Source organism: Pseudomonas sp. RIT-562, from assembly GCF_026241895.1.
Taxonomy (GTDB): Bacteria; Pseudomonadota; Gammaproteobacteria; order Pseudomonadales; family Pseudomonadaceae; genus Aquipseudomonas; species Aquipseudomonas mandelii_F.
In genome coordinates, this window is record NZ_JAPJIV010000013.1 from 1 (window position 1) to 115343 (window position 115343).

The following is a 115343-nucleotide window of genomic DNA, read 5'->3' on the forward strand; positions in this document are numbered from 1 at the left end:
GGCTGCGTTTCAATGCGCTCCAACAAAACAATTAGATTAAGGATCCTTCAATGGATAACTCCAACACCCTGCCCGCAGGATCGGCTGCCGTGACGGCCAAGCCTAGAACCACCTCCAGCCGCATCAAATCGATCTTCAGTGGTTCGGTCGGCAACATGGTCGAGTGGTACGACTGGTACGTCTACGCCGCATTCTCGCTGTACTTCGCCAAAGCCTTTTTCCCAAAAGGCGACACCACCGCACAGCTGCTCAACACCGCGGCGATCTTCGCCGTAGGCTTCCTCATGCGTCCGATCGGGGGCTGGCTGATGGGCCTGTACGCCGACAAAGTTGGCCGCAAGAAGGCGTTGATGGCGTCGGTCTACCTGATGTGCTTCGGTTCGCTGGTCATTGCCCTGAGCCCTGGTTATGAAACCATCGGCATCGGCGCCCCGATCCTGCTGATTTTCGCCCGTTTGCTGCAAGGCCTGTCGGTCGGCGGCGAGTACGGCACCTCGGCCACTTACCTCAGCGAGATGGCGACCAAGGAACGTCGCGGGTTCTTCTCCAGCTTCCAGTACGTGACCCTGATCTCCGGCCAGCTCATCGCGCTGGGCGTACTGATCGTCCTGCAGAACTTGCTCACCACCGAGGAACTGTACGCCTGGGGCTGGCGCATCCCGTTCGCCATCGGCGCATTGTGTGCGGTCGTTGCGCTCTACCTGCGTCGCGGCATGGAAGAAACCGAGTCGTTCACCAAGAAAGAAAAGGCCAAGGAAAGCGCCATGCGCACCTTGATGCGCCATCCGAAGGAACTGATGACCGTGGTCGGCCTGACCATGGGCGGTACCCTGGCGTTCTACACCTACACCACCTACATGCAGAAGTACCTGGTGAACACGGTGGGCATGAGCATCTCCGACTCCACCACCATTTCTGCCGCCACACTGTTCCTGTTCATGTGCCTGCAACCGCTGGTAGGCGGGCTATCGGATAAAATCGGGCGCCGGCCGATCCTCATCGCCTTCGGCATCCTCGGTACGCTGTTCACCGTACCGATCCTGACCACCCTGCATACCGTCACCACCTGGTGGGGTGCGTTCTTCCTGATCATGGCCGCGCTGGTCATCGTCAGCGGCTACACCTCGATCAACGCAGTGGTGAAAGCCGAACTGTTCCCCACTGAAATCCGCGCCCTGGGTGTTGGCTTGCCTTATGCGCTGACCGTGTCGATCTTCGGCGGCACCGCTGAATACATTGCGCTGTGGTTCAAGAGCGCTGGCATGGAAACCGGTTACTACTGGTATGTGACTGCGTGTATCGCGGTGTCGTTGCTGGTGTACATCACCATGAAAGACACCCGCACGCATTCGCGGATCACCACGGACTAAATCCGCCGGTGTAAAAAAAGGGGCAGACCTTCGCGGGCCTGCCCCTTTTCAATTTGCAGGCACAAAACCTGTGGGAGCGGGCTTGCTCGCGAAAGCGGATCATCATTCAACATCTGCATCTGCTGACCCACCGCTTTCGCGAGCAAGCCCGCTCCCACATTGGATCGCGTCGCTGGAAATTAAGTGGTCAACCTTGCAATATTGAGTAATCCCGAATGAAGCCTCCAGGAATTAACCAATGCCCGACGACATCCATTTCTACGAACCCGCCAACGGCCACGGCCTGCCGCACGATCCCTTCAACGCCATCGTCGGACCGCGACCCATCGGCTGGATTTCGTCTCAGGATGCCAATGGCCGCCTGAACCTGGCGCCCTACAGTTTTTTCAATGCCTTCAACTACATTCCGCCGATCATCGGGTTCTCCAGCGTCGGGCGCAAAGACAGCCTCAACAATATCGAGCAGACCGGCGAGTTCGCCTGGAACCTGGCAACCCGCCCGCTGGCCGAACAAATGAATCAGAGCTGCGCGATGGTCGGGCCTGAGATCGATGAGTTCGAGCTGTCCGGGTTGACGCCGGCCGCCTCGAAAATCATCCAGGTACCGCGAGTCGCCGAAAGTCCGGTGTCCTTCGAATGCAAGGTCACGCAGATCATCCAGCTGCAACGGGCGGACGGCAATGTAGTACCCAGCTGGCTGATTCTCGGCGAAGTGGTGGCCGTGCACATCGCCAAATGGCTGTTGAAGGATGGGGTGTACGACACCGCCGCCGCCGAACCGATTCTGCGCGGCGGCGGGCCAGCAGATTATTTTCAGCTGGGGCCGGAGGCACTCTTCAAGATGTTCCGCCCGGGCGCGGTCAGGTAGCTACCAGATCAGCTCGCCGTCAGCGCCGACGTCCTTGAGATGGGTCAGTTGCATGGCGGCAGCCTCGTCTGCTTCCTTGGCGGTCTTGAAAGTCTGGTCTTCCAGCAGCTTGTTGAAGCGTGGTGCGCCGGAGCCACCGATGGCTTTGGTGGCAATCGCCGCGTAGTAACCGCCCTCGCGGGGGACGACGGCCGATACGGCTTCGAAGGTTTCAAAGGCTTTACGTGCCATGTCGGGCATCCTGGCTGATTGAGAATGCCGTCATTAAACCCTCAACCCGCCATTTTGTGTACCCAGGAGCGGGTCTGACCGATTGCCTGGGCGGCAGATACTTCCTTGAAGGTATGGAAATCCAGGCTGTTGACCACCAGGTCCTCTACCAATTCGGCAAAAATCTGCATGGCCGGCGTGCTGAAGTAGGCCGTCATCGCCTGCTGATCCAGCCAGAAACCGGACACCAGCCACAACTCCGGATCGCATTGTGAATGCTGCAAGGCAAAGCTCAGGCAGCCCGGTGCACTGCGCGACGGTTCAATCAGGGCGCTGAGGCGCGCACCCAGTTCCACCGAACGCCCGGCGCGAGCACGGACAAAGGCCATGTGGCTGACGGGGATTTGCGTAGACATGTTCAACCCTCCCAGGTACTCGAGTGGCAGCCGTGGGACGGGCTGCGACAGGATCAAAGGTTAAGCGCGCCCGGAACTACGCGGTTAGTCGATTCCTGCCGGCTTGTTGCACAATCCTGCGAAGCTTCACCGGAAAGCTGTACCAAACTGTAAAACCTGTCACACCACTGAAATACTACTTTCAAGCAAGTTTGCCGGGCGGGCGCCGGCTACCACTGTGCAACCCGTGAGGTCTGTGCAGAATCAGGCAAGCATTTGGCAGGATGTGTCTACCGCCGTTCCTTGCACAAATTTAAGCTCTGCTCATCCCATCACTTCGCCGAGGATGTCGTGCATGTCGTCGCTCGATCACTTTGAAGCCCCGCTGGATGCCGACATGGAAAAGCAGCGGGCGGAACTGGCCGCAATTATTCGCCGCAATACCCTTGACGATGGCACCTACGCCACGGCCGTCGACTCGCTGTTCATGTCGCGGCATAGCAAGTCCCACGATTTTGCCCCGGTACTCGCGCAACCGGCGCTGTGCATCATGGCCCAAGGGCGAAAAGAGGTGCGGCTGGCCGATGAGTTTTTCAATTACGACCCACTGAATTACCTGGTGGTATCGGTCTCTATGCCGCTGAGTGGACGGGTGGTGAATGTCACGGCCGAAGAACCGATCCTGGCCGTGCGCCTGGACATCGACCCGACGGAAATTACCGCGCTGATCGCCGATGCCGGCCCCCTTGGCGTACCGAGCCGCCCCACGGGGCGTGGCCTGTACGTCGAGCAAATCGACACCGCGATGCTCGACGCGGTGCTGCGTCTGGCCCGCCTGCTCAATTCACCCAAGGACATCGGCATGCTGGCGCCGCTGATCCGCCGCGAGATCCTCTATCGCCTGTTGCGCAGCCCGCAGGGCCATCGGCTGTATGAAATTGCCATTGCCAACAGCCAGAGCCACCGCATCAGCCAGGCGATCAAATGGCTCAACGGCAACTATGAGCAACCGCTGCGTATCGACGACCTGGCCAAGGAAGTTAATTTGAGCGTGTCGACCCTGCATCACCGGTTCAAGGCGATGACGGCGATGAGTCCGTTGCAGTATCAGAAGCAGCTGCGCTTGCAGGAGGCGCGGCGATTGATGTTGGCTGAGGGGCTGGAAGCGTCAGCGGCTGGGTATCGGGTGGGGTATGAAAGCCCGTCGCAGTTCAGCCGCGAGTACAGCCGGTTGTTTGGGGCGCCGCCGTTGCGGGATTTGGCGCGGTTGCGGTTGACGGTTTAGTCGGGATTTTTGTTGTCAATACCGGCGCCTTCGCGAGCAAGCCCGCTCCCACAGTTGGACCGAGTTTCTCCATGAGAACACGGTCCAACTGTGGGAGCGGGCTTGCTCGCGAAGGGGCCAGCAGATCAGGCGCCGAGTACCCGACAAGCCTCGGCTGGCAACGTCACCGACACCGGATTGCCAATGCTCAAGCCAAACCCCTGGCACGGCGTACTCAAGGCAGTAAACGACACACCCGAACACTCCACGGTGGTTTCTATCGTCGCGCCGATATCGCGCACGAACGTCACCTTGCCCAGCAAGCGATTCCCCGCCGTGGCCTGGGGCTGCGACAGCTGCAGGTCCTCGGGACGAATCAGCATCTTCACTTTCGCGCCTGCCACTACGCTGCTGCAGATCGGCACTTGCAGCGCATCACCACCGGGCAAACCCACCTTGCCGTTGCCCAGCGCCGTAGCCGCAAAGATGTTGCCCGAGCCGATGAAGTCCGCGACAAACTCGTTGGCCGGGTGCCGGTAAATCTCGATCGGCGTACCCACTTGCTGCACCCGATGTTCGCCCAGTACGACCACGATATCGGCCATGGTCATGGCTTCACGCTGGTCGTGGGTGACCATAATGGTGGTGATGTTCAGGCGCTGTTGCAGTTGGCGGATTTCCACCTGCATAGACTCGCGCAGCTTTGCGTCCAGCGCCGATAGCGGTTCATCGAGCAGAAGGATTTTCGGGTGCGAGGCAATGGCCCGGGCGATCGCCACTCGCTGGCGTTGACCACCCGACAACTTGGACACCGGACGATCAAGCATTTCCTGCAACTGGATCAACTGCAGCAACTCCACCACCCGCGCCTGCTGATCAGCCTTGCTGACCCCGCGCAGTTTCAGCGGGTAAGCGATGTTTTCCCCGACGGTCATGTGCGGGAACAGCGCCAGGGATTGAAACACCATGCCAAAGTTGCGTTGATGCGCCGGGGTGTGGCCGATGTCCTCACCGTCCAGGCGGATCTCGCCGCCCGTGAGGGTTTCGAGCCCCGCAATCATACGCAGCAGAGTGGTTTTGCCGCAGCCCGAGGGGCCGAGAAAACACACCAGTTTGCCCTCGGGCAAATGCAGGTTCACATCCTGCACCGCGCAGGCCGAGCCGTAATGTTTCTCGACGTTTTCCAGAATCAGACCAGTCATAGTGCACCTCAAATCAAAAGGAAACGCCGCCCTCGCCCACCAGCTTCTCCAACGCCCAGATCAGGACGAAGTCGATCAGCACGATGAGTACGGCAAAGGAGAAAACGGTCGGGTCGAGCGATGACACAGTGCGGCTGTACATCCAGATCGGCACGGTCATGACGTCGATGGTGTAGAGGAAATAGGTCACGGTGAACTCGTTGAACGAGACGATAAACGCCAGCAGCATGCCCGCCAGAATTCCCGACTTCATCAGCGGCACCACCACGTCGACAATCGCCCGGGTAGGCGATGCGCCGAGCATCTGCGCAGCCTCTTCGACCTCACTGCCGATGGAAAGCATTGCCGCCGTGCAGTTCTTCACCACGAACGGCAACGCCAGGATCACGTGGGCAATCACCAGCCGCGAGGTGGTCATCTGGAACGGCAGGCTGTCGAACACCAGCAGCAATGCCAGGCCCAGCACCACCATGGGAAACACCAGCGGCAACGACATCAGTTGCAGCGCCACGGCCTTGCCGCGGAACTCGCAGCGGGTCAGCGCATAGGCCGCCGGCACCGCAATGACGGTGGCGAAGACCATGGTCAGGCAGGCCACCATCAGACTGGTGGTCATGGCTTTGCCCAAGCTCAGGACGTCACTGGAATCCGGCGAGACAAAGGTGTTCCAGGCCGCCTTGTACCACTGCAGGCTGTAGCTGCTGGGCGGGAAGTCGAGGTTCGAGGCGCCGCTGAACGACATGACGATCATGGTCAGGATCGGCAACACCGCCAGCAGCAGAATGAAGCCCGACAACACGCCGGCAAACTTGCCAGTATCGCCCGGCAGCAACGTATGACGCTTTTTGCTCAGGGTGCTCATTGCGAAGCCTCCATTCTGCGCCGACGACGGCCAGTGAAATATTCCGACAGGGTCATGATCGCCAGCGTGGTGACAATCAACACCACCCCGGCGGCGGAAGCGGCAGGCCAGTTCATCAGCGGGGCGATCTGGTCATGGACCATCACTGCCAGCATGGGCACCCGTCGGCCACCCAGGAGCAGCGGCACCACGAAGCTGCTGGCGTTGTAGGCAAACACCAGCGTCGCCCCCGTGATGATTCCCGGCAGGCTCATCGGCAACACCACCTGGCGAAACACCTGCAGGCGACTGGCGCCAAGTGTCGCCGCCGCTTCCTCGTAGGTGCGCGCGACTCCGCGCATGGCACTGGCAATCGGCAATACGGCCAAGGGGAAAGCGGTTTGCACCAGGCCCATCAATACGCCGTTCTGGTTGTACAGCAGCATGATCGGCCGCTTGATCAAGCCCAGGCCCATCAGCGCCTGATTGAGCATTCCACCTGGCCCGAGGATCACCAGCCAGCCATAGCTTTGCAGCAGCAGGTTGACCAGCAGCGGCAGCAACACCGCGGCAAGAAAAATCCGTCGTACGAAGGGTGAGGTCAGGCGCGACATGGTGTAGGCCACCGGGATCGCCAGCACCACGGCGATCAGCGCGCTAATCAGCGCCAGGCGCAGGGTCAGCAACAGGGATTTGAGGTAGTAGGGTTCCAGCAACTGCGCGTAACTGGCCAAGCTGAAGCCGGTCCATTCGGCGCCTTTGGTGCCCACGCTCATGCGCAGCACCAGCAGGCTGGCAGCGATCAGCACGCCAAGGAAGAGCATCGATGGAGTGAGAAAAAGCCAGGCACGGGCGGTCGGCGAAACGCCACGCTTGGGTGGTGATGTGGCGATGTTGCCCGGGTGGGTCAGAGGTTGGTGTTCCATGGCTAGGGGTCTCGTCAATGGAAAGCAGCTGGTAAACACCAGACTTGGATCACCCCGGCCCACTGTGGGAGCGGGCTTGCTCGCGAAAGCGGTTTGTCAGTCACATTGGTGTTGAATGTGCCGCCGTATTCGCGAGCAAGCCCGCTCCCACAGGGGATCAGAGGTGTTTTCAGAGTGGGTGCTCGCCTGCGATCAGGAAGAAAAGATTTCCGTGTAGCGACGAATCCATTGGTCATGCACGGAGGCCAGGAAGGCGTTGTCGTGCATGATCGCCTTCTCGGCGATTTGCTCCGGCGTGAGGATGTACGGGCTCTTGCGCGCCTCGGCGGAGATGATCGCCTTGGCGTTGACCGGGCCGTTGTAGATGTCCTCGGCCATCTTGCCCTGCACCAGCGGGTCCAGGGAGTGGTTGATAAAGGCGTAGGCCAGGTCGGTGTCGCCGGGGCGATTTTTTGGCATGACCGAGAGCATCAAGTCGGTGTAGAAGCCTTCCTTCATGCCGAAGGTAGCGCCGAGGCCATAGGCCGGATCGCGGATCTGCTTGGGGAAAAACGCCGGTGCGTACAAGCCGCCCATGTCCAGCGAGCCGGTACGGAACAGCTCGGCGATCTGGTTCGGGTTCTCGCCCAGGGTCACCACGCGGTCCTTGAGTTCGGCGAGCTTCTTGAAGCCGGGTTCGATGTTGTGCTCGTCACCACCGGCCAGTTTGGCGGCGATGATGATCAGGTCCATGGCCTCGGTCCAGTTCGGCGGTGGCAGGAAGATGTTCGGCGAAAGGTCGGCGTCCCACAGGGCGGCGTAGCTGTCCGGTGCTTCCTTGATGGTGCGGGTGCTGTAGACCAGGCTGTTGCACCAGAGCAGGTAGCCGATGCCGTGGCCATTGGCACCGGTGCGGTATTTTTCCGGTACGTCGACCAGGTTCGGAATGCGGTTGAGGTCGGGTTTTTCCAGCAGGTCGGCGGCAGCCAGGCCCTCTGCGCCAACACCAGCCAGGGTGATGATGTCGTACTGCGGACGATCACCGCCGGCCTTGAGTTTGGCGACCATTTCCGAGGTGCTGCCGGTGCGGTCAGCGATGACCTTGACGCCGTACTTGTCCTCGAAGGTTGCCGCGATGTTGCGCAACGCGGCAAGACCGGTGTCATCCGACCAGGTCAGCAGGCGCAGGGTCTTGCCCTGGAAACGTGTATCACTGGCGTTGGCCCTGATGAAGGGCATGCTCATGGCCGCTGCGGCTACTGACGCCACGCCCACGGTTTTGATGAATTGACGTCTGTTCAGATCGTGCTCGCCCATGAAGGACTCCCATTGTTTTTTTTGTAGGGTTGGTCGCAACCATTGCACTGCGCTTTGCCCAGCTTGACGCCCTGCTTTCAAAGGCGTTGAGCTGAGCCGAGCGCTTATCCTGAGGTCGTCCGATACCTCTGACTATCGATAAAAAATCATTGAAGCCATGACGGTTGTGCATGGGTCTGAAGGAGCATCAGACCGCTCGAATCACATGTTTGATTTCCTGGAATGCCTGCAACCCCCACGGCCCCAACTCGCGACCCAGGCTGCTCTGCTTGTACCCACCCCAGGCCGTCTGCGGGAAAATCACCTGGGGCGCGTTGATCCACACAAGGCCCGCCTGCAGTGCATTGGCGACCCTGTCTGCGGTTTCGGCATTGCCGGTCACCACACTGGCGACCAGGCCGAACTGACTGTCGTTGGCCAGGGCAATCGCCTCGGCTTCGCTGGCGAAACGGCGCACGCAAAGCACCGGGCCGAAAATTTCTTCACACCACAGCGCACTGTCGAGGGGGACTTCGGTGAAGATCGTCGGCTGCAAAAAATAGCCCCGAGGCAGGTCTGCCGGACGATTGCCGCCGCAGATCAGCTTCGCCCCGGCGCTCAAGCCGCGATCGATGTGGCCGAGCACTCGCTGGTATTGCGCCTGATTCACCAGGGCACCCATTTCCACGCTCGGATCGAAGGGGTCGGCCACACGAATCGCTTCGGCGCGAGCCTTCAGGCGCAAGATAAATTCATCCGCGAGTTCATCGGCCACCAGCACTCGACTGGTAGCGGAACACATTTGCCCGGCATTGAAGAATCCGCCGCCACAGGCCACTTCCACCGCGAGCTCAAGATCGGCATCCGCCAGCACCAGCAACGAGGATTTACCGCCCAGTTCCAGGCTCACGCCCTTGACGGTTTCCGCCGCGCGCTGCATCACCTGCACGCCGACCGCGTTGCTGCCGGTGAAGGAGATCTTGGCAATGCGCGGGTCCGCCGACAGCGGTGCGCCCACGGCCAGGCCTGTGCCGCAGACCAGGTTGAAGACCCCTCGGGGCAGACCCGAACGGGCAATGATCGCCGCCAGCTCCAGCTCTGGCAGTGGCGTTACTTCGGACGGTTTGAGTACCACGCAGCAACCGGCAGCCAGGGCGGGTGCCAGCTTCCAGGCGGTGGTCACCATCGGGAAATTCCACGGCACGATCAGCCCGACCACACCGCAAGGTTCCCGGCGTACCCGAGCGCGGAAATCGTCAGTGGGCAGCTCGACCGGGCTGTCCTGTTTCGCGTCCAGGCCTTCGGCCAGACCGGCGTAGTATTCGAATGTGGCGATGACGTCATCGACATCGATAGCCGCTTCGAACAGCGGCTTGCCGTTGTTGCTCGACTGCAAATGCATCAACCGGTCACGACTGGCCTGCACGCCTTTGGCGATGTTGCGCAGGATCGCACCCCGCTCGGCGCCGCTGGTCTGCGACCAGCTCTCGAAGGCCGCGGCGGCAGCCGTAACGGCTTGCTCGACAGCACCTGCGTCGCCACCGTTGACCGTGGTCAGCAGAGCCTCGGTCGAAGGATTGATCACCCGCAGATGCTCGGGACCGGCAGACCATTGGCCGTCGATAAACAGACCGTGCAACGTTGTCGGCAGGTTCATTTCGACACCGCCTGCATCCATTGCGCCTGATCGATTTCAATCAGGGTCGGGCCCTGCCTGTCAGCCGCGACTCGCAGCGCCGTGCGCAGTTGCTCGACGCCATTCACCGCTTCGGCGGCACAGCCAAGGGCCTTGGCGACGCCGATGAAGTCCGGGGTATAGATGTCCACGCCCACCGGTTCGATGGCGCGGTTGACCATGTATTTCTTGATCTCTTCGTAGCCCTGGTTGTTCCACAGCAGCACGATCACCGGAGTGCGTGCCTCCACGGCGCTGGCCAGTTCCGGCAAGGTGAATTGCAGGCCGCCGTCACCGATCAGGCACACCACCGCCGGGCGCGCGCCGCCTTCGATGCTGCCACCGAGCCAGGCGCCAATGGCTGCCGGCAAGGCGTAGCCGAGGGTGCCGTAGCCGGTGGAAGAATTGAACCAGCGGCGCGGGCGCTCCGGGTTGAACGTCAGGTTGCCGGTGTACACCGGCTGGGTCGAGTCGCCGACAAATACCGCATTCGGCAGTTCGTGCAGGACGGTTTCCAGGAAGCGTGTCTGCGCCAAAGTTGGCGCATCCCAGGTCGCTGCCAGTTCATCGCGCAGACGCGCGGCACGTACCTGGCCCCAATCGTTGCGGCGCTCGGCCAGGGACTTGTGGGACAGCGCGCTCAACAGCGCCTGCGCGGCGATGCGCGCATCCGACACCAGCGCGACCTGTGGCGGGTAGTTGCGTACGGTCTGATCCGGATCGATGTCGACCCGCAGCAGCGCACCGGGAATCTCGAAACCACCGGCAAAGGTCACGTCGTAGTCGGTCTCGGCCAGTTCGGTGCCGATGGCCAGTACCACGTCGGCCTCGGCGACCAGGGCCCGCGTGGCTACCAGGCTCTGGGTCGAGCCGATCAGCAGCGGATGCGCGGACTCAAGCATGCCCTTGGCATTGATGGTCAGGGCCACTGGGGCGTCGAGCAACTCGGCCAATTGGGTCAGTTCCGCAGCCGCATCGATAGCTCCGCCACCGGCGAGAATCAATGGCCGTTTGGCACCGGCCAGCAGCGCGGTCATGCGACTGATCGCACTCGGCGAAGCACCCGCACGATCGATATTGACCGGCAGGCTGGCGAGCAGCTTATCCGCGTCTTCGACCAGCACATCCAGTGGAATTTCGATATGCACCGGGCGCGGACGGCCTGCCTGGAACAGCGCGAATGCACGGGCCAACACGCCCGGCAGCTCGGCCGCCGACATCAGCGTATGCGAGAACGCAGCGACGCCGCCGACCAATGCGCCCTGGTTCGGCAGCTCGTGGAGCTTGCCCCGGCCACCGCCCAACTGGCTGCGCGATTGCACGCTGGAGATCACCAGCATCGGGATCGAATCGGCGTAGGCCTGGCCCATGGCGGTGGTGATGTTGGTCATGCCGGGGCCGGTGATGATGAAGCACACACCGGGCTTGCCGCTGGTGCGCGCATAGCCGTCAGCCATGAAGCCGGCGCCCTGCTCGTGACGTGGCGTGACATGGTTGATGCTCGAACGGGCCAGCCCGCGATACAGCTCCACGGTGTGTACGCCGGGAATGCCGAACACCTGCTCGACCCCGTAACCTTCGAGTAACTTGACCAATACTTCGCCGCACGTCGCCATGTCATTGCCCTTCTTGTTCGTTTGAGACGCCGGACCTGCGCAGTGTTTATGATGCGTGGGCAGGTCCAGGGATGGCCTCATTGGAACGGTCGACACGTGGCCTGAACAATGGATAAAAAGTCATACTAGCCATGTCCTTACGTCATACCTTGGATCTCAATGAAACGATTGCCTCCCCTGCCGGCGCTGCACACTTTTCTGATTACCGCGCAGTGCTGCAACTTCACCCGTGCCGCCGAACAGCTGCACATCACCCAGGGCGCGGTGAGCCGGCAGATCGCCGGGCTGGAGGATCACCTGGGTTATGAGCTGTTCATTCGCCAGGCTCGCGGCCTGGAACTGACGGCCGAGGGGCGCGAATGGCTGCCACGGGTGCAGCAGATTTTCCGCGTGATCGACGAGGCCGTGGAGCAGATCGGCGAGAAGCGCGAGACCCTGCAATTGAAAGCGCCGACCTGCGTCATGCGCTGGCTGCTGCCACGCTTATTGCAGTGGCAAAGGGAACGTCCGGATGTACCCGTGGAGTTGACCACCACGGTGAAACACGGAGTGGATTTCCATCGCGAACAGTTTGATGCCGCAGTGATGTACGGCGCGCCGCCGGACAATGCACTGGCCTCCTTCCACCTGTTCGATGAACAGCTGACGCCGGTATGTTCCAGGCCGCTGCTCGAAGGACCGGTGCCGCTGCGGTCCCCGGACGATCTGCAACAGCATCTGCTGCTGCACCCGACCCAGGACGAGCGCGACTGGAAAGCCTGGCTGGCCAGCGCCGATATTCGCCTGAACAACGTGGCCAAGGGTCAGCACTTCGAAACCCTGGACCTGGCCATGTCGATGGCGTCCCAGGGGACTGGGGTGGCGATTGGCGATTGGTCATTGATTGGCGATGACCTGAGCGCAGGCAGGCTGGTGATGCCTTTCGCGCTCAAGGTTAAAACCGGACTCGCCTATTACCTGGTGTTACCGGAGAAACCCGAGCCCTCGCCGAAGCTGCGCGAGTTGCTGGGATGGTTGGTGCAGCAGGCGCAATCACGGTAATAGCGGAGCTCGCTGGCTTACCACTGCATCTCACCCTTGGCGACCTTGGCACTGAGCTCCAGCGAGCTTTCTTCGCCAAGGCTCGGGTAGCGTTTTTTCATCGCTGCGATCAATGTCGCCGAGTCCTTGGCCTTGGCGGTTTCTTCGTCGAATGCCCGGATGTAGTCGGCGGTGAACTGCACGGCAGCCAGTGACCGGGTGCTCTCGCCGAGGTAATGGCCGGGCACGATGGTCTGCGGTTTCAGCGTCTCGATAGACTGCAACGTAGCCAGCCAATCGGCATGGGACTGCGCGGTTTGGGTGTCGGCCATCCACACATGAATGTTCTGCGCAACGACCACGCCGCCCACCACCGCCTTGATCGACGGAATCCACACGAAGCTGCGATCCGGCTGCTTGCCATCAAGGCCGAGCACCTGAAGTTTCTGCCCTTCAAGCATCAGGCTGTCGCCTTCAAGCACCTGGGGCACGATGGTTTTGGCCGGCACATCTGCGCCCATTTTCGGCCCCCAGAAAGCCAGTTTGCCGTCGACTGTTTTCCTGATGTGCTCAACGGTCGGCTGCGAGGCCAGGACCTTGGCTTTCGGGAATGCGGCGGTCAGGGTGTCGAGGCCGAAGTAGTAATCCGGATCACCGTGGCTGATGTAGATCGTGGTCAGCTGCTTGCCACTGGCACGGATCTTCTGCACCAATTGCTCGGCCTGGGATTTGCCGAATTGCGCATCCACCAGAATCGCGTCTTTTTCGCCGCTGACCAGTACCGAACTGACCGGAAAAATAGCCTGGGTACCAGGGTTGTAAACGTCCAGCGTGAGGGGGGCCGCCAGGGCGTTGGCCGCAAGACCTAGAGTGACGCCGGCCAGCAAGATGCGCTTGAGGGAGGTGAGACCGATCATGTGTTGCTCCGATGTCGATTGCCAGATTGGCGATGCAAGGGAGCTTAGTTGCATGCACCGGTACAAAAAATGCGATGCTGGGACATAGTTTGTTTCTAAAATCGGGCAAATCATGGATCGTCTTCAAGCAATGCGCGTGTTTGTCTCGGTGGTCGACCTCGGCAGCCAGTCGGCTGCGGCCGATCACCTGGACCTGTCGCGGCCAGTGGTTTCACGCTACCTGGCGGAACTGGAGGACTGGGTCGGCGCTCGGTTGATGCATCGCACCACCCGTAAATTGAGCCTGACGGCTGCGGGCAGCGAGATCCTGCCGCGCTGTCGGCAAATGCTCGAGTTGTCCAGCGACATGCAGGCAGCGGTGAATGAGCCGGACGAGGCGCCGCGGGGTTTGTTGCGCATCAGCGTCAGCACTTCGTTCGGCCAGGCGCAACTGGCGGACGCCATGGCCGCGTTCGTCAAGCGCTACCCTGGGGTCAACATCGACCTGCAGATGCTCGACCGTACGGTGAACCTGGTGGATGAACGCATCGACCTGGCCATACGTACCAGCAATGACCTGGACCCGAACCTGATCGCGCGGCGGCTGACAGTGTGTCGCTCGGTCATCTGCGCCTCCCCGGCGTATCTGCGCGACTGCCCGGCACCGCAGCGGGTCGAGGACTTGAGCCAGCACAATTGCCTGACGCACTCATACTTCGGCAAAAGCCTCTGGCACTTCGAGCAGGACGGCGAGCCCGTGTCCGTGCCGGTGCAGGGCAATATCAGCGCCAACGAGGCGAGCACCCTGTTGCGCGCCACCCTGGCCGGTGCCGGGGTGGCGATGTTGCCGAGCTATCAGGCCGGCGTGCACATTCACAGTGGAGAGCTGACCCGCCTGCTGCCCCAGGCCGAACCCCGGCAGATGAACATCTACGCGGTCTACGCTTCGCGCAAGCACATGCCGACTACGCTGCGCTGCCTGCTGGATTTTCTGGTGCTGAGATTTCCGGATCAACCGGAGTGGGATGTTGGCCTGTGACCCTCTCTATCGGAGACCGTGTAGGAGTGAGCCCGCTCGCGATTGCTATCTGACATGAACCTTGTTGTCGACTGACACGCCGTAATCGCGAGCAGGCTCACTCCTACAGGGGATCGCATTACAGAGTCAGTGCATCCCGGGGCGGTTTATCAGCGTTTTGAATACCGCGACATAGTGGCATCTCCCCACCGCTGACCTATGCTTAAAACAGTACCCCCGGGTATTCGTTCAAAGGTCAACGCCATGAACATCAAAACAAGAAGATACCTCGCCATTTTCATCACCTGCGCGGCAACGCTGGCGCTCTATGGCACCGCGGCCTGGCGGGTCGAACAGCTGCGGCAACTGCCCCGCGATTATGCGAGCTGCAACTTCGAGCGCTGCATTCCCCACAACGCCACCCTTAACGCCCTGCGCTAACGCAAGACGTCAGGTTTCGTTGTCCTGATCGGCCTTCAGACGGTCGCGAAACGCCTTGGGCGAAATGCCCACACGGCGCCTGAACAGTCGGGTGAAATTGGTCGGATCGGAAAATCCCAAGACGTCGGACATCTCGTAGATCGTCATGCTGGTGTAAGTCAGCAGGCGCTTGGCCTCGAGCAACTGCCGCTCGTGCATGATCTGCAACGCCGGTTGCCCCGCCAGCTCACGGCAGGTGCCGTTGAGGTGCGAAACGGAAATGCCCAGGCGATGGGCCAGATCTTCAACCTTGACATGCTGGCGATAGGTTTCTTCGACCAGCTGGATGAAACCGTTGAGATACTCGCGCGCCCGCTGCGGCCGCTGGCTGGCCGACCGACGCTGCAACGCCTGGCGGCTGGCCCACACCATGATCACGCTGACCAGCGAATGCATGAGCATTTCCCGCGCCGGCTGATGCCCGGTGTATTCCTCCTGAAGAGCAGAAAACAGGCTGTTCAAGTAATCACTGTCTTTGCCCGCCGGGTAACTTTCGGCTTGGCCCAGGGCATTCATCGAACTGCCCAGCTGCGCCTGGAGGTGCGCGACCAACGGCGCAGCCAGGGTTACCACGAACCCTTCAACGTCTTCGGAAAAACGGAAGCCGTGCACGGATAACGGCGGCAGGATCTGGATCGCCGGCTCGCTCAGTAATGTGCGCTGCCCTTCAATTTCAAGCTCTGCCTGACCTTTGAAGACGAAGAGCAGCTGGCACAGATCAGCGTGGCGATGGGGTTTGATTTCCCACTGATGCTCACGGCTGCGTTTGGATATGGTTTCACAATGCAACAGGTCCGGGGTGGGCCAGTCCAGGCTTTCTCCGTAAAGCTTGAACACCGGAATGGAAGGCAGGGCAGGCTTGTTCATAACTTCAATCAGGCCTCGGAGATGGTAGCGGGCGATAATCGCACCGATTGGCAGAATGTACAGGTATCGGCTCAGTTTTCACCTTCAATTGACCGACTCGCAAGTGAAAAATGCAAGCACTCGATCCATAAAAATCATTCACCGGCCCTGGCCGAGTGAAGCTTGCGAGTCATAAAAACAATGAAAACGCTGAAAACCCAAGTCGCCATTATCGGCGCCGGTCCTTCCGGATTGCTCCTCGGCCAGCTGCTGCATAACGCTGGCATCGACACCCTTATCCTGGAACGCCAGACCCCGGACTACGTCCTTGGACGCATCCGTGCCGGCGTGCTTGAACAAGGCATGGTAGAGCTGCTGCGCAAGGCCGGCGCGGGACAGCGCATGGATGCCGAAGGGCTGGTCCACCACGGCTTTGAACTGTCGCTCGACGGCCGTCAGGTGCACATCGACCTGCACGCCCTCACCGGTGGTAAAACCGTGATGATCTACGGCCAGACCGAAGTCACTCGCGACCTGATGGCCGCTCGTCAGATGGCTGGCGCCACGACCCTCTACGGCGCCGAGAACGTCGTCCCCCACGGTATGAAAACCGCTGAACCCTTCATCACGTTCGAGAAAGATGGCGAGAGTTATCGCCTGGACTGCGATTACATCGCCGGCTGCGATGGTTTTCATGGCGTGGCGCGGCAGTCGATACCGGCCGAGAGCCTGAAGATCTTCGAACGGGTTTATCCGTTCGGCTGGCTGGGCATCCTCGCCGACACGCCGCCGGTGCATGAAGAACTGGTCTACGCCCGCCATCAACGCGGGTTCGCCCTGTGCAGCATGCGTTCGCCGACCCGCACCCGTTATTACCTGCAGGTTCCGGCCGGGGAGAAGGTCGAGCAATGGTCTGATCAGCGGTTCTGGGACGAACTCAAATCCCGTCTGCCAGTGGAGTTGGCCGAGACGCTGATCACCGGGCCGTCCATTGAAAAAAGCATCGCGCCACTGCGCAGTTTTGTCGTCGAGCCGATGCAGTACGGGCGCATGTTCCTGGTCGGCGACGCCGCGCATATCGTCCCGCCTACCGGCGCCAAGGGCCTGAACCTGGCGGCCAGCGACGTCAGCACACTGTTCGAGATTTTGCTCAAGGTGTACCGCGAAGACCGCCTCGACCTGCTGGAGAAGTATTCGCAAATTTGCCTGCGTCGGGTCTGGAAGGCCGAACGTTTTTCCTGGTGGATGACTTCGATGCTGCACCGGTTCGACGACCACGACGGGTTCAGCCAACGCATTGCCGAATCAGAGTTGGCGTACTTCGTCGACTCCGAAGCCGGGCGCAAGACCATCGCGGAGAATTACGTCGGCCTTCCCTACGAGCCTATCGAATAGCCTGCTATCGACTTACACTGGCGAGCATCCCCGCTCGCCTTGAGGCCTGCGGATCATTCAATTGCCCGCAGGTTTTACCGTGACCAACCTCACTCAGCCCGACTCGCCAAAACCGGCGATTCGCAGCGTGCTGATTGCCCTGATGCTGGCGATCTTCCTTGGCGCGCTGGACCAGACCATCGTTGCCGTGTCGATGCCGGCCATCTCCGCGCAGTTCAAGGATGTCAGCCTGTTGGCCTGGGTGATTTCCGGGTACATGGTGGCCATGACGGTGGCAGTGCCGATCTACGGCAAGCTGGGCGACCTGTACGGGCGGCGCAAATTGATGCTGTTCGGCATGGGCCTGTTTACCCTGGCTTCGCTGTTCTGTGGCATGGCCCAGAGCATGGAGCAGTTGGTTCTCGCGCGGATTTTCCAAGGCATTGGCGCCGGCGGGATGATTTCGGTCAGCCAGGCGATCATCGGCGACATCGTGCCGCCGCGCGAGCGCGGCCGCTACCAGGGTTATTTCAGCAGCATGTACGCGGTGGCGAGCGTCGCGGGGCCGGTGCTGGGTGGCTACATGACCGAATACCTGTCGTGGCGCTGGGTATTTCTGATCAATCTGCCGCTGGGAGTGGGTGCATTGGTGGTGGCCCACCGCACCCTGGTCGGGCTGCCGGTGCCGCAGCGCAAACCGGTGATCGACTATTTCGGCACCGTGCTGATGATCATCGGCCTGACGGCTTTGCTGCTGGGCATTACTGAAGTCGGCCAAGGACATGCCTGGACCAGTGTCGAAGTCAGCGGACTGCTCGCGTGTGCATTAGTGGTATTGGGGCTGTTCGTCTGGCACGAACGCCGGGCACGGGAGCCGTTGCTGCCAATGCATCTGTTCGCCAACCGCAATGCCCTGCTGTGCTGGTGCACGATTTTCTTCACCAGTTTCCAGGCGATCTCGCTGATCGTCCTGATGCCACTGCGCTTCCAGAGCGTCACCGGGGCCGGCGCCGACAGTGCCGCCCTGCACCTGTTGCCGCTGGCCATGGGACTACCCATGGGCGCCTATTTTGCCGGACGTCGAACTTCGGTGACCGGGCGCTACAAGCCGATGATCCTGACCGGCGCGATACTGATGCCGATTTCGATTCTCGGCATGGCCTTCAGCCCGCCCCAGGCGATGGTCTGGAGCAGCCTGTTCATGCTGCTCAGCGGCATCGCTGGCGGCATGCAGTTTCCGACCTCGCTGGTGGGAACACAGAACTCGGTGGAACAACGGGACATCGGCGTGGCCACCAGCACCACCAATCTGTTTCGCGCCCTGGGTGGCGCGGTGGGCGTGGCATTGATGTCGGCGTTGTTGCTGGCGCTGTTGCAGGACTCAAGCTTTGCTCACTTGGGCGGCTCGGCCCTGATCGGCGAAGGCAGCTCGGGAAATGTCCTGCTGGACGGTTTGAATGCAGCGCCCGGGGATGCGCAGAATGCCCTGCGCGCCGAGTTGCTGCTGACGTTCCGGCACTTGCTGATGGTCAGCGCGGCGGTGTCGTTGCTGGGCTTGGCGGCGGCGATTGCGATGCCGAACCTGTTGCTGCGCGGGCGGGAAGACAAAGTCCGTTAAACGAAAGATCGCAGCCCAGGCAGGCGCTGCGATCTTTTGCTCTTATGGGCTGTAATACCCCACAGCCACCAGGAAATGCCCGACCTTTTTCAGGTAAGCATGCTTGGCCTCGACCTTGCCAGTCACCGGGTTCTTCCAGCGATACTCGTATTCGCCATAATCCTGTTTGGCAATCAACGCCAGGATCGGCTCTCCCACCGGCTTGCCTTCAGGATCCTTGATCTTGCTGAAGTCAGTGTTGATCAAGCGCAGGTTGGTGCCATGGGCGACGTATCGTCCGGTGTCCAGGTCCACCACGAATACGTAAAGGTCATCCTGCAGGTATCCGCCCTTGAGGGAATTGATAGCGGTCAACGTGCCCTTCTCATCCTTGGCCAAATCGCCCGCCGCCTTGTTCAGCAACGCCATTGCCTGCTCCGCTGAGGCGCGAGGCAAGTAGTAACCCACTGCCAAAATGCGCTGGCCAATCCGTTGGTAGAACACATGCTTGCGCTCGACCTTGCCGTCGGACCAGTTCTGCCAGCGGTATTCAGCCTGCTGGATGCCATTGCCCTCGGGCACTTTCAACGCGTCCTTGAAGGCTTTCTGCAAGTCCGGCCCGAGCACATCCGATACATCCCGCCCGATCAATGCCGAGGACGGCCCGCCGCTGGCGAGCATCACGCTCTTGGTGTCGACCACGAATACATAGCGGTCCTTGTCGACAAACTCACCCTGGCGACTGAACGCGGCAAACGCCTTGTCGCCATTTTCGTGGTAGTAGGCCAAAGCCTTTTCCAGCAAGGCCTTGGCGGCCTGGCTGTCGTCTTTTTCGGTACCGGCCGCCTGTGCCTGGCCAAGCCCCAGGATCAGCAGCCCCCCCAGCATCAATAACCTATGCCAAACCCCCATTGCGCCTTCCTCATTCCTATTGGTGTTCAAGGAGCGTAGACGAGCTCAAAAGTTTGGAGCATTTGCCGAAGGCTGCGTTCGACCAAATGCCTGTAGCAACTACCGAACGCAGCCTTCGGCAGCTGCTACAGGAATTTTATGGGCGAGCGTTGAGCTGCTTTTGCAGATTCTGGATCTGCGCCTGCAGGGTGTTGATGTTGCGGCTGACCTGGGTGCGGAACGCATCGAATTCGGCAGTGTTGCCACTGGCGCTCGCTGGCGGACGATTATCCTGCTGGCTCTTGAGCACGATCATGTCCTGCTCCAGACGGTCGATGGCCGCGCCTGGATTGCCCTGTTTCTTCAACGCCGCGATATCGGCGCCGAGGCTCTTGAGCTGGGCGTCGACCTTGCTGGTGTCCTCCGGGGCGCTTTTCAGCGCTGCGAGCTCACTGCTCAGGGTTTTGACCTGGGCTTGCAGCTGCGTATTGGCGCTCTGTTGTTCGGTGGCTTGCGCGGTCGCCTGCACCAGGCGCTTATCCAGCTCGGCGGTTTGCGCCGTCATCTGCGCCAGGCGCTTGTCCAGTTCAGTGGTCTGCCCCACCACGCCTTGCTGCTGTTTGTCCTGATCCAGGAGCTTGCTTTCCAGCTGCCGGATCTGCAGCTTCAACGCCTCGCTGTCACTGGAGACGTTGGTCTGGCTGGCGACCACCTTGCCGGAAATATCCTGCAGGCGCCCTGCCGCTTCCTCGCTGATACGCGCGAAGCTTTCCTGGGTCGCCACCAGTTGCTGTTCCATCAGCGAAATCTGCTGGAAGCTCCACCAGGCAAGGCCGCCGAAGGCAATTAACAACGCGCCGACCAGCGCCCACAGAGGGCCGGTGCTCGCGCCTTTGACCTTGACCACCGCTGGCGTGCGTGCGTGCACGGAATGCCGCGCGGCGGGCACAAAATCATCGTCATCGAGGCTGTCGGCGCGCAGGCTCGGTACATCGTCGAAGTCGTCGTTGGCATCGTTACGCATGGACATTGAATCAACCTTTGTGAACGCGGTGATGGCTTGATGCGGCGCAGTATACCCCCCAACAACCGCATCGATTGACCGTGAACCCCTAACTCGGTTCAGTGACGCCCCTCTGAGTGCATGTCCTGAGCCTTCCACCAGCCGCAGAACTCGTCCAGCGCGGTCCACAGGCTGACCTTCGGATCGTAGTCGAGGTAATGCCGGGCGCGGCTGATGTCCAAAGTGAAATCCCTGGCCATCACTTGCATGCCCAGGCGCGACAAGGTCGGCTCGGGGCGCCCCGGCCAGAGCTTGCACACGCCTTCGTTCAACGCCGCAACGCTGTAGCCCAGCCCATAGGAACGGTAGCGGGTGACCTGCGCAACTTCCATCCTGCGCATCACATAATTGACCACATCCCACAGCGGTACCGGGGTCCCGTTGCTGATGTTGTAGGCCTTGCCCAACGCCGAGCCGGTGGCCAGCAAACTGCTGAGCAAGGCTTCGTTGAGATTTTGCACGCTGGTGAAATCGACTTTGTTCAAGCCGTTGCCGATGATCGACAGCCGCCCCTTGCGTTGCATCTTCAGCAGCCGCGGGAAAATACTCATGTCGCCGGCACCGGTGACAAATCGTGGGCGCAGGGCCAGGGTTTCGAGACCGAACTCCTGGGCGCCGAACACTTTTTGCTCAGCCAGGTATTTGGTCGCGGCGTAGGGGTGCTTGAAACGCTTGGGCACCTGCTCTTCGGTCAGGCCAAGATGATCGCGGCCATCAAAATAGATGGAAGGCGAAGACAGATGCACCAGCCGCCGAACCCGCTGCTTCAGGCAGGCTTCGACGACGTTCTCGGTGACCTGGACATTGCCCTGATGGAAGTCCTGATAACGCCCCCACAACCCCACCGCGCCGGCGCAATGGACCACTGCATCGACGTCCACGCACAGGTCGCGGGCCAGCAGCGGGTCGCCAAGATCGCCCTGGATAAATTCGGCGCCACGGCGCACCAGGTGCTCGACGCTTTCGGCCCGGCGCCCGTTGACCCGCACGTCCAGGCCCTGCTCCAGGGCGAAACGCGCAAAGCGCCCGCCAATGAAGCCGCTTGCGCCGGTGACCAGAATCTTCATGTAGTGCTCCGATGTGTTTCATTTTGCGTAATGCGTAAGTCTTGACGCTGCCCGTCAGGCCAACGGCACCAGCCATTGCCTGGATGAACGCACCAGTTGTTCGGTGAGCAACCCCAGCAACTGTCCGCCATTGCGCCAATGATGCCAGTACAGCGGCACGTCGATGGGCTTATCTGCCAGGAGCTCGACCAACACGCCGCGCTGCAATTGGTCGCGCACCTGCAGTTCAGGTACCAGACCCCAGCCCAGGCCGGCTTCGGTCAGGCGGATAAAGCCTTCGGAGGATGGGCACAAATGGTGTTCAAAACCACCATCGACCCCCAGGGAAGCCAGGTAGCGATGCTGGAGGAAATCGTCCGGGCCGAACACCAGCGCCGGGGTTTTCGCCAGCTGGTCAGCGCGTACCCCTTGCGGAAAATGCCGGCTGATGAACGCGGGGCTGGCCAGCGCGCGATAGCGCATCGCCCCCAGTAACACGCTGCGAGCGCCCGCCACCGGTCGCTCGCTGGCGCAGATACACGCGGCCACTTCGCCCGCGCGCATGCGTTTGAGGCCTACCGTCTGGTCTTCCACCACCAGGTCCAGCAACAGGTGTTGCTCGGCGCAGAAATCGCTGACGGCGGCAGCCCACCAGGTGGCCAGGCTGTCGGCGTTCAGGGCGATGCGCAGGCGCTCCGGCAGGCCTTCCTCGTCCAGCGCCGGCACCAGGCTCTGCAAGTCGCGCTCAAGCAGGCGCACTTGCTGGACATGGTTCAACAGGCGCCGGCCGATCTCGGTCGGCGCGGGCGGTGTGACCCGCACCAGTACCGGCTGGCCAACCCGCGCCTCCAGCAGTTTGATGCGCTGGGAAATCGCCGACTGCGACAATCCCAGTACCTGCGCGGCGCGTTCGAAACCGGCCTGCTCGACCACGGCAGCCAGGGCGGAAAGCAACTTATAGTCGAACATCAGTTTTCCTAATGAGCGATCAGCATGATTGGTTTTTCTTATACAGCTTCCACGGGGAGAATGGCCAGCAAGAACTCTTTAACAAGGATCACTCTCAATGTGGCAGAGCTATGTAAACGGCCTGTTGGTGGCCGCGGGGCTGATCATGGCGATCGGCACTCAGAATGCGTTTGTGCTGGCCCAGAGCCTGCGGCGTGAACATCACCTGCCGGTCGCAGCATTGTGCGTGGTGTGTGATGCATTGCTGGTCGCCGCTGGAGTGTTTGGCCTGGCGACGGTATTGGCGCACAACCCGACCTTGCTCGCGGTAGCGCGCTGGGGCGGCGCGGTGTTCCTGCTCTGGTATGGCAGCCTGGCGCTGCGCCGGGCGTGTTCGAAACAGAGCCTGCAACAGGCCGAGGGCCAGACCGTGCGTTCGCTGCGGGCGGTCATGCTCAGCGCGTTGGCCGTGACCTTGCTCAACCCGCATGTCTACCTGGACACCGTCCTGCTGATCGGCTCGCTCGGCGCGCAGCAGACCGAACCGGGCGCCTACGTAGTGGGCGCAGCGAGCGCGTCATTGCTATGGTTTTTCACTCTGGCACTGGGCGCCGCATGGCTGGCGCCGTGGCTGGCCCGGCCGAGTACCTGGCGGATCCTCGACCTGCTGGTGGCGGTGATGATGTTCACGGTAGCGGTGCAACTCATCACCAGCTCCTGATTTATTCCAAAAGGCTCTGGAACCTCTATTCCACACAGTTGTTGCGTGGTTATGCCGCACCCCCGGTGCTATGATCCGGTCCGATGCGCCGCAAAGAGTACAAACTCCCCGGCGCTTGTCTGGCCGCCCGTGATCGGCCTTGCGCTCACCGCAACTGACCTGATTAGGAGAATCATCATGGCTTTCGAATTGCCGCCGCTGCCTTACGCACACGATGCCCTGCAGCCGCACATTTCCAAGGAAACACTGGAATACCACCACGACAAGCACCACAACACCTACGTCGTGAACCTGAACAACCTGGTGCCAGGCACCGAGTTCGAAGGCAAGACCCTGGAAGAAATCGTCAAGTCTTCCTCGGGCGGTATCTTCAACAACGCCGCTCAGGTCTGGAACCACACTTTCTACTGGAACTGCCTGGCGCCAAACGCCGGCGGTCAACCAACCGGCGCCCTGGCTGAAGCCATCAACGCTTCGTTCGGTTCGTTCGACAAGTTCAAGGAAGAGTTCAGCAAGACTTCCATCGGCACCTTCGGTTCCGGTTGGGGCTGGCTGGTGAAAAAAGCTGACGGTTCCCTGGCCCTGGCCAGCACCATCGGTGCCGGCAACCCGCTGACCAATGGCGATACCCCGCTGCTGACCTGCGACGTCTGGGAACACGCTTACTACATCGACTACCGCAACGTTCGTCCGAAATACGTCGAAGCGTTCTGGAACCTGGTCAACTGGAAATTCGTGGCTGAGCAGTTCGAAGGCAAAACCTTCACCGCTTAAGATCGACACCAGTTCAGAAAACCCGGCTTCGGCCGGGTTTTTTTATGGGTGAGGGAAAGACCGGGCTAACATCAGCCGCAGGAAAAATTATCTACTCCCCTCAAGTTCAAGGGCCCACCTGACGACACAGTACGAATGAGCAGGAAACTTCAGCCAACTGCATTTTGGCCAAGCTGCAGGCAAAATCTCCCGCGGATGAATGTCCCTTTGACTGCCATCGCGCGATTGCCAATACTCATGGCAACTTGATGCTACCCGCACGGAACAAGGAATAGCCTTTTGAAGCTGGAACTCAAGAACAGCTTGTCGGTGAAGTTGCTCCGGGTCGTGCTCCTGTCGGCATTGATCGTCGGCGTGGTCTTGAGCTGCGCGCAGATCGTCTTCGATGCCTATAAAACACGCCAGGCCGTGGCCAATGATGCCGAGCGCATCCTCGACATGTTTCGCGACCCTTCGACCCAGGCCGTCTACAGCCTGGATCGCGAGATGGGCATGCAGGTCATCGAAGGCCTGTTTCAGGACGACGCCGTGCGCCAGGCTTCCATCGGGCATCCCAATGAGGCGATGTTGGCGCAGAAATCCCGGGACCTGCAGCATTCGGAAAGTCGCTGGCTGACCGACCTGATCCTCGGCAAGGAACGCACCTTCACCACACAACTGGTAGGTCGCGGCCCTTACAGCGAGTATTACGGCGACCTGAGCATTACCCTGGACACTGCCACCTATGGCCAGGGCTTCATTGTCAGCTCAGTGATCATCTTCATTTCCGGGGTCTTGCGAGCACTGGCCATGGGCTTGGTGTTGTATCTGGTCTATCACTGGCTGCTGACCAAACCGTTGTCGCGGATCATTGAGCACCTGACCGAAATCAACCCGGATCGACCCAGCGAACACAAGATTCCGCAGCTCAAAGGGCACGAGAAGAACGAACTGGGGATCTGGATCAGCACCGCCAATCAGCTGCTCGAGTCCATCGAACGCAACACGCACCTGCGCCACGAGGCGGAAAACAGCCTGCTGCGCATGTCGCAGTACGATTTTCTGACGGGGCTGCCGAACCGCCAGCAACTGCAACATCAACTGGACAAGATCCTCGTGGACGCCGGCAAGCTGCAACGCCGGGTTGCGGTGCTGTGTGTTGGCCTCGATGACTTCAAAGGCATCAACGAACAGTTCAGTTATCAGACCGGCGACCAGCTGTTGCTGGCCCTGGCTGATCGTCTGCGCGCGCACAGTGGGCGACTCGGCGCGCTGGCTCGTCTGGGCGGCGACCAGTTCGCCCTGGTCCAGGCCGATATCGAACAACCCTATGAGGCGGCCGAACTGGCCCAGAGCATTCTCGACGACCTCGAAGCGGCGTTTGCCCTCGACCATCAGGAAATCCGCCTGCGCGCCACCATCGGTATCACCCTGTTTCCCGAGGATGGCGACAGCACTGAAAAGCTGCTGCAAAAAGCCGAGCAGACCATGACATTGGCCAAGACCCGCTCGCGCAATCGCTACCAGTTCTACATTGCCAGCGTCGACACCGAGATGCGGCGCCGCCGCGAGCTGGAAAAAGACCTGCGCGAAGCCCTGGCCCGCGACCAGTTCTACCTGGTTTACCAACCTCAGATCAGCTACCGGGAAAACCGCGTGGTGGGGGTGGAAGCGCTGATTCGCTGGCAGCACCCCGAGCACGGCCTGGTCCCGCCAGACCTGTTTATCCCGCTGGCCGAACAGAACGGCACCATCATCGCTATCGGCGAGTGGGTGCTGGATCAGTCCTGCAAGCAGCTGCGCGACTGGCACGACCAGGGTTTCACCGACCTGCGCATGGCGGTGAATCTGTCCACGGTGCAGTTGCACCACGCCGAGCTGCCGAGGGTGGTCAACAACCTGCTGCAGATGTACCGCCTGCCACCGCGCAGCCTGGAACTGGAAGTGACCGAAACCGGCCTGATGGAAGACATCAGTACGGCCGCCCAACACCTGTTGAGCCTGCGTCGCTCCGGCGCGCTGATTGCCATCGACGACTTCGGCACCGGGTATTCCTCGCTCAGTTACCTGAAAAGCCTGCCGCTGGACAAGATCAAGATCGACAAGAGCTTCGTCCAGGACCTGCTGGACGATGACGACGATGCAACGATCGTTCGGGCGATCATCCAGCTGGGCAAGAGCCTGGGCATGCAGGTGATTGCCGAAGGCGTGGAAACCGCCGAGCAGGAGGCCTACATCATTTCCGAGGGTTGCCATGAGGGGCAGGGTTATTTCTACAGCAAACCGTTGCCGGCACGGGAGTTGAGCGCTTACCTCAAGCAGGCGCAGCGCAGCAATGCGGCGATCCTGTAGGTGGGTGAATAAGAAATATTTACAGCTACAACCCTTTACACATAATGCGAAAGATTTGCATTATGTCGCAGTTTTGCGCGCTTGCCGCGCCATACCACCCCCTTCTCGAAGCAGGATGTTCGCCATGATTCGTATGCCTCTGGCTACCGCCAGTCTGTTGGCCATCGCTATTTCCCTCGCCGGTTGTGGCGAAGGCAAAGACAAAGCTGCCGCTCCAGCGCCTACTCCAGCGGCCACCACTACGGCCCCGGCCGCTGCGCCAGCGCCTGCTGCTGCCGGTAAAGTCGACGAAGCCGCCGCCAAAGCCGTTGTCGCGCATTACGCCGACATCGTCTTCGCCGTGTACAGCGATGCCGAATCCACCGCGAAAACCCTGCAGACTGCCGTCGACGCCTTCCTCGCCAAGCCGAACGCCGACACCCTGAAAGCGGCGAAAGCGGCCTGGGTCGCTGCGCGCGTTCCGTACCTGCAGAGCGAAGTATTCCGCTTCGGCAACACCATCATCGACGACTGGGAAGGTCAGGTGAACGCCTGGCCGCTCGACGAAGGCCTGATCGACTATGTCGACAAGTCCTACGAGCACGCACTGGGCAACCCGGGCGCGACCGCCAACATCATCGCCAACACTGAAGTTCAGGTCGGCGAAGACAAGATCGACGTGAAGGACATCACCCCGGAAAAACTCGCCAGCCTGAACGAGCTGGGCGGTTCCGAAGCTAACGTCGCGACCGGCTACCACGCCATCGAATTCCTGCTGTGGGGCCAGGACCTGAACGGCACCGGCCCTGGCGCTGGCAACCGTCCGGCCTCCGACTACCTGGAAGGCACGGGTGCAACTGGCGGCCACAACGAGCGTCGTCGTGCTTACCTCAAGTCCGTGACCCAGCTGCTGGTCAGCGACCTGGAAGAAATGGTCGGCAACTGGAAGCCGAACGTGGCCGACAACTATCGTGCGACCCTGGAAGCCGAACCGGCTGAAACCGGCCTGCGCAAAATGCTGTTCGGCATGGGTTCCCTGTCCCTGGGCGAACTGGCGGGCGAGCGGATGAAGGTTTCCCTGGAAGCCAACTCCCCTGAAGACGAACACGACTGCTTCAGCGATAACACCCACAACTCGCAGTTCTACGATGCCAAGGGCATTCGTAACGTGTACCTGGGCGAATACACCCGCGTCGACGGCACCAAGATGACCGGCGCCAGCCTTTCGTCCCTGGTGGCCAAGGCTGATCCGGCTGCTGACAGCGCGCTGAAAGCCGACCTGGAAGCCACCGAAGCGAAAATGCAGGTCATCGTTGACCACGCCAACAAGGGTGAGCACTACGACCAATTGATCGCGGCAGGCAACACCGCCGGTAACCAGATCGTCCGCGACGCTATCGCATCCCTGGTCAAGCAGACCGGTTCGATCGAAGCAGCCGCTGGCAAACTGGGCATCAGCGACCTGAACCCGGACAACGCTGATCACGAGTTCTGATCAACGCTGGCTGAAAAAAAAGGCGACCTTTGGGTCGCCTTTTTCATGCCCACGAATCGCTGATCATGCTGGTGCCCTGCCCCTGTGGGAGCAAAGCTTGCTCGCGATGCAGGCAACTCGGTGGTTCGCCTGGACCGCGTCATCGTTTATCGCGAGCAAGCTTTGCTCCCACAAGGGTGCTCCCACCAGATGGACTGCCCCCACAAGGGTGCTCCCACAAGCTTTGCTCCCACAGATGAAAATATGTCCCACATCAACCAAACGATAATTCCTCTTATTCAATCTTCACCGCCCTGTTAGACTTTGCGCCCGTGTTTTGCTCGTTCTGCAGGATGTCTGATGCCCTCGCTGCTTCTTCGCTTGTCCGCACTATTGCTGGCCCTGGGCCTGAGTGCCTGCGATGACGCCCCGCGTTTTACCCAGGCCGAACCTGGAGAAGCTCGGTCCGGTGGCAGCGCGACGGTGCGCAAGACTGATCAGAATGCGTTTTCCCTGCCGTCCGCCAATCTTGCGCCCTCACGGCGCGTGGACTTCAGTGTCGGCAACAGCTTCTTCCGTAACCCCTGGGTGATCGCCCCGTCGACCACCACCGCACGGGATGGCCTGGGCCCCTTGTTCAACACCAACGCCTGCCAGAACTGTCACATCAAGGACGGTCGCGGTCACCCGCCCACCCCTGATGCGGCCAATGCCGTGTCCATGCTGGTACGGCTGTCGATTCCCGATGCGCCGGGCTATGCCAAGGTCATCGAGCACCTCGGCGTAGTTCCGGAACCGGTCTACGGCGGCCAGTTCCAGGACATGTCAGTACCCGGCGTGGTCCCCGAAGGCAAGGTGCGAGTCGATTACACGCCAGTGCCCGTGCGCTTCAAGGACGGCACCGAGATCGAGCTGCGCAAACCGAGCCTGCAGATCAGTCAGCTCGGCTACGGCCCGATGCACCCCGACACGCGCTTCTCGGCGCGGGTCGCGCCGCCAATGATCGGCCTGGGCCTGCTGGAAGCCATTCCGGACTCCGCGATCCTGGCCAACGCCGAGGCACAGGCCAAGGACAATCGGGGTATCAGCGGGCGGCCGAATCGGGTCTGGGACGATGCGCAACAGAAAGCCGTGCTGGGTCGCTTTGGCTGGAAAGCCGGGCAACCCAACCTCAATCAGCAAAACGTCCACGCGTTTTCCGCAGACATGGGCCTGACGACCAGCCTCAGGCCGATTGACGACTGCACCGACGCCCAAACCGCGTGCAAGCAGGCGCCCAATGGCAATGGCGCCAATGGCGAACCCGAAGTCAGCGACAACATCCTGCGCCTGGTGCTGTTCTACAGCCGCAACCTGGCCGTTCCCGCCCGGCGTGATGTCAACGCGCCCGAGGTGCTGGCGGGCAAGAGCCTGTTTTTTCAGGCCGGATGCCAGTCTTGCCATACGCCGAAATACACCACTGCAACGACTGCTGCAGAACCTGAACTGGCCAATCAGGTGATCCGCCCCTACAGCGATCTGCTGCTGCATGACATGGGCGAAGGTCTTGCCGACAACCGCACCGAGTTCCAGGCCAGTGGCCGTGAATGGCGCACTGCGCCGCTGTGGGGCATTGGCCTCACTCAGGCAGTCAGTGGCCATACCCAGTTCCTGCATGACGGCCGCGCCCGCAACCTGCTCGAAGCCGTGCTCTGGCATGGCGGTGAAGCGCAAGCGGCGCAGCAACAGGTTTTGTCTTTCAATGCCGAGCAGCGCGCTGCGTTGCTGGCGTTTTTGAATTCCCTTTAATAAGCGTTCACTCAGCGGGAGCCTTACATGTTCCGTCCCAAATTGTTGTTCACCAGCCTTGCCGCCCTCGCCCTGGGCGCCTGCTCTCCGCAGGACCCGCAAGCCGTCACGTCCGCAGCAATCGCCAAGTCGGTGATCTTGCCGACGTACACCCGCTGGGTGGAAGCCGATCGCCAACTGGCGGTCAGTGCACTCGCCTATTGCGAAGGCAAGGAAGACCTCGACACCGCACGCAAGGACTTCCTGCACGCGCAGAAAGCCTGGGCCGAGTTGCAGCCGCTGCTGATCGGTCCGCTGGCCGAAGGCAACCGTGCCTGGTCGGTGCAGTTCTGGCCGGACAAGAAAAACCTGGTCGGCCGTCAGGTCGAACAACTGGTTACCGCGCAGCCGCAGATCGACGCGGCCGCCCTGGCCAAGTCGAGTGTTGTGGTGCAAGGCCTGTCGGCCTACGAATACATCCTGTTCGACAGCAAGCCTGACGTCGCCAACGATGCGCAAAAAGCCAAATACTGCCCGCTGCTCAAGGCCATCGGCGAGCACCAGAAACTGCTGGCCGAAGACATTCTCAAAAGCTGGAACAACACCGACGGCATGCTCGCGCAGATGAGCAAGTTCCCGAACCAGCGCTACGCCGATTCCCATGAGGCCATCGCCGATTTGCTGCGGGTGCAAGTCACCGCACTCGACAGCCTGAAGAAGAAGCTCGGCACGCCGATGGGCCGCCAGAGCAAAGGTGTGCCGCAACCCTTCCAGGCCGATGCCTGGCGCAGCCAGTCTTCCCTGAGCGGCCTGGAAGCCAGCCTTGCCGCCGCCAAGACCGTCTGGGAAGGAGTCGACAACAAGGGCCTGCGCGGCCTGTTGCCGAGCGAGCAGAAACCCCTGGCCGACAAGATCGACGCCGCTTACGCTGCGTCCCTGAAACTGTTCGCCAGCAATCAGCGCTCGCTGGCCGAAATGCTCGGCGATGATGCGGGTCGCCAGCAACTCAACGATATCTACGACAGCCTCAACGTCGTCCATCGCCTGCACGAAGGCGAGTTGGCCAAGGCGCTGGGCATCCAACTGGGCTTCAACGCCAACGACGGTGACTGATGAGGGCGACTGCCATGCTGCGACGTCAGGCTCTGACTTTAGGTAGCTTGCTGCTGGGAGCAGTGACTCTGGGCGGCTGGACGCTGTTCAAACAAAAGGACAAGAGCCCGCTGCTGCTCTCGGCGCGGGACGACACCGATGGCAAGCACTATGCGGTCGGTTATCGCCTGGACGGCACGCAGGTATTCGCCACGCAGGTTAATCAGCGCTGTCATGACATCATCAATCATCCGACAGAGCCGATGGCCTTATTCGTGGCTCGCCGTCCTGGCACCGAGAGCTACCTGATCGATCTGCGCGACGGCACGCTGCTGCAAACGGTCAGCTCGCTGCCAAACCGGCACTTCTATGGCCACGCGGTGATCCACAGCAGCGGTGACTGGTTGTACGCGACCGAAAACGATACCTCCGATCCAGGTCGAGGCCTGCTCGGGGTGTACCGGTTCGAGGGGCAGCGCCTGGTGCACAGCGGCGAGATCTCCACCCATGGCATTGGTCCGCACCAGGTCTCCTGGATGCCAGACGGCGAGACCCTGGTGGTGGCCAACGGGGGCATTCGCACCGAAGCCGAGAGTCGGGTCGAGATGAACCTGCATGCCATGGAGCCGAGCCTGGTACTGATGCAACGGGACGGTACCCTGCTGAGCAAGGAAACCCTCGCCCAGCAGATGAACAGCGTGCGCCACCTGGGCATCGCCAGCGACGGCACCATCGTCGCCGGCCAGCAATTCATGGGGCCGTCCAATGAGTCATCGGAGTTGCTGGCGATCAAGCGCCCCGGCCAGCCTTTCGTGGCATTCCCGGTGCCTGAGCATCAGTTGCAGGCGATGGGTCACTACACCGCCAGCGTCGCGGTGCACAGTGACTTGCGCCTGGTGGCGCTGACGGCACCACGGGGCAACCGCTTTTTCATCTGGGACCTGGACAGCGGCGAAGTGCGCCTGGATGCGCCGCTTCCGGACTGCGCCGGGGTCGGCGCGGTGGCTGATGGTTTTGTCGTGACCTCGGGTCAGGGTCGTTGCCGGTACTACGATTGCCGTCAGGCAGACCTGCTGGCAAAACCCTTGGAACTGCCTGCAGGGCTCTGGGATAACCATCTGCACCTGATGACGTGATTAACGCCGAAAAGATCGCAGCCTTCGGCAGCTCCTACATTGGAATGCACACACCCTGTAGGAGCTGCCGAAGGCTGCGATCTTTTCAGGCCAACGCCGTTCGAAAGCCTTACCCCTGTAAGTTCTATCAGTTGGAATCCCCCCGCCACTCGGAGTAATGTGCCGGTCTGTATGCCCTGATTTTCTCCAAGGAAGTGGAAATATGCTGCGCCGTCGCATGCTGATCATGTTGGGTGTTGTACTGCTGATCGTGCTGGTCCTGGCTGCTTACAAGGCCTTCTCCATCTACACGATGATCCAAGGCTTTTCTGCGCCAAAACCGCCGACCAGTGTCGCCGTGGCCACCGCCACCGAGCAGCCCTGGCAAGCCCGCCTGCCTACCGTTGGCACTCTCAAGGCGCTGCAGGGTGTTGACCTGAGCCTGGAGATTGCGGGCACCGTCACTGAGGTGCAGTTCGAGTCCGGACAGAAGGTCAAGGCTGGCCAGCCGATCGTGCAACTCGACAGCGACGTCGAAAGCGCACTGCTGGAAACTGCCCAGGCCGACCTCGGGCTGGCCCAGGTGGACTACAACCGTGGCAGCCAGCTGGTGGGCAGCCAGGCCATCTCCAAAGGCGAGTTCGACAGGCTCTCTGCCGTGTTCAAGAAGAACAAGGCCACGGTCAATCAGCTCAAGGCTTCACTCGCGAAAAAACGCATTCTCGCGCCCTTCAGCGGCACCATCGGCATCCGCCAGGTGGACGTTGGCGACTACGTGGCCAGTGGCACGGTGATCGCTACTTTGCAGGACCTCAGCAGCCTGTACGTCGACTTTTTCCTGCCCGAGCAATCGGTGCCGAAAATCGCCGTGGGCCAGGCGGTGCAGGTAGTCGTATCTGCCTACCCGACGCAAACGTTCCCCGGCACCATCAGCGCGATCAATCCGAAAGTCGAGAACACCACCCGCAACGTGCAGGTGCGCGCCACCCTGGCCAATCCCGAGGGCAAGTTGCTGCCGGGGATGTTCGCCAGCCTGCAGGTTCTGTTGCCCAACCCGCAGCCGCGCATTGTCGTGCCTGAGAGTGCAATCACTTACACGCTCTACGGCAACTCGCTGTACGTCGTGGCGCAGAAAAAGGCCGAAGACGGCAGCGTGGAAAAAGATGACAAGGATCAGCCGATCCTGATCGCCGAGCGGCGTTTCATCGAAACCGGCGAGCGCCGGGACGGGCTGGTGATGATCACCAAAGGTGTGCAGAACGGCGAGAAAGTGGTCACCGCCGGCCAGATCAAACTGGACAACGGCGCACCCATTGCCATCAGCGACGACAAGACTTTAGCCGAGCAGAACAGCCCGCCGCGCGCGGACTGATCAAGGAACCCCCATGGCTTTTACCGACCCGTTCATCCGCCGCCCGGTGCTCGCCACCGTGGTCAGCCTGTTGATTGTGCTGCTGGGCTTCCAGGCCTGGAGCAAGCTGCCGCTGCGCCAATACCCGCAGATGGAAAACGCCCTGATCACGGTGACCACCGCCTACCCCGGGGCCAACGCCGAGACCATCCAGGGCTACATCACCCAGCCTATGCAGCAAAGCCTGGCCAGCGCCGAAGGCATTGACTACATGACCTCGGTCAGTCGCCAGAACTTCTCGGTGATCTCGATATACGCGCGCATCGGTGCCAACAGCGATCGCCTGTTTACCGAACTGCTGGCCAAGGCCAACGAGGTCAAGAACCAGCTGCCCCAGGACGCCGAAGACCCGGTGTTGAGCAAGGAAGCGGCCGACGCTTCGGCCCTGATGTACATCAGCTTCTTCAGCAAGGAGCTGAACAACCCGCAGATCACGGACTACCTGTCGCGAGTGATTCAGCCGAAACTCGCCACCCTGCCCGGCATGGCCGAGGCCGAGATCCTCGGTAACCAGGTGTTCGCCATGCGTCTGTGGCTGGACCCGGTGAAACTGGCCGGCTTCGGCCTGACCGCCGCCGACGTGACCAACGCGGTGCGTCGCTACAACTTCTTGTCCGCCGCCGGTGAAGTGAAAGGCGAGTATGTGGTCACCAGTATCAACGCCAACACGGAGCTCAAGTCCGCTGAAGCCTTTGCGGCTATCCCGCTGAAGATCGACGGCGACAGCCGCGTGCTGCTCAGCGATGTCGCCCGGGTCGAGATGGGCGCGGAGAACTACGACACCATTAGCTCCTTTGGTGGCACGCCGTCGGTGTACATCGGCATCAAGGCAACGCCAGCCGCCAACCCTCTGGACGTGATCAAGGAAGTGCGCAAGATCATGCCGGAACTGGAGGCCCAGCTGCCGCCAAACCTCAAGAGCGAGATCGCCTACGACGCAACGCTGTTCATCCAGGCTTCGATCGATGAGGTGGTGAAAACCCTGTTTGAAGCCGTACTGATCGTAATCGTCGTGGTATTCCTGTTCCTCGGCGCCCTGCGCTCAGTGGTCATCCCGGTGGTGACTATTCCGTTGTCGATGATTGGCGTGATGTTCTTCATGCAGATGATGGGTTACTCGATCAACCTGCTGACCCTGCTGGCCATGGTGCTGGCCATCGGCCTGGTGGTGGACGACGCCATTGTGGTGGTGGAAAACATTCACCGTCATATCGAAGAAGGCAAGACGCCGATGGACGCTGCCCTCGAAGGCGCCAGGGAAATAGCCATGCCGGTGGTTTCCATGACCATCACCCTGGCGGCGGTCTATGCGCCCATCGGCTTCCTCACCGGGCTGACCGGAGCGCTGTTCAAGGAGTTTGCCCTGACACTCGCTGGCGCCGTGGTCATCTCGGGTATCGTCGCCTTGACCTTATCGCCGATGATGTGCGCGCTTTTGTTACGCCACGACGAAAATCCAAGCGGTCTGGCCCATCGCCTGGATCGCATTTTCGAAGGCCTCAAGCGCCGTTACCAGAAGATGTTGCACGGCACGCTCAACACCCGGCCGGTGGTGCTGGTATTTGCGGTGATTGTGCTGTGCCTGATTCCGCTGCTGCTCAAGTTCACCAAGACTGAGCTTGCGCCCGACGAAGACCAGGGCATTATTTTCATGCTGGCCAATGCGCCGCAACCGACCAACCTCAATTACCTCAACGCCTACACCGACGAATTCATCTCGATATTCAAGGAGTTCCCCGAGTACTACTCCTCGTTCCAGATCAATGGCTTCAACGGAGTGCAATCGGGCATCGGCGGCTTCCTGCTCAAGCCCTGGAATGAGCGCAGCCGGACCCAGATGGAAATTCTTCCGGAGGTTCAGGCGAAACTGGGGAACATCTCCGGCTTGCAGGTGTTCGGTTTTAACCTGCCTTCCCTGCCGGGAACGGGCGAGGGCCTGCCATTCCAGTTCGTGATCAACTCTGCCAACGACTATGAGTCATTGCTGCAGGTGATGGACCGGGTGAAAAAACGCGCCATGGAATCCGGCAAGTTCGCTTTCGTCGACGTCGACCTGGCGTTCGACAAACCTGAAGTGGTGGTGGATATCGATCGCGCGAAAGCGGCGCAGATGGGTGTGTCGATGCTGGACCTGGGTGGGACGCTGGCGACCTTGCTCGGCGAAGCGGAGATCAACCGGTTCACCATCGAAGGTCGCAGCTACAAGGTTATCGCCCAGGTCGAACGGCCTTTCCGCGACAACCCCGACTGGCTCAACAACTACTACGTCAGAAATACCAAGGGCGACCTGCTTGCCCTGTCGACCCTGATCACCGTGACTGACCGCGCACGTCCGCGCCAACTCAACCAGTTCCAGCAACTCAACTCGGCAATCCTGTCCGGGGTGCCGCTGGTGAGCATGGGGGAAGCCCTCGACACCGTGCGCCAGATCGCCCGGGAAGAGGCGCCGGCCGGGTATTCCGTGGACTACGCAGGGGCTTCACGGCAATTCATCCAGGAAGGCAGCGCGCTGTGGGTGACCTTTGCCCTGGCCCTGGCGATTATTTTCCTGGTGCTGGCCGCGCAGTTTGAGAGTTTCCGCGACCCGTTGGTGATTCTGGTGACGGTGCCGCTGTCGATCTGCGGCGCGTTGATTCCATTGTTCCTGGGGTGGTCGAGCATGAACATCTATACCCAGGTGGGGCTGGTGACGCTCATCGGATTAATCAGCAAACACGGGATCCTGATCGTCGAATTCGCCAACCAGTTGCGCAAGGAAAAAGGCTTGTCACCTCGCGAGGCGGTGGAAGAAGCGGCGGCGATTCGCTTGCGACCGGTGTTGATGACCACCGCGGCGATGGTGTTTGGCATGGTGCCGTTGATTATTGCCACGGGGGCGGGGGCGGTGAGCCGGTTCGACATCGGGACGGTGATTGCCACGGGGATGTCGATCGGGACGTTGTTCACGCTGTTTGTATTGCCGTGCGTGTACACGTTGCTGGCTAAACCCGACAAACCCTGACACGACCTATGACCCTGTGGGAGCGGGCTGGCTCGCGAATGCGATATGTCAGTCTGCGATGATGCGCCTGACACTCCGCTTTCGCGAGCAAGCCCGCTCCCACAGGGTCGGCGTCGTTGCGGAAAAAGGCCAACAAAAAGCCCCGCATACGCGAGGCCTTTTATTTTGGCTTCAATCGAGTCAACTCTGCGGCCTCATACCCTGTGAAAGTCCGAACATGAACAGCAACAGGTCATGATCAGGCTGGGAGGCCACGGCTGCCTTGGCAACACGTGGCGTTGGACAGTGAGCTTCGGCGCTCACTGAACTGAGGACCTGCGTGCGCGGCTGTTCCCAAGCCGCCACCGCTATTGAAGCAACTGCCAAGGCTCCTATCAGAAACAAACCTCGTGCAATTTCGAGTTTCATTGCTATAAACCCTTGATAGCGCTGCCAAACGCCGTCTCATAAAAATAGACGAGTTTCTGCCAGTCCGCCGTGCTGAACGACGAATGGCGACGCAATTGCTTCATGTCATGGGCAGCCGCCTGACGGGCGGTCAGACGCTGTCGGCACTTCTCAAGGTCGATCAAAGCGACCTCGACCGTGGCCGCCTCGCCTTCGCCCGTAACTCGCACAAATACGTGCTTGATGTAAATGCAACTGTGCTGCCAGCGGCCTTTGTGCATGCGCGCCAGGTTATCTGCCAGATCCTTCAAAACGCGCTCATGGACGACCTCGCCATGGCGCTCACGGCCACCGCCGGCGTACCAGTGTTCGATTTCCTCGAACCCGTCCAGCGACTTGGTGACCAGCAATGCACGCCACTTGTGAACGGGGTCGCGTCGGGCGCCGCAGAAGACGATTTGCGGAACCCGCACGCCGATCTTGTGCAGACCGGTCAATGCATCGAGCTCGCGCAACACTGTCGGGCGGCCAAACGGATGCAACCAGCTGCGATAGATGTGTCCGGTCTGACGCTTGGCATACAACAATTGCCCGTCGTCGCCCCTGATCCGCTGCACGCCACTTTCGCCACCGCGACGCACATTGGGTTCTTCTACCCATTCACCGCGCTGATTCCAGAAATAGTCGAACCGATCTTCGGCATCGACGTCCGCTCCTGGTGCACATTGCACTGCCATCCTGTTACCTCTTGCGTAATACGTAAACTCGCCACATGGCATAGAGCGGTAAAAAATCCAGTCGTTCCTGAATGCGGAAACCGGCTTGCTCAAACTCTTTCTCGACCGTAACAGCCGGTAACACAAAACGGTTCTGGTAACCTTCCTGCCCACGAGTGCGTTCCGAGCGCTTGCGTTTCCACGCCTTGAAATTGCCGTCCACCCACAGCGAAATGATTACGCTGTCACGGGTGACTCGCTCAAATTCACGCAAAATCGCCAATCGATGCTCGGCCTCACCGATGTGGTGCAGCAGGCGCATGCAAAAAATGCTGTCGACGGCGTTATCGGGTAAGGCAATGTCGAATGCAGACGTGTGCAAGGGTTGTACCCTTTTCACTACTTGCGCAGGTTGCGCTTGCATGGCGACCTTGAGCATCGACTCGGAGTTGTCGGCTCCGATAATGGCTCGATTGCTTTTCTCGGCCAGCAAGGGCCAGAAACGGCCGGCACCACAGGGCAGATCAAGGACCAGTCCGGGTTCACCCGCCACAGTCAGCGCTTTACGCGCCAGCTGGACGTCCCGCCAATGAGACAGGCGGCGACCTAAACCGTTCTTATGTTTCTGAAGGTATCTTAAAGCATGTTGATCGTCATACTTTTTGGAAAAATCGAGTTTGATCGGACTGTCCATCACCAAGTCTCCTAACGGCTGATGCCGACCACCTTAGGTAAGGCCGTGTCAGCGTCAGGTCATGACTTTGTGAAAGATTTGTAATGTAAAACCCCGAAGTATTTCAGGGTTTTACAGGGGGCTTGTTGGTGAGTCAGCCTACATCCACCGGACGCAGCTCTACCTCGAATCGGCAGCCGTTGGGTTCCATGTTAGTCAGGCTGACACTCCAGCCCTGGTTCTCGCAAATCCTTTGCACCAGGGAAAGGCCCAGGCCCAGGCCTTCTCCACGTTTCTCGGTGCCGCGCACGAACGGCTCGAACATCGCTTCGCGCTTCTCCTCGGGAATCCCTACCCCGCTGTCTTCCACCAGGAAACCCGTGGCGGTCAACGTCAGACGGATGAACCCATGCTCGGTGTAATGCAGGGCATTACGCAGCAAGTTACCCATCACCGCTTGCAGGAGCGTCGCGTTGTAGCGAGTGCTGGCCGGTGTGCCCTGCACAAAGATCAGCTCCAGCCCTTTATTCTCGATCGGTTCGCGCCACTGGTTAAGTAACCCGTCCGCGACTTCGCAGAGGTTTTGCTGCGGCGCCATCCCGGCATCCTCCCGTTGCGCGCGAGCCAGCACCAGGAAGGTTTGCACCAGCTCGCGCATTTCCTCGCAGGCACGGGCGATGCGCTCGACCTGCGCGCGACCGCGCTGATCGATACCGGGGTTTTCCAGCAATAGTTCACAGGAGCTGGCCAGCACCATCAAGGGCGTGCGCAGCTCGTGACTGACATCACTGGTGAATAACCGCTCCCGGGTCAGCGCCTGGCGCAGGCGCCCGAGGGTGGCGTCGAATGCCACCGCCAGCTCGCCCACCTCGTCTGCGGCGTAGTCCGGTGCGAGCGGCGGCGCAAGGCCCAGCAGTTGATCGCGGTGGCGAACTTGTCGGGCCAGGCGCACTACCGGCGCCATGACCTTGCGCGCGAGCACCCAGCCCAGAAATACCGCCAGTGCCAGGCTCAGGACAAAGCCCACCAGCACGACGGCAAACAGCACGCGTTCACGTTCTTCGAAATCGCTCTGGTCCTGCAGCAGCACATACCGCCGGCCGTCGACGACTTCGACCATGGCGTGATAGGACAACTGCTCGCGAAACACTTCGTGAAACCCCGGCTCCAGGTGGCGCAGGTCCTTGGGCACGTCGAAATCACCCGGGCCGCCGCTGAAGTAGAACAACTGGTCCGGCTCCGGTCGATGGCTCCAGTCCGACACGCTGTCCATCAGCAGCAGGCGTTGCAGGTCACCACCGAGTCCTGCGGAAATCAGTTTTTCCTCCACCAGGTGCACAGTCGCGACGATGCCCATGGCAAAGGCGCCTGCTACCAGCGCGCTCATCAACGCAAAGGCGATGATGATCCGTTGAGCGAGGCTCTGTCTAAACTCCATCTCGACCCTCGGCCAGGCGATAACCGACACCGTGCACCGTTTGCAGCAGGGGTTTGGCGAACGGTTTGTCGATCACCTGGCGCAACTGGTGGACATGACTGCGCAGGCTGTCGCTGTCCGGGCAATCATCACCCCACAACGCCTCTTCGAGGATTTCGCGACGCAATACGTGGGGGCTCTTTTGCATCAGCACCGCGAGCAATTTCAGGCCCACTGGGTTGAGCTTGAGCAGGCGCCCTTCTCGAGTGACCTCCAGCGTATCGAGGTCATACTGCAAATCACCGACCTGCAGCGCCCGACGTCCACCGCCCTGGGCCCGGCGCATCACGGCTTCAATCCGTGCGGCGAGTTCAGACAGGGCAAAGGGTTTGATCAGGTAATCATCGGCGCCGGACTTGAAGCCCTGCAGCCGGTCGTCCAGTTGGTCGCGGGCGGTCAGCATGATCACCGGGGTGTCGCGGCGCGCATCTTCACGCAGCCGTTTGCACAGGGTGTAGCCGTCGATGCCGGGCAACATGATGTCGAGCACAATCAGGTCGTAGTGCTCGGTGGCCGCCAGGTGCAGCCCGGACAAGCCGTCCTGCGCGCAATCCACGGTGTAGCCCTTGAGCCCCAGGTAATCGGCCAGATTAGCGAGGATATCGCGGTTGTCTTCAACCAATAGAATTCGCATGGGCACTCCTCCGTACACAGCCGTCATGGCCCGCGCAGCTTAAGGCCAAGCGCGGCTCGCGGCTAGGGTTGCTTGCAGGCAGCGGCGTTGACAAGTTTTTCACCGGTGATTCACGCGCGGCTCACGACAACGAGCCCAGACTCCGCGCCACAGCGCTGCCCACACATTCATCGACCAAGGAATCGCCATGGTGAATACCTCCGTTCGCCCCGCATCACGCCCGCTCAACTTCTGGGTGTGCCTGGGAGTACCCGCCATTGCGGCAATCGTCCTGGTGTTGCTCGAACTGACAACGTTGGATATGGACCTCGCCAAGTTGTTTTATGATCCGCTGGCGGGGGGATTCATCGGGCGTCACAGCTATTGGCTGGAGAACATCCTGCATGACCGCGCCAAGCAGGTTGTCATCGGCTTTTCGCTGTTGGCGATAGCGGCGTTCATCGCAACGTTTTTCATGGAAAGGCTGAAGCCATTCAAGCGCGAATTAGGCTGCCTGGTGCTCTCACTAGCGCTGGCAACTTCCTTTGTAACGCCCATGAAAGCGGTCACCGCCGTGCAGTGCCCCTGGAGCCTGGAGCAATTTGGCGGGCATGAGACCTACAGCGAACTGCTCAGCCCGCGACCTGCCACGGCCAAGCCTGGCCGCTGCTGGCCGGGTGGGCATGCGGCCACCGGGTTCACGCTCTTCGCCTTGTATTTCGTGTTGCGTGATCGTCGCCCGCGCCTGGCGCGGCAGGCGTTTGTGTTCGCCTTTGGCTTGGGCACGGTGTTCTCGGTGAGCCGGATGATGCAGGGCGCACACTTTTTTTCGCATAACGTGTGGACGGCGATTTTCTGCTGGCTGATATGTCTGGGGGCTTATTACTACATTCTGTATCGGCCGGGTTCAGAGGTTGAAGCTGCTGGCAAGGCCGAACCGGTCGGCGCCTGACGGAAGATCAAAAGATCGCAGCCTTCGGCAGCTCCTACAGGGTGATCGCGTATTTCTGTAGGAGCTGCCGAAGGCTGCGATCTTTTGACTTTGATGTTTTGTAACAGCCAATAAAAAACCCCGCCTGCTTTACGCAGGCGGGGTTTTTTACAGGTGTAGCTTGTACGGGGTTAAGGCTGGCTTACATCATGCCGCCCATGCCGCCCATACCGCCCATGTCTGGCATGCCGCCGCCAGCTGGAGCGTCGTCCTTGATCTCGGCGATCATGGCTTCGGTGGTGATCATCAGGCTGGCAATGGAAGCCGCTGCCTGAAGCGCCGAACGAGTCACTTTAGCCGGGTCGAGGATACCCATTTCGATCATGTCGCCGTATTCGCCGGTAGCAGCGTTGTAACCGTAGTTACCCGAACCCTGCTTGACCTTGTCGACTACTACGCTTGGCTCGTCGCCGGAGTTGGCAACGATCTGGCGCAGTGGCGCTTCAACAGCGCGACGCAGCAACTGGATACCAACGTCCTGATCAGCGTTGTCGCCTTTCAGTTCGGAGATAGCCTGCAGAGCGCGAACCAGTGCCACGCCACCGCCAGGTACCACGCCTTCTTCAACGGCTGCACGGGTAGCGTGCAGGGCGTCTTCAACGCGGGCTTTCTTCTCTTTCATTTCTACTTCGGAACCAGCGCCAACCTTGATCACTGCAACGCCGCCGGACAGCTTGGCCAGACGCTCTTGCAGTTTTTCACGGTCGTAGTCGGACGAAGTGTCGGCCACTTGCTGACGAATCTGCAGAACGCGAGCCTGGATATCAGTCTCAACGCCAGCGCCGTCGATCACGGTGGTGTTTTCTTTCGACAGGATCACGCGCTTGGCATTACCCAGGTGTTCCAGGGTAGTGCTTTCCAGGCTCAGACCGATCTCTTCGGAGATAACGGTACCGCCAGTCAGGACAGCGATGTCCTGCAGCATGGCCTTGCGACGGTCGCCGAAGCCTGGAGCCTTGACGGCTGCGACTTTAACGATGCCACGCATGTTGTTCACAACCAGAGTCGCCAGGGCTTCGCCTTCAACGTCTTCGGCCACGATCAGCAGTGGACGGCCGGCTTTGGCAACGGCTTCCAGTACTGGCAACATTTCGCGGATGTTCGAGATCTTTTTGTCGACCAGCAGGATCAGCGGACCGTCCAGCTCGGCAGTCATGGTCTCTGGCTTGTTGACGAAGTACGGGGACAGGTAGCCACGGTCGAACTGCATGCCTTCAACAACCGACAGTTCGTTTTCCAGGCCCGAGCCTTCTTCAACGGTGATCACGCCTTCTTTACCGACTTTTTCCATGGCTTCGGCAATGATGTCGCCGATGGAGCTGTCGGAGTTGGCCGAGATGGTGCCGACCTGAGCAATGGCCTTGGTGTCAGCGCAAGGCTTGGACAGGGCTTTGAGCTCTTTGACGATAGCGATGGTCGCTTTGTCGATGCCGCGCTTCAGGTCCATCGGGTTCATGCCGGCAGCGACGGCTTTCAGGCCTTCGTTGACGATCGACTGAGCCAGAACGGTAGCGGTGGTGGTGCCGTCGCCTGCGTCATCGTTGGCACGGGAGGCAACGTCTTTGACCAGCTGCGCGCCCATGTTTTCGAAGCGATCTTTCAGCTCGATTTCTTTAGCGACGGAAACGCCGTCCTTGGTGATGGTCGGAGCGCCGAAGCTCTTCTCGATGATCACGTTACGGCCTTTAGGGCCCAGGGTCGCTTTTACTGCGTCAGCCAGGACGTTTACACCGGCGAGCATTTTCTTGCGGGCGGAATCGCCGAATTTAACTTCTTTAGCAGCCATGATCGATATTCCTTAAATACTTTGTAGTAGCGGGAAAATGAGCGGGAAATCAGCCTTCGATAACAGCGAGAATCTCGTTCTCAGCCATTACCAGCAGGTCTTCGCCGTCAACTTTCACAGTGTTGCTGCCGGAGTACGGGCCGAACACAACCTTGTCACCCACTTTTACGGCCAGTGCACGCACTTCACCGTTTTCCAGCACGCGGCCGGTGCCGACAGCGAGGATCTCGCCGCTGTTGGCTTTTTCAGCAGCCGAACCTGGCAGGACGATACCGCCAGCGGTTTTCTTTTCTTCTTCGCTGCGACGGATGACGACGCGGTCATGCAGAGGACGAAGCTTCATTGTCGATCTCTCCTAATTGTGGTTTTCATCGGCCGGTGTAGTCCCGGCGGGTTTAACAAAATCCGGCGGTGCCGGGTGCGTCTCGACGAGCGTGACGCGGAAGTCTGTCTGGCGTGATCGCCAGAAACCTTGCGGTGACCGTTACATAAGGGCGCATAAGCTTATTACAAGGGCGGCCATCGAAAAATTTTTAGCTGGATGACCCGCAAACGATCACGGCACCCGAGGGTGCCGTGACGTGGAAAAGTGTTACTTGGAGTCTCGGTGTTCGAACTCACCTTCGATCACATCGGGCTCACGCCCCAGCGGTTGCCGCGGAGCGGGACCGCCCCGAGGCTGCAGGTCGTCGGCGAATGCACGCTGACGAATCGCCGCTTCTTCGGCACGCTGGCGCATTTTGTTGGCCAGCAGTCGACGGGAGATCGGCAGCAACATGATCAGGCCCAGCACGTCGGTGACAAAACCCGGCAGGATCAACAGGCCACCCGCCAGGGCTAGCATCAGGCCTTCAAGCATGGTCTGGGCGGGCAGTTCGCCGCGATTCAGGCTTTCACGAGCACGCAACGCAGTGGCCAACCCGGCGATACGCAGCACAAACACGCCGAGCATCGAGCCGAGAATTACCAGGAGCAGGGCCGGGAAAAACCCGATCGCCCCACTCACCTTGACGAATACGAACAGCTCCAACACCGGAAACAGTACAAAGAGCAATAAAAAAGGGCGCATCAAATGGTTCCTCAACGCAAGAATGCCTTGCCAGTAATCCCTAGATGACGTCGCCATTTCGTGAATTCAAGCGCTGGCTACTGCATTTTTTGGCCAATGCTCGGCGTGAGCCAGGAAAACCAAGGCTTCGCGCACTTGTGTCGGCGTATTACATGGCGCCTGGAACGGCAACCAGTACAGGCTCTGACCGATACGCAGGTGCATGCCTTCGGTATCGATACCGGCCAGCACGGCAGGCTCGGTTTTCGGCAGCCCGGCCAGTTCGACATAGTGGGCGATGGCTTTGCCGTGATCGGCATTCATGTGCTCGACCATGCTCACTTCGGCCTTGCCGGCAAAGGGGTTGGCCAGGGTCAGTTGATCGACCCAGTGAATCGCCCCAAACCCGCCGATGTAGCGATGACGCACGGGTTTAAGCACCCAGAAGTCGAAATCATGCGCCTTGTGATAATTCTGCGAATCCGGGAAGTAGCGGTAGTACCGCTCTGCGGCAGCCTCGATGGCCGGAGATTCTTCCAGCTTTTCGGCTTCAGCGAGATAGGTCAGGCGGCCGACTGCTTGCACGTCCTCGGCGCCACGCTCGCCCACGAACAGCGAACATTTCGGATCTTTCTGCAGGTTGTGGGTGTGCTGGGCGATGCGGCTGATCAGTATCAGCGGTCGGCCCTGCTCGTCCAGGCAGTACGGGACGACTGAACCGAACGGGAAACCGGGCATGGCCTTGGAGTGGGTCGACAGCACCCCACGGTATTCCTTGAGAAGCAATTCTCGGGCATTCTTGGCCGCTTCAACGCTCAATTTATGACTCCTTATATAGAATCCGTCGAAAAAACGGACGGGCGACTGGGGATAGTTTCCAGTCGCCATCGGGCAATTCTCATGTGCAACGCGTTCACGACCGGTGCAGATAAGAGCGGCTCTCTAGAAGGATGACCACTCAAACTGCGACCAGGGCATGCGAATGCAACTCACTGACAAAGTAATCATTATCACTGGCGGTTGCCAGGGTTTAGGCCGCTCGATGGCCGAGTATTTCGCCGGCAAGGGCGCGAAGCTGGCGCTGGTCGACCTCAATCAGGAAAAACTCGACGACGCCGTTGCCGCGTGTAAGGCCAAGGGTGTCGACGCGCGCGCGTACCTGTGCAACGTCGCCAATGAAGAACAGGTGACGCACATGGTCGCCCAAGTGGCCGAGGATTTCGGCGCAATCCATGGCCTGATCAACAACGCCGGGATCCTGCGCGATGGCCTGCTGCTCAAGGTCAAGGACGGCGAAATGACCAAGATGAGCCTGGCCCAGTGGCAGGCAGTCATCGATGTGAACCTGACCGGTGTGTTCCTGTGCACCCGAGAGGTTGCGGCGAAGATGGTCGAGCTGAAAAACAGCGGTGCGATTATCAATATTTCCTCGATTTCCCGTGCCGGCAATGTGGGTCAGACCAACTACTCCGCTGCCAAGGCTGGCGTGGCTGCGGCCACCGTGACCTGGGCCAAGGAACTGGCGCGTTACGGTATTCGAGTGGCGGGTATTGCGCCGGGCTTCATCGAAACCGAGATGACCCTGGGCATGAAGCCAGAGGCGCTGGAGAAAATGACTTCGGGAATTCCGCTCAAGCGTATGGGCAAGCCCGAGGAGATAGCCCACTCGGCGGCTTACATCTTCGAGAACGACTACTACACCGGGCGGATTCTGGAGATGGATGGCGGGTTGCGGATCTAAGGCCACCCTAAAACCACTGTAGGAGTGAGCCTGCTCGCGATGGGGGCTTAACATTCACCCTTGATGGTGACTGTTAAACCGTTATCGCGAGCAGGCTCACTCCTACAGGGGGACCGCATTTGATCAGCGGGTTAATCGTCGCTGATGGTGATGTTCGGCATCGCCGGAGATGCCGCTTCCTGCAGTACGATGCGCGCGCCGACGTGGCGGGCCAGTTCCTGATACACCAGCGCAATCGGGCTGTCCGGCTCGGCGATCACCGTAGGCTTGCCGCCATCCGCCTGCTCGCGGATGGCCATGGCGAGCGGCAGAGAGGCGAGCAATTCCACCCCGTACTGCGTCGCCAGTTTCACCCCGCCGCCTTCACCGAACAGATGCTCGGCATGTCCGCAGTTGGAGCAGATGTGCACGGCCATGTTTTCCACGACACCCAGCACCGGGATGTTGACCTTGCGGAACATCTCCACGCCTTTGCGCGCGTCCAGCAAAGCCAGGTCCTGTGGCGTGGTGACGATCACGGCACCGGCCACCGGGACTTTCTGCGCCAGGGTCAACTGGATGTCGCCAGTGCCTGGAGGCATGTCGATCACCAGGTAATCCAGGTCGCCCCAGGCGGTTTGAGTCACCAGCTGCAACAGCGCCCCGGACACCATAGGGCCGCGCCAGACCATCGGCGTGTTGTCGTCGGTGAGGAACGCCATGGACATCACTTCAACGCCATGGGACTCGATCGGCACGAACCACTTCTGATCCTTGACCTTTGGGCGAGTGCCTTCAGCAATACCGAACATGATGCCCTGGCTCGGACCATAGATGTCCGCGTCCAGAATCCCGACCTTGGCGCCTTCACGCGCCAGCGCCAGCGCCAGGTTGGCGGCGGTGGTGGATTTGCCTACGCCGCCTTTGCCAGAGGCTACGGCAACTACGTTCTTCACGTTGGCCAGGCCTGGAATTTGCGCCTGGGCTTTGTGCGCGGCGATCACGCTGGTGATGTCAACGCGGGCACTGGTGACTCCGTCGAGACCTTCGATAGCCATCTGCAGCATCTGCGACCAGCCGCTCTTGAACAGACCGGCGGCATAGCCCAGTTCCAGCCGCACGCTGACGCGATCACCCTGGATATCAATGTTGCGCACGCACCCGGCGCTGACCGGGTCCTGATTCAAATAAGGGTCGGTGTATTGGCGAAGGACGGCTTCCACCGCTGCGCGATTGACGGCGCTCATGGGCAACTCCGATAACAGGACAGGAAAAACAGGCGGGTATCGTACCTGTTCTACAGGCCGGACGGCATGCTTTCAGGATGTGACAAGCAACCTGTTGAACTCGCGATCTGTGTAGCAGCTGGCGAAGCCTGCGTTCGGCGGCGAAGCCGTCGTAAAACAAGACACTGCGGTGTTCAGGTAGTCCGAGTTGCCAGGATTCACGACGGCTTCGCCGCCGAACGCAGGCTTCGCCAGCTGCTACAAAGGTCCGCAGTGACCGGTAGCGGGGGTGAAAAATCTGCGCCAGCGCTTTATAGTGGCCGACCTCCGTTTCATCAAGTAGCCGAGCCCCATGTCCGAGCCACGCAAGATCCTCGTCACCAGCGCCCTGCCCTATGCCAATGGTTCGATCCATCTTGGCCACATGCTGGAATATATCCAGACCGACATGTGGGTGCGCTTCCAGAAGCACCGCGGCAATCAATGCATCTATGTCTGCGCCGACGACGCCCACGGTTCGGCGATCATGTTGCGCGCGGAAAAGGAAGGCATCACCCCGGAACAACTGATCGCCAACGTCCAGGCTGAACACAGCGCCGACTTTGCCGAGTTCCTGGTCGATTTCGACAATTTCCACTCCACTCACGCCGAAGAAAACCGTGAGCTGTCGAGCCAGATCTACCTGAAGCTGCGCGACGCCGGGCACATCGCCCAGCGCTCGATCACTCAGTACTTCGACCCGGAAAAGAAAATGTTCCTGGCCGACCGCTTCATCAAGGGCACCTGCCCGAAGTGCGGCACTGAAGACCAGTACGGCGACAACTGCGAAAAATGCGGTGCGACCTACGCGCCGACCGACCTGAAGGATCCGAAGTCGGCGATCTCTGGCGCCACTCCGGTGCTCAAGGATTCCCAGCACTTCTTCTTCAAGCTGCCGGACTTCCAGGAAATGCTCCAGGCCTGGACCCGCAGCGGCACCCTGCAAGACGCCGTGGCCAACAAGATCGCCGAATGGCTGGATGCCGGCCTGCAACAGTGGGATATCTCCCGCGACGCGCCGTATTTCGGCTTCGAAATCCCGGGCGAGCCAGGCAAATACTTCTACGTCTGGCTGGACGCGCCAATCGGTTATATGGCCAGCTTCAAGAACCTTTGCGCCCGTCGTCCAGACCTGGACTTCGACGCGTTCTGGGCCAAGGACTCCACCGCCGAGCTTTACCACTTCATCGGCAAGGACATCGTCAACTTCCACGCCCTGTTCTGGCCAGCAATGCTTGAAGGTGCGGGTCTGCGTAAGCCGACCGGCATCAACGTGCACGGCTACCTGACCGTCAATGGTCAGAAAATGTCCAAGTCCCGTGGAACGTTCGTCAAGGCCCGGACCTACCTGGACCACCTGTCGCCGGAATACCTGCGTTACTACTACGCGGCCAAGCTGGGCCGTGGCGTCGATGACCTGGACCTGAATCTCGAAGACTTCGTGCAGAAGGTCAACTCCGACCTGGTGGGCAAAGTCGTCAACATCGCCAGTCGTTGCGCCGGCTTCATCCAGAAAGGCAATGCCGGTGTGCTGGTGGCGGGTAATGCCGCGCCAGAACTCACCGACGCCTTCCTGGCCGCCGCACCCAGCATCGCCGAAGCGTACGAGGCTCGCGACTTTGCCCGGGCCATGCGCGAGATCATGGGCCTGGCCGACCGCGCCAACGCCTGGATCGCCGACAAGGCACCGTGGTCGCTGAACAAGCAGGAAGGCAAGCAGGACGAAGTGCAGGCCATCTGCGCCCTGGGTATCAACCTGTTCCGCCAGCTGGTGATCTTCCTCAAGCCGGTCCTGCCGTTGCTGGCCGCCGACGCCGAGGCGTTCCTGAACGTCGCTCCGCTGACCTGGAATGATCACGCCACCCTGCTGAGCAATCACCAGTTGAACGAGTTCAAGCCATTGATGACTCGCATCGACCCGGTGAAAGTCCAAGCCATGACCGACGCTTCGAAAGAAGACCTGACCGCCAGCGCAACCGACACCGGCGCAGCGGCACCGACCGGCAATGGCGAGCTGGCCAAGGATCCGTTGTCGCCGGAGATCGAGTTCGATGCGTTTGCCGCAGTCGACCTGCGAGTCGCGCTGATCCTCAAGGCTGAAGCCGTGGAGGGTGCCGACAAACTGCTGCGCCTGACCCTGGACATCGGTGATGAGCAACGCAATGTGTTCTCCGGGATCAAGAGCGCTTATCCGGACCCGTCCAAGCTCAATGGTCGCCTGACCATGATGATCGCCAACCTCAAGCCACGTAAAATGAAGTTTGGCATCTCCGAAGGCATGGTGATGGCGGCCGGTCCTGGCGGCGAAGAAATCTATCTGCTCAGCCCGGACAGCGGCGCCAAGCCGGGTCAGCGCATCAAGTAGGCTTCGATTTGCTCGACCGATCCCACAGTCGTGCCTGGCATGCCTGTGGGATTTTCATGTCTGGCCCATAATCAATGCTGGCCGCTCCTATGCAGATGTTCAGCTGCCTGTAACATCGGACGATCATGACCGAGATTATTCTTACGCTTGTCAGCGCAGCCCTGATCAACAATTTCGTGTTGCATTGGCCGCTGGGCGTCGATCCGCTATTGGCAGCCGAGCGCCGCCAGGTACACGCACTGGGGATTGCTACGACCTGCCTGATGCTGGTCGCCGGCTTACTCGCTCATGCGCTCCATCTGTGGCTGCTGGTGCCCCTGCACCTGACCTCGCTGGAACTGTTGGTATTCCTGCCGCTGAGTGTGTTGTTGATCAATCCATTGTTGAAGCTGCTGTCTGCTGCACTACCGCAGCTTTCCTTCGACCGGCTTTGGCCATTGATACTGGGCAACGCCGCCGTGCTTGGCCTGATGCTGATCAACGCGCGAGACGACCAGGGGATTTTGCGCGCTACTGCTCTGAGCCTCGGCGCAGGTCTGGGCTTCTGGCTGGTGCTTAGCCTGTTCAGCGACTTGCGCCAACGGACACTTGATAACGATGTCCCCCTGCCCTTTCGCGGCCTGCCGATCGATCTGATCAGCGCCGGACTGATTGCAGTGGCTTTTCTCGGATTTAGCGGACTGATCAAAACATGAGTCTGATTCAACGCATCGACGCCCTCCTGCCGCAAACCCAATGCGGCAAGTGCGGCCATCCAGGATGCAAACCCTACGCCGAAGGCATAGTTGCCGGCGAGCCGATCAACAAATGCCCCCCCGGTGGCGAGGAAACTATTGCCGCGCTCGCTGAGCTACTGAAGGTTCCCGTGCTGGAGCTGGACGTCAGCCGCGGCTCGGCGCCGGCGCAAATCGCCTACATCCGGGAAGCCGAGTGCATTGGTTGCACCAAGTGCATCCAAGCGTGCCCTGTGGACGCGATTGTCGGTGCGGCGAAATTGATGCACAGCGTGATCATCGATGAGTGCACCGGCTGTGACCTCTGCGTGGCGCCCTGCCCGGTGGACTGCATCGAGATGCGGCCGTTGCCCGTGGCAACTGTCGTGCCGGTCGTCGGTGGGCTGGCCATCAGTCTCGAAGAACACCGCCTGCGAGCCGCCAAACGCAACCACGCTCGCAGCCGCTTCGAACAGCGCAACGCGCGATTGCATCGCGAGGAACAGCAGCGAGTCGCCGAGCGCCTGGCCCGGGCAAAACGGGCCGAGCCCCAGGCGAATGAGGTGGCGCAGAACCCGGTACAGGCCGCGCTCGAGCGGGTTCGCGCGCAGAAGGCCGCAGGCGCTGATGCGGCGTTGAAAAAGGCCAAGATCGAAGTGGCCATGAGTCGCGCGCAACTGAACAAATCACTCAAGGCGTTCGGGCATCCCCCAACCTTTGATCAACAATCGCAGTTGATCGTACTGCAGCAGCAGTTCGAAGCCGCCGAACAGGCCTTGGCGAAACTGGTGCACGCCCATGCCAGCCCTTGAACCGGTCGATGAGCGCCTGCAGCAGGCGATGAAACTGGTGTTGCTGGCGCTGCTGCCCGGTATGGCAGTGATGTTCTGGCTGTACGGCTGGGGCGTCTTGATCAACCTGGCCCTGGCAGGCATCAGCGCGCTGGCCGCTGAAGCGCTGGTGCTGCAACTGCGCAAGCGACCGCTGTGGCCAACCTTGCAGGACGGCAGCGCACTGGTCACGGCGACCCTTCTGGCCCTGGCCTTGCCTGCCTATTGCCCATGGTGGGTGACCGTCAGCGCCGCCCTCTGCGCGATGTTGTTCGGCAAGCATCTGTATGGCGGTGTTGGCAGCAACCCGTTCAACCCGGCGATGCTCGGTTTTGCCCTGGTGATGGTGAGTTTCCCGCAGCAGCTGACTCTTTGGCCGGCCTCGCATGGCATGGAGTTTTTGGACGGCATGCGCCACGTCTTCGGTTTCGGCCTGGATCAAGCCCCGGATGCCTGGGCTCAAGCCACCGCACTGGACAGTCTGCGGATCAACAAGAGCCTGACGATGGACGAGCTGTTCGCAGCCAATCCGGCGTTCGGTCGCTACGGCGGACACGGCGTGGAGTGGGTCAACCTGGCCTTTCTCGCCGGCGGCGTCTTTTTGTTGCAGCGCCGGGTGTTCAGCTGGCATGCGCCGGTCGGAATGCTGGCGAGTCTGTTCGTCATCAGCCTGTTGTGTTGGAACGGCTCGGGCTCCGATTCCAACGGCTCACCACTGTTTCACCTGCTGAGCGGCGCAAGCATGCTGGGTGCATTTTTCATCGCCACCGAACCGGTGTCCGGGCCCCGAAGTCCTGGCGCGCGCCTGCTGTTCGGTGCGGGTATGGGGCTACTGATCTATCTGATCCGCACCTGGGGTGGCTATCCCGATGGGGTGGCGTTTGCCGTGCTGCTGATGAATCTATGCGTACCCGCGCTGGAGCGACTTGTCGCGTCCCGCCAGGGAAGGCTTGCGCCATGAATCGAACCGCAAGTTTTGCGACCCTGGCGTTACTGGCTGCCTTGGGCACGGGCATCACCTGGCTGGTGCAGCAGGCTGCTGCACCTCGCATTGCCGAGCAGCAACGAGTGCTCGACAGCCGTCACCTGCTCGATGTGCTCGCTCCCGGCAGCTATGACAATCAGCCATTGCAGCAACCGCTGCGCCTCGCCGACGTCCAGTTGGCCCATAGCACCCTGCTCGGCGGCTACCGCGCGATGCGATCCGGCCGGGTCACTGCCTTGTTACTGCGCAGCCAGACCCTGGGTTATGCGGGCAGCATCGACCTGATGATCGCCATTAACCCCGATGGCAGGCTGCTGGGCGTAAAAGCGCTGAAGCATTCGGAAACCCCGGGGCTCGGTGCGCACATCGCCGACTGGCCCCAGGGCTGGCTACAGGTTTTCGCCGGCCGGTCTCGAGCCGACCCCGCCGACACCGGATGGGCGTTGAAAAAAGATCAGGGACAGTTCGACCAGATTGCCGGTGCAACCATCACTTCACGGGCGGCGATCAATGCGGTGCATGACGCCTTGAGCTATTTTGACGAACATCGGCAGGCACTGATTGGAGTTGACGGCCAATGACCCGGTCCACCTTGCTGAACGCCCTGATGCTGACTCCGTTGATTGGTGCCACTTACTCGTGGAAAACCGCTCTGGGCGTATGGCTGATGTTCGTCGCAGCCAACAGCGCATTCGGCTTGGCCATGGCAGGCCTGCGCGGCCGACTGGTACCTGCCAGCCACCTTTTGGCCGCAGTGCTCCTGGCGGCGACGCTGACCAGTTGCCTGCAACTGGCCATGCAAGCCTGGGCCCTGCAATGGCACCAGCAGCTCGGACTGTACTCAGGACTGATTGCCTTGCAATGCGTGGTGCTGGAGCACAGCGGATTTCATCAGCGCCCATGGCGTGAGCGCCTGCTTCAGGGTGCAGTATTTGGCTTACTGATGGTGGGCCTGGGCGTATTACGCGAATTGCTTGGCGAGAGTGGATTACGCCTGGCCACTCTTGCGCCGGGCGGCTTCATTCTGCTGGGCCTGTTAGTCGCTGCCTGGCAAGCCTGGGCCCGACCCACCTCATCGAATTGATCCATGCGAGGAAACGCACTGCCCATGAATGCCGCAAAACGTCTGGAAATTTTCCGCAGGCTGCACGAAGACAACCCGGAACCAAAAACCGAGCTTGCCTACTCCTCCCCGTTCGAACTGCTGATTGCAGTAATCCTCTCGGCGCAGTCGACCGACGTCGGAGTCAACAAGGCCACTGCCAGGCTTTACCCCATAGCCAATACCCCGGCGGCTATCCATGCACTGGGCGTCGAGGGACTGTCGGAGTACATCAAGACCATCGGGCTGTTCAACAGCAAGGCGAAGAATGTCATCGAGACCTGTCGTCTTCTGGTGGAACGCCACGGCGGCGAGGTGCCGCAAACCCGCGAAGAACTGGAGGCGTTACCGGGCGTGGGTCGCAAAACCGCGAATGTGGTGCTTAACACCGCGTTTCGGCAACTGACCATGGCGGTGGACACTCACATTTTTCGGGTGAGCAACCGTACCGGAATCGCTCCAGGCAAGAACGTGGTCGAGGTTGAGACAAAGTTAATGAAGTTTGTGCCCAAGGAATATCTACTCGACTCCCACCACTGGCTGATCCTCCACGGACGCTATGTGTGCCTCGCGCGCAAGCCTCGCTGCGGTAGCTGCCGCATCGAAGACTTGTGCGAATACAAGCACAAGACTTCGGACGATTGAGTGGCTATTGGATTTATTGATCAACCGATTGAAAAAATCTTTTTTACCCGCTGGGAGATTATCGATATAAGAGGCGCCAAAGGCATCTTTAGCCTGGAGTTAACCTATGAGCACTGGCAAAGAGCAATTGGACGTCGAGGACGATTTTACTCCCGTGGAGGCTGATGACGCCGAACCGGTGGTGGAAGTGGCAAAGACCAACCTGAGCAAGCGCCGCACTATCGATAATTTGCTCGAGGAGCGCCGACTGCAAAAGCAACTGGCGGATTACGATTTTGACTTGTGAAACCTTAAAGCCTCCCGAAACGGAGGCTTTTTACTATGCGCTCAACCTCGATCAGCGCTTGCGCCGTCAAACCAGACCATTGCGTTGAGCGAGCTCGATCAGGTCGACCAGAGAACGTGCATTGAGTTTTAGGAGCAAGCGGGTTTTGTAAGTGCTGACTGTCTTATTGCTAAGGAACATTCCGTCAGCAATTTCCTTGTTGGTTTTTCCTTTTGCCAGTTGTTGCAAGACCATCATCTCGCGTCCCGATAGACGGTCCACCATATCAGCTTCACTGGCATTACCCAGACTTGAGCGCACGGTATGCAGCGCTTGATTGGGGAAGTAACTGTATCCCGACAGTACAGCCTTGATTGCACTTAGCAATTCCGTGAGGTCCTGCTGTTTGCATACATACCCGGCCGCGCCCGACTGCATGCAACGCATGGAAAAATGCCCCGGTGCCTGTGAAGTCAATATCAGTACTTTCATCGGCATCACAGGTGATGCCAGCCGCGCGATGACTTCCAACCCGTCCAACTTCGGTATTCCGATATCCAGAATGACAATATCCGGCATATGGTCGCGGGCAAGTTGCAATGCGTCGACGCCATTATCCGTTTCTGCAACGACTTCGTAGCCATGACGCTCCATCAGCATACGCACCGCAAGACGAATGACGGGGTGATCATCCACGATCAGCACTTTATTCATGGGCAAGTCCAATTTTCGCTGTTCGAATTTTTAGAGCAGGCACAATAGCCTAGTCGTTTCACCCATGGCATGGTGCCCCCCCCGCCCGCGCACACCAAGAGACATACCCTACAAAACATAAGGAAAATTCCTACAAAAAATCCTTGAACTGAGCGAGCCGGAATGATGGCACTGCCTGCAAAAATCCATTTTGACCCAGTTTTTTGTATCGGAATGCAAGATCGCCAATTTGTATCAATTCCAGAAAATTCACCAAGTCGTCGCGATGGATCAAATCAACCTAACACCCAGGGCAAACCTGGCACGCAATTGTCGATCTGATATTTATGAGGGCCAGAGCAATAATTACCGACAAAAACAACAATCATTCACGCTAAAAAGAGTGCATATTGAAACCACAACACCCCCAACTTAACGGAGGGCTATATCCCAAACATTTCGTAATTCAGGCTAATTAGCAAAACCCATTAAAATGAGTAAACGTCATGGACAGACTCAAGAAGAAAATAACCAACCCCATGTCAATAATTGCGATATTCGCAACATTGTCTGAAGCATCTGCAGCCGTCTCACTGCCTTTTCTCGACAACGATGATCGAGAAATGTATGTCTGGTTTCTAATCAGTTTTCCGTTCTATTTGCTATTTCTGTTCTTTGCTACATTGAACTTCAACTACCGCGCACTCTACGCACCTTCCGATTTCAAGTCTGATGAGCATTTCATGGAACTTACCGGTGGCAAAGGTACTTCCCTGAGCCCACTCAATACTGAGCCTGAGGCAGCTAGGCCACCCAACCTGACCCAGTGCTTTGCCCGCCTGTCCGAGCGAATCAAGCACCTCTACGTAATCGACATGCGCGCTGACGACTGCAACGCCGAGATTCGCGCCAAACTCAAGGATATTCAGCAAATCGAGGGTAAACGTGCGCATCTGGTGGTTTGCATTACGTCTACCGCCTCTCAGGAATTGCTCAGCAAGTGCGCGATGCTGAAACCCCGGAAGAAATACGGCAGCACCATGAGCTGCATATCTTTCAATCTGGATTCAAGAGAACTGAAATTCATCGCGCAACCTTGTCCACCTGCAGATCTGGGCGCTGTCGCCCCAATGCAATGAGGTGAATAGGACAAGACGGCAATGAATACACCCCACCCAACGCACGAGGCCGGAGACAGGCAACAATGATTTCAAACAAACCATTTCAAAAAAAAAGGCCTTGTCGATGACAAGGCCTTTTATGCATTGGCTTACAGGGCTTAGAACAGCTTGCGACCCTTGTTCGCGGCAATGCGCATGCGCAACGCGTTGAGCTTGATGAAGCCCGCTGCGTCGGCCTGGTTGTAGGCACCGCCGTCTTCTTCAAAGGTTGCGATATTGGCATCGAACAACGATTCGTCGGACTTGCGACCGGTGACGATCACGTTGCCTTTGTAGAGCTTCAGGCGCACAACGCCATTCACGTGCGCCTGGGATGCGTCGATCATCTGTTGCAGCATCAGACGCTCAGGGCTCCACCAGTAACCGGTGTAGATCAGGCTGGCGTATTTAGGCATCAGCTCGTCTTTGAGGTGAGCCACTTCACGATCCAGGGTGATCGATTCGATCGCACGGTGAGCGCGCAGCATGATGGTGCCGCCAGGAGTTTCGTAGCAGCCACGGGACTTCATCCCCACATAACGGTTCTCGACGATGTCGAGACGGCCGATACCGTGTTCGCCACCGATACGGTTCAGGGTCGCCAGAACTGTGGCCGGGGTCATTTCGACGCCGTCCAGCGCGACGATGTCGCCGTTGCGGTAGGTCAGTTCCAGGTATTGAGCCTTGTCTGGAGCCTTCTCCGGGGAGACGGTCCATTTCCACATGTCTTCTTCGTGCTCGGTCCAGGTGTCTTCCAGCACGCCGCCTTCATAGGAGATGTGCAGCAGGTTGGCATCCATCGAGTACGGGGATTTCTTCTTGCCGTGACGCTCGATCGGAATCGCGTGCTTCTCGGCGTAATCCATCAGCTTCTCGCGGGACAGCAGGTCCCACTCGCGCCATGGAGCAATCACTTTTACACCAGGCTTCAAGGCATAGGCGCCCAGTTCGAAACGAACCTGGTCGTTACCTTTGCCGGTGGCGCCGTGGGAAATCGCGTCAGCGCCGGTTTCGTTGGCGATTTCGATCAGGCGCTTGGCGATCAACGGACGAGCGATGGAAGTACCCAGCAGGTACTCACCTTCGTAAACGGTGTTGGCGCGGAACATCGGGAAAACGAAATCGCGCACGAACTCTTCGCGCAAATCGTCGATGTAGATCTCTTTGACGCCCATGGCCTGAGCCTTGGCGCGTGCAGGTTCGACCTCTTCGCCCTGCCCCAGGTCAGCGGTGAACGTCACCACTTCACAGTTATAAGTATCCTGCAGCCACTTGAGGATCACCGAAGTGTCCAGGCCGCCGGAATACGCCAGAACGACCTTGTTTACGTCCGCCATGCCATCACTCCACGGGGTTCTACGGAAAGCCGTCGAGTCTACCGGTCATGCGCGTTAATTTACAGAGGCGCGACAGCTTATGACGACGAAGCGACAGATTCTGTCGAGAGCGCGACGATGACCGACCGGTCAGGAAGTTGCCGGCGCGTTGCCGGGCGCGCTGATCTGAGGGGCGACCTGAGGGCTGGCCTTGTCCGACGCCACACGCTCCAGGCGCACTGCAACCCGGCGGTTCTTCGCCCGGTTGGCGGCGCTGGTGTTGGGTGCCAGCGGATAACGTTCGCCGTGGAAACGCAGGGTCACCTGGGACTCGAGAATGCCATTGGCCTTGAAGAATTCCATCACCGCCAGGGCGCGGCGCCGAGACAGGTCACGGTTGGTCAAGCGGTTACCGCTGTTGTCCGAGTGGCCATCGAGTTCGATATGATTGACCGTCGGATCGGCCTTCATATATTCCAGCATCACCTGCAACTGGCCCTTGGCGCGGGCGTCGAGATCCATGCTTTCACCGGGGAAACCGATCTGCGACTGCCTCACCTGTTCGAAATTCTTCGGCAACAGCTTCGCCACACAACCCTGATAGTCGTTGAACGCCTGGCTGAACTTGACGGGCAACAGCCGCACTTCCGAGACCCGCCCATCACCCGACGAATGCCGTATCACCGGGCTGCGGCCGTCGAGCAAACCACTGATCAGGCGGCCGGCCTGGACCTGGGACGTATTGAACAGCACGTTGCCACTGCCAATCTGCACCGAACCCAGGTTGATGTCGCCACGCCCTGGCTGCCAGGGCGCCGCAGCCGCCAGCAGCGTCGCCGAGCCACCGCCGATCATCGCGTTGTAGGCCGTAAGGCGGAACACTGCCTGCTCGCCCGCGCGGCGGACGAACTCGCCCGAGCCGAAGTCGGTGATCGGCTGGGCCAGACGGCATTCGAATTTGTCGCCTTCGACCGTCCACTCGGTGCTTTCCAGACGGGTCTGGAACGTCAGCGCCATCGCGGGGACGCTGGCAAACACACTGAACAAGGCTAAATAACGCTGGCGCACGGCAGGCTCCACTGGCTTCTACAACTGAAAGACCGACACTGACTTGTTTACGGCATACCTGTTGGATATCGGAAGGTTGTCGCAAAACTTGATAGCGAGTGCCTGGAAGAGTCTTTTCCGGTAGCATTCCCCTCAGTTTGACCCGCCTGGAATCCCCTCATGTCCGACCGCCTGACCCTGCTGCGTCCCGACGACTGGCACATTCATCTTCGCGATGGTGCCGTGTTGACCAATACCGTCGCGGATGTCGCGCGCACCTTTGGTCGCGCCATCATCATGCCCAACCTGGTACCTCCGGTGCGCAACGCGGCTGAAGCCGATGGTTATCGCCAGCGGATCCTCGCTGCTCGTCCATCCGGCAGCCAGTTCGAACCGCTGATGGTGCTGTACCTGACCGACCGCACCCAGCCTGAAGAAATTCGCGAGGCCAAGGCCAGCGGATTTGTGCATGCCGCCAAGCTGTATCCGGCCGGCGCCACCACCAACTCGGATTCTGGCGTTACCAGCATCGACAAGATCTTCCCGGCGATCGAGGCCATGGCCGAAGTCGGGATGCCTTTGCTGATCCACGGTGAAGTCACTCGCGGTGATGTCGACGTCTTCGATCGCGAAAAAATCTTCATCGACGAGCACATGCGTCGAGTGGTCGAGCGCTTTCCGACCCTCAAGGTCGTGTTCGAACACATCACTACTGCAGACGCCGTGCAGTTCGTCAACGAGGCCCCGGCCAACGTCGGCGCAACCATCACCGCGCATCACCTGCTCTACAACCGCAACCACATGCTGGTAGGCGGAATTCGGCCGCACTTCTACTGCCTGCCGATCCTCAAGCGCAATACCCACCAGGAAGCCCTGCTCGACGCCGCCACCAGCGGCAGCGCCAAGTTTTTCCTGGGCACCGATTCGGCGCCCCACGCCCAGCACGCAAAAGAAGCAGCGTGCGGTTGTGCAGGTTGCTACACCGCTTATGCGGCCATCGAGATGTACGCCGAGGCGTTCGAGCAACGCAATGCGCTGGACAAGCTCGAAGCTTTTGCCAGCCTCAACGGCCCGCGCTTCTACGGCCTGCCGGCGAACACCGATCGTATCACCCTGGTCCGCGAGGAGTGGACCGCCCCAACCAGCCTGCCATTTGGCGAGCTGACCGTTATCCCGCTGCGCGCCGGTGAAAAACTGCGCTGGCGCCTGCTGGAGGAACACGCGTGAGTGAAGACCATTACGACGACGAACAGGAAGGTCAAGGCGGCGGTGGTTCGCGCCACCCGATGGCTGCCCGCTTTCGTGGGTACCTGCCAGTCGTTGTCGACGTTGAAACCGGTGGTTTCAACTCTGCCACTGACGCCCTGCTGGAAATCGCCGCTACCACGATTGCCATGGACGAAAAAGGCTTCGTGTATCCGGACCACACCTACTTCTTCCGTGTAGAGCCTTTCGAAGGGGCGAACATTGAGGCCGCAGCACTGGAGTTCACCGGGATCAAACTCGATCATCCGCTGCGCATGGCGGTGAGCGAAGAGACTGCCCTGACCGACATTTTCCGCGGCATCCGCAAGGCTCTCAAAGCCAACGGTTGCAAGCGCGCGATCCTGGTCGGCCACAACAGCAGCTTCGACCTGGGTTTCCTCAACGCGGCCGTTGCCCGCCTGGACATGAAACGTAACCCGTTTCACCCGTTTTCCAGCTTCGACACCGCGACCCTCGCCGGCCTCGCCTACGGTCAGACCGTTCTGGCCAAGGCTTGCCAGGCCGCCGACATCGACTTCGACGGTCGTGAGGCGCACTCGGCTCGCTACGACACCGAGAAAACCGCTGAGCTGTTCTGCGGCATCGTCAATCGCTGGAAGCAGATGGGTGGCTGGGAAGACTTCAACGACTGAGGCCTCCCATTTATCCCACCCATAAAAAAACCGGCCTCAGCGGCCGGTTTTTTTGTGCCTCGAATGCGCCTTACAGGGCAGCAGCATTCTCGGTCAGGTAAGCAGCAACGCCTTCAGTCGAAGCGGTCATGCCCTTGTCGCCTTTTTTCCAGTTGGCAGGGCAGACTTCGCCGTGCTCTTCGTGGAATTGCAGAGCGTCGACCAGACGGATCAGCTCTTCCATGTTACGGCCCAGCGGCAGGTCGTTGATGATCTGCGAACGGACAACGCCTTTGTCATCGATCAGGAACGCGCCACGGAAAGCCACGCCGCCTTCGGACTCAACGTCGTAGGCCTTGGCAATTTCGTGCTTCATGTCAGCAGCCATGGTGTAGCGAACCTGGCCAATACCGCCATTGTTCACTGGAGTGTTGCGCCATGCGTTGTGGGTGAAGTGCGAGTCGATCGACACCGCGATCACTTCTACGTTGCGGGCCTTGAAGTCGGACATGCGGTTGTCCAGAGCGATCAGCTCGGACGGGCAAACGAAGGTGAAGTCCAGCGGGTAGAAGAACACCAGGCCGTATTTGCCTTTGATGGCCGACGACAGGGTGAAGCTGTCTACGATTTCGCCATTGCCGAGTACGGCCGGTACGGTGAAGTCAGGGGCTTGTTTGCCTACGAGTACGCTCATTGATATCTCCTGGTGTAGAAACGTGAAGTTCCGGGTCGGTGCCAGCCTGCCACCTTCAGGCGACAGCCCTGTGACACGAACCCGCTTCATAAGGACCGGCCATCATACACTGGGAGATTCACCTGTCCTCAACGGATTTCCCGAGCGCCACAAAATATCGTGGACGATGATTTCCTTAAGCCGAACCGTTCGTCAGTGACTCGGCTTTATAACAAGAAGCTTTCCGAAAGCACTTTGACAATCATTCTCGTTAACATTAAGATCCATCGCAATTGAGTCACAACCAGCGACGGTTCTCACTTATGTATGTCTGCCTCTGCACTGGCGTCACCGACGGTCAAATCCGCGATGCAATCTATGAAGGTTGCTGCAGCTACAAGGAAGTCCGTCAGGCTACCGGCGTAGCCAGCCAATGCGGTAAATGCGCCTGCCTTGCCAAGGAAGTGGTGCGTGAAACCCTGACCAAGCTGCAAACCGCCCAGGCGGCGATCCCCTTCCCGGTAGAATTTACTGCCGCGTAATTATCCTATTTCAAACAACCGGACTTCATGTCCGGTTTTTTTATGCCTGTAAATCAATTGCTTAGACGCTAGACGCGGAACACAAACATTCTTATTCCGATTAATTTTCACTTAACTTTCAATAACTTAGGTTTGACACTCTTAGTTGTGCGGCTCAAACTCTGCCTTATAGACAGCTAATACAGGGCAGGACCCCATCATGAAAGGCGACATTACAGTCATCCAGCATCTCAACAAGATCCTTGCCAATGAGCTGGTCGCGATCAATCAGTATTTTCTGCATGCGCGCATGTACGAAGATTGGGGTCTGAACAAGCTCGGCAAACACGAGTACAAAGAATCCATCGACGAGATGAAGCACGCTGACAAACTGATCAAGCGCATCCTGTTCCTGGAAGGCCTGCCGAACGTCCAGGACCTGGGCAAGCTGCAGATCGGCGAGCACACCCGGGAAATGCTTGAGTGCGACCTGCGCATCGAACGCACCGGGCATGCTGACCTCAAAGTGGCGATCGCTCACTGCGAAACCGTTGCCGACTTCGGTAGCCGCGAATTGCTCGAAGATATTCTTGAATCCGAAGAGGAGCATATCGACTGGTTGGAAACACAGCTGGGCCTGATCGACAAGATTGGTCTTGAGAATTATCTGCAGTCGCAGATGGGCGAAGAGTAATTCGGCACCTGTACTCAGACATTAAAAAGCCCCGCCCTCTTAACAGAGGCGGGGCTTTTTTAATGACTGAATTCAGGTTCACCCGGAAACAAATGTGGGAGCGGGCTTGCTCGCGAAAGCGGTGGTTCAGTCAACTAATCTGTTGAATGTTGTACCGCTTTCGCGAGCAAGCCCGCTCCCACATTGACGGGATCAGGCTTCAGTCTTGGTCGCAGCAGCAGCTTCGACAGCAGCCTTGATCGTGGTCTGCAACGAACCGTCAGCAGCCATCTCGGTCATGATGTCGCTACCGCCGACCAGTTCACCACCGACCCACAGTTGCGGAAAAGTTGGCCAGTTGGCGTATTTTGGCAGGTTGGCGCGAATTTCCGGGTTCTGCAGGATGTCCACGTAAGCGAACTTTTCACCACACGCCATCACGGCCTGGGCGGCTTTTGCGGAGAAGCCACACTGGGGGGCATTCGGCGAGCCTTTCATGTAAAGCAGAATAGTGTTGTTAGCAATCTGCTCTTTAATCGTTTCGATGATATCCATGGAGCACCTCGGCTGAACTTTCCGACTCAAGGGTCGGCACGGTGGCGCATTGTAACGGAAACCTGAGCGCCATGCTCGGTCTCCCCGACAGACACGATCAAGCCGCCGCCACCGTCACCGGCACGCCGTTCAGCGCCGCGTTACCTGAAAGTTCGTCGAGCTGGCACTCATCCGTCAGGTCATTGGCGCTGGAACCGGGCTGGCCGCTGGCGATGGTCATCTGGACACCAGGTCGGGCATGACCCCAGCCGTGAGGCAAACTGACCACGCCTTGCATCATGTCCAGGCTCGCCACCACCTCGACTTCAATCACCCCCACTCGCGAACTGACGCGCACCCGCTGTCCATCAACGAGCCCGCGTTTGCTCAGGTCTTCCGGGTGCATCAGCAACTGATGGCGCGGCTTGCCTTTAACCAGCCGGTGATAGTTGTGCATCCACGAGTTGTTGCTACGCACATGACGGCGGCCGATCATCAGCAGCTCATCGGCAGCCGGAGCTCGCAAGGCGGCAAAACGCGCCAGGTCCGCGAGGATCACTGGCGGCGCTGCCTGAATTCGCTGGTTGGCGGTTTTCAGGCGCGGCGCGAGGTTAGGTTTCAATGCCCCCAGATCGACTCCATGGGGGTGATCGAACAACGTAGCCAACGACAATTTGTGCTCTGAAGCGTCGCCGTAAGCGCCCATGCGCAAACCGCGATCAATCATCTGCGCAGGGGCAATCGTTGGCTTGAGCTCCTTGCCGGTCCTGGTGGCAAACGCCTGGGCCAGCCCCACGAAAATCTCCCAGTCGTGCAACGCTCCGTCAGGCTTGGCCAGGATCGCCCGGTTGAAGCGGCTGACGTTACGCACCGCAAACAGATTAAAGGTGGTGTCGTAGTGATCGTTTTCCAGGGCAGAGGTCGACGGCAGGATCAGGTCGGCGTAGCGCGTGGTCTCATTGATGTACAAGTCGACGCTGACCATGAACTCCAGGCCGTCCAGCGCCTGCTCCAGCTGTCGGCCATTAGGCGTGGACAATACCGGATTGCCCGCCACGGTAATCAGCGCCCGCACCTGCCCTTCGCCTTCGGTGAGCATTTCTTCGGCCAGCGCCGAAACCGGTAGCTCACCGGCATATTCCGGCCGTCCCGACACGCGGCTCTGCCACAAATTGAAATGCCCGCCGGAAGTCGACGCCACCAGATCCACTGCGGGCTCTGTGCATAGCGCCCCACCCACTCGATCAAGATTGCCGGTGACCAGATTGATCAATTGCACCAGCCAATGGCACAGCGTGCCGAACGCCTGCGTCGACACCCCCATGCGCCCGTAGCACACAGCCGTTGGCGCGCCGGCGAAGTCCCGTGCCAGCTGGCGGATGGATTCGGCCGGCACGGCGCACAGCGGGCTCATGGCCTCGGCCGTGAAAGGTGCCACTGCCGCACGCACTTCGTCCAGGCCATCCACCGGCAGGTGACTGCCTTGGGCCAGGCCTTCAGCGAACAGGGTATTGAGCAAGCCGAACAGCAGGGCCGCATCGCCGCCAGGACGCACGAACAGATGCTGGTCGGCGATCGCCGCCGTCTCGCTGCGCCGCGGATCGACTACCACCACTTTGCCGCCCCGGGCCTGAATCGCCTTCAAGCGTTTTTCCACATCCGGCACCGTCATGATGCTGCCGTTGGACGCCAGGGGATTTCCGCCGAGGATCAGCATGAAGTCGGTGTGATCAATGTCCGGGATCGGCAACAGCAAACCGTGGCCGTACATCAGGTGGCTGGTCAGGTGATGGGGTAGCTGGTCGACCGAGGTCGCGGAAAAACGATTGCGGGTTTTCAGCAACCCCAGAAAGTAGTTGCTGTGGGTCATCAACCCGTAGTTATGCACACTGGGATTACCCTGGTAGACCGCCACCGAATTCTGCCCGTGGCGCTCCTGAATCACCGCCAGGCGCTCGGCTACCAGGCTGAACGCCGCATCCCATTCTATCGGCTGCCATTCGCTACCCACCCGAAGCATCGGCTGGCGCAGGCGGTCCGGATCATTCTGGATATCCTGCAGCGCTACCGCCTTGGGGCAGATGTGGCCGCGACTGAAAGTATCCTGGGCATCGCCCTTGATCGAGGTGATCTGCACACCCGCGCCTTCGACTTCAGTGGTCTCGATGGTCAGGCCGCAGATGGCCTCGCACAGGTGGCACGCACGGTGATGGAGAGTCTTGGTCATGGCCAGTCTCTGTCTTGTTCTGGGCGGGCAATAACGGCCGCGGGAACAAAACTATGGCGCCTACCCTGCAAGTGCGCCAGCGACGTTCGTCTTGTGAATCGGCCGCCATCAGGCCAGCCGATGCACGCGGCGGATCAGTCCGGCGCAAGCCTGGGCGGGAGCTGCAATTGGACTTCCTGGACGGTCTCGATCTGCTCATGGGCGATATGCACACCCGTGAGTTCGCCGATCAGGCGCCAGTGCTCGTCAAGACCGCTGCTGATAGTCGCCATGCGATCTATCATGCGCCGTCCCGCAGCCTTGGTGATCTCGTCATTGCTGCGCATCAGTTCGAAGGACATCGAAGTCATGGAGGCGGTCAGGTGGGTAAGGGAGCGGGCCGTGAGGCTAAGCAGTTCCATGAGTTGCTGTTCTTTCGATTCCATTCCGAATGGCTTCCTGCGTCGTTCGTGCCTTAGTTATAACCCAGCACTTTGTATTAGCAAATCTTTCAGACCAGAAGCAGTCACCTTTTTGCCCTGGAACAAAGGTCAGAAATCGCCCCGCACCGCCCGGTTTGATTGCAAAGCCCCGGGGCCGCAGTGTACAAATGGTGCGCTGCTGACAGGAAACAGGCTTCAAAGCGCTACTGCGATGATCCCATGCGGTTATCCCTTAGCCCCTCCGAATTCCTTAAAACCCGTAGCCCTATTGGTAAGACGCGACATTTAATTATAAGATCGCGCCTTCCCCTATTTCGTCGCCCCGTGCGGCTTACGCCGCAGGTCTCGCCCGTTTTTCAGTTAAACAAGGCTTTGAGTATCTGCGGTCTGTTGCAAAAGGTAGTCAATGATGAGCGCAAGGCACTTTCTCTCCCTGATGGATTGCACGCCCGAAGAGCTGGTCAGCGTGATCCGTCGAGGCGTTGAGCTCAAGGACCTGCGTAACCGCGGCGTACTGTTCGAGCCTCTGAAAAACCGCGTGCTCGGGATGATTTTCGAGAAGTCCTCGACGCGCACCCGTATCTCGTTCGAAGCCGGCATGATCCAGCTCGGCGGGCAGGCAATCTTCCTGTCGCCGCGCGACACCCAACTGGGTCGCGGCGAGCCGATCAGTGACTGCGCGATCGTCATGTCGAGCATGCTCGACGCGGTGATGATCCGCACCTTTGCCCACAGCACCCTGACCGAGTTCGCGGCCAATTCCCGCGTGCCGGTGATCAATGGCCTGTCCGATGACCTGCACCCGTGCCAGTTGCTGGCCGACATGCAAACCTTCCTGGAGCACCGCGGCTCGATCCAGGGCAAGACCGTGGCCTGGATTGGCGATGGCAACAATATGTGCAACAGCTATATAGAAGCGGCGATCCAGTTCGACTTCCAGCTGCGCATTGCCTGTCCGGAAGGCTACGAGCCCAACGCTGAATTCGTGGCCAAGGCCGGCGATCGGGTGACCATCCTGCGCGATCCAAAAGATGCCGTGCGTGGCGCGCACCTGGTGAGCACCGACGTCTGGACCTCCATGGGCCAGGAAGAAGAAACCGCCAAGCGCCTCAAGCTGTTCGCACCCTTCCAGGTCAACCGTGCCCTGCTCGATCTGGCCGCAGAGGACGTACTGTTCATGCACTGCCTGCCAGCTCACCGTGGCGAGGAAATCAGCCTCGACCTGCTCGATGACAAGCGCTCAGTCGCCTGGGATCAGGCAGAAAACCGTCTTCACGCCCAGAAGGCCCTGCTCGAATTTCTCGTTGAACCGGCGTACCACCACGCATGAGCCAGCCATTACTGTTAAATCTGCGCAACCTAGCGTGCGGCTATCAAGACCAGCGAGTCGTGCAGAACCTCAACCTGCATCTGAATGCCGGTGACATTGGCTGCCTGCTGGGCTCCTCGGGCTGTGGCAAGACCACCACCCTGCGCGCCATCGCCGGTTTCGAACCGGTGCATGAAGGGGAAATCACCTTGGCGGGCGAGACGATCTCCAGCGCCGGGTTCACCCTCGCGCCGGAGAAACGTCGGATCGGCATGGTGTTCCAGGACTACGCGCTGTTTCCGCACTTGAGCGTCGCCGAGAACATCGCATTCGGCATTCGCAAGCATCCGCAAAAGGCGCGCGTGACCGAAGAACTGCTCGAGTTGGTCAACCTGAAAAACCTCGGCAAACGCTTTCCGCACGAGCTTTCCGGTGGTCAGCAGCAGCGTGTCGCATTGGCCCGCGCCCTGGCGCCGGAGCCGCAATTGCTGCTGCTCGACGAACCGTTTTCCAACCTCGATGGCGAGTTGCGACGCAAACTCAGCCACGAAGTGCGCGACATTCTCAAGGCTCGTGGCACCAGTGCGATCTTGGTGACCCACGACCAGGAAGAAGCCTTCGCGGTCAGCGACCATGTCGGGGTGTTCAAGGAGGGGCGCCTGGAACAGTGGGATACGCCCTACAACCTCTATCACGAACCGCTGACGCCTTATGTTGCAAGCTTCATCGGCCAGGGTTATTTCATTCGCGGCAGGCTGGACAGCCCTGAGTCGGTGCAGACTGAGTTGGGGGAGTTACGCGGTAATCGCGCTTATACCTGGCCGGTGGGCGGTGCGGTGGATGTGTTATTGCGTCCGGACGATATCGTTTATGCGCCCGACAGTAGTTTGAGGGCGCGGATTGTCGGCAAGTCGTTCCAGGGGGCTTCGACGCTGTATCGCTTGCAGATGCCGACAGGGGCGCAACTGGAGTCGATCTTTCCGAGCCATGCTGATCATCAGGTCGGCGCCGAGGTTGGCATTCGTGTTGCGGCGGAACACCTGGTGTTGTTCCAGGCATCCGGCAGCACGGCGGCGCAGATTCCGGCCACGGAGACCGGTGTTCGCCGGTACAGCACGGCTAGCTAAGCCCCGTTGAATACACCGCCCTCCTGTAGGAGTGAGCCTGCTCGCGATCGCGATGTGTCAGACAACCATGAGTTGACTGGCACTCCCTCATCGCGAGCAGGCTCGCTCCTACAAGGGTTCTCAGTGTCAGCGATCAGGCGCGCCCAATATCGGCAAACTTACCCTGGGTATGCTCTGCCAATACCGCCGGCGCCAGCTCCACTTCCAGCCCCCTGCGCCCCGCGCTGACAAAAATGCTGGCAAAAGGCTGAGCTGAATTATCGATAAAAGTGCGCAAGCGCTTTTTCTGCCCCAGTGGACTGATCCCCCCCAGCAAATACCCGGTCGAGCGCTGCGCCGCAGCAGGGTCCGCCATTTCCACCTTCTTCACCCCCGCCGCCTGCGCCAAGCCCTTCAGGTCGAGACTTCCGACGACCGGCACCACTGCCACCAACAACTCACCTTTTTCACTGGCCGCCAGCAAGGTCTTGAACACCTGCGCCGGATCAAGGCCGAGCTTTTCCGCAGCCTCCAAACCATAAGAGGCAGCCTTGGGATCATGTTCGTAACTGTGCACACGATGTTCGGCTCGAACTTTTTTCAACAAATCCAATGCGGGGGTCATGACAGCTCCAGACTGGGCGGAAGTAGAAAAATCCTCAGGCGGATTCTAGGCCATTGGCCCTTAAAAGGCTCTATAGCGCCACTATTTCGTAGGTGCTGCGCAAAGGTTTACCGCTCGTCCGCATTCAGCTCGTCCGGTGAACAACAGGATCATTCACATGACTAATAGCTGAAATGTGACTGATGGTTCACTTTCGACCTTTGACAGCAGCGTTTCTTGTCTATATTTTTTCGAATACGAATACTGTACGAATAGTCGCTCGCAGCACCCAGACAAAAACAACAACGAGGTTTCCAATGACAACTGCTTTACGCCAACCGCCGCTCTCGAGCCAATGCATGGCCGAGTTTTTAGGCACTGCCCTGCTGATCTTTTTCGGCACCGGGTGTGTTGCTGCGCTCAAGGTCGCGGGTGCCAGCTTTGGCTTGTGGGAAATCAGCATCATCTGGGGCGTAGGCGTGAGCATGGCGATCTACATGACCGCCGGCGTTTCCGGGGCGCATCTCAATCCTGCAGTCAGCATTGCGCTGTGCATTTTCACCGACTTCGAAAAGCGCAAACTACCGTTTTATATCCTCGCCCAGGTGGCGGGCGCCTTCTGCGGCGCTTTGTTGGTGTACACGCTCTACAGCAATCTGTTCTTCGATTACGAACAAACCCACCAAATGGTTCGCGGCACTCAGGCGAGCCTGGAACTGGCCTCGGTATTCTCGACCTTCCCGCATCCGGCCCTGACCACGGCCCAGGCATTCCTGGTTGAAGTGATCATCACCGCCATCCTGATGGGCGTGATCATGTCCCTGACCGACGATAACAATGGCTTGCCGAAAGGCCCGTTGGCGCCACTGCTGATCGGCTTGCTGATCGCGGTTATCGGCAGTTCGATGGGCCCACTGACCGGTTTTGCGATGAACCCGGCGCGTGACTTCGGTCCGAAACTGATGACTTTTTTCACCGGCTGGGGTGAAATTTCCCTCACCGGCGGGCGTGACATCCCCTATTTCCTGATTCCGATCTTTGCACCGATAGTCGGTGCCTGCCTTGGCGCTGCAGCTTATCGCGGGCTCATTGCCCGTCATCTGCCAAGCGCCGAACCCGAGACAACGAATGCAGCACCAGCTGTTGACGGCAAACCGCGCACTTCTTGATACCGTAGGCGCGTGATCCTGCCAATCTGGTCTCGCGCCTGACCTCACTCCCTTATCTACGTCCAAGGCAATCGACATGACCGACATTCAGAATAAGAACTACATCATTGCTCTTGATCAGGGTACGACCAGCTCGCGCGCGATCATCTTCGACCGTGATGCAAACGTGGTGTGTACCGCCCAGCGCGAATTCGTGCAGCATTACCCGCAAGCCGGTTGGGTCGAGCATGACCCGATGGAGATCTTCGCCACCCAGAGCGCCGTGATGGTCGAGGCACTGGCGCAGGCCGGCCTGCACCACGACCAGGTCGCCGCCATCGGCATTACCAACCAGCGCGAAACGACTGTGGTCTGGGACAAGACCACCGGCCGCCCGATCTACAACGCGATCGTCTGGCAGTGCCGCCGCAGCACCGAAATCTGCCAGCAGCTCAAGCGCGACGGCCACGAGCAATACATCAGCGACACCACCGGCCTGGTCACCGACCCGTACTTCTCCGGCACCAAGCTCAAGTGGATCCTCGACAACGTCGAAGGCAGCCGCGAGCGTGCGCGCAACGGTGAATTGCTGTTCGGCACGGTCGACAGCTGGCTGATCTGGAAATTCACCGGCGGCAAAGTGCACGTCACCGACTACACCAACGCCTCGCGCACCATGCTTTTCAACATCCACACCCTGGAGTGGGATGCGAAAATGCTGGAGGTGCTGGATATTCCCCGTGAGATGCTGCCGGAAGTTAAATCTTCGTCGGAAATCTACGGCCACACCAAGAGCGGCATCGCCATTGGCGGCATCGCCGGTGACCAGCAGGCTGCCCTGTTCGGCCAAATGTGCGTCGAGCCCGGCCAGGCGAAGAACACCTACGGCACCGGCTGCTTCCTGCTGATGAACACCGGCGACAAGGCGGTGAAATCCCAGCACGGCATGCTCACCACCATCGCCTGCGGCCCGCGCGGTGAAGTCGCCTACGCCCTGGAAGGCGCCGTGTTCAACGGTGGCTCGACTGTTCAATGGCTGCGCGACGAACTGAAAATCATCAATGACGCCCACGACACCGAGTACTTTGCCAACAAGGTCAAGGACAGCAATGGCGTCTATCTGGTGCCCGCCTTCACTGGCCTGGGCGCTCCGTATTGGGACCCGTATGCCCGTGGCGCGTTGTTCGGCCTGACCCGCGGCGTGCGCGTGGATCACATCATCCGCGCCGCGCTGGAGTCGATCGCCTACCAGACCCGCGATGTCCTGGACGCCATGCAGCAGGATTCCGGCGAACGCCTGAAGGCGCTGCGAGTGGATGGCGGCGCGGTAGCGAACAACTTCCTCATGCAGTTCCAGGCCGACATCCTCGGCACTCAGGTCGAGCGCCCGCAAATGCGCGAAACCACGGCACTCGGCGCTGCGTACCTGGCCGGCCTGGCATGCGGCTTCTGGGGCAGCCTGGATGAGTTGCGCGGCAAGGCGGTGATCGAGCGCGAATTCGAGCCGACCCTGGACGAAACCGCCAAGGAAAAACTCTACGCCGGGTGGAAGAAAGCCGTGAGCCGTACCCGTGATTGGGAACCCCACGAAGGTGATGAATAAGCCTGGCCAGGTACTGAGTATCGGCATGTAACTGGTCGGGAGCAGATTCCTGCGGCATCATGGGCAAATTTTGCCCGGCAGCCCAAAGGAAGCCCCATGAATCTGCCTCCCCGTCAGCAGCAAATCCTCGAACTGGTCCGCGAACGCGGCTACGTGAGTATCGAGGAAATGGCTACGCTGTTCGTCGTCACTCCGCAGACCATCCGCCGCGACATCAATCAGCTCGCGGAAGCCAATTTATTGCGCCGCTACCACGGTGGTGCAGCGTACGATTCCAGCGTCGAAAACACCGCCTACGCCATGCGCGCCGACCAGATGCGCGATGAAAAGCAGCGTATTGGCGAAGCTATTGCCGCGCAGATCCCCGATCACGCCTCGCTGTTCATCAACATCGGCACTACCACCGAGTCGATTGCCCGGGCGCTGCTCAATCACAGTCACCTGAAGATCATCACCAACAACCTGCACGTGGCCTCGATGCTCAGCGCCAAGGATGATTTCGACGTGCTGTTGACCGGCGGCAATGTGCGGCGCGACGGGGGCGTGGTGGGTCAGGCCAGTGTCGACTTCATCAATCAGTTCAAAGTGGACTTTGCCCTGGTCGGGATCAGCGGCATCGATGAAGACGGCAGCCTGCTGGATTTTGACTATCAGGAAGTGCGGGTGTCACAGGCGATCATTGCCAATGCCCGGCAGGTGATACTCGCAGCGGACTCCAGCAAATTCGGGCGCAATGCCATGATTCGCCTGGGGCCGATCAGCCTGATCGACTGCCTGGTGACTGATCAGCCACCAGTACCGGCGTTGGCGCAGTTGTTGAGTCAGCACAAGATTCGAGTGGAGGTGGTTTAACCCGCTTCATCTTCTGCGCTTGTACCGACGCCATCGCGAGCAGGCTCACTCCTACAGGGATACCCTGAACCTGTAGGAGTGAGCCTGCTCGCGATGGCGATCTCCCGGCCTAAATGTTCGAAAATTTTCCTTTCCCCGCCCTTCGATCAGTATTTTCAATCGAAGTTGACTGGCTGTGCGCGTCTTTATGGGCTACCATTTTCGCAAATGAACATTAATGTTCGAATTCAAATATAGATAATCAAAAACCGAGGCCAGCCGATGCCCACTTCTACCTTGCCTACGCCGCCCCTCTCCGAAGTCTACGATGTTGCCGTCATCGGTGGCGGGATCAACGGCGTGGGGATCGCAGCAGATGCGGCCGGCCGCGGTCTGTCCGTGTTCCTTTGCGAAAAGGACGACCTGGCCAGCCACACCTCCTCGGCCAGCAGCAAGCTGATCCACGGTGGCCTGCGCTATCTCGAACATTACGAATTCCGCCTGGTGCGCGAAGCCCTTGCCGAACGCGAAGTGCTGCTGGCCAAAGCCCCGCACATCGTCAAGCAGATGCGCTTCGTGCTGCCGCACCGCCCGCATCTGCGTCCGGCGTGGATGATCCGGGCGGGGTTGTTCCTCTATGACAACCTCGGCAAACGGGAACAACTGGAAGGGTCGAAAAGCCTGAAGTTCGGTCCGGACAGCCCGCTCAAAAGCGAAATCACCAAAGGTTTCGAATACTCCGACTGCTGGGTCGACGACGCCCGCCTGGTGGTGCTCAATGCCATGGCCGCCCGCGAGAAAGGCGCCCATGTTCACACCCAGACCCGTTGCGTCAGCGCGCGTCGCACCAAGGGCCTGTGGCATTTGCACCTGGAACGCTCCGACGGCAGCCTGTTTTCGATCCGCGCCAAGGCGCTGGTGAACGCCGCAGGGCCATGGGTCGCGAAGTTCATCCGCGACGACTTGAAGATGGAATCGCCGTATGGCATCCGCTTGATCCAGGGCAGTCACCTGATCGTGCCAAAGTTGTACGAAGGCGAACACGCGCACATCCTGCAAAACGAAGACCAGCGCATCGTATTTACCATTCCGTACCTGAACCACTTCACGCTGATCGGCACCACCGACCGCGAGTACACGGGTGACCCTGCGAAAGTTGCGATCACTGAAGGCGAGACGGATTACCTGCTCAAGGTGGTCAACGCGCACTTCAAGAAACAGGTCAGTCGCGACGACATCCTGCACAGCTACTCGGGTGTACGCCCGCTGTGCAACGACGAATCCGACAACCCGTCGGCGGTCACCCGGGATTACACCCTGGCGCTATCGGGCACCGGTGAAGAAGCGCCATTGCTGTCGGTATTCGGCGGCAAGCTGACCACCTATCGCAAGCTGGCAGAGTCGGCCCTGGCGCAACTGGCACCCTATTTCACCCACATCAAGCCAAGCTGGACCGCCCATGCGACTCTGCCCGGCGGTGAAGACATGAGTACTCCGCAGGCATTGTGCGCCCTGATCCGCGACAAGTTTGACTGGGCGCCCACCGAAATCGCCCGGCGCTGGGCCACGACCTACGGCAGCCGCACGTGGCGCATGCTCGAAGGCGTGCGCGATCTGAACGACCTGGGCGATCACATCGGCGGTGGCCTTTACACCCGTGAAGTGGATTACCTGTGCAGTGAAGAATGGGCCACCACCGCCCACGACATCCTGTGGCGCCGCAGCAAGCTGGGCCTGTTCACCACGCCGGAGGAGCAGCAGCGGCTGGCGGACTACCTGAGCAAAGTCGAGCAGAACCGCAGTAAGATTGAAGCGGCCTGATCAGTAGGCTGATTACAAGCAATGCCCCTGGATCGTGAGGTTCAGGGGCTTTTTGCATTCTGCCATCCAACACAAATCCCCTGTAGGAGTGAGCCTGCTCGCGATAGCGGTGTGTCAGGCAACCACAGGTCGAATGTCATGGCCTCATCGCGAGCAGGCTCACTCCTACAGACGACTGTACTGCAACTTCGGATTTCATTCGGTTTTCCGAACGCGACCAGCCGGTCTAGTCGGTTAACCGGATAAGTCCTCGCCATAAAACCCGCAATAAATAATTAATACCCATATAAATCAATAACTTGATCTATCTCGCCTGGCCTGGCACGAGTCATGCTCTACACTCTTGGACGAATGCCTCTTGTGCTGACACTTCAGTAGCCGCCGGGCATTCGAAGCACAAAAAAGGGCCGATGAACTGGCTCCATAAAAAAAACAATGTCGAGGAAAATTTGATGCGTATCGTTCCCCACCTCCTGGGCGCAGCCATTGCTGCCGCTCTGATTAGCACTCCAGTTTTCGCCGCCGAACTCACCGGCACACTGAAGAAGATCAAAGAGTCCGGCACCATCACTCTTGGGCATCGTGACGCTTCCATTCCGTTTTCCTACATCGCGGACGCTTCCGGCAAACCGGTCGGCTACTCGCACGACATCCAGCTGAAAGTCGTCGAAGCGCTGAAAAAAGACCTGGACCTCCCGGACCTCAAGGTCAAATACAACCTGGTGACTTCGCAAACCCGTATCCCGCTGGTGCAGAACGGCACCGTGGATCTTGAGTGCGGCTCTACTACCAACAACGTCGAGCGTCAGCAGCAAGTCGACTTCTCCGTCGGCATCTTCGAAATCGGTACTCGTCTTCTCTCCAAGAAAGACTCCTCGTACAAGAATTTCGATGACCTCAAAGGCAAGAACGTCGTGACCACTGCTGGCACCACGTCCGAGCGCCTGCTCAAGTCGATGAACGCCGACAAGCAGATGGGCATGAACGTCATCTCCGCCAAAGACCATGGCGAGTCCTTCCAGATGCTGGAGTCGGGCCGTGCCGTCGCCTTCATGATGGACGATGCACTGCTGGCCGGTGAAGCCGCCAAGGCCAAGAAGGCCAGCGACTGGGCAGTGACAGGCGATCCGCAATCCTACGAAATCTACGGCTGCATGGTCCGCAAGGGCGACGAGCCGTTCAAGAAAGCCGTGGATGACGCCATCGTGGCAACCTACAAATCGGGCGAGATCAACAAGATCTACGAAAAATGGTTCATGGCGCCAATCCCGCCAAAAGGCCTGAACCTGAACTTCCCGATGAGCGATGAGCTCAAGGCCCTGATCGCCAATCCGACTGATAAAGCGGCTGACGACAAGAAATCCTGATTTCTGACTAACCTTACCTCCTGACGGGAGCAAAATCCCTTCAGGAGGTTGTCACTCCCTGCTGGCAATTTCTGGAAACACTCGAACCGGTGGCTGTCGAGCCGCTCGTGTGTGCCTGACGATCATGGTCAGGGCGGGAACGGAGCTTCCCCAAGCGGGCACTTGTACATCGATCTGAGGGGAGACCCGAATGAATTACAACTGGGACTGGGGCGTGTTCTTCAAGTCCACCGGCGTGGGCAGCGAGATCTATCTCGACTGGTACGTGACCGGGCTGGGCTGGACCATCGGCATTGCCATCGTGGCGTGGATCATCGCCCTGACGCTGGGCTCGATCCTGGGTGTCATGCGTACCGTACCGAACCGTCTGGTATCGGGCATCGCGACCTGCTACGTCGAACTCTTCCGTAACGTGCCGCTGCTGGTGCAGCTGTTCATCTGGTACTTCCTGGTGCCCGATTTGCTGCCGCAGAATCTGCAGGACTGGTACAAGCAGGATCTCAACCCGACCACTTCGGCCTTCCTCAGCGTTGTCGTGTGCCTGGGCCTGTTCACCACTGCCCGAGTTTGCGAACAGGTGCGTACCGGCATCCAGGCGCTGCCAAAAGGTCAGGAGGCCGCTGCTCGCGCCATGGGCTTCAAGCTGCCACAGATCTACTGGAACGTGCTGCTGCCACAGGCGTACCGGATCATCATTCCGCCGCTTACCTCGGAATTCCTCAACGTCTTCAAGAACACCTCCGTCGCCTCGCTGATCGGCCTGATGGAACTGCTCGCGCAGACCAAGCAGACCGCCGAGTTCTCCGCCAACCTGTTCGAAGCCTTCACCCTGGCGACGCTGATCTACTTCACGCTGAACATGAGCCTGATGCTGCTGATGCGCCTGGTCGAGAAGAAAGTTGCCGTACCGGGCCTGATCTCCGTAGGGGGTAAATGATGGAATTTGACTTCTCGGGCATCATCCCGTCCCTGCCAGGCCTGTGGAACGGCATGGTCATGACCCTGCAACTGATGGCGCTGGGTGTCATCGGCGGGATCATCCTCGGCACCATTCTCGCGCTGATGCGCCTGTCCCACAGCAAAGTGCTGTCGAACATTGCCGGCGCCTACGTCAACTACTTCCGCTCGATCCCGCTGCTGCTGGTCATCACCTGGTTCTACCTGGCGGTACCGTTCGTGCTGCGCTGGATCACCGGCGAAGACACGCCGATCGGGGCATTCGCCTCCTGCATCGTGGCTTTCATGATGTTTGAAGCGGCGTACTTCTGCGAAATCGTCCGGGCCGGCGTACAGTCGATTCCCAAGGGCCAGATGGGCGCTGCCCAGGCCCTGGGCATGACGTACGGCCAGATGATGCGGTTGATCATCCTGCCGCAAGCGTTCCGCAAGATGACCCCGCTGTTGCTGCAACAGAGCATCATTCTGTTTCAGGACACCTCGCTGGTGTACGCCGTCGGCCTGGTGGACTTCCTCAATGCTTCGCGCGCCAGTGGCGACATCATCGGCCGCTCCAATGAGTTCCTGATCTTCGCAGGTCTCGTGTACTTCACAATCAGCTTTGCCGCCTCGCTGCTGGTCAAGCGTCTGCAAAAAAGGTTTGCCGTATGATCTCTATCAAGAATGTCAACAAGTGGTATGGCGACTTCCAGGTACTGACTGACTGCAGCACCGAGGTCAAGAAAGGCGAAGTGATCGTGGTGTGCGGGCCTTCCGGCTCCGGCAAATCCACCCTGATCAAGTGCGTGAACGCCCTGGAACCGTTCCAGAAAGGTGATGTGGTCGTTGATGGCACCTCCATCGCCGACCCGAAGACCGACCTGCCAAAACTGCGCTCGCGCGTTGGCATGGTGTTCCAGCACTTTGAACTGTTCCCGCACCTGACCATCACCGAAAACCTGACCATTGCGCAGATCAAGGTCCTGGGCCGCAGCAAGGAAGAAGCCACGAAAAAGGGCTTGCAACTGCTTGAGCGAGTCGGCTTGTCGGCCCATGCGCATAAGCATCCTGGCCAGCTTTCCGGTGGCCAGCAGCAGCGTGTGGCGATCGCCCGCGCGTTGGCGATGGACCCGATCGTGATGCTGTTCGACGAACCGACTTCGGCGCTCGACCCGGAGATGGTCAACGAAGTACTCGACGTGATGGTGCAACTGGCCCACGAAGGCATGACCATGATGTGCGTGACCCACGAAATGGGTTTTGCCCGTAAAGTTGCCGACCGGGTTATTTTCATGGACGCTGGCAAGATCATCGAGGACTGCAAAAAAGAGGACTTCTTCGGCGATATCAGCCACCGCGCCGAGCGTACACAGCATTTCCTTAACAAGATTCTGCAGCACTAAGAAAGGCACCGCTGCCCAAATGTGGGAGCGGGCTTGCTCGCGAAGGCGTCGTGTCAGTCGACTTAAATGTTGAATGTGCCGGCCTCTTCGCGAGCAAGCCCGCTCCCACAATGGGCCAGTGGTGGTCTGGAGATTTGTGTTGTGGTTGACCCAAGGCATCTGTGATGAAATGCGACCCCACTCTCTATCGCGCCGCGCCGCCATCACTCGCCGTGAAACCTCGTCTGATTCGCCATCTGTTCCTGCCACCGCTGGTCATCGCCCTGATGATCGGTTTGGGTTATCTCGGCTTCTGGGTCAGCGAACATTACGGCATCCGCAGCCTCAGCGAGAACGGCCAGCGTCAGCTGGAACTGCATGCCCGCGCCGTCGAGAGCGAAATCAGCAAGTACACCTACTTGCCCAGCCTGCTGGAACTCGAATCCAGTGTGTCAAAACTGCTGGACGACCCGTCACCGGAACACCGGCAGACGGTTAATGAATACCTTGAGGGCCTGAACCGGCGCAGCCGCAGTCGGGCCATCTACGTCATGGACACCACTGGCCGCGTCATGGCCACCAGCAACTGGCGCGACGTCGACAGTTACCTGGGCGAAGACCTGTCCTTTCGCGCCTACTTCCAGCACGCGGTACGCGGCCAGCCGGGGCGCTTCTACGGAATCGGCAGCACCAACGGCGAACCCGGTTATTACCTGGCCCACGGCCTAGAAGAACAAGGCAAGATCATCGGCGTCGCGGTGGTCAAGGTGCGGCTCGAAGCCATGGAGGAGCGCTGGCAGCGCGCGCGCCTGGAAGCCTTCGTCAGCGATGAGAACGGCATTATCATCCTCTCCAGCGACCCGGCACGACGGCTCAAGTCGGTCATCGCGCTCAGTGACGAAACCAAGGAAAAGCTCGCCCGCAGCCTGCAGTACTACTGGTTCCCGCTGAACGAGTTGCAACCGCTGGCGCGGGAAAAGCTGGCTGAGGGTGAGGAGAAATTGACCTTCCCCGCCAACAGTGAGGTGGCATCCGACCAGGAGGACATCAGCTACCTCTCGCAGACCCGCCCGCTCAGCGACACGCCGTGGAATTTCACCCTGCTCACCCCTCTGCAGGACTTGCGGCGGGAAGCGATCAACCAGGGGATCCTGGTGGCGGTCGCATTCGCGCTGGTGGCGTTCCTGCTGATCGCCTGGAACGAACGCCGCAAGGTCATCGCCACCCGCCTCGCTGCCCGGGAGGCCCTGCAGGAAGCCAACAATCAGCTGGAGCGTCGGATTACCGAACGCACCAGCGACCTGCGCGCCAGCAACGAACGACTCAAGGGCCAGATCCGTGAACGACGTCAGGCTGAAGAGACCTTGCGCCGAGCCCAGGATGAACTGGTGCAGGCGGGAAAACTGGCGGCCATCGGCCAGATGTCCACCAGCATCGCCCACGAACTCAACCAGCCGCTCGCCGCGTTGCGGACCCTGTCCGGCAATACCGTGCGGTTCCTTGAGCGCGGCCAGCTCGACGTCGCCACTACGAACCTCAAGACCATCAATGAATTGATCGACCGCATGGGCCGGATCACTGCCAGCTTGCGTTCGTTTGCCCGGCGTGGTGATGACAAGGGCCAGGCCAGTCTCGGCAAGGCCGTGGACGCTGCGCTGCAACTGCTCGGCGCGCGGTTGGAAAATGCACACCTGCAACTGCACCGCGAGTTCACTGATGTCCAGGTGCAGATCGACCAGACCCGCCTCGAGCAGATTCTGGTCAACCTGATCGGCAATGCCCTGGATGCCATGCAGGCCCAGCCATTGCCGCAACTGTGGCTCGAGGGTGAGCCGCACGACGGCAAATATCGCCTCAGGGTGCGCGACAACGGTCACGGCATCGACGCCGAGGCGCGCAAGCATCTGTTCGAACCTTTCTTCACCACCAAGCCCGGCGAACAGGGCCTGGGCCTCGGCCTGACCCTGTCCGCCAGCCTGGCCGCCGCCACTGGCGGGCACTTGGGTGTCGAACACCCGGCCAATGGTGGTACCTCCTTCGTCCTCAGTTTACCGTTGGTAAGCCCCCTTCACGCCGAGCCAATATGAACCACGAACTTAGTGTGCTGATCGTCGAAGACGACCCTCATGTGCTGCTGGGCTGCCAGCAGGCGCTGACCCTCGAGGACATTCCCTGCGAAGGCGTGGGCAGTGCAGAGGAAGCACTGGAGCGAGTCGGCGATAATTTTGCCGGGATTGTCATCAGCGATATCCGCCTGCCGGGCATCGACGGCCTGGAGCTGCTGACCCGACTCAAGAGCCGCGATCGCAGCCTGCCGGTGGTGCTGATTACCGGTCACGGCGACATCTCCATGGCGGTCGGCGCGATGCAAAAAGGCGCCTATGACTTCATGGAGAAACCCTTCTCCCCCGAGCGCCTGGTCGACGTCGCCCGTCGCGCCCTGGAGCAACGCAGCCTGGCGCGAGAGGTCTCCTCGCTACGTCGGCAACTGGCCGAACGCGACTCTCTGGAAGGCCGGATCATCGGCCGCTCGCCGGCCATGCAGAACCTGCGGGAATTGATCGCCAACGTCGCCGACACGTCGGCCAACGTGCTGATCGAAGGCGAGACCGGTACCGGCAAAGAACTGGTCGCGCGTTGCCTGCACGACTTCAGTCGGCGCCATACCCGGCAGTTTGTCGCGTTGAACTGCGGCGGCTTGCCGGAGAATCTGTTCGAGAGCGAGATCTTCGGCCACGAAGCCAATGCTTTTACCGGTGCGGGCAAACGCCGGATCGGCAAGATTGAACACGCTGACGGCGGCACGCTGTTCCTCGATGAAGTGGAAAGCATGCCGCTGCCGCTGCAAATCAAACTGCTGCGGGTGCTGCAGGAACGGACCCTGGAGCGCCTTGGTTCAAACCAGAGCGTGGCAGTGGACTGCCGGGTAATCGCGGCGACCAAATCCGATCTGGACGAATCGAGCAAAGCCGGCGAATTCCGCAGTGACCTGTATTACCGCCTGAACGTGGTGACCCTGGAACTGCCACCCCTGCGCGAACGTCGCGAAGACATCCTGCAACTGTTCGAGCACTTCCTGCAGCAGTCGTCCCTGCGCTTCGACCGCGCCGTACCGGACCTGGACAACCAGACGCTGTCGAACCTGATGAGCCATGACTGGCCGGGCAATGTGCGCGAATTGCGCAACGTTGCCGAACGCTTCGCCCTGGGTCTGCCGGCCTTCAAGAAGTCCGGCGCCAGCGGCAGCAATCAGGGCCTGGCGTTCGCCGAAGCGGTTGAAGCTTTCGAACGCAACTTGCTGGTGGATGCCTTGCAGCGCAGCGGCGGCAACCTGACCCAGGCGAGTCAGGAACTGGGCATGGCCAAGACCACACTGTTCGACAAAGTTAAAAAATACGGGTTGAGCCACTGATGGATCTGATTCTCAAGGCATCCCTGGGCGCTGCAGTGGTGCTGATCCTGGCCGCGCTGGCCAGGACCAAAAACTACTACATCGCCGGGCTGGTGCCGCTGTTCCCGACCTTTGCCCTGATCGCTCACTACATCGTCGGCAAGGGCCGGTCGCTGGATGATCTGAAGACCACCATCGTGTTTGGCATGTGGTCGATCATTCCCTACTTCATCTACCTCGCCACCTTGTACGTGATGGTGGACAAGATGCGCCTGGAGGCCTCACTGGCGGTAGCGGCGGTGGCCTGGCTGATTGCGGCCACCGTATTGGTCAGCGTGTGGGTGCGTTACCAAACCTGACCCATGCCCCCCCTTGTAGGAGTGAGCCTGCTCGCGATTGCGGTATGCCGGTCAATACCGGAAAGCCTGACACACCGCGATCGCGAGCAGGCTCACTCCTACAGGGGAAACCACATCGGTCCCTGAGTCAGAGAAGATTGTGTTCCACCACCGGATCAATCTGCGCCCAGTGCGAGGTGTCTTCGCGATGCGCCTGTAAATAGGGCAACACCGCCGCCAGCAATGGCGCCTTGAACGCCTCCTGGAAGCGATGAGCCAGACCCGGGATAAGCCTCAGCTGACTGCCGCGAATATGCGCCGCCAGGTGCACGCCATGCATCACTGGGAGCAGCGGATCAGCCGTGCCATGCACCACCAGGGTTGGCACTCGCAGCTGATTGAGCAGTGCGACCCGACTCGGCTCGGCGAGTATCGCCATGATCTGGCGCTTGACGCCCTCGGGGTTGAACGCCCGGTCATAGGACTGCGCCGCCTGTTGCAGCAGCACTTGGCGATCATCGCTGACAGACGGGCTGCCCAGCGCCGCCAGCAGGTCGGCCTGCTGTTCCAGCGCCGCCTCGCGATTGGCCGCACCGCGCCGCGCCAGCAACTGCACCAACCCGGCGCTGGGCGCCGGCAAGCCTTGGGCACCGGAACTGGTCATGATCAACGTCAGGCTTTCCACCCGTTGTGGCGCCATGGCCGCCATATGCTGGGCAATCATTCCACCCATGCTCGCGCCCAGCACGTGGAATTGCTCGATATGCAGGGCATCCATCAGGCCGAAGCCATCGTCCGCCATGTCCGTCAGGGAATAGGGCGCAGCTACCGGTAAGCCGAGTTTGTAGCGCAGCACTTCGAAGGTCAGGTTGGCCTCGACCGGCGCTTGCCGCCAGGTGGACAGTCCGACATCACGATTGTCATAACGGATCACCCGAAAGCCCTGCTGACACAGCGCGACCACGACCTCGTCGGGCCAGTGGATCAACTGCCCGCCCAGGCCCATGACCAGCAGCAATGCAGGATCCGAAGCGCGACCGATACTCTGGTACGCCAGGCTCACCTGGGCCAGGTCGGCCCGTTCGGTCGCAACATTGACATCACAACGAGACGCCGCAAAAGACGGCAGGCCAAACAACAACGCAGCCAGAAAGACCAATACACGCATGAAAAAACACCGAAACGCAGAACCCCAGTAGAGCGCGAGTTTGATGATATTTGCTCAGGCGCGCTGCCACAGTTGCGTGACAGTTTGATGAACAGCGCCCAACGGTCGATGCGGTAACTATGTAGTGCCAGGGTCAATCAGGATTTGCCTTAAATGACCGGCTCCCGAAGTGGATCGACCGCTTCTCGCACCGAGCACTGCTGCAATGACCGAAAAACTTGATTTTGAATTCTCTCCAGCGCCCGCCATCTTCACCCCCTCTTCATCCCCAATGCCCCTTCTGCGTGACACCAGCCTGTATTTCAGCGCGTCGGCACGCTGGCAAGAAAGTCGCCAGGGTTGGCTCGACTTGCTGGGCGCCACGCCGGGAATACGGGACACCATTGTTCATTTGCTCAAAAGTGAGCTGGATCTGGATGGGCAAAAAGCCGGCCTGCAGTTCGGCGCCTCGCCAGGACGTGCGCAACACTTCGTCAGCTTCACCGATGCCTGCGCTTTCGTTCTGCAACACCCGACGCTGGAGACCGCACTGGATCAGCAGTGTCAGGTCAGCGGTCTTGATCAAACACATGCCCTGGCGAAGTTGACTCCGATGCAGATGCTGGAGCGACTCAAGGACCTCGACCTGCTGCAGGCGCATTTGCTGCGCTGGCGCAACTTCTGGGAAGGCCGCGCCACCGGTACCGCAATATCCCGCCAGGCATGGACCATCCTGCACTACCGCAGCCATTTCGAAGCCGCCGCCCAGCTGGCATACGCTGAAAAAACCCTGACCAAGGAGCAGCTCGCGCCCCTGCTCTTGATCATTGATCCGCCGGCCACCGGCTTGACGCTAAAGGGTCTGCCCATCCACACCGAACAGCTTGCCCTGGTGCTGAGCAACCAGAGCCGGGTAAAACTCACCGGTGCATGGGTCATTACCGTGGGAGATTCGGCCAGTGTCACCAACCTGCTGTACCTGCCCAGTCGACCCGTGGCGATCCAGGCATTCAACCAGCGCAGCGACATGGAAGACTGGCTGGCACAGCAAGCCCTGGTGCCGATTGGGCTGCCCGTCGACAACCTGAGTTTCGAATACACCGCGCGCACGGATCCCCTGACGGTGGGTGCCAGCGACCTGCTGGCCGGGCGCCAACAGGCTCAGGTCAGCGCACTGCGTCATGGCTCACGGGGCAAATCCGGGCTGGCAGCCAATGGGGCGCGAGCGCTGGTTCAAGTTGAGCAGGTCGAGCAACAGACGCGCATCGCAAGCTTAATTGCTTCGCCCCCCAAACCAACCGCCGCCCCGGAGGAGATTACGCAGGCAGTGCAACCACTGTTCGGCAGTCTGTACCCCGACACCCTATTGGAAATGCGCCAGGCGGCATTGGCCAACCAGCGCGAAGCGCTGGAAAAACTGTTTGAAGAAACAGGCGACAGCGCAGGCCTGCAATCTTTCAAGGACCAGTTCAAGGCTCTGGAAAGCGCCGAAAAGGCCGCCGACCTGGCAGCGCATGACTTGCTACACCGCTCACGAACCCTGGACCTTGTCACCTTCCAGCGCGCCGTTACCGACCTGTACTGCGCCCACAAATCAGGACTGCGCGCTGAAGTCGCATTGCAAGTTGCCCTCAATCAACTGGACAGCGATGAACAGACCCTGCTGCTGGCTCTGCTGGATACTCCCGACGACCCCGGCACCGACCCCGTAGCGGCCAGCCTTACCCTGACGCTGACGCTGACGGAACAGGTCGCAGGCAAAACCACCGTCCACAGCCAGGAACTGGCGGGCGCGATTCTCATGACACGTGCCGACGCCCTTGCCGACGCCGCTTCCGCCCACAGCGTGCTGCTCTACTGGCCGGGTTCCGGTGGCGGCCTGCAACGTTTTGCCAATCGTCGAGAGCTTGAACAGGACTTATTGCGCATTTCCAACCCGGATTCCGGGATGACGCTGGCGCTGAGCAAAATCAGTGGTGACGCACTGCAATACGGCTTGAACCGACTCACCAGCGAATTTGAAGAACAGGCGGGCGAAATACGTCAGCGCCATGCCGATCCCGCCCAGTCTACCCAGCGTGCGGAACAGCTGGACATCCTGCGCAGGCGCACCCGTGCCCTGTTGCAAGTGCCAGTGCACGCAGCCAGAAACCTGGGCTTCGCGCACCTGCAGGAGCAGGAACGTAGCGGCACCCTCACCGCCAATATTCCCGACTGGCTGAAGAACCTGAGTGAAGACCATCGCCAGCGACTCAAACGCCTGATCAATGCGTACATCCAGTCGATGTATCGCAGCCACGAACTCATGAGCATCGCGCTTGAACCTCGAGACGACTTCACCCGAAAACACTTGAACGAACGTCTGCGCAAGGACTTTCTGGTGCAGGGCAATTTCAGCGTGACTCTCGACCTGCCCGATTCGGTGCGCGAGGAATATCACTTCGTCGAAGCTCCCGGGGCACCGGGGACGCCGAAGAAACTGGTGCTGGTCCCAAGTACCGCACGCAGCAAAATGACCCTCGAGGACCTGGCCCAGCACAACATCGATAACACCCCGTCGATGAGCCGGGAACCCCTGGTCCTGCGACTGGGATTCATGCAGGTGGCAGTGACTACCAACGTTGATTCCGAACGCCAGGCGCTGAAAAATGGAATCACCCTGGCTTACCTCAAGCGCGTGCTGCCGGAACTTGACCTGCCCGCAGCTTACGAAAAGCTGATCCGCAAGGCATTCCACGGAGGGGCCGACGAGTCAGCTTTCGTGGTCGAGCACCGCCGTGAAAGCCTCATCGAGCCCTGGCACCTGATGCTCCAGCTACAAGGTGAAACAGCGGTCCTGCAAAAGCACATCAGTGCTGATGATTTGCAGGTGCTGAAAATCGCCATGAGCGCCGATGCCGCCCAAGCCTGGAACGTTGACGGCAAGCGCATTGTTCTCCTGCCCGCATTCCTGGCCCCAGGTGGGAAGGACACACCCAACGAAGGTCCGGTGACCCTGGCGGGCGTCACTTTTGTCGAGGAGCAGGTTGGCGGCGCGACCCTTTTGTACACCCCCGACAGCCCCGATGAGCAGTTCCTGCGCCGCTTCGACAGCCTGGAACAGGCCCGCAAGGCCCTGTACAATCTATGCCTGCAAGACAAGTGGGCCAGCTACCTGGCAGGCCGGGCAATCCTGGGTGAAGTCGCCGCACATAAAAGCCGAATCACCCAGAGCCAGCTCAACAACTTTGACGCAATGATTGGCGTCGGCATCCGCTGGCCGGCGACCACCTCGTTGGCTGCTCACCTGCTCGACACGCACATGGGACGCCTGATCGAAGCCCATCGCGGTACCTCCCGCTCCAACGACGCGTTGTACATGGAGCGTTACGCCCTGAAGGGCCCGCGCGCCTTCAACTATATAAAAATGGCCCTGGGAGTCGTGCCGTACGTCGGCACCGTCATTTCCATCTACGATGCCTGGACCGATGCCAACAAAGCGGTAGCGGCCTTGCTGCGCGGAAAAATTGCCGAGGGCCTGTGCGAAATCGAATCGATGCTGACCTCACTGATCGACGCGACCATGGACCTGGTGCCCGGGGAAACGGCGTCATCGGCGCTGTCGCGCACGGCCCGTGCTCTAACCCGCGCGCGTCAGATAAAGAGGCTGGCCGGACACGCCAGTGCACTCAAGGCAACCTCGCTTCGCCACGCCGAACAGGTAGCGCAACGCTTTACCGGCTACGAGTATGAAAAGCCCATCTCGCTGTCCGGTCTGCAGCCGGCGACCCACGGGATCCATCACAACATCTACCGTCATGCGGACGGCGACTTCATCGTGCGCCAGGGGCGCATATTTCAGGTGGAACGCAGCGCAGATTCCCGTAACTGGCGCCTGAGTGGCAACAGTCAGAAAACCTACAAGCAGCCCCTCGCGCTCGATGAAGCCGGGCAATGGGATACTTACTACGGCGTCTACGGCGTCGCATTTGAAGGTGGTGGCCTTGGTGGTGGACAGGTAATGGGTCACCTGGCCGAGACGCTTGATCCGCTTTGGCCAGCGGTTATTCGTCAGCGGTTGCCACGCTGGTGGGTCGATCAGGTGTATCGGCGTCAAGGTCAGCTGGAAGACACCGCCGATAACCTTGCACGTCGCTTCAATACACAATGCAAGCAAACCGAAGCAGCGCTTGAACGGTACAGGGCCCGCAGCCCGGAACAGCGTTCCGCATTAGCACGAGAGGCGGAAAAGGCCTGTATTGCAGACATCGAACTGGGCATCCAGCGGTACGAGGCGCTGACCGAACTGCGCGGCTTGAGCAGCGGCAACAAGAAAACCACCGCCCTGCAGATGCGCAGTGATTGTGCCTGGCTGGTGACTGACCGGTACGTAAACCGCGTCCATATCACCGGCGGTCGAATTACTGCCTTGGTGGATGAAGCTGATGCGCTGTCGGCCCGCCTGGATATCGTAGCGACGGGCAATCTCGACGAGTACCTGGGCATACTCGAAGAGCTGCGCAACGTGCGGGTGCAGATCGTGCGCGAAATGGATCTCATTGACGAGCTGATGGCCAAGATGAACCAATGGTTTGGCGAAATCATTGCGCCCAAGAAAAACCGCGTCAAACCTACCCAGAACGAGACCGTATTCTCCGATCTGAAACAATCGGTGGAATTAATCAATCAGCGTTCCAGCGAAGCCAAGGTGCTGATTGTAAAAACCGGACATCTGCTGGAAATGGTCAAGCGTGTTGGCACCACCAGCGACATGTCCTGGGTTGACCTGCAGCGCCAGACCCGCCCCATACGCTCCCGATTCGAGCGCGCCCTGCTCGCGCAATTCGGGCTGACGGAAGCAGCAGCCTCTCGCGCACAGCGCAACCAGATACTTGCAGACTGCGTGGAGTCTTACGCCAAATATCGCCGAGGCATGCAGGCATGGACCAGTGGCTATCCCCAGCATTTCCACCTGGACGTCGTCGAACCTCTGCTGAACAACATCGAGAAACTCTCCGAGCGCGCGCGTAAGGGCCTGGATAAGCCCGCTGCCGATAGACCGGCCGGCCAGCACACGCAAAAAATCTTCACCACCGAAGACGGCCAGTTGCTGATCGGCGTCGAACGTTGGGAGCCTACCACCCAGAGGCATCAATACACCCTCACAGGAACGGGGGGGCACGTGGAAATCTGGGAACAGTCCAGCCCCGGTAAATTCCGCCTGCTGAACCCTCAGCCGGCCGTACCCCAATCCCCTCCCAGGGATCTGCAGGCTCTGGTGACTGATGCCCGCAACCGCCTGGATTCCCAGGCGACCTATCAAACCAGAGTGCAGTCTTATGCCGACAAAGACATGCTGCCGGTGGACCTTGAACACATGATGCTCAGCGAGGCGGAGGAGCTTGCTCGCCGTGCCGCAGCCATCGAGGAGATTGCCCCGGGCAACGAACTGATCCCGCAACTGCGGGCCAGGGCTGCCGAATTGAAACTCACCGGACGCTCAATGCGCACCCGGCAGTCGCTGCGCAGCAAAAAACCCACCGATGGCATGCTCGACGATCTGGTCCGCCAGAACGCGGTGGAAATTCGCAAAACCCAACCGATCAAACACCTTGGAAAACGTCGCGACGGTCGGAACGACTACATGCAGGAGTACGAAGTACGAGACCTGCAGCAAACACCGCCGACATTGTTATGGTATGCGCACTTCCATTACACCCGGGCTGCGCCGGTTTTCACCGAGTTCGAAAAAGCTCACTTGAAGTTACCGGAGCACCGGTTCCTGACCCATGCCGACGACGCCGAGTTGCCCTACTCCGATATAGGCAAACAATCGGCTGCGCTCGTGCACTTCGAAAACCTCTGAGACGCAAAGAGGAGCGGGATGGCCCGCTCCTCTTATGGTTTATGCCAATTGACTGCGCAGCTGCCGTGCCGCCGCCACCATATTTACCAGTGCTGCCTCGGTCTCCGGCCACGCGCGGGTCTTCAATCCGCAATCAGGATTGACCCAGAGCCGCTCGGCCGGAATCCGTGCGGCCGCCTTGCGCAGCAAGCTGATCATCTCAGCGGTATCCGGCACTCGCGGCGAGTGAATGTCATAGACACCCGGGCCGATATCATTGGGGTAGTCGAACGCCTCAAAGGCTTCCAGCAACTCCATGTCCGAGCGCGAGGTTTCTATGGTTATCACATCGGCATCCATCGACGCGATGGCCTGGATAACATCGTTGAATTCGCTGTAGCACATGTGGGTGTGGATCTGGGTCTCGTCGCGCACTCCGGAAGCGGTCAGGCGGAACGCTTCAACCGCCCATTCCAGGTACTCCTGCCATTGCGCCTGGCGCAGAGGCAGGCCTTCGCGGAACGCCGCTTCATCGATTTGCACTATCTTGATGCCGGCTTTTTCCAGGTCCACCACCTCGTCACGCAGGGCCAGGGCCAATTGTCGGGCCTGCACTTTGCGCGAGACGTCTTCCCGGGGGAACGACCACATCAGCATGGTCACGGGGCCAGTCAGCATGCCCTTCATCACCTTGTCGGTCAGGCTTTGCGCATAGGTGATCCAGTCCACCGTCATGGCGCGGGGGCGGCTCAGGTCGCCATAGATGATCGCGGGTTTCACGCAACGTGAACCATAACTCTGCACCCAACCGAACCGGGTGAAGAGATACCCCTCAAGCTGCTCGGCGAAGTACTCGACCATGTCGTTGCGTTCGGCTTCACCGTGTACCAGCACGTCCAGGCCCAGACGCTCCTGGACTTGCACCGCATGCCGGATTTCGCTGTGCATCGCATCGGTGTAGTCGTTGGCCGACAGCTTGCCTTGCTTGAAGGCCTGGCGCGCGAGACGGATCGAGCCGGTCTGCGGGAATGAGCCGATAGTGGTCGTCGGGAATGCCGGCAACTGCAGACGGGCACGCTGTTGTTCAATGCGCTGGGCAAACGGCGATTGACGCTGGCTGTCAGTGGCCGCTACCGCCGCAACACGGGCCTGCACTTGCGCCTTGTGGATTCGCGGCGACTCGGCGCGACTCGCGGCAATGGCATTGCTTTCGGCCAACGCGGCTCGCACCTTGGGCGCTTGTGGGTCGTTCAGCGCATCACGCAATACGGCGATCTCGCCGCACTTCTGCACGGCAAATGCCAACCAGCTTTTCAGTTCCGGATCGAGTTTGTCTTCGCGATCCAGATCCACCGGGCTGTGCAGCAGAGAACACGAACTGCTGACCCACAGGTTGTCGCCGAAACGCTCTTGGGCCGGTTGCAGTTGCGCCAGCACCGACTCCAGCTCGCAGCGCCAGACATTGCGCCCGTTCACCAGGCCCACTGAGAGGATTTTGTAGGTTGGCAGGCGATCCAGTACCTGGCCCAGTTGATCCGGCGCACGCACGGCGTCGATATGCAGGCCGTGCACCGGCAGGCCGACTGCCAGGCCGAGGTTGTCTTGCAGCCCGCTGAAGTAAGTCGCCAGGAGTTTTTTCAGCGGCGAGTACTGGAGGATGTGATAGGCGCGTTCAAACGCACTTTTCCACGCCTGCGGCAGGTCCAGGGTCAGAATCGGTTCGTCGATCTGCACCCATTCCACGCCTTGGGCGGCAAGGCGACTGAGGATTTCGTTGTAGACCGGCAACAGGCGTTCAAGCAAATCGAGCCTGTCGAAGTCATCTCCTTTGGCTTTGCCCAGCCACAGGTAGGTCAGCGGGCCGATGATGACCGGCTTGACGGAGTGGCCGAGCGCCAGAGCTTCGTCGACTTCATTGAACAATTGCTCCCAGCTGAGTTTGAACTGCTGATCGGCGCTGAACTCAGGGACCAGGTAGTGGTAGTTGGTATCGAACCACTTGGTCAGTTCCTGGGCGTATTGCGTCTTCCCGTGCTCGCCGCCGCAGCAGCTGGCAGTGGCGCCGCGGGCCATGGCGAACAGGGTGTCGAGGGTCGGCAGGCCGTTCTCGTCCTTGGCACTGTCGAAACGTTGCGGGATCACGCCGAAGGTCAGGGAATGAGTCAACACCTGGTCATACCAGGCGAAGTCGCCGACCGGCAGCAAGTCGATGCCGGCATCTTTTTGCAATTGCCAATGGGTAGCGCGCAACTGGCGGCCGACGCTTTGCAGCGCGGCCTGGTCGAGGTCGCCCTTCCAATAGGATTCAAGGGCTTTTTTCAGTTCGCGGTCTGCGCCGATGCGGGGGAAACCAAGGGTGTGCGCCAATGCCATGGTGAATGCTCTCTATCAAAGGGGTGCAAAACATGGCGCTATTGTCGACAGCCAGGCCAACATGAGACAAACTCAACCTTTTCGTGTTGATCACAAGTTTTCCTCATGGAGCCCCCCCGGTGCTTGAAATACGCCACCTGAAAACCCTGCACGCCCTGCGCGAAGCCGACAGCCTGGTCGATGCGGCCGACCGCCTGCACCTGACTCAGTCGGCCTTGTCTCACCAGTTCAAGGAGCTGGAAGAGCGCATGGGCATGCCGCTGTTCGTGCGCAAAACCAAGCCCGTACGCTTTACCAGCGCAGGTTTGCGCCTGCTGCAATTGGCCGATGCTACGTTGCCGCTGTTGCGTGGCGCCGAACGCGACATCGCCCGGCTGGCGGGGGGCACGGCGGGACGCTTGCACATGGCAATCGAATGCCACAGTTGCTTCCAGTGGCTGATGCCGACCATCGACCAGTTCCGCGATGCGTGGCCGGAAGTCGAACTGGACCTGGCTTCGGGGTTTTCTTTCGCCCCGCTGCCGGCCCTGGCGCGCGGCGATCTGGACCTGGTGGTGACGTCGGACCCGCTGGAGCTGGCGGGCATCACCTATGTGCCGCTGTTCACCTACGAGGCAATGCTCGCTGTCGCCAACCAGCACCGTCTGGCCAGCAAGGCTTACATTGTTCCCGAAGACCTGATCAGTGAAACCCTGATCACCTACCCGGTGGAACGTGACCGGCTGGACATCTTCACTCGCTTCCTGGAGCCGGCAGATATCGAGCCGGCACAGGTTCGCACCTCGGAACTCACGGTGATGATGATGCAATTGGTGGCCAGCGGCCGTGGCGTGTGCGGCATGCCCCACTGGGCGCTGCATGAATACAGCTCAAGGGGTTATGTGAAAGCCAAGCGGCTTGGCGAGAAAGGTTTGTTCGCGACGCTGTATGCGGGAATTCGTGCGGACATGCTGGACGCACCCTACATGCGCGACTTTTTGCTGACGGCCAAAGACACCTCGTTCTCGACCCTGGATGGGGTCAGCGCGGTTCGGTAGTCGGGGTACAGCTGGCTGAATTGAGCTGGCTGAACTGCAACTGCATCTGCAACTGCAACTGCACTGCAGAACTGAACTGAACTGAACTGAACTCAACACTGTGGGAGCAAAGCTTGCTCGCGATGGCGATCTTATTGGCCCCATCGCGGGCAAGCCTTGCTCCCACAGTTTCCACAGTTTCCACAGTTCCACAGTTCCACAGCTCCACAGCTCCACAGCTCCACAGTTCCCATAGTCCCAGCTATCTTCAATTCTTCAAGCCGCCTTGCGCTGCTCCAGCATCAACCGCACCGCCAGCGCAGCCAACACAAACCCCATGAAATAACGCTGCACCGCCAGCCAGGTCGGGTTGTTGACGAACCAGGAAGCAATGCCCGCGGCAAACACCGCAATCAGCAAGTTGACGCAGAAACTCACGCTGATCTGGGTCAGCCCCAGCACGACACTTTGAGTGAACACGGAGCCATGTTCAGGCGAGATGAACTGCGGGAACACCGACAGATAAAACACCGCAATCTTCGGGTTCAGGGCGCTGGTCAAAAAGCCCATGGTCACCAGTTTTCGCGCCGAGTCCGGCGGCAGCTGCTGCGCTTCGAACGGTGATCGCGCGCCCGGCCGCACCGCTTGCCAGGCCAGCCACAGCAGGTACAGCGCGCCCGCCCACTTCAGCACTTCGTAAGCCAACGGCACCGCGAGAAATACTGCCGTCAGGCCCGCCGCCGCAGCGAACAGGTGCACGAAGAATCCCGCCACCACTCCCAGCAAGGAAACCACACCGGCCTTACGCCCCTGGCAGATGGAGCGAGAGATCAGGTAGATCATGTTTGGCCCCGGCGTGAGCACCATCAGCAACGCGGCGGCGGCAAAAATCAGCAGCTCTTGAAGTGGAATCATGGGCAATCCTTCGACCGTAAAAGATCAGGCAGTCGCGATGACCGAGGCTCGATAAAACGGCAGGATCAGCTCTCGTGTCAATGGCGCCAACATGACCTCGCCATCGGTGGCCGGGTCGATCCAGATGACCTCCTCAATTTCCGCCGCTGGCGACACGTCTGCGGCAATCGTCAGCTGGAACAACTCTGCCTGTACGACAAAACCCGGCTCGTTGGCCGCCGGGGCGCTGAACTGGCCAAGGTAGGCCACGTGCGCAGGATCGATCCGCAGCCCCAACTCCTCTTCCAGCTCCCGCACCAGCGCGTGCACCGGCAACTCATCGGCTTCGATCTTGCCGCCGGGTTGCATGAACGCTGTGGTCCCGCGTTTGCGTACCAGTAGCGTGCGCCCATCCGGGCCGATCAGCAGCGCCGCGGCGATGTGGATAACGCGGTCGGTTGAATTAACCGTCATGAAGGAGATCCTGCCCTGGAAAAAAGCGCAAGGATACAGGTCCGCCAAGCGGTTCCCAATCGATCAGTGCAGGGCCTGTGCACCCGCTTGCACTTCACCACCGCTAGCCGCCGGCTCCTGCGGGACCTTTACAAAGATGCTGTACTTCGCCCCTTCCATGGCTTCAAAAGCAATGAGCTTCTCTACCAGAGCCCCGTTCAATACCTTGCCGGCATTGAGCAGCAGCATGCCATTGTCGGCATTGAGGTTGCGCGCCAGGATCATGCCTGCTGCCACGTCGCGAGTGGTCAGCACCTTGACCGCAGGGTCGGCCAGCGAGACATCGCTCTGGTAGGCGGCACACACCTGGATGAAATCTTCCACCATCTCGGGGTCGTACAGCCGTCCGGCGTAGTTACGGATATACACCAGGGCCTCATCGCTGTTCATCTGCCGCTCCAGAATCAACCCGCGTTGCAACTCGATGAAATCCACTGCCAGTTTCAGCAACCGCGACCCAAAGGGAATTGCCTCGCCCTTGAGCCGGTCGGGGAAACCGTTGCCATCCCAGCGCTCCTGATGGTGAAGGATCAGGCGGGCCGCATCCTTCATCGGGTCGAGGGTCATCAGCAACGTCTCGCTCTGTTTCGGATAACCGCGATAACGTTCGCGGTCGTTGTGATGCAGCAGATCCGCCGGAGCGGTCATCATGCTGTCGGTCCAGCTCAACTTGCCGATGTTGTAGAGCGCCGCGGCCATGGCCAGGTCGCGACCGCTGCTTTCATCCACGCCGTGACGGTTACAGTACACCCGCACCAGGTCGATAATCTGGCGATTAGTCTGCTTGGCCGCAGGCAAGCGCAAATTGGCCAGCAGCGAAAACACTTCGGTGCCGGTGACATAGCTGCGCTTGAGCTCTTCGTACGCCAGGTCGAGCATATCGGCGGTCTGCTGCAGTTCGGCAGTGCGTGCAGCCACATGTTTTTCCAAGGTGGCATTGAGTCGCTTCAACTGCTCATTCTGCTCATCGGTCTCCTGCACCAGGCGCAGGCGTTCGCGCTCCGAGTGCTGGTAGGCGAGCGATTGGCGCAAGGTCAGCAGCAGTTCTTCATCGTGCCAGGGTTTGCTGATGTAACGGTGAATCTGCCCTTCGTTGATCGCCTTGATGATGGCCGCTGGGTCGGCGTAACCGGTGAGCATGATTCGCGTGGTCTGGGGATAAAGCTGATAGACCTGCGCCAGCAACGTGGCGCCGTCCATGTTCGGCATGCGGGCGTCGCTCATCACCAGGTCGATGGGCTGCTGCGCCATGATCTCCAGTGCCTGGGCACCACTGGTCGCTAATAACACATCGTAGGGTTGGCCGCGCAGGAGGCGGCGCAGGCTGTTGAGGATCGACTCCTCATCATCAACCAGCAGCACCTTGGGTTTGTGACTCAAAGTGGTGGGGAGTTGCTCATCCATGGCGTCATCTCAGGTGAAACTGCTGTATTGCCGGGTCCGGACGGGCCGGGCATCGCCAAAATTCGGAGTCTGGCCTACAGGCTAGATGAAATTGAGCCCCTTCCGGCAAATGATTTCAGTGCAACTGCGCGAAGTACCCGCAAGAGGTCTATGCTCAGGGGACTCGGATCCATTATCTGTACGTTCGGCCAGGTGATCAGGGAAAGGATACCCCTCCTATGAGCACACCCCACGAAACCGTTGCCGGCCCCTGCGAATGTCAATGACGACAGTGCTGGCCAAGGCCAACCGGCGCATCCTGATCATCGACGATGCACCGTCTATTCATGCGGATTTCCGCAAGATCCTCTCTCCCGCCAGCGACGACGAACTGACCCTGGCCGACACCGAGGAAGCGCTATTCGGCACGCAGCCAGTGGAGCGCCTGACGTTCCAGCTCGACTCGGCCTATCAAGGCCAGGAAGCCCTGGCGCGGGTCCAACAGGCGTTGGTCGAGGGGCGACCTTACGCCATGGCGTTCATCGACATGCGCATGCCGCCGGGCTGGGACGGCCTGGAAACCATCGAACGATTGTGGAAGGCCGACCCCAACCTGCAGATCGCCCTGTGCACGGCGTACTCCGACTACAGCTGGGAAGACATGGCCGAAAGGCTGGAATTCGGCGACCAGTTGCTGGTACTGAAAAAACCCTTCGACAGCCTGGAAATCCGCCAGATGGCCAGCGCCATGACCTGGAAATGGCAGATGGCCCAGGACGCGGCATTAAAAGTCTTGAGCCTGGAGCAGACCATCGAGGCGCGGGTGCACGAACTGCTCAAGGTCTCGCACCTGCTGCAGTACGACGTCCTCACTGAATTACCCAACAGCACGTTGCTGGGAGACCGCCTGAACCAGTCATTGGCCCTGTCCCGGCGCCATGACAAACAACTGGCGGTGATGTTCTTCGGGCTCGACCGCTTCAAGCGCATCAACAATGCCCTGGGCCATCCAGCCGGCGACGAGATGCTCCAGCGGGTCGGGCGCAACGTGGTGGCGGCAGTGCGTGAGTCCGACTCGGTGTTTCGCTATGGCTCCGATGAGTTCGTGGTGATCCTCGCTGACATTCGCCACCCTCAGCAGACCAAGGGCATCGCCGAGAAACTCTTGAACGCGATTCGCGCCCCCCAGCACATCGCCGGCCACGACCTGAGCGTCACCGCCAGCCTCGGTATCAGCATCTATCCCGACGACGGCTTTGATGCCGTTTCGCTGATCAAAAAAGCCGAAACCGCGATGCGCAACGTCAAGGAGACCGCTCCGGACAGCTACCGCTTTTTCATCGAAGAAATGAACCAGCGTGCCCGGGACCAGCAAAGCATGGAGACCGGCATCCGCCTGGCGCTGGCGCGCAATGAATTTGTCCTGCACTACCAACCCAAGCTCGACCTTCGCAGTGGCCAGGTGGTCGGCGCCGAGGCGTTGATCCGCTGGCACAAGCCGGGCCATGGCCTGGTCTATCCATCGGCATTCATCGAAGTCGCGGAAGACAGTGGCCTGATCGTCCAACTAAGCAAATGGGTCCTGGCCGAAGCCTGCCGGCAAAGCTGCGCGTGGCGAGCAGCCGGGCTGCCGCCGATCTGCGTGGCGGTGAACATGTCGGCGATCGATTTCCGTCAACGGGATTTCGTCGATGGCATTGAACAGATCCTCGCACAAACCGGCATGGACCCAGCCCTTCTGGAGCTGGAGATCACCGAAAGCGTGCTGATGCAAAACATCGACTCCACCGTCACCTCCCTGCAGCGGATCAAAGCCCTGGGTGTGCGCCTGGCCATCGACGACTTCGGCACCGGTTACTCCAGCCTGAGTTACTTGCGGCGCTTTCCCATCGACGTCCTGAAAATCGACCAGTCATTCATTCACGGCTTGTGCAGCGACAGCAACGACGCAGCCCTGGTCAGCGCGATCATCAGCCTGGGGCGCAGCCTCAAGTTGACCATCATTGCCGAAGGGGTGGAAACCGCCGAACAACTGGCCTTCCTCAAGGCCCAGCACTGTGAGGAAGTCCAGGGCCACTACTTCAGCAAAGCGGTGGAGCCCGAGGTATTCGTGCGCTACGTGGAGTCGCTGAGGCGCGCCTTGTCGACCACCTCGTGAACTTCCTCCAACGACACTCAGGCCAAGCGCTAAGGAAACATCAGATGTCGTTCCGCTTTCTCCACCTGCTGCTGGTGCCCGCGCTCGGGGCGTGCCTGAGCGCCGCGGCGGCACCGCTGGACGAACCGCTCAAACCCCTGCCGGCGGTGCCTCAGCAGGATGCGCAGCGGGTAGCGCTGGGTCGCCAGCTGTTCAACGAAACGCGTCTGTCGGTCAATGGTGCCCTGACCTGTGCCAGCTGCCATCAATTGGCCAAGGGCGGCGCCGACAACAAGGCCTTCTCGATCGGCTTCGCCGGTCTGCCGGTGGCGATCAACACCCCCAGCGTTCTCAACGCCAGCCTGAATTTCCGGCAGTTCTGGAATGGTCGCGCGGACTCCCTGGAAGCGCAGATCCACGAAGTCGTCCAGAGCCCCAGCGAGATGGGTAGCAACTGGCAACACGTGGTGCAGACCCTATCCGCCGACGCGACTTACCGCACTTCATTTGCCAACGCCTACCCGGACGGAGTGACCATGGAAAACGTGCAGGACGCCCTGGCCACTTACGAGCGAACGCTGATCAGCAGCAACTCACGATTCGACCAGTACTTGCTGGGCGACACGCAGATCCTCAGCCGCGAGGAGAAATACGGCTATCAGCGTTTCAAGGAGTACGGCTGCATCGCCTGTCACCAGGGGGTGAACATCGGCGGCAACATGTACCAGAAGTTCGGTGTCATGGGCGATTACTTCCAGGTGCGGGGCAACCCTTCGGAGTCCGACCTGGGACGTTACCTGGTGACCCGTGACGAAGAGGATCGCAACGTGTTCAAGGTGCCCAGCCTGCGCAACGTCGCAGTCACTGCACCGTACTTTCACGACGGTTCGGCCGCCACGCTCGAAGAGGCGGTGGACGTGATGTTCAAGTTCCAGCTCGGGCGCATTCCTTCCGCCGAGGACAAAACCCTGATCATCAAATTCCTCAAGACCCTGACCGGTGAATGGGAGGGTAAGCCTTTATGAGACTGTCCTACCGACGCAACATGACCCTGCTGGGCATCGTCGCCCTGCTGCTGGCCTCGACGCTGCTGTTCCTGTACCTCAAGTCCAGCAAGGACCAGACCACGACCTACGCCGAATCGCGGGATTTGATTGGCCGCATCAAACAACTGAACGCTCAGTGGGAAACCGAGATTCTCAAGGCCCGCATCGCCATCAGCCACAACTACGACCCGCTGGTGTCGCCGCTCACCGAGATGAACCAGCTCTGGCAACGATTCGATTCGATGGAGTCGAGCCACGGCCGCAATGACTCGGTCGCCTGGCGCACCAGCCATGATGCCTTCCTCAAGGACCTCAAGGAGAAAACTCGCCTGGTCGAACAATTCAAGTCGCACAACGCCGTGTTGCGTAACTCACTGGCGTTCCTGCCCACCGCCGAGGACGACATCCAGGGGCAACTGGCCGAGCTGGTGGATGGCGACAAATTGCAGCTGCAGAACATCGCCACCGACACTTATGACCTGCTGCTCAGCAGCCTGGAATTCGCCCAGGTCACCTCTGATGACAAGGCTGCCGACATCCTGCTCGGCATGAACAAACTGAAGGTCAACAAAGAACGGCTGCCCGAGCAGTTCCACAGCCCGATCGACATCCTCAGCAATCACATCTCATTGATCCTGCGCGAACAACCGCTGGTCAACGAGCTGCTGCAAAACATCGAAGCGATTCCCGTGGCCGAACGCCTGGACGACATTACCGACCTGCTCAATACCGACCAGCAAAAAACCGAGGCAGTCGACCAGCGCTACCACTTCTCCATGCTGGTCTTTTCGGTGCTGCTGGTGCTGTTCCTGGTGTACCTGGCCATTCACCTGATGCGCAGCTTCATGGTGATCCAGCGAGTCAACCAGGCCCTGGAAGCCGCCAATGACGACCTCGAATGGCGGGTCGAAGAGCGCACCCGTGAACTGCGCGATACCCAGAGTGAACTGCTCGACACTGCACGCCAGGCCGGGATGGCCGAGATCGCCACCAACGTGTTGCACAACGTCGGCAACGTGCTCAACAGCGTCAACATTTCCGCCGACCTGGTGACCCGCAAACTGCGCGCCAGCAAGGCCCAGGGCTTGGCCAAGGCAATGCAGCTGATCAACGATCACCCTGGGGACCTGGGCACCTTCCTGACCCAGGACCCCAAGGGCAAATTGCTCCCCGGTTACCTCAATCAGCTGGTGGAAGCGATTGCCCTGGAACAACAGGGCATGAGCGAGGAGCTGGCGCAGTTGACCAAGAGTGTTGACCACATCAAGGACATCGTCGCCACTCAGCAATCCTATGCAGGCGCCAACAGCCTGATGGAACCGTTGTACATCAGCGAATTGCTCGAAGACGCCCTGCGCATGAATGCCGGCGCCCTGACCCGGCATCAGGTCACGGTGGTCAAGGAGTACAGCGCAGTACCGCAAGTCATGGGTGACAAGCACCGGTTGCTGCTGATCCTGATCAACCTGATCAGCAACGCCAAATACGCCATGTCGGACCTGAGTAATCGAGCGCGGCAAATGACCCTGGCGGTAAAAATCGTCGATGACAAAACCCTGCAAGTCAGCGTCAAGGACGACGGCGAAGGCATCGCCGAGGAAAACATGACTCGAATATTTGCCCACGGCTTCACCACCCGCAAGGAAGGTCATGGTTTCGGCCTGCACAGTTGCGCCCTCGCCGCCATCGAGATGAATGGCCACCTCACCGCCCACAGTGACGGCCCGGGCAAAGGCGCCCTGTTCACCTTGCAGATCCCGCTGCACGTCGTCCCGGAGCCCGCATGAGCGAGGGTCTGAACCGGCGCATCCTGTTGATCGACGACACACCGTCCATCCACGTGGATTTTCGCAAGATCCTCCTGCCTCCCCCGGTGCAGACCGTCGAGCTGGACGAAATGGAAGCCACCTTGTTCGGCGGTGCAACCAAAACGACCCGCGAGCCGCTTGAGCTGGACTCGGCCTATGGCGGGCAGGAAGGCCTGGGGAAACTGCAGTGGGCGCTGCAGCAACAGCGCCCCTACGCCCTGGCCTTCGTCGACATGCGCATGCCCGAAGGCTGGGACGGCGCGCAGACCATCGAGCAGCTGTGGCAGGCCGACCCGCGCCTGCAAGTGGTGGTCTGCACCGCCTACTCTGATTATTCCTGGGATGAACTGCTCGACCGCCTGCAGGCCCATGACCGGGTACTGATTCTGAAAAAACCGTTCGACAATATTGAAGTGCAGCAGATGGCCAACACCCTGCTGGCCAAATGGGACATGACCGAGCGCGCCAGCTTGCAGATGAACCATCTCGAGCATCTGGTGCAGCAGGAAGTCGACGAGCGCAAACAGCTCGAATCACAACTGGTGCAATCGGAAAAACTCGCTTCGCTGGGCCAGCTCGCCGCTGGAGTTGCCCATGAAATCAACAACCCCATCGGCTTCATCTCATCCAACCTCGGCACGCTCGATAACTACTTCCAGCAACTGCAGGCAATGCTCGACGCCTACCGGCAGGCGGAGTCCTCGATCGAATCCGCTGAGTGCGCCGAACGCCTGCAGCAGTTGCGTGAACGGATTGAACTGGACTTCCTGAGCGAGGACATTCCGCTACTGATCAAGGAGTCCAAGGACGGCATCAGCCGGGTCGGCCAGATCGTCAAGGACCTCAAGGATTTTTCCCGGGTGGACTCCAACCTGGAATGGCAGTGGAGCAACCTGCAGCAGGGCATCGAGTCGACCCTGAACATCGTCGCCAACGAGCTCAAGTACAAGGCCGATGTGCTCAAGGACTATCAGGTGCTGCCCGATATCGAGTGCCTGCCCTCACAAATCAACCAAGTGATCATGAACCTGATCGTCAATGCCTCCCAGGCGATCGGCCCGGAACGCGGCACCCTCACCTTGCGCACCGGGCATGCTGCACAATCGGTATGGATCGAAGTGCAAGACACCGGCTCCGGCATTGCCCCGCAGGACTTGCAGAAGATCTTCGACCCGTTTTTCACCACCAAACCCGTGGGCCAGGGCACCGGACTGGGATTGTCCTTGTCTTACGGCATCATCAAGAAGCATCGGGGAGATATCACCGTTCGCAGTGAAGTGGGCGTGGGCACCACGTTTCGGGTCGAGCTACCCATTCGCCAGACCAGCCAGGTCACGTGAAGTGGCGTCAGCGGCTACCAACGCAAAGCCTTGATCGGTCGCGGCTCCTTGATGACGATAAACCCGTAATCGCCGATCAGGTAAATCCGGTAGTACTGGCTGTCCACCAACGCCGGGTAGTCCTGGTACCCCACGCGCGTGGCATTGCGTCGTTCCTTTTCGGCGACCACGTTGGTAATGCCCACGCTCGGCAGGTTCTCGGCCAGCATGTAGAAGTCGATGTTGAGGAGGTAATGCAGTACCGGCATCTGTCTGAACGAACCTGCGGCAGCGGTCAGCCAGTAGTCGGAATAGGTCACTGACAGGTAGATGCGCTTGGCTTCGCGCAGCTGGCGATGGGCGTTGATGTCGTGTTCGAGGCTGGCCAGCGCATTGGCGGTGAAGGCTTTCTGTACAGTCAGCACCCTGCCGTAGGCGTAGGACAGCGACAGCATCGCCAGCAGTGGCAACGCCAGCAGCAGCGGCAGATGCCGGTGCAGCCGCGCCAATGCCAGGTGGCTGAGGTAGAACAACAGCACCAGCAGCACGGCGAACCCCATCAGGGTTCTGGCGCCTTCGTTGAAGTCGCGAAAGAACAAGGCCATGCCCGATACCAGCAGGGTCACAAGGGGCAACGTCAGCAGGCAAACCAGGCCAACCACCAGGCGTTTCGCTGCGCTGTCCGGACGCCGGTAAATTTCCCGTCCCAACCGCACCGCCCCCGCTACCGCACACAGCAGCAACCCGGCGAACACCCAGCTGAAGCCACCATGAAACAGCAGCTGCACTTTCTCCAACACCCGGCCAATATTGATCAGTAGCTGCAGCCAGGGGTCGGCGTCCAGATTTAACAACAGGGTGCGATTGTGCTGGGTAAACGGATAGGCAGTGACGCTGTAGATCAAGGCACCGAGGGTCGCCTGGGCGATTTTCCAACCCATCAGGTCGCGCCATTGCGGCCATTCCAGCTGGTCACTGGCAGCCCTCAGGACTTCAAGGCAGCACAAGCCGAGGAACACATTGAAGCTGACCTGATACAGCCCCAACCCCAGCGCTACAAGAGCGGCCGGCACCAGCCATTGCAGGATGCGCGAGGGGTGGCGAAAACTGATCGCATAAATGACTGCCACCATGCTCAACGCCATGGCGGGGCCGTCGTATTGATAAGACAGGTTCTGCAGGAAAAACGGGTTGTACCACAGCGGCAACACCACCAGGCAATTGGCAACCGTGGGCTCGCGCCAGTAGTGAAACGTCAGGCTGGTCAACGCCCAAGTCATGGCCAGCGCAGCGAGCAACAGTGGCAAGGGGAAGATATTCGGCGCGGCGTGGCTGAAGGTCAGCAGGTTGTAGAACAGATCAGTGAACAAGCGTCCCTGCCCTGCCCATTCCGTACCGCCCGACAACGCGCGCCAGTTGTCATCGATGTAGCGGTAGTCGGCGAGGATCAGCGGCAGCGCATACACCAGCGTCGCCACTAGGAATAACCGCCACACCTGGCGTCGCCCCAGTTCCCGAGTCAGAGCGTCACGCCAGCGGCCCATTTAAAGACCACGCCCCTGCCTGGCGCCAACGATGTCCTTGATCACGTACCGCGGGCGATGCTTGGCCTCGATGTAGATGCGACCTACGTACTCGCCGAGGATGCCGATGCCGATCAGCTGCACGCCCCCGAGAAACAGAATGGCGGTCATCAGCGAGGGGTAACCCGGCACGCTGTTACCGAAGAAGATCTTGTCCAGCACCATGTAGACCGCATATAACACGGCAAAAATCGAAATGGCGCCACCGATATAGGTCCACAGGCGCAGCGGCACGGTACTGAACGAGGTCACCCCCTCCAGCGCCAGGTTCCATAGTTTCCAGCCGTTGAATTTGCTGCTGCCGGCCACCCGCGAAGCGCGCTCATACTCCACCACCACGGTGTTGAAACCGGCCCAGGACAGCACGCCTTTCATGAACAGCTGATGCTCTGGCAGCGCACGAATCACGTCGACGACCTTGCGATCCATCAGCCGGAAATCGCCGACATTTTCTTCGATGCGGGTGTAGGAAATACGATTGAGCAGATGATAGAAAAGCGTCGCGCTGTGGCGTTTCATATAGCTGTCGGCGCTGCGATCGCGGCGCTTGGCAAGCACCACATCGGCGCCTTTCAACCACTGCTCGATCAGCAATGGAATGACGCTGATCGGGTCTTGCAGATCAACGTCCATGGGAATTACCGCATCGCCGGTGGCGTGTTCGAGGCCGGCGAACAGCGCAGGCTCCTTGCCGAAATTACGCGAGAAATTGATCAGCATGACCTGATCGTCGACCTGTGCGAGCGCAGCGGCCCGCTCAGCCGTCCGGTCGGTGCTGCCATCGTTGATAAACACAATTTCGACCTGCGTCTGGTCGAGCTTCAATTCACGCCGCACAGCCTGATAAAACAGATCGATTGCCTGCTCTTCATTGAACACCGGGACAATCAGCGAGATTTTCATAGCCCACGCTCACGAAACACCACGTACTTGGAGAACAGGAACCCCAGCACCAGGCTTAACGCGGAAAACAGGCAGACCGTGAGCAGGCCATGCAGGCGCCAGACGTCCGCCAAATGCCCCACCCCAAGGCTCAAGGCGCCCATCGTGCCCAGAAACAACGCGTAGTTAGCGACCGAGGTTTTGCCGTCGAAGGTGAATTGCGCGTTCATGTAGAAAGAGAAAGAGGCAGCGACACAGAACGCCACGAAATTGCTGATGGCCTGGCTGCAGTCAGCCGCCACGCTCAGCAGGAAAAAGATCTGCCAATGGATCAGCGTATTCGCGACCCCGATCACCGTGTAGCTGGACATTCCTTTCCACAAACGTCTCATGGCGCCCCACCCATTGCTGACAACTGTCGCCTTCAGTTCATATGCATTTGAGCTTGTCGACTGTCAGAAATCACAGGCGGGGGTGTGTTTCTGACGGGCGGTAAATTTCGACATAAAAAAACCCGGCCATCTAAGCCGGGTTTTTTTATACGTTCAACGAGGCCCGTTACTGAGCCGAACGCACCGCACCTTGGGTTACGTTGGTCGGCTGCAACTTGAACACGTAGAACAATACCGTCAGCAGCACCAGGAAGGCCGGGCCGACATACAGCGCCACGCGGGTGTCCGGGAAGTAAGCCATGAGGCCGACCACCAGTACCAGGAACGCCAGCGCCAGGTAGGAGCTGACCGGGAACAGCCACATCTTGTATTTCAGCCCGGCACGTTCGCTGGCGCTCAGGCCTTTGCGGAATTTGAGCTGGGCCAGCAGGATCATCACCCAGGTCCAGATCGCGCCGAAGGTGGCAATCGCGGTCACCCAGACGAATACCTTCTCAGGCACCAGATAGTTGAGCAACACGCCCAGCAGCAAGGCGCCGATCGACAGCAGCAACGCACGACGCGGTACGCCGTTGTTTGAGGTCTTGGCGAAACCGGCCGGGGCCTGGCCATTTTGCGCCAGGCTGTAGAGCATGCGGCCGGTGCTGAAGATGCCACCGTTGCAGGACGACAGCGCAGCAGTGATCACCACGAAGTTGATGATACCGGCGGCGGTCTTGATCCCCAGGCGCTCGAAGGTCATCACGAACGGGCTGCCCTGGGTACCAATTTCGTTCCACGGGTAGATCGACAGGATCACAAAGAGTGCGCCGACGTAGAACAGCAGGATGCGCCAGAACACCGAGCCAATCGCATTAGGGATGGTCTTCTGCGGGTTTTTCGCTTCACCGGCGGTGAGGCCGATCATCTCGACACCGAGGTAGGCGAACATCACCATCTGCAGGGACATCAACACGCCCTGCACGCCATTGGGCATGAAGCCACCGTGCGCCCAGAGATTGGAAATCCCCAACGCCACGCCGTCGTTGCCGAAGCCGAAGGCGATCACGCCGATACCGCCGATCACCATGGCAATGATGGTGACGATCTTGATCAGGGCGAACCAGAATTCGAATTCACCGAAGGCTTTCACGGCGATCAGGTTGATCGAGCCCATGCTGATCAGGGCAGCCAGCGCCCAGATCCAGCGCGGCACATCGGGGAACCACACGCCCATGTACACCGCCACTGCGGTGATTTCCGCAACGCAGGTCACCAGCCACAGGAACCAGTAGTTCCAGCCAGTGAGAAAGCCCGCCAATGGGCCAAGGTAGTCTTGCGCGTAGCGGCTGAAGGAACCAGCGACCGGGTTATGCACGGCCATCTCGCCAAGAGCGCGCATGATCACCAGGATCGCCAGACCGCCGATGATGTAGGAAAGCATGATCGCCGGGCCAGCCATTTCGATGGCCTTGGCCGAACCTAGGAACAGACCGACGCCGATACAGGCACCGAGCGCCATCAAGCGAATATGCCGTTCGCCGAGTTCGCGTTTAAGCGGACCACCCGAAGGGGTCTCGCCGTGGGGCAGGTGATTGCCGACTGGCATGGGGGTACAACCTCGTCTTGTTATTGGATATGACCACCGAGTAGCCAAGCGCGGGCGGGTCGCCATCGCTTGCCTGAAACCGGACCTGCTTCGTGGGCAGAACCGTCTTGCAGGGCAAAACCTCCAAGATCAGCGGGGCGTGCAGTATAAAAAGCTTCTTACAGGGTTTTTCACTCTATAAACCACAACATTCAGCGAGAACTCTCGGGAAAAGCCCGGTTTGCGGAGGGGCATTACCTGGCTCTTGTAGGAATTGTCGCCGTTAAAACGGCGCGGATTATTGCACAACATTGGTGCATCGTCATCGCGACCCATCTACCGAACCGTGGGAGCAAAGCTTGCTCGCGATTGGGTACTGACATTCAACGTCGATGGTGACTGATAAACCGTAATCGCGAGCAAGCTTTGCTCCCACGCTGCTACACGGATTCGGAAAATAGGCGACAACTGCCTCGACAATTTTTTCACCATCGCCAACCACCGACTAAGCTTCAGTCAAGTCCGATCAATCTGCGTGAATGGATCAGTCGACTATGGGCGCTTTATGGCAAACCGATTCGAGTAAAACCGTGGTCCAGACTGAAGCTGTGGATGAAGCGCCGTCACCTGAAAAACCCCGTCGCTCCAGGCACGGGTGGAAGGCTTTCTGGTTGTTGTTGCTGATTATCGCGATAGTCGTCGGTTTGGCTGCCGCCAAGGAAATGCGCACTTCAAAATTCCAGTCCCGCGAAGTCAGCAAGTTTGCCGCGACCCTCGATTACCAGCTGCAACCGGGCCCAAGCGATTCAATCCACTACCCCGGTGCGGGCCCCTTCGACCTGCGATTGGGGTACAGCTCTCTGGGTGAGTTTCTGCCGCGCCTGATCAAGCGCGATTACGTGGTCAAATCGCAAACGCGCTTTTCCGAGGCGCTGATGGACTACACCGGCAAAGGGTTTTTCGTGCCTTATGCGGAGAAAATCCAGGCGGGTCTGTCGATCACCGACTGCCGGGCAGAGCCGCTTTACCAGTACAAGTACCCGCAACAGTTGTACTCAAGCTTTGCTGCCATACCGCCAGTGGTGGTGAGCAGCCTGCTGTTTATCGAAAACCGATTCCTGCTCGACCCGCGCCAGCCCCAGGCCAATCCAGCGGTGGATTGGCCGCGGTTCGGCATGGCCGCGTGGTCGCAAGTTGCCAAGTTGCTGCACATGCCCGGCCAGTCGGCGGGCGGCAGTACCCTGGCGACTCAGCTGGAGAAATATCGGCATTCGCCCGACGGCCTGACAAGTTCCGGTGCCGAGAAAATCCGCCAGATGATTTCAGCCACCGTCCGCGCGTACCAGGCTGGGCCGGACACCTTGGTCGCCCGGCAAAATGTGGTGCGCGATTATCTCAACAGCGTGCCGCTGTCCGCCGTGCCCGGGCACGGCGAAGTGCACGGCATGGCGGAGGGTTTGCGCGTCTGGTATGGCGCCGATTTCAACCAGGCCAATGAACGCCTGGCCAGCACGCAAACAGACCCCAAGAGCCTGGCAGAAAAAGGCCTGGCGCTGCGGGAAATGTTGTCGTTGATGATCGCTCAGCGTCGCCCCTCCCACTACCTGACCAAAGGCCGCGATGAACTGGCCAGCCTCACCGACAGCCACATCCGGTTGCTGGCGCAAAACGGCGTGATCGACGCGCAGCTGTCGGCGGCGGCACTGGCCAGCAAGGTCACCTACCGTGACTGGGCCACGCAGCCCACCCTCCAGCCGATCGAAACCAACAAGGGCATCAGTGTCGCCCGCAGTCGCCTCGGCGGCCTGCTCAACCGTCCGCTGTACGATCTCGACCGGTTGGACCTGTCGGCCACCAGCACCCTGCAAGGCGACCTGCAAAACCAGGCCACCGAGTACCTCAAGCACCTGGCCGACCCGGTGTTCGCCACGCAAATCGGCTTGATGGGCGAGCGCCTGCTGACCCCGACCAGCACCGCCCAGGTCCGCTACAGCTTCACCCTGTTCGAACTGACCCCGGACGGCTCGCGGGTGCGGGTCCAGACCGACAGCACCGACCAGCCATTCGACATCAACGAAGGCAGCAAGCTGGAACTGGGTTCAACCGCGAAGATGCGGGTGATGACTACTTACCTGCAAATCATCGCCGAGCTGCACGATAAATATGCCGCCATGACCGTCCCGGAGCTGAAGAAAGTCGAAGTGCCCGATCAGGATCGCCTGAGCCGCTGGGCCATCGACTACCTGGTCCAGAACAAAGACCGCAACTTGCAAACCATGCTCGGTGCCGCCCTTGACCGCAAATACTCCGCCAGCCCCGGCGAAGCCTTTTTCACCGGTGGCGGGTTGCACACCTTCAACAACTTCCGCAAGGAAGACAACGGGCGCCTGCCGACCCTGCGCGACGCTCTGCGCGAGTCGATCAACCTGCCATTTATTCGGCTGATGCGCGACCTGGTGCGCTACACCACCTACTCCGGCCCGAACAACAGCGCTGAGTTGCTCAAGGACGACCGCGATCCCAGGCGCCAGGAATACCTGGCCGGTTTCGCCGATCGCGAAGGCACCTCGTTTCTGCTCAAATTCTGGAAAAAGTACAAGAACAAGGACACCCAGGCGCGGCTCGAAACCTTCCTCGACGGCATGCGGCCGACGCCAATCCGCATGGCCGCAGTGCATCGCTACCTGCTGCCGCAAGCCAGTCAGGAAAGCTTCAACACTTTCGTGCGCTCGCACCTCAAGGGCGCCAAGCTCACGGAGAAGCTGACCGACGAGCGCCTTGAACGGCTGTATGAAAACTATCGGCCCGGTGCTTATGACCTGCCCGACCAGGGCTTCATCGCCAAGGTCCATCCCCTCGACCTGTGGCTGATGGGTTATCTGCTGAACAACCCGGACGCCAAGTTCAGCCAGATCGTCAAGGCCAGCCAGTTCGAGCGCCAGGAAGTCTACAGCTGGCTGTTCAAGAGCCGGCACAAAGGCGCGCGCGACAGTCGTATCCGCACCATGCTGGAAATCGAGGCCTTCCTCGACATCCATCAACGCTGGCAGAAAGTCGGCTATCCATTCGATCACCTGGTGCCCTCGCTGGCCACCGCGATCGGCAGCTCCGGCGACCGCCCGGCTGCCCTCGCCGAGTTGATCGGCACCATCCTCAACGATGGCGTGCGCATGCCGACGCTGCGCATCGATAGCCTGCACTTCGCGGCGAATACGCCGTACGAGACCAAATTGATCAACGACCCGGACGTCGGCAAACGGGTGATGCCGTCGGAAGTGGCGACTGCAATGCGCGAAGCCTTGTCGCAAGTAGTCGACGCCGGTACCGCCAAACGGGTTTCCGGCAGTTTCACCCTGCCCGATGGCAAACCCCTGGCCATGGGCGGCAAGACCGGGACGGGGGATAACCGCATCGAAGCCATCGGCTCCGGCGGGCGAATTCTCAGTTCGAAGTCGATAAACCGCACGGCAACCTTCGTGTTCTTCATCGGCGACAACCACTTCGGCACCCTGACCGCCTTTGTTCCGGGACGTACCGCCGAAGCCTTCAAATTCACTTCGGCGCTGCCGGTGCAGGTGCTCAAGGGCATGGCACCGATTCTGACGCCGTATCTGCAGCCGGGAAGTCACACCGGTTGTCTGCCGGTGGAGGTCGCACGCCGCTGATAAACAGAATAAAAGAGGTGGTACTTAATTATTTTCGACATGAAAAATTCAAATGCTTTGTAAGCGCAACCCGCTCTTCAACAGTGAATATTCAGACTTTTACTTTGAGCCACGGAAGTTAGGCTAACGCTTCCAATAATGCTCAAGGTTCATAAAACAATGTCTGAATTACAAGGACGTAAAACCACTCGCCAGGCCACGGATGCGCCCGACAACAAGGGGCGTCATTACGACCTCATCAAAAGCCGAATCAACCCGGTGTTTAAAAATGCCTCGCTGCGCAGCGTCCAGGAACTGGCCGCTGTAAAGATACGCCCCGCGCAGTGGGTAATGCCAACCTCACACTTCAATCATGACCTGCTACAAGCGGCCAACCTGCAACTCTGGTCAGCACACAGCGCCTTGGATCGAATGTTTGATGAGCTACAAGATATATATGCATTCGCCGAACCTTTGTTGAGCGCTGCCCTGAAAAAACAATACGATGTCGAGGATGATGTAAAGACCACGTACCTGCATCTTTACCTGCCCAAGGACCGCCCTTGGTACACGCTTAATATCACCGGCGGCGTCACCACCCGAACCGTTTCGTTATTGGAGGCGGCCCTGCATAACTTTGCAACTTCCGAAACCTGCGAACCCGACTCCGACTTCATCAGCCAGCCCGATGAGCGAGGGTTGTTCGATATCAAGCCGATCAAACGCAAAATGTCCATCGCCCAGTTTCAGACCTTGTGTCGCGAACTGGACATCGGCGCCCGGTATACCCGGTACCTTGAAAGCAACCTTCTGCCGCGTGATGCGGTCGCCAAATCCGCGTTGCATCGCAAAGTCATCGACAACGAAAAAGCGGCATTCGTGGCTGCGGCACACCTGGCCTTCCTGACCAAAGACATCGATCGCAATGCCCGAGACCTGGTACTGGCCATGCTAGACGGGCAGCATTACCTCACCCTCAAAGGCCATAAGGTGAAGTTCGCCGAGCTGTCGATCATGGACACCTCGCTGACCGGGATTGTGCTGATTGCGCCGGACCTGGAGAGCGCCCACAGGATCGAAGGGTTGATCGCTTACATCCCCGGTGACCCCGAGCATCCACTGAAAGAATATGCCTCGGTGACCGACTTTCTGAATGAGTTGACCCGCCAACTGCGAGAAGACGCCTTCATCGAATCGGCGCAGATGACCTACCGCCAGTTCTTCAGCCGGTTCGTCGATCAACAACAACGAGGACACTTTTTCGCTGGGCTCCAGGAACGTCTGTTCAAGGTGCAATGGCATCAGAAAGAGCCGCTGGATCAACGTCCGTCGTGGCGCGAAACCCCGGTGACCAACCCCAAGTTGCAATTCAGCGTTACACCATTAGCTGGCGATCTCTGGGAGCATCTCTTCCAGCAAAAGCTCAACAAGATTCTCAATGACGGCCGACACATTGCCGTGTCCACCGCCGATACCGACAGCAACGCCCGTTGGGCCTGGTGGGATAACTTCAAGAAAATAGTCTCGGACATCTTCAACGTCGCGCTGATGGTCTTGACCCCCTTTGTTCCGGGACTCGGTGAATTGATGATGGTGTACACCGCTTATCAAATCGCCAACGATGTCATCGAGTCGGTCGTGTATCTGGCCGAAGGCCTGTGGACCGAGGGCCTTGAACATGTGCTTGCCGTCGTCAACGATATCGCCCAACTGGCGGCGTTTGCTGCAGGTGTAAAAATTGGCAGCCTCGCTCGCCTGAAACTCTCGACGCTGATCGAGGGCATGAAACCGGTGGAGTTGCCCAACGGCCAGCAACGCCTGTGGCACCCCGATCTCAAGCCCTACGAGCAGCCGAACCTGAAGTTACCGAGCGACTCGCGCCCCAATCAGCAGGGCCTGCACTCACACAAAGGTCAGGACATACTGTCGCTGGATAAAAAACATTACGCGGTGCAGCAAGATGCAAAAACGGGCAACTATCGCATCAAGCATCCACAACGCTCCGACGCCTATCTGCCCGAGTTGAAACATAATGATCGCGGCGCCTGGACTCATGAAGCCGAAAACCCGCGCAGTTGGGACAGCCCGACCCTGATGCGCCGCCTGGGCCATACCGTGGCGGACTTGAGTGACGCCGACCTTGAACAAGTGCGCGCGGTCAGCGGCACCGAAGACAATGCCCTGCGCAGAATGTACGTCGACAATGCGGCGCCGCCGCCGTTGCTGGACGACAGCCTGAACCGCTTCAAGCTGTTCAAGGAAGCCCAACAAGCGGGCGAGCTGATTCGTACTGGCCAGGCCCTTCCCCCCTCCTCTTACTGGTTCGAACCGCTTCCCACCTATCTGGAAGGATGGCCCGCCGACAAGGCATTGAAGGTGTATGAAAGCGCCAGTAAGACCGGGCGTTTTCGCCACTATGGAAACCCGCAAGCGAGCGCTGAGCAAACCCTGTCCACCGACCTTTCCCATGTCATGAGCGCAGAATGGCCGCAGAGCATCGCCGACTTCCTTGACGACGAAGAACTCACGACCCTGCTCGGTCGACAGATGCCCCAAGGCGAACAAGTGCAGGAACTGCGCAACAGGCTGGGCGACGAAGCGGACAAGCTGAAGACGGACATCTTCAACCAGCAATATCAGGCGGGTGAAACTTCAGGAAACTCACGAGTCCGTCAGGTCCGTGACACCTTCCCCGAACTGCCGTCCCGTGCTGCGCAAACACTGTTGGGCCACGCCAGTGCCGCCGAACTCGAACGCATGACCCAAGAACAACGCCTGCCTTTGCGCTTGAAAAATCAGGCTCGGGAATGGGCGTTCGAGGCGCGAACCAGCCATGCTTACGAAGGGTTCTATGATGACGCAATGCTCAATGCCGATACCGAACGCCTGGCCCTGAATACGCTCAGGATATACACCGATGCGTTCAACGATCTACGTGTTGACGTCCGAGAGGGCACCCTTGACGGCCCTCTGCGTTGCAGCGTTGGCGAAGCAGACGCCGGGACCGTTCGCACACTGGTCAGGGATGAGTTCGCGCAATACGAGGTTCACGGCGACCAAAACGCCCGTGAAGCGCAAGGATTCTTTCAGGCGATCTTGCAAACGCTGCCCGCAGAAAAGCTCAAGGCGCTGGGTTACCGCACGGGTGAGGGGCGCAAACTCAAGCAATGGATCATGGAAAAAACCGCCCCCCCCGCCGAGCGTCGAACCGTCCTGGCAGAACCGCCCATCCGCCTGATTGCCGACCCCGACACCGCGCTGCTGTTGCGCGGCCCTGCGCTTTCGATCAGGGCCAGAACCCTGGAAGAAAGAACCAGTGAGCTGTATCCCCACTTGAACGAACGAGAAATCAGTACCTTTGTTCGCTCCCTGGGTACGGAAAACGAAGCGCTGCTGACACTCCGTCGACTGGACCGTGAACTGGACGCACTTCAGGTGATCCTCAATAAATGGCGCTACCAGCAACCTGATGCCTGGGGGCCGGGCGCCAACAGTTTCAGAGACAAAGGTGGCCTGCACATTGCCGAACGGCTCGTGGAATGTTTCCAAAGAAAACCGACCGTCTTCGGCGAGCGCAGTACCACCCTTGAAGGAGGGTATGCGCTTGATTTGTCATCGGAGTTGGCTCGATATGACATTGAATACTGGTGGATAAAGCTGCCTGAACTCAAACCCTTTATCGATCAGGTCACCACCTTGAATCTGGACCGCATGAGCTACTCCGCACCTAGCGACAGAATGCTGAAAGACTTCCCCCATCTTCGCCAACTGAGTGCGAGGGATTGCGGCCTGACTGAGCTACCGAAAAGCATTGGCAAGATGCATTTCCTGCGAACACTGCGCCTGGTAGACAACGTGATCGAGCTGAACTCGTCCAGTGTCGAACTCTTGAGGAACCTGACCCATCTGGAAACGCTCAGGCTCGATGACAACCCGTCGTTGGGGATGCTGCCGAATGTGGAGCGTATGCCTAAATTGAGAGTTCTGAGTTTGAGCAACACCGGAGCAACCACCTGGCCTGAAGGGCTCTTCAAAAAGCGTCGACCACGTGGCTTTTTCCTGGACCTGCAGCAAAACCCCCTCAACGAGCTACCGACAGTCGTTCGGGGCTCAGATGACGCCTTTATCGTGGCGCGAACCCGTCTCTTCGAAAGGGACCTTTCGGTGAAAAACCGGATCGTTTACGAAGACTACAGAAAGTCTGTGGGTATAAAACCCACACAGCTCTATACCGACGCCGCCGATAATGCGATTGCCCGGTGGCCGATGGACGACGACTCCCAATGGTGGAGTCCTGAGGCATCCGGGCTGGGAACCTACAGAGAAGAAGCGTGGCATGACCTGATGATGGAGCCCGAGTCCAAAGGCTTCTTCCAACTGATCCAGAAACAGACCCTCTCGGCCGACTACACCGCAGGCGGTGAAGCAAAAAAACAGCTCAGCAAGCGGGTGTGGCGAATGATCGAGGCAATCGACCTGGACAGCGAGCTGCGCAAGGACTTGTTCGAAATGGCCACTTCACCCACCACCTGCGCCGACGCGGGGGCGCAGGTGTTCAATCACATGGGGATCAAGGTGATTGCGCGCGAAGCGTATGCCTTGTCGACCTCCAACAAGATCCTTGAGAACAAACTGGTAACTTTGGCCAAAGGCGCTGCACGTCTGGCGCGGGTCGATGATATCGCGCGGGCTGACTACCAAAGCCGACCGAATGAACCTGAAGAGGTCGAAGTCTACCTCGCCTACGAAACCGGCCTGGCACAACGCCTCGGTTTACCGTGGCAATCCGAACAAATGCTTTTTCGCCTCACGGCCGGGGTGAGCAACCGGGCCATCGATGAAGCCTATGACACGGTCATCTCGATGGAGGCCGGTGACGGTTTGATCAACGACATGATCGAACAACCGTTCTGGGAGAAATACTTGCGCGACACTTTTCCCAATGAGTTTGCGCGCAATGCCCGGCTGTTTGACCGCAAGGCCAACGTGCTCGATGAGTTACGTGAAGCTCAACGCGCCTGGGTGGGCTCAAAGGGCTTGGTCATTCAACAAAGGCGAGTGCTCAAACAGAGGCTGCAAGACCTCGCCCGCCAACTCAACGTCGCGGAAAGTGTGGTGGTTACCGAAGAAGAAATGACGGAAGAGGTCTATGAGGGTTTGCTGAACGACATCGGTTACGAACGCAAAGAACTGAACCGAGTGTTGACCCGTGAAGCGCTGCAAAGGGCCGAAAACAATTGATTCACAGTCCCCTGAAGGTCTGGAGACCTTCAGGGGACATGCACTCACCCCACTTCCGAATCCCAGATTACCGTCACGTTGCCTGAGTAATGCCGGGACTGTCCCGATTGGATCATGTCATCCACGTGGCTCGGCAGTATTTCAAAGTGCAGCGTTCCCGGTTTGCGGTCTACATAAAAGCCCGGCTGAAAAATTTGGTCTTCAGCCCATTTTAATAGCCGGCGGTTGACGGGTTGCCCGCCAGTATCCGTCAAGCCATGGGGAAGGCTTACGCTGGTGTTAATCGACGCGTTTCGTCCGGTGACGGAATCCTTCAACCCACAGCCTTGCCCCGAGTACACGGAACATTGCAGTTTCATCTTGAAACGGCCCGACGCGGCAATATTGAAGGTCTGATCCCGGAACAGTCGCGTCGGTTTACGTCCCTGGGCCAGCCAGGCTTGCCAGCCCCCCAAAGGGGCCAGTTCTACGCGATTGCCGCCGGGGGGAATATCCACTTTCAGGGTATGTTCGACGTTCAGGGTGAAGTTCAGGGTGATCAAGTCGTCATCGGGCAACATGACATCGCCCATGTCGAAATCCCGATGCGGCCCTACGCCGTAGTTCAATACACCGCGGTATGTACCAGTCGACATCTTGAGCGGGTTGGGCGTGATCAGCTCATAGGAAAAGCCGGCGTTTTCGTAAGCAAATTGAAGGTCCTGGGGGATATCCTTCTGTGCCTGTTTGGCGCACACGCCCGCGTCCGCCGGCACCCGCCAGAAAAAAGCGTAATACTTGGCATGGCCGTAACCCACTCCACCATATTGACAAGGAAAGGGGGCGTTCACCCACGAACTTTGCCAAACACCTTCCGGCAGCGGGTCCTTGATGGTGTAGGCCGCCCCGACACCTGTTACACGCATACTTACCGTCTCGACTTCACCGGTTTCTTCGTGAGTGACCGAAACATCTCTCCAGGACGAGGGCACCCGGACCATGGCGCCTTGTCGTTCATCATGCATCGCGGCAATGGGCGCGATGGCTCGGAAGCGAATCGGCAATGCGATACTGAAAACCCCGTTCTCGCAGTACTCGGGATGATCCTTGCAGTAGCCGCCGGGCGGTGTGGTGTTTTTAAAGGCATTTTTCATGGGGTTTGCCGAATCAGGCCTGAACACGGCCGTCATATCCATAGTCACCGCACCGGCCGACGAGGCAAAAGCGCTCGAAAACAACCCCGCCAACACCGATGCACCTCGGGCCCTCAACGTCCTTATTGCTTGTGTGTCTCGCACATTGCACTCCATGTTTTCTTCCCCTTCACCGTCTCTAAACTTCCGAATCCCAGATCACCGTCACATTGCCCGAGTACTGCCGTTTTGTTCCCGTGTGGATCATCTCGGGCACTGCATCGGCGGGGATTTCGAAATGCAGCGTTCCCGGTTTACGGTCCACATAAATACCCGGCTGGAACAGTTCGGTACCGCTCCCATCTCGCAGAAGTTGACGGCGGCTGACGGCTTGACCACCACCGTCGGTCAAGCCA

At 59.6% G+C, this 115343-nt stretch carries 95 protein-coding genes and 1 pseudogene (1 of these 96 running past the window's edge); 53 read left to right on the forward strand and 43 right to left on the reverse strand.

What is annotated here, in order from left to right:
* Positions 1-50 precede the first annotated feature (50 nt).
* A complete protein-coding gene (locus ORL50_RS16645; RefSeq protein WP_266016520.1) occupies positions 51-1370 on the forward strand; it encodes an MFS transporter in 1320 nt (439 codons plus the stop codon).
* Positions 1371-1608: 238 nt separating this feature from the next.
* Positions 1609-2238 carry a flavin reductase family protein gene (locus ORL50_RS16650; protein WP_266016521.1) on the forward strand — a complete coding sequence of 210 codons (630 nt, stop codon included), beginning with the start codon at positions 1609-1611 and terminating at the stop codon, positions 2236-2238.
* Here the strand turns inward: ORL50_RS16650 and ORL50_RS16655 are convergent, their stop codons facing one another.
* Positions 2239-2469, reverse strand: coding sequence for a hypothetical protein (locus ORL50_RS16655; RefSeq protein ID WP_266016522.1), 231 nt, complete (start codon positions 2467-2469; stop codon positions 2239-2241).
* A gap of 41 nt (positions 2470-2510) precedes the next feature.
* Positions 2511-2864: a putative quinol monooxygenase gene (locus ORL50_RS16660; protein WP_266016523.1), complete on the reverse strand. Its 354-nt coding sequence runs from the start codon at positions 2862-2864 to the stop codon at positions 2511-2513.
* 334 nt (positions 2865-3198) lie between these two features.
* Between ORL50_RS16660 and ORL50_RS16665 the strand changes: the two genes are divergently transcribed.
* Entirely contained in the window at positions 3199-4128 is a 930-nt protein-coding gene (locus ORL50_RS16665; RefSeq protein ID WP_266016524.1) for an AraC family transcriptional regulator, read from the forward strand.
* Between the two features lie 125 nt (positions 4129-4253).
* Here the strand turns inward: ORL50_RS16665 and ORL50_RS16670 are convergent, their stop codons facing one another.
* The 6 genes from ORL50_RS16670 to ORL50_RS16695 all read right to left on the reverse strand — a co-directional run bounded on the left by ORL50_RS16670 (position 4254) and on the right by ORL50_RS16695 (position 11642).
* Positions 4254-5309: an ABC transporter ATP-binding protein gene (locus ORL50_RS16670; RefSeq protein ID WP_266016526.1), complete on the reverse strand. Its 1056-nt coding sequence runs from the start codon at positions 5307-5309 to the stop codon at positions 4254-4256.
* Positions 5310-5322: 13 nt separating this feature from the next.
* Complete coding sequence (locus ORL50_RS16675; RefSeq protein ID WP_266016527.1) at positions 5323-6171, reverse strand: ABC transporter permease; 849 nt, start codon at positions 6169-6171, stop codon at positions 5323-5325.
* The gene (locus ORL50_RS16680; RefSeq protein ID WP_266016528.1) at positions 6168-7076 is read right to left on the reverse strand and encodes an ABC transporter permease; all 909 of its coding nucleotides are present in this window, start codon (positions 7074-7076) and stop codon (positions 6168-6170) included. The genes ORL50_RS16675 and ORL50_RS16680 overlap by 4 nt, the downstream gene beginning before the upstream one ends.
* A gap of 192 nt (positions 7077-7268) precedes the next feature.
* Entirely contained in the window at positions 7269-8372 is a 1104-nt protein-coding gene (locus ORL50_RS16685) for an ABC transporter substrate-binding protein (protein WP_266016530.1), read from the reverse strand.
* A gap of 187 nt (positions 8373-8559) precedes the next feature.
* Entirely contained in the window at positions 8560-10008 is a 1449-nt protein-coding gene (locus tag ORL50_RS16690; protein WP_266016531.1) for an aldehyde dehydrogenase family protein, read from the reverse strand.
* Positions 10005-11642, reverse strand: a complete 1638-nt coding sequence (locus ORL50_RS16695; RefSeq protein ID WP_266016532.1) for a 5-guanidino-2-oxopentanoate decarboxylase — start codon at positions 11640-11642, stop codon at positions 10005-10007. The genes ORL50_RS16690 and ORL50_RS16695 overlap by 4 nt, the downstream gene beginning before the upstream one ends.
* 159 nt (positions 11643-11801) lie before the next feature.
* On the opposite strand from ORL50_RS16695, the gene ORL50_RS16700 reads away from it, so the two are divergent.
* The gene (locus ORL50_RS16700) at positions 11802-12683 is read left to right on the forward strand and encodes a LysR substrate-binding domain-containing protein (RefSeq protein WP_266016533.1); all 882 of its coding nucleotides are present in this window, start codon (positions 11802-11804) and stop codon (positions 12681-12683) included.
* Between the two features lie 17 nt (positions 12684-12700).
* Here ORL50_RS16700 and ORL50_RS16705 read toward each other — a convergent pair whose 3' ends face one another.
* Positions 12701-13579, reverse strand: a complete 879-nt coding sequence (locus ORL50_RS16705; protein WP_266016534.1) for an MBL fold metallo-hydrolase — start codon at positions 13577-13579, stop codon at positions 12701-12703.
* A gap of 112 nt (positions 13580-13691) precedes the next feature.
* On the opposite strand from ORL50_RS16705, the gene ORL50_RS16710 reads away from it, so the two are divergent.
* Positions 13692-14597: a LysR family transcriptional regulator gene (locus tag ORL50_RS16710; RefSeq protein ID WP_266016535.1), complete on the forward strand. Its 906-nt coding sequence runs from the start codon at positions 13692-13694 to the stop codon at positions 14595-14597.
* A 243-nt stretch (positions 14598-14840) separates the two neighbouring features.
* A complete protein-coding gene (locus ORL50_RS16715; RefSeq protein ID WP_167362940.1) occupies positions 14841-15017 on the forward strand; it encodes a hypothetical protein in 177 nt (58 codons plus the stop codon).
* A 9-nt stretch (positions 15018-15026) separates the two neighbouring features.
* Here ORL50_RS16715 and ORL50_RS16720 read toward each other — a convergent pair whose 3' ends face one another.
* Entirely contained in the window at positions 15027-15923 is an 897-nt protein-coding gene (locus tag ORL50_RS16720; protein WP_266016538.1) for a helix-turn-helix domain-containing protein, read from the reverse strand.
* A 180-nt stretch (positions 15924-16103) separates the two neighbouring features.
* On the opposite strand from ORL50_RS16720, the gene pobA reads away from it, so the two are divergent.
* A complete protein-coding gene (pobA, locus tag ORL50_RS16725) occupies positions 16104-17297 on the forward strand; it encodes a 4-hydroxybenzoate 3-monooxygenase (RefSeq protein WP_266016539.1) in 1194 nt (397 codons plus the stop codon).
* Positions 17298-17376: 79 nt separating this feature from the next.
* Positions 17377-18894 (forward strand): MDR family MFS transporter, encoded by a 1518-nt coding sequence (locus ORL50_RS16730; protein ID WP_266016540.1) that lies wholly within the window; start codon positions 17377-17379, stop codon positions 18892-18894.
* 42 nt (positions 18895-18936) lie between these two features.
* Here the strand turns inward: ORL50_RS16730 and ORL50_RS16735 are convergent, their stop codons facing one another.
* The 4 genes from ORL50_RS16735 to ORL50_RS16750 all read right to left on the reverse strand — a co-directional run bounded on the left by ORL50_RS16735 (position 18937) and on the right by ORL50_RS16750 (position 22842).
* Positions 18937-19785 (reverse strand): cache domain-containing protein, encoded by an 849-nt coding sequence (locus ORL50_RS16735; RefSeq protein ID WP_266016541.1) that lies wholly within the window; start codon positions 19783-19785, stop codon positions 18937-18939.
* A gap of 136 nt (positions 19786-19921) precedes the next feature.
* On the reverse strand, positions 19922-20794 hold the full coding sequence (locus tag ORL50_RS16740; RefSeq protein ID WP_266016542.1) for an ATPase: 873 nt from the start codon (positions 20792-20794) through the stop codon (positions 19922-19924).
* Positions 20795-20886: 92 nt separating this feature from the next.
* Positions 20887-21894 (reverse strand): NAD-dependent epimerase/dehydratase family protein, encoded by a 1008-nt coding sequence (locus ORL50_RS16745; protein WP_266016543.1) that lies wholly within the window; start codon positions 21892-21894, stop codon positions 20887-20889.
* 54 nt (positions 21895-21948) lie between these two features.
* Positions 21949-22842 carry a LysR family transcriptional regulator ArgP gene (locus ORL50_RS16750; RefSeq protein ID WP_266016544.1) on the reverse strand — a complete coding sequence of 298 codons (894 nt, stop codon included), beginning with the start codon at positions 22840-22842 and terminating at the stop codon, positions 21949-21951.
* Between the two features lie 97 nt (positions 22843-22939).
* Between ORL50_RS16750 and ORL50_RS16755 the strand changes: the two genes are divergently transcribed.
* From ORL50_RS16755 to ORL50_RS16795, 9 genes are all read left to right on the forward strand, one after another.
* Positions 22940-23542: a LysE/ArgO family amino acid transporter gene (locus ORL50_RS16755; RefSeq protein ID WP_266016545.1), complete on the forward strand. Its 603-nt coding sequence runs from the start codon at positions 22940-22942 to the stop codon at positions 23540-23542.
* A gap of 177 nt (positions 23543-23719) precedes the next feature.
* On the forward strand, positions 23720-24316 hold the full coding sequence (locus ORL50_RS16760) for a superoxide dismutase (protein ID WP_008034365.1): 597 nt from the start codon (positions 23720-23722) through the stop codon (positions 24314-24316).
* A gap of 279 nt (positions 24317-24595) precedes the next feature.
* Positions 24596-26647: a putative bifunctional diguanylate cyclase/phosphodiesterase gene (locus ORL50_RS16765; protein ID WP_266016548.1), complete on the forward strand. Its 2052-nt coding sequence runs from the start codon at positions 24596-24598 to the stop codon at positions 26645-26647.
* 124 nt (positions 26648-26771) lie between these two features.
* The gene (locus tag ORL50_RS16770) at positions 26772-28121 is read left to right on the forward strand and encodes an imelysin family protein (RefSeq protein ID WP_266016550.1); all 1350 of its coding nucleotides are present in this window, start codon (positions 26772-26774) and stop codon (positions 28119-28121) included.
* A 339-nt stretch (positions 28122-28460) separates the two neighbouring features.
* Positions 28461-29888 (forward strand): di-heme oxidoreductase family protein, encoded by a 1428-nt coding sequence (locus tag ORL50_RS16775; RefSeq protein WP_266016551.1) that lies wholly within the window; start codon positions 28461-28463, stop codon positions 29886-29888.
* A 27-nt stretch (positions 29889-29915) separates the two neighbouring features.
* Positions 29916-30980, forward strand: a complete 1065-nt coding sequence (locus tag ORL50_RS16780; protein WP_266016552.1) for an imelysin family protein — start codon at positions 29916-29918, stop codon at positions 30978-30980.
* 14 nt (positions 30981-30994) lie between these two features.
* Entirely contained in the window at positions 30995-32095 is a 1101-nt protein-coding gene (locus ORL50_RS16785; RefSeq protein ID WP_266016553.1) for a DUF1513 domain-containing protein, read from the forward strand.
* A 202-nt stretch (positions 32096-32297) separates the two neighbouring features.
* Complete coding sequence (locus ORL50_RS16790) at positions 32298-33446, forward strand: efflux RND transporter periplasmic adaptor subunit (protein WP_266016554.1); 1149 nt, start codon at positions 32298-32300, stop codon at positions 33444-33446.
* 13 nt (positions 33447-33459) lie between these two features.
* Positions 33460-36486, forward strand: coding sequence for a multidrug efflux RND transporter permease subunit (locus ORL50_RS16795; RefSeq protein WP_266016555.1), 3027 nt, complete (start codon positions 33460-33462; stop codon positions 36484-36486).
* A 180-nt stretch (positions 36487-36666) separates the two neighbouring features.
* On the opposite strand, the gene ORL50_RS16800 is transcribed toward ORL50_RS16795, so the two are convergent.
* The 5 genes from ORL50_RS16800 to colR form a co-directional block, all read right to left on the reverse strand.
* Positions 36667-36894, reverse strand: coding sequence for a hypothetical protein (locus tag ORL50_RS16800; protein WP_266016556.1), 228 nt, complete (start codon positions 36892-36894; stop codon positions 36667-36669).
* Between the two features lie 2 nt (positions 36895-36896).
* Positions 36897-37610, reverse strand: a complete 714-nt coding sequence (locus ORL50_RS16805) for a lipopolysaccharide kinase InaA family protein (RefSeq protein ID WP_266016557.1) — start codon at positions 37608-37610, stop codon at positions 36897-36899.
* 4 nt (positions 37611-37614) lie between these two features.
* Entirely contained in the window at positions 37615-38283 is a 669-nt protein-coding gene (locus tag ORL50_RS16810) for a class I SAM-dependent methyltransferase (RefSeq protein ID WP_266016558.1), read from the reverse strand.
* Positions 38284-38416: 133 nt separating this feature from the next.
* Positions 38417-39700 (reverse strand): sensor histidine kinase, encoded by a 1284-nt coding sequence (locus ORL50_RS16815; protein WP_266016560.1) that lies wholly within the window; start codon positions 39698-39700, stop codon positions 38417-38419.
* The gene (gene colR / locus ORL50_RS16820; protein WP_266016561.1) at positions 39690-40373 is read right to left on the reverse strand and encodes a two-component system response regulator ColR; all 684 of its coding nucleotides are present in this window, start codon (positions 40371-40373) and stop codon (positions 39690-39692) included. Before colR ends, ORL50_RS16815 begins: the two co-directional genes overlap by 11 nt.
* A gap of 187 nt (positions 40374-40560) precedes the next feature.
* Between colR and ORL50_RS16825 the strand changes: the two genes are divergently transcribed.
* Positions 40561-41304, forward strand: a complete 744-nt coding sequence (locus ORL50_RS16825) for a phosphatase PAP2 family protein (RefSeq protein WP_266016563.1) — start codon at positions 40561-40563, stop codon at positions 41302-41304.
* A 181-nt stretch (positions 41305-41485) separates the two neighbouring features.
* On the opposite strand, the gene groL is transcribed toward ORL50_RS16825, so the two are convergent.
* From groL to ORL50_RS16845, 4 genes are all read right to left on the reverse strand, one after another.
* On the reverse strand, positions 41486-43129 hold the full coding sequence (groL, locus tag ORL50_RS16830) for a chaperonin GroEL (RefSeq protein WP_028622852.1): 1644 nt from the start codon (positions 43127-43129) through the stop codon (positions 41486-41488).
* A 49-nt stretch (positions 43130-43178) separates the two neighbouring features.
* On the reverse strand, positions 43179-43472 hold the full coding sequence (locus ORL50_RS16835; RefSeq protein WP_054045166.1) for a co-chaperone GroES: 294 nt from the start codon (positions 43470-43472) through the stop codon (positions 43179-43181).
* A gap of 249 nt (positions 43473-43721) precedes the next feature.
* Positions 43722-44198: an FxsA family protein gene (locus tag ORL50_RS16840; RefSeq protein ID WP_045057989.1), complete on the reverse strand. Its 477-nt coding sequence runs from the start codon at positions 44196-44198 to the stop codon at positions 43722-43724.
* 66 nt (positions 44199-44264) lie between these two features.
* Positions 44265-44996: a HugZ family pyridoxamine 5'-phosphate oxidase gene (locus ORL50_RS16845; RefSeq protein WP_266016566.1), complete on the reverse strand. Its 732-nt coding sequence runs from the start codon at positions 44994-44996 to the stop codon at positions 44265-44267.
* 163 nt (positions 44997-45159) lie between these two features.
* Between ORL50_RS16845 and ORL50_RS16850 the strand changes: the two genes are divergently transcribed.
* On the forward strand, positions 45160-45918 hold the full coding sequence (locus ORL50_RS16850) for an SDR family oxidoreductase (RefSeq protein WP_266016568.1): 759 nt from the start codon (positions 45160-45162) through the stop codon (positions 45916-45918).
* 131 nt (positions 45919-46049) lie between these two features.
* Here the strand turns inward: ORL50_RS16850 and apbC are convergent, their stop codons facing one another.
* Entirely contained in the window at positions 46050-47144 is a 1095-nt protein-coding gene (apbC, locus tag ORL50_RS16855; protein WP_266016569.1) for an iron-sulfur cluster carrier protein ApbC, read from the reverse strand.
* Between the two features lie 331 nt (positions 47145-47475).
* Here apbC and metG point away from each other — a divergent pair, with 331 nt between their 5' ends.
* From metG to ORL50_RS16895, 8 genes and pseudogenes are all read left to right on the forward strand, one after another.
* Positions 47476-49527, forward strand: coding sequence for a methionine--tRNA ligase (metG, locus tag ORL50_RS16860; RefSeq protein WP_266016570.1), 2052 nt, complete (start codon positions 47476-47478; stop codon positions 49525-49527).
* Between the two features lie 125 nt (positions 49528-49652).
* On the forward strand, positions 49653-50222 hold the full coding sequence (locus tag ORL50_RS16865; protein WP_266016572.1) for an Rnf-Nqr domain containing protein: 570 nt from the start codon (positions 49653-49655) through the stop codon (positions 50220-50222).
* Positions 50219-51028: pseudogene (gene rsxB / locus ORL50_RS16870) on the forward strand (electron transport complex subunit RsxB); the annotation flags it as partial. The gene ORL50_RS16865 and the pseudogene rsxB, both read left to right, overlap by 4 nt.
* A gap of 10 nt (positions 51029-51038) precedes the next feature.
* A complete protein-coding gene (locus ORL50_RS16875; RefSeq protein ID WP_266016573.1) occupies positions 51039-52031 on the forward strand; it encodes an RnfABCDGE type electron transport complex subunit D in 993 nt (330 codons plus the stop codon).
* The gene (locus ORL50_RS16880; protein WP_266016574.1) at positions 52028-52636 is read left to right on the forward strand and encodes an RnfABCDGE type electron transport complex subunit G; all 609 of its coding nucleotides are present in this window, start codon (positions 52028-52030) and stop codon (positions 52634-52636) included. Before ORL50_RS16875 ends, ORL50_RS16880 begins: the two co-directional genes overlap by 4 nt.
* Entirely contained in the window at positions 52633-53139 is a 507-nt protein-coding gene (locus ORL50_RS16885; protein ID WP_266016575.1) for an Rnf-Nqr domain containing protein, read from the forward strand. The genes ORL50_RS16880 and ORL50_RS16885 overlap by 4 nt, the downstream gene beginning before the upstream one ends.
* A gap of 24 nt (positions 53140-53163) precedes the next feature.
* Entirely contained in the window at positions 53164-53802 is a 639-nt protein-coding gene (gene nth / locus ORL50_RS16890) for an endonuclease III (protein ID WP_266016576.1), read from the forward strand.
* Between the two features lie 106 nt (positions 53803-53908).
* Entirely contained in the window at positions 53909-54088 is a 180-nt protein-coding gene (locus ORL50_RS16895) for a PA3496 family putative envelope integrity protein (RefSeq protein ID WP_007898493.1), read from the forward strand.
* Between the two features lie 66 nt (positions 54089-54154).
* Here the strand turns inward: ORL50_RS16895 and ORL50_RS16900 are convergent, their stop codons facing one another.
* Positions 54155-54781: a response regulator transcription factor gene (locus ORL50_RS16900; protein ID WP_266016581.1), complete on the reverse strand. Its 627-nt coding sequence runs from the start codon at positions 54779-54781 to the stop codon at positions 54155-54157.
* 485 nt (positions 54782-55266) lie between these two features.
* On the opposite strand from ORL50_RS16900, the gene ORL50_RS16905 reads away from it, so the two are divergent.
* The gene (locus ORL50_RS16905) at positions 55267-55899 is read left to right on the forward strand and encodes a hypothetical protein (RefSeq protein ID WP_266016583.1); all 633 of its coding nucleotides are present in this window, start codon (positions 55267-55269) and stop codon (positions 55897-55899) included.
* 140 nt (positions 55900-56039) lie between these two features.
* On the opposite strand, the gene ORL50_RS16910 is transcribed toward ORL50_RS16905, so the two are convergent.
* On the reverse strand, positions 56040-57257 hold the full coding sequence (locus ORL50_RS16910; protein ID WP_008032151.1) for an argininosuccinate synthase: 1218 nt from the start codon (positions 57255-57257) through the stop codon (positions 56040-56042).
* A 129-nt stretch (positions 57258-57386) separates the two neighbouring features.
* Entirely contained in the window at positions 57387-58304 is a 918-nt protein-coding gene (locus tag ORL50_RS16915) for a flagellar protein MotY (protein ID WP_266016584.1), read from the reverse strand.
* A 159-nt stretch (positions 58305-58463) separates the two neighbouring features.
* Here ORL50_RS16915 and pyrC point away from each other — a divergent pair, with 159 nt between their 5' ends.
* The gene (gene pyrC, locus ORL50_RS16920) at positions 58464-59510 is read left to right on the forward strand and encodes a dihydroorotase (protein ID WP_266016585.1); all 1047 of its coding nucleotides are present in this window, start codon (positions 58464-58466) and stop codon (positions 59508-59510) included.
* The gene (rnt, locus tag ORL50_RS16925; RefSeq protein WP_266016586.1) at positions 59507-60181 is read left to right on the forward strand and encodes a ribonuclease T; all 675 of its coding nucleotides are present in this window, start codon (positions 59507-59509) and stop codon (positions 60179-60181) included. Before pyrC ends, rnt begins: the two co-directional genes overlap by 4 nt.
* Before the next feature lie 70 nt (positions 60182-60251).
* On the opposite strand, the gene ORL50_RS16930 is transcribed toward rnt, so the two are convergent.
* Positions 60252-60854, reverse strand: a complete 603-nt coding sequence (locus tag ORL50_RS16930) for a peroxiredoxin (protein ID WP_017340570.1) — start codon at positions 60852-60854, stop codon at positions 60252-60254.
* A 302-nt stretch (positions 60855-61156) separates the two neighbouring features.
* Between ORL50_RS16930 and ORL50_RS16935 the strand changes: the two genes are divergently transcribed.
* Together ORL50_RS16935 and bfr are read left to right on the forward strand one after the other, a co-directional pair.
* Complete coding sequence (locus tag ORL50_RS16935; protein WP_008057530.1) at positions 61157-61375, forward strand: bacterioferritin-associated ferredoxin; 219 nt, start codon at positions 61157-61159, stop codon at positions 61373-61375.
* 199 nt (positions 61376-61574) lie between these two features.
* Positions 61575-62048 carry a bacterioferritin gene (gene bfr / locus ORL50_RS16940; RefSeq protein WP_045058003.1) on the forward strand — a complete coding sequence of 158 codons (474 nt, stop codon included), beginning with the start codon at positions 61575-61577 and terminating at the stop codon, positions 62046-62048.
* A 192-nt stretch (positions 62049-62240) separates the two neighbouring features.
* On the opposite strand, the gene grxD is transcribed toward bfr, so the two are convergent.
* The 3 genes from grxD to plzR all read right to left on the reverse strand — a co-directional run bounded on the left by grxD (position 62241) and on the right by plzR (position 65213).
* Positions 62241-62582: a Grx4 family monothiol glutaredoxin gene (grxD, locus tag ORL50_RS16945; protein WP_122840070.1), complete on the reverse strand. Its 342-nt coding sequence runs from the start codon at positions 62580-62582 to the stop codon at positions 62241-62243.
* Positions 62583-62679: 97 nt separating this feature from the next.
* Positions 62680-64788: a molybdopterin oxidoreductase family protein gene (locus tag ORL50_RS16950; RefSeq protein WP_266016594.1), complete on the reverse strand. Its 2109-nt coding sequence runs from the start codon at positions 64786-64788 to the stop codon at positions 62680-62682.
* Positions 64789-64922: 134 nt separating this feature from the next.
* Entirely contained in the window at positions 64923-65213 is a 291-nt protein-coding gene (plzR, locus tag ORL50_RS16955; protein WP_266016595.1) for a PlzR type 4 pili assembly inhibitor, read from the reverse strand.
* A 406-nt stretch (positions 65214-65619) separates the two neighbouring features.
* Here plzR and argF point away from each other — a divergent pair, with 406 nt between their 5' ends.
* Complete coding sequence (gene argF / locus ORL50_RS16960) at positions 65620-66540, forward strand: ornithine carbamoyltransferase (protein ID WP_266016596.1); 921 nt, start codon at positions 65620-65622, stop codon at positions 66538-66540.
* Entirely contained in the window at positions 66537-67646 is a 1110-nt protein-coding gene (locus ORL50_RS16965) for an ABC transporter ATP-binding protein (RefSeq protein WP_266016598.1), read from the forward strand. The genes argF and ORL50_RS16965 overlap by 4 nt, the downstream gene beginning before the upstream one ends.
* A gap of 133 nt (positions 67647-67779) precedes the next feature.
* Here the strand turns inward: ORL50_RS16965 and ybaK are convergent, their stop codons facing one another.
* Positions 67780-68250, reverse strand: coding sequence for a Cys-tRNA(Pro) deacylase (ybaK, locus tag ORL50_RS16970; RefSeq protein ID WP_266016600.1), 471 nt, complete (start codon positions 68248-68250; stop codon positions 67780-67782).
* Positions 68251-68546: 296 nt separating this feature from the next.
* Between ybaK and ORL50_RS16975 the strand changes: the two genes are divergently transcribed.
* The 11 genes from ORL50_RS16975 to ORL50_RS17025 all read left to right on the forward strand — a co-directional run bounded on the left by ORL50_RS16975 (position 68547) and on the right by ORL50_RS17025 (position 81067).
* Positions 68547-69398 (forward strand): MIP/aquaporin family protein, encoded by an 852-nt coding sequence (locus tag ORL50_RS16975; RefSeq protein ID WP_266016602.1) that lies wholly within the window; start codon positions 68547-68549, stop codon positions 69396-69398.
* 76 nt (positions 69399-69474) lie between these two features.
* Positions 69475-70980 carry a glycerol kinase GlpK gene (gene glpK / locus ORL50_RS16980; protein ID WP_266016603.1) on the forward strand — a complete coding sequence of 502 codons (1506 nt, stop codon included), beginning with the start codon at positions 69475-69477 and terminating at the stop codon, positions 70978-70980.
* Positions 70981-71076: 96 nt separating this feature from the next.
* On the forward strand, positions 71077-71832 hold the full coding sequence (locus ORL50_RS16985; protein WP_266016604.1) for a DeoR family transcriptional regulator: 756 nt from the start codon (positions 71077-71079) through the stop codon (positions 71830-71832).
* Positions 71833-72093: 261 nt separating this feature from the next.
* A complete protein-coding gene (gene glpD / locus ORL50_RS16990) occupies positions 72094-73632 on the forward strand; it encodes a glycerol-3-phosphate dehydrogenase (protein ID WP_266016605.1) in 1539 nt (512 codons plus the stop codon).
* 452 nt (positions 73633-74084) lie between these two features.
* Positions 74085-74999, forward strand: a complete 915-nt coding sequence (locus ORL50_RS16995; protein ID WP_266016606.1) for a glutamate/aspartate ABC transporter substrate-binding protein — start codon at positions 74085-74087, stop codon at positions 74997-74999.
* A gap of 190 nt (positions 75000-75189) precedes the next feature.
* Positions 75190-75936, forward strand: a complete 747-nt coding sequence (locus ORL50_RS17000) for an amino acid ABC transporter permease (RefSeq protein WP_266016607.1) — start codon at positions 75190-75192, stop codon at positions 75934-75936.
* A complete protein-coding gene (locus tag ORL50_RS17005) occupies positions 75936-76607 on the forward strand; it encodes an amino acid ABC transporter permease (RefSeq protein ID WP_266016608.1) in 672 nt (223 codons plus the stop codon). The genes ORL50_RS17000 and ORL50_RS17005 overlap by 1 nt, the downstream gene beginning before the upstream one ends.
* Entirely contained in the window at positions 76604-77338 is a 735-nt protein-coding gene (locus ORL50_RS17010; protein ID WP_262172084.1) for an amino acid ABC transporter ATP-binding protein, read from the forward strand. Before ORL50_RS17005 ends, ORL50_RS17010 begins: the two co-directional genes overlap by 4 nt.
* A gap of 164 nt (positions 77339-77502) precedes the next feature.
* Positions 77503-79404 (forward strand): two-component sensor histidine kinase AauS, encoded by a 1902-nt coding sequence (gene aauS, locus ORL50_RS17015; RefSeq protein WP_266016609.1) that lies wholly within the window; start codon positions 77503-77505, stop codon positions 79402-79404.
* The gene (gene aauR, locus ORL50_RS17020; RefSeq protein ID WP_266016610.1) at positions 79401-80729 is read left to right on the forward strand and encodes a two-component response regulator AauR; all 1329 of its coding nucleotides are present in this window, start codon (positions 79401-79403) and stop codon (positions 80727-80729) included. Before aauS ends, aauR begins: the two co-directional genes overlap by 4 nt.
* Before the next feature lie 8 nt (positions 80730-80737).
* On the forward strand, positions 80738-81067 hold the full coding sequence (locus tag ORL50_RS17025) for a GlpM family protein (RefSeq protein WP_266016716.1): 330 nt from the start codon (positions 80738-80740) through the stop codon (positions 81065-81067).
* Between the two features lie 127 nt (positions 81068-81194).
* On the opposite strand, the gene ORL50_RS17030 is transcribed toward ORL50_RS17025, so the two are convergent.
* Positions 81195-82214 (reverse strand): alpha/beta fold hydrolase, encoded by a 1020-nt coding sequence (locus ORL50_RS17030; protein ID WP_266016611.1) that lies wholly within the window; start codon positions 82212-82214, stop codon positions 81195-81197.
* A 205-nt stretch (positions 82215-82419) separates the two neighbouring features.
* On the opposite strand from ORL50_RS17030, the gene ORL50_RS17035 reads away from it, so the two are divergent.
* Positions 82420-88038, forward strand: a complete 5619-nt coding sequence (locus tag ORL50_RS17035; RefSeq protein WP_266016613.1) for a dermonecrotic toxin domain-containing protein — start codon at positions 82420-82422, stop codon at positions 88036-88038.
* Positions 88039-88077: 39 nt separating this feature from the next.
* Here the strand turns inward: ORL50_RS17035 and metE are convergent, their stop codons facing one another.
* Positions 88078-90390: a 5-methyltetrahydropteroyltriglutamate--homocysteine S-methyltransferase gene (gene metE / locus ORL50_RS17040; protein WP_266016615.1), complete on the reverse strand. Its 2313-nt coding sequence runs from the start codon at positions 90388-90390 to the stop codon at positions 88078-88080.
* Positions 90391-90509: 119 nt separating this feature from the next.
* On the opposite strand from metE, the gene metR reads away from it, so the two are divergent.
* Positions 90510-91427: a transcriptional regulator MetR gene (gene metR, locus ORL50_RS17045; RefSeq protein ID WP_266016616.1), complete on the forward strand. Its 918-nt coding sequence runs from the start codon at positions 90510-90512 to the stop codon at positions 91425-91427.
* A 255-nt stretch (positions 91428-91682) separates the two neighbouring features.
* Here the strand turns inward: metR and ORL50_RS17050 are convergent, their stop codons facing one another.
* The 3 genes from ORL50_RS17050 to nosR form a co-directional block, all read right to left on the reverse strand.
* Positions 91683-92321, reverse strand: coding sequence for a LysE family translocator (locus ORL50_RS17050; protein ID WP_266016618.1), 639 nt, complete (start codon positions 92319-92321; stop codon positions 91683-91685).
* A 24-nt stretch (positions 92322-92345) separates the two neighbouring features.
* Complete coding sequence (locus tag ORL50_RS17055; protein WP_266016619.1) at positions 92346-92774, reverse strand: NUDIX hydrolase; 429 nt, start codon at positions 92772-92774, stop codon at positions 92346-92348.
* A 63-nt stretch (positions 92775-92837) separates the two neighbouring features.
* Positions 92838-94217 (reverse strand): response regulator c-di-GMP phosphodiesterase, NosR family, encoded by a 1380-nt coding sequence (gene nosR, locus ORL50_RS17060; protein WP_266016620.1) that lies wholly within the window; start codon positions 94215-94217, stop codon positions 92838-92840.
* A gap of 262 nt (positions 94218-94479) precedes the next feature.
* On the opposite strand from nosR, the gene ORL50_RS17065 reads away from it, so the two are divergent.
* Genes ORL50_RS17065 through ORL50_RS17080 form a run of 4 tightly spaced genes read left to right on the forward strand, consistent with a single transcriptional unit; the run spans position 94480 to position 100527 of the window.
* On the forward strand, positions 94480-96354 hold the full coding sequence (locus tag ORL50_RS17065; protein ID WP_266016718.1) for a putative bifunctional diguanylate cyclase/phosphodiesterase: 1875 nt from the start codon (positions 94480-94482) through the stop codon (positions 96352-96354).
* Positions 96355-96398: 44 nt separating this feature from the next.
* Positions 96399-97358: a cytochrome-c peroxidase gene (locus tag ORL50_RS17070; protein WP_266016622.1), complete on the forward strand. Its 960-nt coding sequence runs from the start codon at positions 96399-96401 to the stop codon at positions 97356-97358.
* Positions 97355-99166: a DAHL domain-containing protein gene (locus tag ORL50_RS17075; RefSeq protein WP_266016624.1), complete on the forward strand. Its 1812-nt coding sequence runs from the start codon at positions 97355-97357 to the stop codon at positions 99164-99166. Before ORL50_RS17070 ends, ORL50_RS17075 begins: the two co-directional genes overlap by 4 nt.
* The gene (locus ORL50_RS17080; protein ID WP_266016626.1) at positions 99163-100527 is read left to right on the forward strand and encodes an ATP-binding protein; all 1365 of its coding nucleotides are present in this window, start codon (positions 99163-99165) and stop codon (positions 100525-100527) included. The genes ORL50_RS17075 and ORL50_RS17080 overlap by 4 nt, the downstream gene beginning before the upstream one ends.
* A 14-nt stretch (positions 100528-100541) precedes the next feature.
* Here the strand turns inward: ORL50_RS17080 and ORL50_RS17085 are convergent, their stop codons facing one another.
* From ORL50_RS17085 to ORL50_RS17100, 4 genes are all read right to left on the reverse strand, one after another.
* Entirely contained in the window at positions 100542-102050 is a 1509-nt protein-coding gene (locus ORL50_RS17085) for a glucosyltransferase domain-containing protein (RefSeq protein WP_266016627.1), read from the reverse strand.
* Complete coding sequence (locus ORL50_RS17090) at positions 102051-102992, reverse strand: glycosyltransferase family 2 protein (RefSeq protein WP_266016628.1); 942 nt, start codon at positions 102990-102992, stop codon at positions 102051-102053. It abuts the gene before it with no gap.
* Positions 102989-103363: a GtrA family protein gene (locus ORL50_RS17095; protein WP_266016629.1), complete on the reverse strand. Its 375-nt coding sequence runs from the start codon at positions 103361-103363 to the stop codon at positions 102989-102991. The genes ORL50_RS17090 and ORL50_RS17095 overlap by 4 nt, the downstream gene beginning before the upstream one ends.
* A 166-nt stretch (positions 103364-103529) precedes the next feature.
* Positions 103530-104951, reverse strand: a complete 1422-nt coding sequence (locus ORL50_RS17100; protein ID WP_266016630.1) for an amino acid permease — start codon at positions 104949-104951, stop codon at positions 103530-103532.
* 533 nt (positions 104952-105484) lie between these two features.
* Here ORL50_RS17100 and ORL50_RS17105 point away from each other — a divergent pair.
* Positions 105485-108595 carry a transglycosylase domain-containing protein gene (locus ORL50_RS17105; protein ID WP_266016631.1) on the forward strand — a complete coding sequence of 1037 codons (3111 nt, stop codon included), beginning with the start codon at positions 105485-105487 and terminating at the stop codon, positions 108593-108595.
* A gap of 159 nt (positions 108596-108754) precedes the next feature.
* On the forward strand, positions 108755-113815 hold the full coding sequence (locus ORL50_RS17110) for an NEL-type E3 ubiquitin ligase domain-containing protein (protein WP_266016632.1): 5061 nt from the start codon (positions 108755-108757) through the stop codon (positions 113813-113815).
* A gap of 44 nt (positions 113816-113859) precedes the next feature.
* Here ORL50_RS17110 and ORL50_RS17115 read toward each other — a convergent pair whose 3' ends face one another.
* Positions 113860-114990 carry a hypothetical protein gene (locus ORL50_RS17115; protein WP_266016634.1) on the reverse strand — a complete coding sequence of 377 codons (1131 nt, stop codon included), beginning with the start codon at positions 114988-114990 and terminating at the stop codon, positions 113860-113862.
* Positions 114991-115126: 136 nt separating this feature from the next.
* Positions 115127-115343, reverse strand: partial view of a hypothetical protein gene (locus tag ORL50_RS17120; RefSeq protein ID WP_266016635.1) — the final stretch only. 1046 nt of this gene lie beyond the right edge of the window; the window shows 217 of its 1263 coding nt (coding positions 1047-1263); the start codon falls outside the window, past its right edge; its stop codon occupies positions 115127-115129.

Excerpts from the sequence above, each read along its gene's own strand:
- ORL50_RS16645 (WP_266016520.1), top strand. The coding sequence starts at position 51 with ATGGATAACTCCAACACCCTGCCCGCAGGATCGGCTGCCGTGACGGCC.
- ORL50_RS16650 (WP_266016521.1), top strand. The coding sequence starts at position 1,609 with ATGCCCGACGACATCCATTTCTACGAACCCGCCAACGGCCACGGCCTG.
- ORL50_RS16655 (WP_266016522.1), bottom strand. The coding sequence starts at position 2,469 with ATGGCACGTAAAGCCTTTGAAACCTTCGAAGCCGTATCGGCCGTCGTC.
- ORL50_RS16660 (WP_266016523.1), bottom strand. The coding sequence starts at position 2,864 with ATGTCTACGCAAATCCCCGTCAGCCACATGGCCTTTGTCCGTGCTCGC.
- ORL50_RS16665 (WP_266016524.1), top strand. The coding sequence starts at position 3,199 with ATGTCGTCGCTCGATCACTTTGAAGCCCCGCTGGATGCCGACATGGAA.
- ORL50_RS16670 (WP_266016526.1), bottom strand. The coding sequence starts at position 5,309 with ATGACTGGTCTGATTCTGGAAAACGTCGAGAAACATTACGGCTCGGCC.
- ORL50_RS16675 (WP_266016527.1), bottom strand. The coding sequence starts at position 6,171 with ATGAGCACCCTGAGCAAAAAGCGTCATACGTTGCTGCCGGGCGATACT.
- ORL50_RS16680 (WP_266016528.1), bottom strand. The coding sequence starts at position 7,076 with ATGGAACACCAACCTCTGACCCACCCGGGCAACATCGCCACATCACCA.
- ORL50_RS16685 (WP_266016530.1), bottom strand. The coding sequence starts at position 8,372 with ATGGGCGAGCACGATCTGAACAGACGTCAATTCATCAAAACCGTGGGC.
- ORL50_RS16690 (WP_266016531.1), bottom strand. The coding sequence starts at position 10,008 with ATGAACCTGCCGACAACGTTGCACGGTCTGTTTATCGACGGCCAATGG.
- ORL50_RS16695 (WP_266016532.1), bottom strand. The coding sequence starts at position 11,642 with ATGGCGACGTGCGGCGAAGTATTGGTCAAGTTACTCGAAGGTTACGGG.
- ORL50_RS16700 (WP_266016533.1), top strand. The coding sequence starts at position 11,802 with ATGAAACGATTGCCTCCCCTGCCGGCGCTGCACACTTTTCTGATTACC.
- ORL50_RS16705 (WP_266016534.1), bottom strand. The coding sequence starts at position 13,579 with ATGATCGGTCTCACCTCCCTCAAGCGCATCTTGCTGGCCGGCGTCACT.
- ORL50_RS16710 (WP_266016535.1), top strand. The coding sequence starts at position 13,692 with ATGGATCGTCTTCAAGCAATGCGCGTGTTTGTCTCGGTGGTCGACCTC.
- ORL50_RS16715 (WP_167362940.1), top strand. The coding sequence starts at position 14,841 with ATGAACATCAAAACAAGAAGATACCTCGCCATTTTCATCACCTGCGCG.
- ORL50_RS16720 (WP_266016538.1), bottom strand. The coding sequence starts at position 15,923 with ATGAACAAGCCTGCCCTGCCTTCCATTCCGGTGTTCAAGCTTTACGGA.
- pobA (WP_266016539.1), top strand. The coding sequence starts at position 16,104 with ATGAAAACGCTGAAAACCCAAGTCGCCATTATCGGCGCCGGTCCTTCC.
- ORL50_RS16735 (WP_266016541.1), bottom strand. The coding sequence starts at position 19,785 with ATGGGGGTTTGGCATAGGTTATTGATGCTGGGGGGGCTGCTGATCCTG.
- ORL50_RS16740 (WP_266016542.1), bottom strand. The coding sequence starts at position 20,794 with ATGTCCATGCGTAACGATGCCAACGACGACTTCGACGATGTACCGAGC.
- ORL50_RS16745 (WP_266016543.1), bottom strand. The coding sequence starts at position 21,894 with ATGAAGATTCTGGTCACCGGCGCAAGCGGCTTCATTGGCGGGCGCTTT.
- ORL50_RS16750 (WP_266016544.1), bottom strand. The coding sequence starts at position 22,842 with ATGTTCGACTATAAGTTGCTTTCCGCCCTGGCTGCCGTGGTCGAGCAG.
- ORL50_RS16755 (WP_266016545.1), top strand. The coding sequence starts at position 22,940 with ATGTGGCAGAGCTATGTAAACGGCCTGTTGGTGGCCGCGGGGCTGATC.
- ORL50_RS16760 (WP_008034365.1), top strand. The coding sequence starts at position 23,720 with ATGGCTTTCGAATTGCCGCCGCTGCCTTACGCACACGATGCCCTGCAG.
- ORL50_RS16770 (WP_266016550.1), top strand. The coding sequence starts at position 26,772 with ATGATTCGTATGCCTCTGGCTACCGCCAGTCTGTTGGCCATCGCTATT.
- ORL50_RS16775 (WP_266016551.1), top strand. The coding sequence starts at position 28,461 with ATGCCCTCGCTGCTTCTTCGCTTGTCCGCACTATTGCTGGCCCTGGGC.
- ORL50_RS16780 (WP_266016552.1), top strand. The coding sequence starts at position 29,916 with ATGTTCCGTCCCAAATTGTTGTTCACCAGCCTTGCCGCCCTCGCCCTG.
- ORL50_RS16785 (WP_266016553.1), top strand. The coding sequence starts at position 30,995 with ATGCTGCGACGTCAGGCTCTGACTTTAGGTAGCTTGCTGCTGGGAGCA.
- ORL50_RS16790 (WP_266016554.1), top strand. The coding sequence starts at position 32,298 with ATGCTGCGCCGTCGCATGCTGATCATGTTGGGTGTTGTACTGCTGATC.
- ORL50_RS16795 (WP_266016555.1), top strand. The coding sequence starts at position 33,460 with ATGGCTTTTACCGACCCGTTCATCCGCCGCCCGGTGCTCGCCACCGTG.
- ORL50_RS16800 (WP_266016556.1), bottom strand. The coding sequence starts at position 36,894 with ATGAAACTCGAAATTGCACGAGGTTTGTTTCTGATAGGAGCCTTGGCA.
- ORL50_RS16805 (WP_266016557.1), bottom strand. The coding sequence starts at position 37,610 with ATGGCAGTGCAATGTGCACCAGGAGCGGACGTCGATGCCGAAGATCGG.
- ORL50_RS16810 (WP_266016558.1), bottom strand. The coding sequence starts at position 38,283 with ATGGACAGTCCGATCAAACTCGATTTTTCCAAAAAGTATGACGATCAA.
- ORL50_RS16815 (WP_266016560.1), bottom strand. The coding sequence starts at position 39,700 with ATGGAGTTTAGACAGAGCCTCGCTCAACGGATCATCATCGCCTTTGCG.
- colR (WP_266016561.1), bottom strand. The coding sequence starts at position 40,373 with ATGCGAATTCTATTGGTTGAAGACAACCGCGATATCCTCGCTAATCTG.
- ORL50_RS16825 (WP_266016563.1), top strand. The coding sequence starts at position 40,561 with ATGGTGAATACCTCCGTTCGCCCCGCATCACGCCCGCTCAACTTCTGG.
- groL (WP_028622852.1), bottom strand. The coding sequence starts at position 43,129 with ATGGCTGCTAAAGAAGTTAAATTCGGCGATTCCGCCCGCAAGAAAATG.
- ORL50_RS16835 (WP_054045166.1), bottom strand. The coding sequence starts at position 43,472 with ATGAAGCTTCGTCCTCTGCATGACCGCGTCGTCATCCGTCGCAGCGAA.
- ORL50_RS16840 (WP_045057989.1), bottom strand. The coding sequence starts at position 44,198 with ATGCGCCCTTTTTTATTGCTCTTTGTACTGTTTCCGGTGTTGGAGCTG.
- ORL50_RS16850 (WP_266016568.1), top strand. The coding sequence starts at position 45,160 with ATGCAACTCACTGACAAAGTAATCATTATCACTGGCGGTTGCCAGGGT.
- apbC (WP_266016569.1), bottom strand. The coding sequence starts at position 47,144 with ATGAGCGCCGTCAATCGCGCAGCGGTGGAAGCCGTCCTTCGCCAATAC.
- metG (WP_266016570.1), top strand. The coding sequence starts at position 47,476 with ATGTCCGAGCCACGCAAGATCCTCGTCACCAGCGCCCTGCCCTATGCC.
- ORL50_RS16865 (WP_266016572.1), top strand. The coding sequence starts at position 49,653 with ATGACCGAGATTATTCTTACGCTTGTCAGCGCAGCCCTGATCAACAAT.
- ORL50_RS16875 (WP_266016573.1), top strand. The coding sequence starts at position 51,039 with ATGCCAGCCCTTGAACCGGTCGATGAGCGCCTGCAGCAGGCGATGAAA.
- ORL50_RS16880 (WP_266016574.1), top strand. The coding sequence starts at position 52,028 with ATGAATCGAACCGCAAGTTTTGCGACCCTGGCGTTACTGGCTGCCTTG.
- ORL50_RS16885 (WP_266016575.1), top strand. The coding sequence starts at position 52,633 with ATGACCCGGTCCACCTTGCTGAACGCCCTGATGCTGACTCCGTTGATT.
- nth (WP_266016576.1), top strand. The coding sequence starts at position 53,164 with ATGAATGCCGCAAAACGTCTGGAAATTTTCCGCAGGCTGCACGAAGAC.
- ORL50_RS16895 (WP_007898493.1), top strand. The coding sequence starts at position 53,909 with ATGAGCACTGGCAAAGAGCAATTGGACGTCGAGGACGATTTTACTCCC.
- ORL50_RS16900 (WP_266016581.1), bottom strand. The coding sequence starts at position 54,781 with ATGAATAAAGTGCTGATCGTGGATGATCACCCCGTCATTCGTCTTGCG.
- ORL50_RS16905 (WP_266016583.1), top strand. The coding sequence starts at position 55,267 with ATGGACAGACTCAAGAAGAAAATAACCAACCCCATGTCAATAATTGCG.
- ORL50_RS16910 (WP_008032151.1), bottom strand. The coding sequence starts at position 57,257 with ATGGCGGACGTAAACAAGGTCGTTCTGGCGTATTCCGGCGGCCTGGAC.
- pyrC (WP_266016585.1), top strand. The coding sequence starts at position 58,464 with ATGTCCGACCGCCTGACCCTGCTGCGTCCCGACGACTGGCACATTCAT.
- ORL50_RS16930 (WP_017340570.1), bottom strand. The coding sequence starts at position 60,854 with ATGAGCGTACTCGTAGGCAAACAAGCCCCTGACTTCACCGTACCGGCC.
- ORL50_RS16935 (WP_008057530.1), top strand. The coding sequence starts at position 61,157 with ATGTATGTCTGCCTCTGCACTGGCGTCACCGACGGTCAAATCCGCGAT.
- bfr (WP_045058003.1), top strand. The coding sequence starts at position 61,575 with ATGAAAGGCGACATTACAGTCATCCAGCATCTCAACAAGATCCTTGCC.
- grxD (WP_122840070.1), bottom strand. The coding sequence starts at position 62,582 with ATGGATATCATCGAAACGATTAAAGAGCAGATTGCTAACAACACTATT.
- ORL50_RS16950 (WP_266016594.1), bottom strand. The coding sequence starts at position 64,788 with ATGACCAAGACTCTCCATCACCGTGCGTGCCACCTGTGCGAGGCCATC.
- plzR (WP_266016595.1), bottom strand. The coding sequence starts at position 65,213 with ATGGAATCGAAAGAACAGCAACTCATGGAACTGCTTAGCCTCACGGCC.
- argF (WP_266016596.1), top strand. The coding sequence starts at position 65,620 with ATGAGCGCAAGGCACTTTCTCTCCCTGATGGATTGCACGCCCGAAGAG.
- ORL50_RS16965 (WP_266016598.1), top strand. The coding sequence starts at position 66,537 with ATGAGCCAGCCATTACTGTTAAATCTGCGCAACCTAGCGTGCGGCTAT.
- ybaK (WP_266016600.1), bottom strand. The coding sequence starts at position 68,250 with ATGACCCCCGCATTGGATTTGTTGAAAAAAGTTCGAGCCGAACATCGT.
- ORL50_RS16975 (WP_266016602.1), top strand. The coding sequence starts at position 68,547 with ATGACAACTGCTTTACGCCAACCGCCGCTCTCGAGCCAATGCATGGCC.
- glpK (WP_266016603.1), top strand. The coding sequence starts at position 69,475 with ATGACCGACATTCAGAATAAGAACTACATCATTGCTCTTGATCAGGGT.
- ORL50_RS16985 (WP_266016604.1), top strand. The coding sequence starts at position 71,077 with ATGAATCTGCCTCCCCGTCAGCAGCAAATCCTCGAACTGGTCCGCGAA.
- glpD (WP_266016605.1), top strand. The coding sequence starts at position 72,094 with ATGCCCACTTCTACCTTGCCTACGCCGCCCCTCTCCGAAGTCTACGAT.
- ORL50_RS16995 (WP_266016606.1), top strand. The coding sequence starts at position 74,085 with ATGCGTATCGTTCCCCACCTCCTGGGCGCAGCCATTGCTGCCGCTCTG.
- ORL50_RS17000 (WP_266016607.1), top strand. The coding sequence starts at position 75,190 with ATGAATTACAACTGGGACTGGGGCGTGTTCTTCAAGTCCACCGGCGTG.
- ORL50_RS17005 (WP_266016608.1), top strand. The coding sequence starts at position 75,936 with ATGGAATTTGACTTCTCGGGCATCATCCCGTCCCTGCCAGGCCTGTGG.
- ORL50_RS17010 (WP_262172084.1), top strand. The coding sequence starts at position 76,604 with ATGATCTCTATCAAGAATGTCAACAAGTGGTATGGCGACTTCCAGGTA.
- aauS (WP_266016609.1), top strand. The coding sequence starts at position 77,503 with ATGAAATGCGACCCCACTCTCTATCGCGCCGCGCCGCCATCACTCGCC.
- aauR (WP_266016610.1), top strand. The coding sequence starts at position 79,401 with ATGAACCACGAACTTAGTGTGCTGATCGTCGAAGACGACCCTCATGTG.
- ORL50_RS17030 (WP_266016611.1), bottom strand. The coding sequence starts at position 82,214 with ATGCGTGTATTGGTCTTTCTGGCTGCGTTGTTGTTTGGCCTGCCGTCT.
- ORL50_RS17035 (WP_266016613.1), top strand. The coding sequence starts at position 82,420 with ATGACCGAAAAACTTGATTTTGAATTCTCTCCAGCGCCCGCCATCTTC.
- metE (WP_266016615.1), bottom strand. The coding sequence starts at position 90,390 with ATGGCATTGGCGCACACCCTTGGTTTCCCCCGCATCGGCGCAGACCGC.
- ORL50_RS17050 (WP_266016618.1), bottom strand. The coding sequence starts at position 92,321 with ATGATTCCACTTCAAGAGCTGCTGATTTTTGCCGCCGCCGCGTTGCTG.
- ORL50_RS17055 (WP_266016619.1), bottom strand. The coding sequence starts at position 92,774 with ATGACGGTTAATTCAACCGACCGCGTTATCCACATCGCCGCGGCGCTG.
- nosR (WP_266016620.1), bottom strand. The coding sequence starts at position 94,217 with ATGGATGAGCAACTCCCCACCACTTTGAGTCACAAACCCAAGGTGCTG.
- ORL50_RS17065 (WP_266016718.1), top strand. The coding sequence starts at position 94,480 with ATGACGACAGTGCTGGCCAAGGCCAACCGGCGCATCCTGATCATCGAC.
- ORL50_RS17070 (WP_266016622.1), top strand. The coding sequence starts at position 96,399 with ATGTCGTTCCGCTTTCTCCACCTGCTGCTGGTGCCCGCGCTCGGGGCG.
- ORL50_RS17075 (WP_266016624.1), top strand. The coding sequence starts at position 97,355 with ATGAGACTGTCCTACCGACGCAACATGACCCTGCTGGGCATCGTCGCC.
- ORL50_RS17080 (WP_266016626.1), top strand. The coding sequence starts at position 99,163 with ATGAGCGAGGGTCTGAACCGGCGCATCCTGTTGATCGACGACACACCG.
- ORL50_RS17085 (WP_266016627.1), bottom strand. The coding sequence starts at position 102,050 with ATGGGCCGCTGGCGTGACGCTCTGACTCGGGAACTGGGGCGACGCCAG.
- ORL50_RS17090 (WP_266016628.1), bottom strand. The coding sequence starts at position 102,992 with ATGAAAATCTCGCTGATTGTCCCGGTGTTCAATGAAGAGCAGGCAATC.
- ORL50_RS17095 (WP_266016629.1), bottom strand. The coding sequence starts at position 103,363 with ATGAGACGTTTGTGGAAAGGAATGTCCAGCTACACGGTGATCGGGGTC.
- ORL50_RS17100 (WP_266016630.1), bottom strand. The coding sequence starts at position 104,951 with ATGCCAGTCGGCAATCACCTGCCCCACGGCGAGACCCCTTCGGGTGGT.
- ORL50_RS17105 (WP_266016631.1), top strand. The coding sequence starts at position 105,485 with ATGGGCGCTTTATGGCAAACCGATTCGAGTAAAACCGTGGTCCAGACT.
- ORL50_RS17110 (WP_266016632.1), top strand. The coding sequence starts at position 108,755 with ATGTCTGAATTACAAGGACGTAAAACCACTCGCCAGGCCACGGATGCG.
- ORL50_RS17115 (WP_266016634.1), bottom strand. The coding sequence starts at position 114,990 with ATGGATATGACGGCCGTGTTCAGGCCTGATTCGGCAAACCCCATGAAA.